Annotated in this window: 93 protein-coding genes and 7 pseudogenes (2 of these 100 only partly in view); 47 read left to right on the plus strand and 53 right to left on the minus strand. The window is 70.1% G+C overall.

Annotation, left to right across the window (positions count from 1 at the left end; genetic code table 11):
• On the plus strand, nucleotides 1–122 hold the end of the coding sequence (locus AC3EO4_RS22070) for a DUF6204 family protein (RefSeq protein ID WP_431897447.1). Its footprint begins 172 nt before the window's first position; the window shows 122 of its 294 coding nt (coding positions 173–294); its start codon lies beyond the left edge, outside the window; the stop codon is at nucleotides 120–122.
• Here the strand turns inward: AC3EO4_RS22070 and AC3EO4_RS22075 are convergent.
• Together AC3EO4_RS22075 and AC3EO4_RS22080 are read right to left on the minus strand one after the other, a co-directional pair.
• On the minus strand, nucleotides 91–696 hold the full coding sequence (locus AC3EO4_RS22075; protein ID WP_431897449.1) for a TetR family transcriptional regulator: 606 nt from the start codon (nucleotides 694–696) through the stop codon (nucleotides 91–93). The two genes, AC3EO4_RS22070 and AC3EO4_RS22075, sit on opposite strands and share 32 nt — an antisense overlap.
• 10 nt (nucleotides 697–706) lie before the next feature.
• Nucleotides 707–2,125: an alpha/beta hydrolase gene (locus AC3EO4_RS22080; protein ID WP_431897451.1), complete on the minus strand. Its 1,419-nt coding sequence runs from the start codon at nucleotides 2,123–2,125 to the stop codon at nucleotides 707–709.
• A gap of 227 nt (nucleotides 2,126–2,352) precedes the next feature.
• Here AC3EO4_RS22080 and AC3EO4_RS22085 point away from each other — a divergent pair, with 227 nt between their 5' ends.
• Nucleotides 2,353–8,475 (plus strand): SDR family NAD(P)-dependent oxidoreductase, encoded by a 6,123-nt coding sequence (locus tag AC3EO4_RS22085; RefSeq protein ID WP_431897453.1) that lies wholly within the window; start codon nucleotides 2,353–2,355, stop codon nucleotides 8,473–8,475.
• 126 nt (nucleotides 8,476–8,601) lie between these two features.
• On the opposite strand, the pseudogene AC3EO4_RS22090 reads toward AC3EO4_RS22085, so the two are convergent.
• A pseudogene (locus tag AC3EO4_RS22090) lies at nucleotides 8,602–9,012 on the minus strand (RNA-guided endonuclease TnpB family protein); the annotation flags it as partial.
• Between the two features lie 170 nt (nucleotides 9,013–9,182).
• On the opposite strand from AC3EO4_RS22090, the gene ccrA reads away from it, so the two are divergent.
• A complete protein-coding gene (gene ccrA / locus AC3EO4_RS22095; protein ID WP_379581310.1) occupies nucleotides 9,183–10,508 on the plus strand; it encodes a crotonyl-CoA carboxylase/reductase in 1,326 nt (441 codons plus the stop codon).
• Here ccrA and AC3EO4_RS22100 read toward each other — a convergent pair.
• A complete protein-coding gene (locus tag AC3EO4_RS22100) occupies nucleotides 10,474–11,667 on the minus strand; it encodes a PucR family transcriptional regulator (protein ID WP_431897455.1) in 1,194 nt (397 codons plus the stop codon). The two genes, ccrA and AC3EO4_RS22100, sit on opposite strands and share 35 nt — an antisense overlap.
• 68 nt (nucleotides 11,668–11,735) lie before the next feature.
• The gene (locus tag AC3EO4_RS22105) at nucleotides 11,736–11,933 is read right to left on the minus strand and encodes an EF-hand domain-containing protein (RefSeq protein WP_379581314.1); all 198 of its coding nucleotides are present in this window, start codon (nucleotides 11,931–11,933) and stop codon (nucleotides 11,736–11,738) included.
• A gap of 157 nt (nucleotides 11,934–12,090) precedes the next feature.
• Between AC3EO4_RS22105 and AC3EO4_RS22110 the strand changes: the two genes are divergently transcribed.
• A complete protein-coding gene (locus AC3EO4_RS22110; protein ID WP_431897457.1) occupies nucleotides 12,091–12,852 on the plus strand; it encodes a tyrosine-protein phosphatase in 762 nt (253 codons plus the stop codon).
• Between the two features lie 48 nt (nucleotides 12,853–12,900).
• Here AC3EO4_RS22110 and secD read toward each other — a convergent pair whose 3' ends face one another.
• Both secD and AC3EO4_RS22120 read right to left on the minus strand, forming a co-directional pair.
• Complete coding sequence (secD, locus tag AC3EO4_RS22115) at nucleotides 12,901–15,111, minus strand: protein translocase subunit SecD (RefSeq protein ID WP_431897459.1); 2,211 nt, start codon at nucleotides 15,109–15,111, stop codon at nucleotides 12,901–12,903.
• 28 nt (nucleotides 15,112–15,139) lie between these two features.
• The gene (locus tag AC3EO4_RS22120; protein WP_379581320.1) at nucleotides 15,140–15,484 is read right to left on the minus strand and encodes a hypothetical protein; all 345 of its coding nucleotides are present in this window, start codon (nucleotides 15,482–15,484) and stop codon (nucleotides 15,140–15,142) included.
• 36 nt (nucleotides 15,485–15,520) lie between these two features.
• Between AC3EO4_RS22120 and AC3EO4_RS22125 the strand changes: the two genes are divergently transcribed.
• Complete coding sequence (locus tag AC3EO4_RS22125; protein WP_431897461.1) at nucleotides 15,521–17,182, plus strand: alpha-amylase family protein; 1,662 nt, start codon at nucleotides 15,521–15,523, stop codon at nucleotides 17,180–17,182.
• Here AC3EO4_RS22125 and AC3EO4_RS22130 read toward each other — a convergent pair.
• Entirely contained in the window at nucleotides 17,169–17,732 is a 564-nt protein-coding gene (locus AC3EO4_RS22130) for a TetR/AcrR family transcriptional regulator (protein WP_379581324.1), read from the minus strand. The two genes, AC3EO4_RS22125 and AC3EO4_RS22130, sit on opposite strands and share 14 nt — an antisense overlap.
• A gap of 66 nt (nucleotides 17,733–17,798) precedes the next feature.
• On the opposite strand from AC3EO4_RS22130, the gene AC3EO4_RS22135 reads away from it, so the two are divergent.
• Nucleotides 17,799–18,515 (plus strand): SDR family NAD(P)-dependent oxidoreductase, encoded by a 717-nt coding sequence (locus AC3EO4_RS22135; protein WP_379581326.1) that lies wholly within the window; start codon nucleotides 17,799–17,801, stop codon nucleotides 18,513–18,515.
• Nucleotides 18,516–18,684: 169 nt separating this feature from the next.
• Here AC3EO4_RS22135 and AC3EO4_RS22140 read toward each other — a convergent pair whose 3' ends face one another.
• The 8 genes from AC3EO4_RS22140 to AC3EO4_RS22175 form a co-directional block, all read right to left on the minus strand.
• Nucleotides 18,685–19,422, minus strand: coding sequence for a cytochrome d ubiquinol oxidase subunit II (locus AC3EO4_RS22140; RefSeq protein WP_431897464.1), 738 nt, complete (start codon nucleotides 19,420–19,422; stop codon nucleotides 18,685–18,687).
• Nucleotides 19,423–19,431: 9 nt separating this feature from the next.
• Entirely contained in the window at nucleotides 19,432–20,682 is a 1,251-nt protein-coding gene (locus tag AC3EO4_RS22145; protein WP_431897466.1) for a cytochrome ubiquinol oxidase subunit I, read from the minus strand.
• Between the two features lie 64 nt (nucleotides 20,683–20,746).
• On the minus strand, nucleotides 20,747–21,415 hold the full coding sequence (locus AC3EO4_RS22150) for a response regulator (protein WP_379581331.1): 669 nt from the start codon (nucleotides 21,413–21,415) through the stop codon (nucleotides 20,747–20,749).
• Nucleotides 21,412–22,497, minus strand: a complete 1,086-nt coding sequence (locus tag AC3EO4_RS22155; protein ID WP_431897469.1) for a sensor histidine kinase — start codon at nucleotides 22,495–22,497, stop codon at nucleotides 21,412–21,414. The genes AC3EO4_RS22150 and AC3EO4_RS22155 overlap by 4 nt, the downstream gene beginning before the upstream one ends.
• Complete coding sequence (narI, locus tag AC3EO4_RS22160; protein WP_431897470.1) at nucleotides 22,494–23,183, minus strand: respiratory nitrate reductase subunit gamma; 690 nt, start codon at nucleotides 23,181–23,183, stop codon at nucleotides 22,494–22,496. The genes AC3EO4_RS22155 and narI overlap by 4 nt, the downstream gene beginning before the upstream one ends.
• Nucleotides 23,180–23,734, minus strand: coding sequence for a nitrate reductase molybdenum cofactor assembly chaperone (narJ, locus tag AC3EO4_RS22165; protein ID WP_431897472.1), 555 nt, complete (start codon nucleotides 23,732–23,734; stop codon nucleotides 23,180–23,182). Before narJ ends, narI begins: the two co-directional genes overlap by 4 nt.
• On the minus strand, nucleotides 23,731–25,305 hold the full coding sequence (narH, locus tag AC3EO4_RS22170) for a nitrate reductase subunit beta (protein ID WP_379581338.1): 1,575 nt from the start codon (nucleotides 25,303–25,305) through the stop codon (nucleotides 23,731–23,733). Before narH ends, narJ begins: the two co-directional genes overlap by 4 nt.
• A complete protein-coding gene (locus AC3EO4_RS22175) occupies nucleotides 25,305–28,841 on the minus strand; it encodes a nitrate reductase subunit alpha (RefSeq protein ID WP_431897474.1) in 3,537 nt (1,178 codons plus the stop codon). Before AC3EO4_RS22175 ends, narH begins: the two co-directional genes overlap by 1 nt.
• Before the next feature lie 60 nt (nucleotides 28,842–28,901).
• On the opposite strand from AC3EO4_RS22175, the gene AC3EO4_RS22180 reads away from it, so the two are divergent.
• Together AC3EO4_RS22180 and AC3EO4_RS22185 are read left to right on the plus strand one after the other, a co-directional pair.
• Nucleotides 28,902–30,056: an MFS transporter gene (locus AC3EO4_RS22180; RefSeq protein ID WP_379581342.1), complete on the plus strand. Its 1,155-nt coding sequence runs from the start codon at nucleotides 28,902–28,904 to the stop codon at nucleotides 30,054–30,056.
• Nucleotides 30,053–30,265, plus strand: a complete 213-nt coding sequence (locus AC3EO4_RS22185) for a hypothetical protein (protein ID WP_379581344.1) — start codon at nucleotides 30,053–30,055, stop codon at nucleotides 30,263–30,265. Before AC3EO4_RS22180 ends, AC3EO4_RS22185 begins: the two co-directional genes overlap by 4 nt.
• Here AC3EO4_RS22185 and AC3EO4_RS22190 read toward each other — a convergent pair.
• A complete protein-coding gene (locus tag AC3EO4_RS22190) occupies nucleotides 30,239–31,273 on the minus strand; it encodes a fatty acid desaturase family protein (RefSeq protein ID WP_379581346.1) in 1,035 nt (344 codons plus the stop codon). The two genes, AC3EO4_RS22185 and AC3EO4_RS22190, sit on opposite strands and share 27 nt — an antisense overlap.
• 222 nt (nucleotides 31,274–31,495) lie before the next feature.
• On the opposite strand from AC3EO4_RS22190, the gene AC3EO4_RS22195 reads away from it, so the two are divergent.
• Nucleotides 31,496–32,383 (plus strand): phosphotransferase, encoded by an 888-nt coding sequence (locus tag AC3EO4_RS22195; protein WP_431897477.1) that lies wholly within the window; start codon nucleotides 31,496–31,498, stop codon nucleotides 32,381–32,383.
• A gap of 36 nt (nucleotides 32,384–32,419) precedes the next feature.
• On the opposite strand, the gene AC3EO4_RS22200 is transcribed toward AC3EO4_RS22195, so the two are convergent.
• Entirely contained in the window at nucleotides 32,420–32,953 is a 534-nt protein-coding gene (locus tag AC3EO4_RS22200) for a hypothetical protein (RefSeq protein WP_431897479.1), read from the minus strand.
• A 236-nt stretch (nucleotides 32,954–33,189) separates the two neighbouring features.
• Here AC3EO4_RS22200 and AC3EO4_RS22205 point away from each other — a divergent pair, with 236 nt between their 5' ends.
• The 6 genes from AC3EO4_RS22205 to AC3EO4_RS22230 all read left to right on the plus strand — a co-directional run bounded on the left by AC3EO4_RS22205 (nucleotide 33,190) and on the right by AC3EO4_RS22230 (nucleotide 35,980).
• Entirely contained in the window at nucleotides 33,190–33,891 is a 702-nt protein-coding gene (locus tag AC3EO4_RS22205; RefSeq protein WP_379581352.1) for a hypothetical protein, read from the plus strand.
• Complete coding sequence (locus tag AC3EO4_RS22210) at nucleotides 33,888–34,403, plus strand: hypothetical protein (protein WP_379581354.1); 516 nt, start codon at nucleotides 33,888–33,890, stop codon at nucleotides 34,401–34,403. Before AC3EO4_RS22205 ends, AC3EO4_RS22210 begins: the two co-directional genes overlap by 4 nt.
• Complete coding sequence (locus AC3EO4_RS22215) at nucleotides 34,393–34,929, plus strand: hypothetical protein (RefSeq protein WP_379581356.1); 537 nt, start codon at nucleotides 34,393–34,395, stop codon at nucleotides 34,927–34,929. The genes AC3EO4_RS22210 and AC3EO4_RS22215 overlap by 11 nt, the downstream gene beginning before the upstream one ends.
• Nucleotides 34,926–35,081, plus strand: a complete 156-nt coding sequence (locus AC3EO4_RS22220) for a hypothetical protein (protein WP_379581358.1) — start codon at nucleotides 34,926–34,928, stop codon at nucleotides 35,079–35,081. The genes AC3EO4_RS22215 and AC3EO4_RS22220 overlap by 4 nt, the downstream gene beginning before the upstream one ends.
• A 69-nt stretch (nucleotides 35,082–35,150) precedes the next feature.
• Nucleotides 35,151–35,657: a hypothetical protein gene (locus AC3EO4_RS22225; RefSeq protein ID WP_431897482.1), complete on the plus strand. Its 507-nt coding sequence runs from the start codon at nucleotides 35,151–35,153 to the stop codon at nucleotides 35,655–35,657.
• Nucleotides 35,651–35,980 (plus strand): hypothetical protein, encoded by a 330-nt coding sequence (locus AC3EO4_RS22230; RefSeq protein WP_431897484.1) that lies wholly within the window; start codon nucleotides 35,651–35,653, stop codon nucleotides 35,978–35,980. Before AC3EO4_RS22225 ends, AC3EO4_RS22230 begins: the two co-directional genes overlap by 7 nt.
• A 155-nt stretch (nucleotides 35,981–36,135) precedes the next feature.
• Here the strand turns inward: AC3EO4_RS22230 and AC3EO4_RS22235 are convergent, their stop codons facing one another.
• The 3 genes from AC3EO4_RS22235 to AC3EO4_RS22245 all read right to left on the minus strand — a co-directional run bounded on the left by AC3EO4_RS22235 (nucleotide 36,136) and on the right by AC3EO4_RS22245 (nucleotide 38,714).
• Complete coding sequence (locus tag AC3EO4_RS22235; RefSeq protein ID WP_431897486.1) at nucleotides 36,136–37,323, minus strand: alginate lyase family protein; 1,188 nt, start codon at nucleotides 37,321–37,323, stop codon at nucleotides 36,136–36,138.
• A gap of 118 nt (nucleotides 37,324–37,441) precedes the next feature.
• A complete protein-coding gene (locus AC3EO4_RS22240; RefSeq protein WP_431897488.1) occupies nucleotides 37,442–38,119 on the minus strand; it encodes a formylglycine-generating enzyme family protein in 678 nt (225 codons plus the stop codon).
• Nucleotides 38,120–38,216: 97 nt separating this feature from the next.
• A complete protein-coding gene (locus AC3EO4_RS22245; RefSeq protein ID WP_431897490.1) occupies nucleotides 38,217–38,714 on the minus strand; it encodes an isochorismatase family protein in 498 nt (165 codons plus the stop codon).
• Nucleotides 38,715–38,779: 65 nt separating this feature from the next.
• Between AC3EO4_RS22245 and AC3EO4_RS22250 the strand changes: the two genes are divergently transcribed.
• Entirely contained in the window at nucleotides 38,780–40,072 is a 1,293-nt protein-coding gene (locus tag AC3EO4_RS22250) for an FAD-dependent monooxygenase (RefSeq protein WP_431897492.1), read from the plus strand.
• Here AC3EO4_RS22250 and AC3EO4_RS22255 read toward each other — a convergent pair.
• The 4 genes from AC3EO4_RS22255 to AC3EO4_RS22270 all read right to left on the minus strand — a co-directional run bounded on the left by AC3EO4_RS22255 (nucleotide 40,046) and on the right by AC3EO4_RS22270 (nucleotide 46,353).
• Nucleotides 40,046–42,706: an AfsR/SARP family transcriptional regulator gene (locus tag AC3EO4_RS22255; protein WP_431897494.1), complete on the minus strand. Its 2,661-nt coding sequence runs from the start codon at nucleotides 42,704–42,706 to the stop codon at nucleotides 40,046–40,048. The genes AC3EO4_RS22250 and AC3EO4_RS22255 overlap by 27 nt on opposite strands.
• A gap of 63 nt (nucleotides 42,707–42,769) precedes the next feature.
• The gene (locus AC3EO4_RS22260; RefSeq protein WP_431897497.1) at nucleotides 42,770–43,912 is read right to left on the minus strand and encodes an amidohydrolase family protein; all 1,143 of its coding nucleotides are present in this window, start codon (nucleotides 43,910–43,912) and stop codon (nucleotides 42,770–42,772) included.
• Nucleotides 43,913–43,986: 74 nt separating this feature from the next.
• Nucleotides 43,987–45,243, minus strand: coding sequence for an NAD(P)/FAD-dependent oxidoreductase (locus AC3EO4_RS22265; RefSeq protein WP_431897498.1), 1,257 nt, complete (start codon nucleotides 45,241–45,243; stop codon nucleotides 43,987–43,989).
• Nucleotides 45,244–45,279: 36 nt separating this feature from the next.
• Nucleotides 45,280–46,353: a winged helix DNA-binding domain-containing protein gene (locus AC3EO4_RS22270; RefSeq protein WP_379581376.1), complete on the minus strand. Its 1,074-nt coding sequence runs from the start codon at nucleotides 46,351–46,353 to the stop codon at nucleotides 45,280–45,282.
• A gap of 77 nt (nucleotides 46,354–46,430) precedes the next feature.
• On the opposite strand from AC3EO4_RS22270, the gene AC3EO4_RS22275 reads away from it, so the two are divergent.
• Nucleotides 46,431–47,348, plus strand: coding sequence for a zinc-binding dehydrogenase (locus tag AC3EO4_RS22275; RefSeq protein ID WP_431897500.1), 918 nt, complete (start codon nucleotides 46,431–46,433; stop codon nucleotides 47,346–47,348).
• Here AC3EO4_RS22275 and AC3EO4_RS22280 read toward each other — a convergent pair.
• Both AC3EO4_RS22280 and AC3EO4_RS22285 read right to left on the minus strand, forming a co-directional pair.
• Nucleotides 47,341–47,910, minus strand: a complete 570-nt coding sequence (locus AC3EO4_RS22280) for a hypothetical protein (protein WP_431897502.1) — start codon at nucleotides 47,908–47,910, stop codon at nucleotides 47,341–47,343. The two genes, AC3EO4_RS22275 and AC3EO4_RS22280, sit on opposite strands and share 8 nt — an antisense overlap.
• Nucleotides 47,907–48,656 carry a bestrophin-like domain gene (locus tag AC3EO4_RS22285; RefSeq protein WP_379581382.1) on the minus strand — a complete coding sequence of 250 codons (750 nt, stop codon included), beginning with the start codon at nucleotides 48,654–48,656 and terminating at the stop codon, nucleotides 47,907–47,909. Before AC3EO4_RS22285 ends, AC3EO4_RS22280 begins: the two co-directional genes overlap by 4 nt.
• Nucleotides 48,657–48,871: 215 nt before the next feature.
• Here AC3EO4_RS22285 and AC3EO4_RS22290 point away from each other — a divergent pair, with 215 nt between their 5' ends.
• From AC3EO4_RS22290 to AC3EO4_RS22300, 3 genes and pseudogenes are all read left to right on the plus strand, one after another.
• Complete coding sequence (locus tag AC3EO4_RS22290; RefSeq protein ID WP_431897504.1) at nucleotides 48,872–49,918, plus strand: serine hydrolase domain-containing protein; 1,047 nt, start codon at nucleotides 48,872–48,874, stop codon at nucleotides 49,916–49,918.
• 141 nt (nucleotides 49,919–50,059) lie between these two features.
• On the plus strand, nucleotides 50,060–50,617 hold the full coding sequence (locus tag AC3EO4_RS22295; protein WP_431897506.1) for a helix-turn-helix domain-containing protein: 558 nt from the start codon (nucleotides 50,060–50,062) through the stop codon (nucleotides 50,615–50,617).
• A 4-nt stretch (nucleotides 50,618–50,621) separates the two neighbouring features.
• A pseudogene (locus tag AC3EO4_RS22300) lies at nucleotides 50,622–51,347 on the plus strand (SRPBCC domain-containing protein); the annotation flags it as partial.
• On the opposite strand, the gene AC3EO4_RS22305 reads toward AC3EO4_RS22300, so the two are convergent.
• The 5 genes from AC3EO4_RS22305 to AC3EO4_RS22325 form a co-directional block, all read right to left on the minus strand.
• Complete coding sequence (locus AC3EO4_RS22305; protein ID WP_431897507.1) at nucleotides 51,313–53,574, minus strand: MMPL family transporter; 2,262 nt, start codon at nucleotides 53,572–53,574, stop codon at nucleotides 51,313–51,315. The pseudogene AC3EO4_RS22300 and the gene AC3EO4_RS22305 overlap by 35 nt on opposite strands.
• A 151-nt stretch (nucleotides 53,575–53,725) precedes the next feature.
• Nucleotides 53,726–54,823: a YeiH family protein gene (locus AC3EO4_RS22310; RefSeq protein WP_431897508.1), complete on the minus strand. Its 1,098-nt coding sequence runs from the start codon at nucleotides 54,821–54,823 to the stop codon at nucleotides 53,726–53,728.
• Nucleotides 54,823–54,957, minus strand: a complete 135-nt coding sequence (locus tag AC3EO4_RS22315; RefSeq protein WP_379581392.1) for a hypothetical protein — start codon at nucleotides 54,955–54,957, stop codon at nucleotides 54,823–54,825. The genes AC3EO4_RS22310 and AC3EO4_RS22315 overlap by 1 nt, the downstream gene beginning before the upstream one ends.
• A 132-nt stretch (nucleotides 54,958–55,089) precedes the next feature.
• Nucleotides 55,090–56,049, minus strand: coding sequence for a TauD/TfdA dioxygenase family protein (locus AC3EO4_RS22320; protein WP_379581394.1), 960 nt, complete (start codon nucleotides 56,047–56,049; stop codon nucleotides 55,090–55,092).
• Nucleotides 56,050–56,110: 61 nt separating this feature from the next.
• Nucleotides 56,111–56,191 (minus strand): putative leader peptide, encoded by an 81-nt coding sequence (locus AC3EO4_RS22325; protein ID WP_379581480.1) that lies wholly within the window; start codon nucleotides 56,189–56,191, stop codon nucleotides 56,111–56,113.
• 122 nt (nucleotides 56,192–56,313) lie between these two features.
• On the opposite strand from AC3EO4_RS22325, the gene AC3EO4_RS22330 reads away from it, so the two are divergent.
• Complete coding sequence (locus AC3EO4_RS22330; protein ID WP_431897510.1) at nucleotides 56,314–57,225, plus strand: glycoside hydrolase family protein; 912 nt, start codon at nucleotides 56,314–56,316, stop codon at nucleotides 57,223–57,225.
• On the opposite strand, the gene AC3EO4_RS22335 is transcribed toward AC3EO4_RS22330, so the two are convergent.
• On the minus strand, nucleotides 57,226–58,176 hold the full coding sequence (locus tag AC3EO4_RS22335; RefSeq protein WP_431897511.1) for a sulfotransferase family protein: 951 nt from the start codon (nucleotides 58,174–58,176) through the stop codon (nucleotides 57,226–57,228). It abuts the gene before it with no gap.
• Nucleotides 58,177–58,186: 10 nt separating this feature from the next.
• The gene (locus AC3EO4_RS22340) at nucleotides 58,187–58,486 is read right to left on the minus strand and encodes a hypothetical protein (RefSeq protein WP_431897512.1); all 300 of its coding nucleotides are present in this window, start codon (nucleotides 58,484–58,486) and stop codon (nucleotides 58,187–58,189) included.
• Between the two features lie 304 nt (nucleotides 58,487–58,790).
• Here AC3EO4_RS22340 and AC3EO4_RS22345 point away from each other — a divergent pair, with 304 nt between their 5' ends.
• Genes AC3EO4_RS22345 through AC3EO4_RS22365 form a run of 5 tightly spaced genes read left to right on the plus strand, consistent with a single transcriptional unit; the run spans nucleotide 58,791 to nucleotide 63,465 of the window.
• On the plus strand, nucleotides 58,791–59,807 hold the full coding sequence (locus AC3EO4_RS22345; RefSeq protein WP_379581402.1) for an ABC transporter substrate-binding protein: 1,017 nt from the start codon (nucleotides 58,791–58,793) through the stop codon (nucleotides 59,805–59,807).
• Entirely contained in the window at nucleotides 59,804–60,598 is a 795-nt protein-coding gene (locus AC3EO4_RS22350; RefSeq protein WP_431897514.1) for an ABC transporter ATP-binding protein, read from the plus strand. Before AC3EO4_RS22345 ends, AC3EO4_RS22350 begins: the two co-directional genes overlap by 4 nt.
• The gene (locus AC3EO4_RS22355) at nucleotides 60,591–61,622 is read left to right on the plus strand and encodes an ABC transporter permease (protein ID WP_379581406.1); all 1,032 of its coding nucleotides are present in this window, start codon (nucleotides 60,591–60,593) and stop codon (nucleotides 61,620–61,622) included. Before AC3EO4_RS22350 ends, AC3EO4_RS22355 begins: the two co-directional genes overlap by 8 nt.
• On the plus strand, nucleotides 61,619–62,962 hold the full coding sequence (locus AC3EO4_RS22360) for an LLM class flavin-dependent oxidoreductase (protein WP_431897517.1): 1,344 nt from the start codon (nucleotides 61,619–61,621) through the stop codon (nucleotides 62,960–62,962). Before AC3EO4_RS22355 ends, AC3EO4_RS22360 begins: the two co-directional genes overlap by 4 nt.
• Nucleotides 62,959–63,465: a flavin reductase family protein gene (locus tag AC3EO4_RS22365; protein ID WP_379581410.1), complete on the plus strand. Its 507-nt coding sequence runs from the start codon at nucleotides 62,959–62,961 to the stop codon at nucleotides 63,463–63,465. The genes AC3EO4_RS22360 and AC3EO4_RS22365 overlap by 4 nt, the downstream gene beginning before the upstream one ends.
• Nucleotides 63,466–63,640: 175 nt before the next feature.
• Here AC3EO4_RS22365 and AC3EO4_RS22370 read toward each other — a convergent pair whose 3' ends face one another.
• A complete protein-coding gene (locus AC3EO4_RS22370) occupies nucleotides 63,641–64,045 on the minus strand; it encodes an HAD family hydrolase (protein WP_431897519.1) in 405 nt (134 codons plus the stop codon).
• 131 nt (nucleotides 64,046–64,176) lie between these two features.
• Here AC3EO4_RS22370 and AC3EO4_RS22375 point away from each other — a divergent pair, with 131 nt between their 5' ends.
• Nucleotides 64,177–64,668 carry a DoxX family protein gene (locus AC3EO4_RS22375; protein WP_431897677.1) on the plus strand — a complete coding sequence of 164 codons (492 nt, stop codon included), beginning with the start codon at nucleotides 64,177–64,179 and terminating at the stop codon, nucleotides 64,666–64,668.
• Between the two features lie 1,463 nt (nucleotides 64,669–66,131).
• On the opposite strand, the gene AC3EO4_RS22380 is transcribed toward AC3EO4_RS22375, so the two are convergent.
• The 6 genes and pseudogenes from AC3EO4_RS22380 to AC3EO4_RS22405 form a co-directional block, all read right to left on the minus strand.
• Nucleotides 66,132–66,731 carry a PepSY domain-containing protein gene (locus AC3EO4_RS22380; RefSeq protein WP_431897520.1) on the minus strand — a complete coding sequence of 200 codons (600 nt, stop codon included), beginning with the start codon at nucleotides 66,729–66,731 and terminating at the stop codon, nucleotides 66,132–66,134.
• Between the two features lie 250 nt (nucleotides 66,732–66,981).
• Nucleotides 66,982–67,491: an NUDIX domain-containing protein gene (locus AC3EO4_RS22385; protein WP_431897679.1), complete on the minus strand. Its 510-nt coding sequence runs from the start codon at nucleotides 67,489–67,491 to the stop codon at nucleotides 66,982–66,984.
• A gap of 149 nt (nucleotides 67,492–67,640) precedes the next feature.
• Nucleotides 67,641–67,997: pseudogene (locus AC3EO4_RS22390) on the minus strand (NUDIX domain-containing protein); the annotation flags it as partial.
• A 31-nt stretch (nucleotides 67,998–68,028) separates the two neighbouring features.
• Nucleotides 68,029–69,534 (minus strand): tripartite tricarboxylate transporter permease, encoded by a 1,506-nt coding sequence (locus AC3EO4_RS22395; RefSeq protein WP_431897522.1) that lies wholly within the window; start codon nucleotides 69,532–69,534, stop codon nucleotides 68,029–68,031.
• Nucleotides 69,535–69,554: 20 nt separating this feature from the next.
• Nucleotides 69,555–70,016, minus strand: a complete 462-nt coding sequence (locus tag AC3EO4_RS22400) for a tripartite tricarboxylate transporter TctB family protein (RefSeq protein ID WP_431897524.1) — start codon at nucleotides 70,014–70,016, stop codon at nucleotides 69,555–69,557.
• 1 nt (nucleotide 70,017) lies between these two features.
• Nucleotides 70,018–71,055 (minus strand): tripartite tricarboxylate transporter substrate-binding protein, encoded by a 1,038-nt coding sequence (locus tag AC3EO4_RS22405; protein ID WP_379581422.1) that lies wholly within the window; start codon nucleotides 71,053–71,055, stop codon nucleotides 70,018–70,020.
• Between the two features lie 176 nt (nucleotides 71,056–71,231).
• Between AC3EO4_RS22405 and AC3EO4_RS22410 the strand changes: the two genes are divergently transcribed.
• Both AC3EO4_RS22410 and AC3EO4_RS22415 read left to right on the plus strand, forming a co-directional pair.
• Nucleotides 71,232–71,915 carry a response regulator transcription factor gene (locus AC3EO4_RS22410; RefSeq protein WP_379581424.1) on the plus strand — a complete coding sequence of 228 codons (684 nt, stop codon included), beginning with the start codon at nucleotides 71,232–71,234 and terminating at the stop codon, nucleotides 71,913–71,915.
• 6 nt (nucleotides 71,916–71,921) lie between these two features.
• On the plus strand, nucleotides 71,922–73,514 hold the full coding sequence (locus AC3EO4_RS22415; RefSeq protein WP_431897526.1) for a sensor histidine kinase: 1,593 nt from the start codon (nucleotides 71,922–71,924) through the stop codon (nucleotides 73,512–73,514).
• 143 nt (nucleotides 73,515–73,657) lie between these two features.
• Here AC3EO4_RS22415 and AC3EO4_RS22420 read toward each other — a convergent pair whose 3' ends face one another.
• Nucleotides 73,658–74,617 carry a TAXI family TRAP transporter solute-binding subunit gene (locus tag AC3EO4_RS22420; RefSeq protein ID WP_431897529.1) on the minus strand — a complete coding sequence of 320 codons (960 nt, stop codon included), beginning with the start codon at nucleotides 74,615–74,617 and terminating at the stop codon, nucleotides 73,658–73,660.
• A gap of 277 nt (nucleotides 74,618–74,894) precedes the next feature.
• Between AC3EO4_RS22420 and AC3EO4_RS22425 the strand changes: the two genes are divergently transcribed.
• Entirely contained in the window at nucleotides 74,895–75,428 is a 534-nt protein-coding gene (locus tag AC3EO4_RS22425; protein WP_431897530.1) for a hypothetical protein, read from the plus strand.
• 1 nt (nucleotide 75,429) lies between these two features.
• Here AC3EO4_RS22425 and AC3EO4_RS22430 read toward each other — a convergent pair whose 3' ends face one another.
• Together AC3EO4_RS22430 and AC3EO4_RS22435 are read right to left on the minus strand one after the other, a co-directional pair.
• A complete protein-coding gene (locus AC3EO4_RS22430; protein WP_431897531.1) occupies nucleotides 75,430–76,320 on the minus strand; it encodes a 5'-methylthioadenosine/S-adenosylhomocysteine nucleosidase family protein in 891 nt (296 codons plus the stop codon).
• Nucleotides 76,317–77,957: a hypothetical protein gene (locus AC3EO4_RS22435; protein ID WP_431897532.1), complete on the minus strand. Its 1,641-nt coding sequence runs from the start codon at nucleotides 77,955–77,957 to the stop codon at nucleotides 76,317–76,319. Before AC3EO4_RS22435 ends, AC3EO4_RS22430 begins: the two co-directional genes overlap by 4 nt.
• Nucleotides 77,958–78,218: 261 nt before the next feature.
• On the opposite strand from AC3EO4_RS22435, the gene AC3EO4_RS22440 reads away from it, so the two are divergent.
• Complete coding sequence (locus AC3EO4_RS22440) at nucleotides 78,219–78,911, plus strand: NUDIX hydrolase (protein ID WP_379581435.1); 693 nt, start codon at nucleotides 78,219–78,221, stop codon at nucleotides 78,909–78,911.
• 413 nt (nucleotides 78,912–79,324) lie between these two features.
• On the opposite strand, the gene AC3EO4_RS22445 is transcribed toward AC3EO4_RS22440, so the two are convergent.
• Nucleotides 79,325–82,390 (minus strand): DEAD/DEAH box helicase, encoded by a 3,066-nt coding sequence (locus tag AC3EO4_RS22445; protein ID WP_431897533.1) that lies wholly within the window; start codon nucleotides 82,388–82,390, stop codon nucleotides 79,325–79,327.
• Nucleotides 82,391–82,487: 97 nt separating this feature from the next.
• Between AC3EO4_RS22445 and AC3EO4_RS22450 the strand changes: the two genes are divergently transcribed.
• Nucleotides 82,488–83,375 (plus strand): phosphorothioated DNA-binding restriction endonuclease, encoded by an 888-nt coding sequence (locus AC3EO4_RS22450; RefSeq protein WP_379581439.1) that lies wholly within the window; start codon nucleotides 82,488–82,490, stop codon nucleotides 83,373–83,375.
• 24 nt (nucleotides 83,376–83,399) lie between these two features.
• Here the strand turns inward: AC3EO4_RS22450 and AC3EO4_RS22455 are convergent, their stop codons facing one another.
• Both AC3EO4_RS22455 and AC3EO4_RS22460 read right to left on the minus strand, forming a co-directional pair.
• A complete protein-coding gene (locus AC3EO4_RS22455) occupies nucleotides 83,400–83,822 on the minus strand; it encodes a hypothetical protein (protein ID WP_431897534.1) in 423 nt (140 codons plus the stop codon).
• 218 nt (nucleotides 83,823–84,040) lie between these two features.
• Nucleotides 84,041–86,299, minus strand: coding sequence for a hypothetical protein (locus tag AC3EO4_RS22460; protein ID WP_431897535.1), 2,259 nt, complete (start codon nucleotides 86,297–86,299; stop codon nucleotides 84,041–84,043).
• 159 nt (nucleotides 86,300–86,458) lie between these two features.
• Here AC3EO4_RS22460 and AC3EO4_RS22465 point away from each other — a divergent pair, with 159 nt between their 5' ends.
• From AC3EO4_RS22465 to AC3EO4_RS22485, 5 genes are all read left to right on the plus strand, one after another.
• The gene (locus AC3EO4_RS22465) at nucleotides 86,459–86,695 is read left to right on the plus strand and encodes a hypothetical protein (protein WP_431897536.1); all 237 of its coding nucleotides are present in this window, start codon (nucleotides 86,459–86,461) and stop codon (nucleotides 86,693–86,695) included.
• Nucleotides 86,696–87,091: 396 nt separating this feature from the next.
• Nucleotides 87,092–87,997, plus strand: a complete 906-nt coding sequence (locus AC3EO4_RS22470; protein ID WP_431897537.1) for a hypothetical protein — start codon at nucleotides 87,092–87,094, stop codon at nucleotides 87,995–87,997.
• A gap of 378 nt (nucleotides 87,998–88,375) precedes the next feature.
• Nucleotides 88,376–88,528: a hypothetical protein gene (locus AC3EO4_RS22475; protein ID WP_431897538.1), complete on the plus strand. Its 153-nt coding sequence runs from the start codon at nucleotides 88,376–88,378 to the stop codon at nucleotides 88,526–88,528.
• A 187-nt stretch (nucleotides 88,529–88,715) separates the two neighbouring features.
• Nucleotides 88,716–89,390, plus strand: coding sequence for an IS110 family transposase (locus AC3EO4_RS22480; protein WP_431897539.1), 675 nt, complete (start codon nucleotides 88,716–88,718; stop codon nucleotides 89,388–89,390).
• Complete coding sequence (locus AC3EO4_RS22485) at nucleotides 89,387–89,533, plus strand: helix-turn-helix domain-containing protein (RefSeq protein ID WP_431897681.1); 147 nt, start codon at nucleotides 89,387–89,389, stop codon at nucleotides 89,531–89,533. Before AC3EO4_RS22480 ends, AC3EO4_RS22485 begins: the two co-directional genes overlap by 4 nt.
• Nucleotides 89,534–89,814: 281 nt before the next feature.
• Here AC3EO4_RS22485 and AC3EO4_RS22490 read toward each other — a convergent pair whose 3' ends face one another.
• The 3 genes and pseudogenes from AC3EO4_RS22490 to AC3EO4_RS22500 form a co-directional block, all read right to left on the minus strand.
• Nucleotides 89,815–89,943 carry a hypothetical protein gene (locus AC3EO4_RS22490; protein WP_431897685.1) on the minus strand — a complete coding sequence of 43 codons (129 nt, stop codon included), beginning with the start codon at nucleotides 89,941–89,943 and terminating at the stop codon, nucleotides 89,815–89,817.
• Between the two features lie 196 nt (nucleotides 89,944–90,139).
• Nucleotides 90,140–90,604 (minus strand): annotated as a pseudogene (locus tag AC3EO4_RS22495) (HAD family hydrolase); the annotation flags it as partial.
• A 228-nt stretch (nucleotides 90,605–90,832) separates the two neighbouring features.
• Entirely contained in the window at nucleotides 90,833–91,393 is a 561-nt protein-coding gene (locus AC3EO4_RS22500; protein WP_431897540.1) for a hypothetical protein, read from the minus strand.
• 205 nt (nucleotides 91,394–91,598) lie between these two features.
• Here AC3EO4_RS22500 and AC3EO4_RS22505 point away from each other — a divergent pair, with 205 nt between their 5' ends.
• Nucleotides 91,599–91,883 carry a hypothetical protein gene (locus AC3EO4_RS22505; protein ID WP_431897542.1) on the plus strand — a complete coding sequence of 95 codons (285 nt, stop codon included), beginning with the start codon at nucleotides 91,599–91,601 and terminating at the stop codon, nucleotides 91,881–91,883.
• Nucleotides 91,880–94,222, plus strand: a complete 2,343-nt coding sequence (locus AC3EO4_RS22510) for a DUF4132 domain-containing protein (protein WP_431897543.1) — start codon at nucleotides 91,880–91,882, stop codon at nucleotides 94,220–94,222. Before AC3EO4_RS22505 ends, AC3EO4_RS22510 begins: the two co-directional genes overlap by 4 nt.
• Before the next feature lie 249 nt (nucleotides 94,223–94,471).
• Here AC3EO4_RS22510 and AC3EO4_RS22515 read toward each other — a convergent pair.
• A pseudogene (locus AC3EO4_RS22515) lies at nucleotides 94,472–95,823 on the minus strand (IS256 family transposase).
• Nucleotides 95,824–96,173: 350 nt separating this feature from the next.
• Between AC3EO4_RS22515 and AC3EO4_RS22520 the strand changes: the two are divergent.
• Nucleotides 96,174–96,527: pseudogene (locus AC3EO4_RS22520) on the plus strand (DUF2637 domain-containing protein); the annotation flags it as partial.
• Nucleotides 96,528–96,661: 134 nt separating this feature from the next.
• Here AC3EO4_RS22520 and AC3EO4_RS22525 read toward each other — a convergent pair.
• Nucleotides 96,662–96,979 (minus strand): hypothetical protein, encoded by a 318-nt coding sequence (locus AC3EO4_RS22525; RefSeq protein WP_431897687.1) that lies wholly within the window; start codon nucleotides 96,977–96,979, stop codon nucleotides 96,662–96,664.
• A gap of 50 nt (nucleotides 96,980–97,029) precedes the next feature.
• Here AC3EO4_RS22525 and AC3EO4_RS22530 point away from each other — a divergent pair, with 50 nt between their 5' ends.
• From AC3EO4_RS22530 to AC3EO4_RS22560, 7 genes and pseudogenes are all read left to right on the plus strand, one after another.
• Nucleotides 97,030–98,451, plus strand: a complete 1,422-nt coding sequence (locus tag AC3EO4_RS22530; RefSeq protein WP_431897544.1) for a hypothetical protein — start codon at nucleotides 97,030–97,032, stop codon at nucleotides 98,449–98,451.
• Nucleotides 98,452–98,455: 4 nt separating this feature from the next.
• Nucleotides 98,456–103,021 carry a DEAD/DEAH box helicase gene (locus AC3EO4_RS22535; RefSeq protein ID WP_431897546.1) on the plus strand — a complete coding sequence of 1,522 codons (4,566 nt, stop codon included), beginning with the start codon at nucleotides 98,456–98,458 and terminating at the stop codon, nucleotides 103,019–103,021.
• A gap of 117 nt (nucleotides 103,022–103,138) precedes the next feature.
• Entirely contained in the window at nucleotides 103,139–104,695 is a 1,557-nt protein-coding gene (locus AC3EO4_RS22540) for a TIGR02677 family protein (RefSeq protein ID WP_431897548.1), read from the plus strand.
• Nucleotides 104,692–106,059 carry a TIGR02678 family protein gene (locus tag AC3EO4_RS22545; protein WP_431897550.1) on the plus strand — a complete coding sequence of 456 codons (1,368 nt, stop codon included), beginning with the start codon at nucleotides 104,692–104,694 and terminating at the stop codon, nucleotides 106,057–106,059. Before AC3EO4_RS22540 ends, AC3EO4_RS22545 begins: the two co-directional genes overlap by 4 nt.
• Nucleotides 106,056–110,108: a TIGR02680 family protein gene (locus AC3EO4_RS22550; RefSeq protein WP_431897552.1), complete on the plus strand. Its 4,053-nt coding sequence runs from the start codon at nucleotides 106,056–106,058 to the stop codon at nucleotides 110,106–110,108. Before AC3EO4_RS22545 ends, AC3EO4_RS22550 begins: the two co-directional genes overlap by 4 nt.
• A 67-nt stretch (nucleotides 110,109–110,175) precedes the next feature.
• Nucleotides 110,176–111,318: a TIGR02679 family protein gene (locus tag AC3EO4_RS22555; RefSeq protein WP_431897554.1), complete on the plus strand. Its 1,143-nt coding sequence runs from the start codon at nucleotides 110,176–110,178 to the stop codon at nucleotides 111,316–111,318.
• A gap of 413 nt (nucleotides 111,319–111,731) precedes the next feature.
• Nucleotides 111,732–112,028 (plus strand): annotated as a pseudogene (locus AC3EO4_RS22560) (phosphorothioated DNA-binding restriction endonuclease); the annotation flags it as partial.
• 70 nt (nucleotides 112,029–112,098) lie between these two features.
• Here the strand turns inward: AC3EO4_RS22560 and AC3EO4_RS22565 are convergent.
• Nucleotides 112,099–115,343, minus strand: partial view of a caspase, EACC1-associated type gene (locus AC3EO4_RS22565; RefSeq protein WP_431897556.1) — the 3' portion only. Its footprint extends 307 nt past the window's final position; only the last 3,245 of its 3,552 coding nucleotides appear in the window; the start codon falls outside the window, past its right edge; the stop codon is at nucleotides 112,099–112,101.

Genomic DNA, 115,343 nt, shown 5'->3' on the forward strand with positions numbered 1-115,343 from the left:
ACGACGACACCGAGGCCCAGATCGCCGCCCTCGACGCGCTCTCCTACCCGTTCAAGAACGAGACGATCGGCGTCACGAACCTGACAGAGATCAGTAGCCGCGCCCTGCGGCGCCGCGGCTGAGCAGGTCGAAGGCGGTGTCGGCGGCCTCGGCCGCCTCCGGGAAGACCTCGTCGGCCGTACGGCCGGCCGCGACGGCCGCGACGTTGTCGTGGGCGAGCACGTCGACGACCGCGATCACCTGGGCGGCCACCAGGCGCGGCGCGGGGCCGCCGAGCGCGCCGGCCAGCGAGGCCGCGTCGGCCGCACGATACTCCGCCAGGCGGGCGGACAGACTCGGCGTGCCGAACACCAGCCGGTAGAAGGCGAGCACCTCGGGCACGTCGCAGAGCCCGGTGACGGGATCGCGCGCCCGCAGCCCCTCCCGGAAGTGCCGGTGCAGGGCGGCCAGCGGCGTCTCACCCGGATCCCGGGCGGCGACCACCCTGGCGTGCTCGCCCTGATGGTCGGCGAAGCGGTGCAGGACCAGGTCCTCCTTGGAGGTGAAGTACCTGAACAGCGTCGGCTTCGACACCTCCGCCGCCGCCGCGATGTCGGCGACCGCCACCTGGTCGAAACCCTCGGCGAGGAACATCGCGATCGCGGTCTCGGACAGCAGCTGCCGCGTTCGCTCCTTCTTGCGGTCGCGCAGGTTCATGGATCAAGTGTCACTGCTGCAGCGTCCAGTTCACGACGCCGAGCGGCAGCGGGGCCGGCTGCACGGCGTCGGGCGGTGTGATCGGCGGCAGCGGGGTGTCGTACTCCCACTCGCGCTCGTCCCTCATCGTCGCCACCGTGGGGTCGCCGCCGCCCTTCAGGCCGAGCGCGCGCAGGGCCATCGGGAAGGAGTTCTTGAACTCCCTGTTCCAGTACGGCCAGGTGTGGGTGCCGTTGCCGTACATGTTCATGGTGTGCTTGATGCCGAGCGCGTCCAGCCGCCTGCTCAGCGCCTTGGCCGTGTACGCGGAGATGGGCTCGCCCAGGTGGGCGGGGTGCCACGGTGAGCCGGGCGGGTCCAGCGGGCCGGCGAAGCTGTTGGTGCCGCTCGACATGTAGATGGCCGTGCCCTTGAGGTTGGGGGCGAGCACGACCGGGTCGTTGGCCGCCCAGACGTCCTTGTTCCTCGTCGGGTCGCCCCACAGCGCGTTCGGGTCCTGGCCCTCGCTGAGCTGGGCGTTCTGGATGATCTGCGGGATGCCGGGCAGCTCCGTCGCCATGATGCCGCTGAACGCGCCGACGAACCCGAACATGCCGGGATTCTGCGCGGCGTACTTCACCGCCCCGTAGGCGCCCATCGACAGGCCCGCGATCGCCCTGCGCGTGCCGGCGCGGTAGCCGATCTCCAGGAGCCGCCGCACCTCCTGCGTGTGGAATCGCGCCCAGGCGGGGCTACCGCCGCGACCGCCGTTGTACCAGTCGGAGTAGTTGCCGGCTCTGCCCGCCTCCGGCATGACGATGATCGCGTCGACGTTCTCGGTGAAGGAGACGACATCGGTCATGCGGGTCCAGGCGGTGTAGTTGTCGGCGCCGCCGTGCAGGAGGTAGAGGACGGGCCAGGTGCGCTTGGCGGATGCGGACCAGCCGTGGGGGAGGAGCAGACGGACGGGAGTCATCCGGCCCACGGACGGCGAGGAGATGAGGACGTCCATCATGCGCGGGCCGAGCCGGCGCTCCCTGACCACCCTCGCCGGGCCCTTCAGCGCCGGCTGACCCGGCGCGTAGCGGGGGTCGCCGGCGTCCTTCGGGCCGGTCTCCCGCTGGTCCGGCTGTTGGGCCGGTTGCCGGGCGGGCGGCCGGGCGGGCAGGGTCGGCTGCGGCTGGGGAGCCTTGGTCGGCCGCCCGTTCGGGTCGTCGAGGAAGGGGTTGTCGCCGGTGTCCCCCTGCGGCGGCACCTCGCCCGGCTGACCGGGCACATCGGCCTGGCCCTGCCTGGCCGGTCGCTCGGTCTTGGCGGGCTCCGCCTTCCTGGGCTCGCCGTCGCCCTCCGGCACCAGCGACCAGTTCGGATCAGCAGCCGCGGGACCGGCCGCCGCGCCCATGACCAGCACCGACGCCAGTGCCACCGCCAGCAAGCCCCTGGATCGCATGATGCCCGTCACCGTCCTCAGCCGTCCTCAGCGTGCAGGCGAGGCTAGGGCCTGGCGGCGCGTGACAGCTATCACCGGAGGCAACGAAAAGGCGCTGCGGCTTGCGCTCTCCGGACAATTATCACCGGCGTGACAAAACGAACCGGAGGAATGTTCCGCTACGGGCTGCTCTCGAACGGTTCGTATGGGTAGGTTGGCCGATCACCCCCGGCAGCATGGGAGCGCCCATGGACGTACTCGGTGACGGCGAGATCCGCCGCTTCCTCACGGAACGGATCTCCTCCCGGTGTGCCACGGACGACGTGGACCCCGACCGGCCGCTGGAGGAGTACGGACTGTCCTCCAGGGACGCGATGGGGATCGCGGGGGAGCTGGCCGAGCTGGTCGGGCGGGAGCTGCCGCCGACCCTGGTGTGGGAACACCCGACGATCAACCGGCTCGCCGCCGCCCTCTCCTCACCCGGCCCGCTTTCCGACCTGGCGGACGATCGTGCACCCGAGCCGCACCCGACGGGCGGCCGTCCGTCCGGCCCCCGCCCCCACCCGGTCGAGGGCCGTTCGTCCCACCCGCACCACCACTCGGTCGAGGGCCGCTCGTCCGGCGCGTACCACCTGGTCGAGGGCCGCTCGTCCGACGGGTACCACCTGGTCGAGGGCCGCTCGCACGAGGCACGTCCCCATCCGGTCCAAGGCCGTGCGCCCGAGCCGATCGCGGTGGTCGGGGTCGGGTGCCGCCTGCCGGGCGCCGAAGGGCCCGAGGCGTTCTGGGATCTCCTCGTCCACGGCCGCGACGCCGTACGGACGGTGCCCGAAGGCAGGTGGGAACGGTTCGACGACGGCACGGCCCGCACCGCGGAAGCCCTGCGCCGCACGACCAGGCACGGCGGCTTCCTCGACGACATCGAGGGATTCGACGCCGAGTTCTTCGGCATCCCGCCGGGCGAGGCCGCCACGATGGACCCCCAGCAGCGCCTCCTCCTCGAAACGGCGTGGGACGCGTTCGAGCACGGCGGTATCGCCCCTCGCTCGTTACGCGGCAGCCGTACCGCCTGCTTCGTCGGCATCTCCGGCAACGAGTACGCCCACCTCACCACCGCCGACCCCGCCTCCGTGGAGGCCTGGACCGCCACGGGCGCCGCCTTCAGCATCGCCGCGAACCGGCTGTCGTACCTGCTGGACCTGCGCGGACCCTCGATGGCCGTCGACACCGCGTGCTCGTCGTCCCTCGTCGCCATCCATCTGGCGGTGAACAGCCTCCGGGCGGGTGAGAGCGACCTCGCTCTGGCGGCGGGCGTGAACCTGCTGCTGTCCCCGGTCGTCACCATGGCCTTCGACCAGGCGGGCGGCACCGCGCCGGACGGCAGGTGCAAGGCGTTCGACGCGTCCGCCGACGGGATGGTGAGGGCCGAGGGCTGCGGCGCCGTCGTGCTCAAGCGCCTGTCCGCCGCCCTCCGCGACAACGACAGGGTCCTCGCGGCGGTCACCGCGTCCGCCGTCAACCAGGACGGCCGCTCGAACGGGCTCGTCGCCCCCAACCCCGACGCCCAGCGGGACCTGCTCCGCGGCGTCTACGCCGATCTCGACAGGGGCCCCGACCACATCGAGGCCCACGGCACCGGCACCTTCCTCGGCGACCCGATCGAGGCCCGCGCCATCGCCGCCGCGCTCCCCTGCCCCGTCCTGATCGGCTCGGTGAAGACCAACCTCGGCCACCTGGAGGCCGCGGCGGGGGTGACGGGCTTCATCAAGTCGGTGCTGTCGCTCCACCACGGCCTCATCCCGCCCAGCCTGCACGTCCACACGCCGAACCCGCACGTCCCCTGGGAATCCCTCACGCTGGTCACCGAACCGACCCCGTGGCCCCGTCCCGACGCCCGGGCGGGGGTGTCGTCGTTCGGCTTCGGCGGCACCAACGCGCACATCGTCCTGGACGCCCACCACGAGCCCGCGGCCCCGGCCCGCGCGACCGGCACGCCGCGCGCCCGAGTGCTCGGCGAGAGCACCCGGGCGACCGGGACGCGGCCGGCCCGGGTGCTCAGCGAGGGAAGCCGCACGACCGGCACGCCACCGGCCCGGGTTCTCGTGCTGAGCGACACCTCGGCCGACCGGGTCAGGGAGCAGGCCGCCGACCTGGCCGCCTGGCTCACCACCCACCGGGACCCGCCCGGCGGTTCCCCGGACAGCGGCGCCTGGCTGGGGGACGTCGCGTACACGCTGGCGAGGCGGGCGGGCAGGGGCAGGGTGGGCGCGGCGGTCGTGGGGAGGACCGCCGACGAGCTGGTCCGCGCGCTCGCGACCGTCGAACCAGGGCCCGCGGGCGGCAAGGGCCCGGTGTGGGTCTTCAGCGGGTACGGCGCGCAGTGGCCGGGCATGGTGCGCGACCTCTACGCCGCCGAGCCCGTCTTCAGGGAGGCCGTCGACGAGCTGGCGCCGCTGCTCAAGGCGGAGGGCGGCATCGACCCGCACGACAGAGAGGCGAGCTGCGTCGCCCACCTGCAACCGATGATCTTCGCCGTGCAGATCGCCCTCAGCAGGCTGTGGACCGCCTACGGGATCCAGCCCGCGGCCGTCATCGGGCACTCCATGGGCGAGGTCGCCGCCGCGGTCGTCGCCGGCGGGCTCGGGCTGCACGACGGGGTCAGGGTGATCTGCAGGAGGGCGCGGCTGCTGGGCTCGCTGGGCGGAGGCGGGTCGATGGCGGTGCTGGAGGTCGCCGCCGAGGAGGTGCCGGCGGGACTTCACGTCGCCGTGCACTCCTCGCCGGCGCAGACCGTGGTCACGGGCGACGCTGACGGCGTGGCGCGGTTCGCGGCGGAGGTGGGGGCGAGCGGGCGGTACGCGCGGGTGCTGACGGCGGAGGGCGCGGGGCACTCGCCCCAGGTCAGGCCCCTGCAGCCGTTGCTGAGGGCCGAGCTGGAGCCGATCAACCCCCGCAAGCCCTCGATCCCGTTCTACTCGACGGTGCTCGACGATCCGCGGGAGACGCCGACGTTCGACCCCGCCTACTGGGCGGCGGGGATCAGGCGTCCCGTACGGCTCATGCAGGCGGTGCGAGCCGCGGCGGAGGACGGGCACACGGTCTTCACCGAGATCGGGCCGCATCCCGTGCTGGCCGCGCCGCTCAGGGACAGCCTCCCGCGGAGCGTGCTGGTGACCCATTCGATCGCCAGGCCCCCTTCCTCCGGCGCGGGGCCCGCTCCCGATGGGCAGGGCGAGGGCGGGACCGGCGAGCGGGGTCCTGGGGTGAAGGGGTTCGAGGAGCAGGTCGCCAGGGTGGCGGCCGCCGTGCCGCCGCGCCTGGACGGCCGGGTGGTGGACGTGCCGCGGCCGCGTTGGCGGAGGGAGCGGCACTGGGTGGCCGAGCGGCCGCGTACCGCGGGCGGGCACCCGGTGCTGGGCGCGCACGTGGAGACTCCCGCGGGTCACAGCTGGTCCACCGTGCTCGACGACCTGTCCGAGGCGCCGTGGCACCTGGACGAGGCGACCTGGCACAGGCAGGGCGTCGCCGTGCTGCCGGTGGAGGCGGTCGCGCGGCTGGCGCTGGCGGCGTCTGGCGGGGACGTCGTCGAGGACGTCGCGCTGTACGCGCTGCTGCCGTTGCCGGCACGGGTCACCGTCACGCGCGTGGGCGGGCGCGTCGAGGTGCACGCGAAGGACGCGGCGGGCGTGTGGAAGATGTACGGCTCGGCGGGCGAAGGCGGCTCTGCCGACGCGCGGGAAAGAATCGGGCTTTTCCGTGTAGACGGGTCTTGTGAGGGAATCGAGACGCGAGAGATCCAGGAGGCGGGCGTTCCGGTACGGCTGGCGGACAAGCTCGTCGAACGGCTCTGGACACCGGCCCCGCTGGCGGACGACCAGGTGGCGCCGGCCCGCGAATGGCTCATCCTGGCCGATGAGGGGGATCCGCGGGCCGGCCGCCTGGCCTCGTTCCTGCCCGCGGGGCCGGAGGGCGACCCGCTCCTGCTCGTGCCCGTGAACCCCGACCCGGCGAGCGTCCTGCTGGATCTGGCGCGGATGGCCGGCGGCGGCAGGCGGCTGAGGATCGTCACCGAGCGGGCGCAGGCCGTCGTCGCGGGCGAGCCCGGCGAGCCGGCGGCCGCCTCGCTGCGTGGCGTGATCAGGGTGCTGGCCCTGGAACATCCCGAGCTCCGGGCCAGCCTGATCGACGTCGACGACCTTTCGGCGCTCGCGCGGGAGCTGGCCTGCGACTCCGATGACGACGAGGTGGCCTGGCGCGGCGGCGTCCGCTACGCCGCCCGGCTTCGCCGCGCCGAGCTCCCCGAACCCGCCCGCCGTCGTGGCGTCCCTGCCGTGGTGCGCGAGGGCGGCGGCTACCTGATCACCGGAGGCTACGGCACGCTCGGACTCCTGGTCGCCCGCTGGCTGGCCGAGAGAGGAGCGGGGAGGGTCGTGGTGAACGGCCGTTCGGGGCCGTCGGCCGAGGCCGCCGCGCACCTCGCCGGGCTCCCGGCCGTCGAGGTGGTCACGGGGGATCTGGCCGCGGAGGGTACGGCCGCGCGGCTGGTGGCGGCGGCGACCGAGGGCGGGCTGCGGCTGTGCGGGGTCGTCCACGCGGCGGGAGCGCTGGACGACAGCCTGGTCGCGGACCTGACGCGAGCCTCGATCGAACGGGTGTGGGCGGCCAAGGCGACGGGCGGGCGGCGGCTGGACGAGGCGACGCGGGGCCACGACCTCGACTGGTGGGTGGCGTTCTCGTCGGCCGCGTCGCTGCTGGGCTCGCCGGGGCAGGCCGCCTACGCGATGGCGAACGCGTATCTGGACGCGCTGTGCGATCTCCGCAGGGCGGAGGGCGCGCCGGCGGTGTCGATCGCGTGGGGAACGTGGGCGGGGGCGAACCCGCTGCCCGCCGTCGTGCCGCTCACGCCGGAGGAGGGGATCGAGGCGCTGGAGGCTCTGCTGCGAAGAGGGCTGTCGGCGGGCGTGGTCAGGCTCGACCCTGCGATGGCGACGGCGGTGTTCCCAGGGGTGGGGCGCATGCCGTACTTCTCCATGGTGGTGGAGGGCGCGGGGGCGCGGCGGCCCGACCTGGGGGAGCTGGCGCCCGAGGAGGCGCTGCGGGTGATCGGCGCGCGGGTGCGGGAGCGGGTGGCGGGCGTGCTCGGGCTCGACGCCCGATGGCTGGAGGAGCCCGGGGATGCGCCGGGCGGCACGGTGCTGACGGATCTGGGGCTGGACTCGCTGGCGACGACGCGGTTGCGCGGCTCGTTCGAGCACGACTTCGGGGTGGCACTGCCCGCGGGGCTGCTGCTCAGAGGCGGCACTCTCGACGGGGTCGTGCGGGCGCTGGCGGCCGAACTGGGCGTCGAGAGGGCCGAGCCGGTCGAGGTGGGGCCGAGAGACGCGGCCGAACGGCTGGTCGTCAGAGTGGCGGGGGAGGTGGTCGGGCGGGTACTCGGAGTGAACGAGGCGGTCCCGGCCGAGGTCCTGCCCGCCCTGGAGCGCGAGGTGGGGCGCAGGGTGGCCGGCGTGACCGTGGCCGAGGTCGCCGACGGGGTGCGGGACCTGGACGAGAAGGAGGCAGGGCGGGGGATCGTCAGGCCGCTGACGGCCGGGCTCGCCCCGTCCGGCGCGCACCGCGGGCCGTTGTTCCTCGCGCACCCCGCGGGCGGGACGACGGGCGTCTATCTCAGGCTCGCGTCCCTTCTCGGCACGCCGGTGTTCGGGCTGGAACGGGTGGAGGGGGCGGACGGCATCCCCGAGCGGGCCGCCGCCTACGCCGAGGCCATCGCCGGCACCTGTCCCGCCCCCTACCGGATCGGCGGCTGGTCGTTCGGCGGGATCATGGCCTTCGAGATCGCCAGGCTGCTCGGCGACGCCGTCGAGCTGGTCGCGATGATCGACTCAGGGCTTCCCGACCGGCTCGACCCCGCCGCGCTCACCCGCGTCCACGCCCGGAGGTACGCCGACTTCTCCCAGTACCTCCGCGACACCTACGGCGCCGCCATCTCCCTGACCTACGACGAGCTGGCGGAGCTCGGCGAGAGCGAACAGCTGGCCCTCACCGAGGCGCGCATCGAGGAGTCGGGCGTCCTGACCGGACTGAGCCCCGCCATCCTGCGCCACCAGCGCACCTCCCACCAGGACACCCTGGCCATCGAGCGCTACCAGTGCGGGCCGTACCAGGGAAGGGTCGTCCTCTACCGCTCCACCGAGCCGACCCCGTGGGCCGTGGAGGACGTCCGCTACGCGCACACCGACGATCCCGCCCGAGGCTTCGCGCCGTTCGCGAAGAACCTGGAGATCGTCCCCGTGCACGGGTCGCACCATCTCAACCTGCTCGACCCCCCACATGTAGAGATCGTCGCCGCACACCTGAGAGGTCTCCTTTGACATTCTCCCCCTCGTCAACGAGGGGGATTCCCACGGTCACCCGTGAGGGTTCCTGCTTCACGGCCAGTTGCCCGCCCGAGAGGACTCTCGTTGAGGTCTTACACCAGCTCCACAGGCGTTTCAGCTCTCCGCCAGCCCGGCGGCGAGCGCATTCTTGGCGGCATTGACGTCACGGTCGTGGTGTGCGCCACAGGCGCACACCCAGTCGCGGACGTTCAGCGGCATCCTGGCCTGCAGCGCTCCGCACGCGGAACACAGCTTGGAGGAGGGGAACCAGCGGTCGACCACCACCAGCTCACGCCCGTACCAGATGGCCTTGTACTCCAGCATGGAGCGCAGTTCCCGCCAGGACGCGTCCGAGATGGCGCGCGCCAGCGAATGGTTGCGGACCATGTTGCGGACGGTCAGATCCTCCACGGCGATCACTTGGTTCTCGCGAACAAGCCGGTCACGGCGTTCATGCTTCGGGTTGACGATCTTCTCGCCGGTGGAGAGCGTCACCAGGGCGGTGATGCCCGCGTCCACGCCCACGTTCGTGCCGACCGGCGACTGCGCCACACCCCACATGCTACTGCCACCATCAGGCGAGAATCGTGCGTTTGTTCGATATGGCGGTCCGCCTGGCGGCGAATCGCCCGCCCCTGTCCCGCTCCGCAGGGGTCCGATTCCTCCCCGCCCGAAGGCGGGGGTTTCCCCGGAGGTATCTGATGACGCTGGCAGAGGCAGTGATCGAGGGCGCGGATCCCGAAGAGCTCGAGCACACTCCGCTCCCCTCGACCTACACCGCCGCCTACATCCGCAAGGACGAGGTCGGCATGTTCGGCAGGACGCCGCACGGCGTGAACGGGGTGGACAAGGACGTGCGCAGGTCGCTGCACGTGGGCGAGGTCCCCATGCCCCGGCTGGCCCCGGACGAGGTCCTCGTCGCGGTCATGGCCAGCGCGATCAACTTCAACACCGTCTGGTCGGCGATGTTCGAGCCGATCCCGACGTTCGCCTTCCTCGAGCGCTTCGGCAGGACCGATCCGCGCCACGACCTCGACACGCACGTGCTCGGCTCGGACGCGTCCGGCGTGATCGTCAGGAAGGGCGCGGCGGTACAGCGCTGGCGGATCGGCGACAGGGTGGTGACGAGCCCCGCGTACGTGGACGGCGAGGACCCCGTCACCCACCACGACTCCATGCTGGGGAACGACCTGCGGGCGTGGGGATTCGAGACGAACTTCGGCGGGCTCGCGGAGTTCGCGGTGGTGAAGGCGACGCAGCTGCTGCCGAAGCCGGCCCACCTGAGCTGGGAGGAGGCCGCGTGCAACATGCTGTGCGCGTCCACCGCCTACCGCATGCTGGTCGGCGAGCACGGCTCGCGGATGAAGCAGGGTGACGTGGTGCTGCTGTGGGGCGCGACCGGCGGCCTCGGCGCGTACGGCGTGCAGCTCGTCAAGAACGGCGGAGGCATCCCCGTCGGCGTGGTCAGCTCGCGGGAGAAGGCCGAACTGCTGCGCAGGATGGGGTGCGAGCACATCCTGGACCGCACCCAGTTCGAGCACCTGGACGACGAGAAGGCATGGCGCAGGCTGGGGGCCGAGGTGCGCAGGCTGGTCGGCGAGGACCCCGCGATCGTGTTCGAGCACACGGGCAAGGAGACGTTCGGCGCGTCGGTGTACGTCGCGAGGAAGGGCGGCTCGGTGGTGACCTGCGGTTCGTCCAGCGGGTTCGAGCACGCCTACGACAACAGGCACCTGTGGATGAGGCTCAAGCGGATCATCGGCTCGCACGGCGCGAACTACCTAGAGTGCGCCGAGGTCAACCGCCTCATCTCGCTCGGGATGATCCATCCGACGCTGTCGCGGGTCTACCCGCTGGAGCGGGCGGGCGACGCGGCGCGTGCCGTGCAGACGAACGAGCACGTCGGCAAGGTCGGGGTGCTCTGCCTGGCGCCGGAGGAGGACCTGGGCATCGAGGACCGCGCGCTGCGGGAGCGTGTCGGCGAGCCGAACCTCAGGCTGTTCCGCTCCTGGCCTGTCGCGCCCTGAGGACGATCTCCAGCTCGAAGCGGATGTCGGGGTCGCCGAGCTGCTCGCCGTACAGTTCCTCGAGCTGGCGCAGCCGGTAGCGGACGGTCTGCGGGTGGACGTGCAGCCTGGCGGCCACCTCGCCGGCGCCTCTGCCGTACCTCAGCCAGGCCAGCAGCGTCTCGGCCAGCCGGTCCTGCTGCGACTTGCGCAGGTGGGCGAGCGGCGCGAGCCTGGCCTGCGCCAGCGCGCCGACCAGGTCCTCGTCCTTGAAGACGATCAGCGTCGCCATGTGGTCGGCGCAGCGCAGCGGCCCGCGGGCTCCGGGGAGCACCCCTCTGCGGGCCAGGTCCAGCGCCTCTTCCGCCCATTGCAGCGAGACGGCCGCCCTGTTCAGCGGTACGGCGGGGCCGACCGCGGCCCGCCACCCGCGCAGGCTCTTCTCGAGCATCTGGGGCTGCCCCGGCCCGTTGGGGTCGGGGACGAGCAGGCACGGCTGCGGCCGTTCGAGCCCGACCAGGACGTCGGGGGGAAGGGAGGGGGTGCCGTTCTGGTCGTCGAGCGCGACGCCCGCGACGGTCCTGGGCAGCCGCCAGCCCGCCGCCTTGGCCAGGTCGGCGATCGCCTCCGCGCCAGCGGACGGCTGGGAGAGCAGCAGGTCGAGCAGGCGGTGGCGGCGGCGCTCCATCTCGCCCGCCGCGTGGGCCCTGGCCTCGTCGAAGCCCTGGGCGGCCGCGTCGGCCAGCTGGTCGAGGTAGACGAAGATCGCCTCCCCGAGGTCGTAGAGCGACTGGGGCGACAGGCCGAGCGGTTCGGCCAGCTCTGTCAGCCGCCGCCAGCCGACTCTCGCGCCCAGGCGCATGGCGGTCTGGAGCGGTTCGAGGTTGCGGCCCTCGGCGGCCTCGCCCCTGCCGATCATGCGGAACGGTTCGGGATTCCACGGGGTGTCGGGGTCCTCGATGCGGTCGAGGAAGCGGCCGATGGCCTCCTCGACCGCCATCCGCACGACCTTGATGTAGATCTCGTCAGACGGCCTCGCGTACTCGGGGATCCGGGTCTGGATCTCCTCGATCACCTCGTCGGAGAGCCTGCCGATGCCGGGGCGCAACGCGTGCACGATGCCGGAGGGAACGGACTCCCAGAGGCGGCGCCCGTCGCTCCCGTCACCCTTGATGCCCATGACCCCTCCCGTCGCCACTTGTTACTTAACTGACAGGGGTTGCGTAGAGCAAGTGCTTGTTTTTATAACTATTGGATGAAGGAGCCGAACTCCTCCAGCGAGATCAGGCCGTCGCCGTCACGGTCCAGCCTGGCGACGCCCGCCTGCGCGGCTTCGAGGGTGATGGGCTGGCCGAGCACCTCCATCAGGCGGACCAGCTCCTCGGCGGAGATCAGACCGTCGTTGTTGCCGTCGACGAGGTCGAACGTGATCGCGTAGTCACTCATGGGCGAGAGGTTAGTCCCATTTACCGCCCATCGCCGCTCACTCGGTCAAAGGAGACGACCAGCGCCCATACCGGTGATCACGGGCGTGCCGATCGCGGCGGGAGCCGACATCCCACTCCCGCGCCGCCCGACCGCTCTACGGCTATCGTCGGGTTTCATGGACTTCATCGCGTCCGCGCCCAACCTGCGGGACATCGGCGGTCAGCTCACCACCGACGGCAGGAAGGTCCGCACCGGGCTCGCCTTCCGGTCCGGCGCGCTCGACCAGCTCACCCCCGCCGACCAGGAGGCGCTGACCGCACGCGGGGTGCGCCTGGTCTGCGATCTCCGCACGGCGAGCGAGCGCGCCGCCCAGCCCGACCGGATACCGGACGGCGTCGACTATCTGGTGCTCGACGTGCAGCGGCAGGGCGGCCACGGCGCCGACATCGCCGCCCTGTTCGAGGATCCCTCGCTCGTGGCCTCGCTGACCTCGCCCGAGACCTCCGAGGGGTTCCTCGCCGCGGTCTACCGCGGCATGGTGACCGAGCCCGACGCGCACGCCGCCTTCGGCGACCTGATGCGCGCGCTGTCCAGGCCGGGCACCCTCATGCACTGCACGGCGGGCAAGGACCGCACAGGATGGGGCGTCGCGCTGCTGCTCACCGTCCTGGGCGTGGACAAGCGGACGGTCATGGCCGACTACCTGCTCAGCAACGATCACCTGGCGGAGGCGGCGAGCAGGATCTACGGGATGCTCGAAGGCACGGGGATCGCCGTCGAGGTCGTGCGGCCGCTGCTGGAGGTGCGCGCGCCGTACCTGAACACCGCCTTCGACACCGTCGCCGCCGTCCACGGTGACATGGACGGATACGTCCGTGAGGCCCTCGGCCTCACGGACCGCGACCTGACCGCGCTCAAGGACCTGTACCTGAACTGACCCGCCCCCGACCGGCCCCGCCCCGGACGGGAGCGGGGCCGGGGCCCGTCAGACGACCGCGCCCGAGCCCTCGCGGGAGCGGGGGGCACGGCGGGCGGGCGGGGACGGCGGGGGCTGCTTGCTGTGCCGTTCGAACACGATCGCCAACGGCCCCGCCACCAGCGACGACGACAGGGTGCCCACCACGATCCCGATCAGCAACGCGATCGCGAAGTCGCGCAGCGAGTCGCCGCCGAACACCGCCAGCGCGGCCAGGATGAACAGCGCGCCAAGCCCGGTGTTCACCGTCCGCGGCACGGTCTGCAGGATCGCCTGGTTGACCACCTGGGCGAACGGCGCCTTCCGCTGGGCCGCCCACAGCTCGCGCACCCTGTCGAAGACCACCACCTTGTCGTTCACCGAGTACCCGACGATCGTCAGCATCGCCGCGAGGAAGACCCCGTCGATCGGCTTGCCGAACCACGCGAAGGCCCCCACGACCGCCGCCGTGTCCACCAGCAGCGCCAGAACGGCCGCCGCGCCGAACGTCCACCGGAACCTGGCCGCCAGGTAGACCAGCTGCGCCGCCAGCGCGACGCCCAGCGCGATCAGCGCGTTGCGCCGCAGCTCCTCACCGAGGGAGGGCCCGATGAGCTCGTCGCGCACCTTGGTGGCCTGCCCGCCGAGCGCCCGCTGGATCCGGTCGACGTCGTCGGCCCCGATCTGTCCGGTCCGCACCGAGATCGCCTCGTTCGAGCTCTGCACGACCGCGTTGGGGAACCCCGCGCCGGAGACCGCGGCCCTGGCCGCGTCCGCGCTCACCGGCGTGGCCGTCGTGAACTCGACGAGCCGTCCTCCGGTGAACTCGACCCCGAAGTTCAGCCCCCGCGAGACGAGCCCGGCGACCGCGATCACGACGAGCACCGCCGCGCCGACGAGCCAACGCCTGGCGTGCCGCATGACGAAGGGGTTGCGGGCGGTCAGCCAGGTGCGCACCCTGCCGATCGAGCCGATGCCGGAGATCCGCGGCGGGACCCTGCCGATGATCCACTGGGTGAGCGCCCTGGTGATGAGCAGGGCCGAGACAAGGGAGGCCAGCACGCCGATCGACAGTGTCACGCCGAACCCCTTGACCGGGCCCGACGCCAGCCAGAACAGCAGGCCGGCGGCGAGCAGCGTGGTGATGTTCGAGTCGGCGATCGCGCTCCACGCCTTCCTGAACCCCTGGTCGAGCGCGGCCCTCAGGCCAGCTCTGCCGTACTCCTCCCTGGCTCGTTCGAAGACCAGCACGTTGGCGTCGACGGCCATGCCGATCGCCAGCACGAAGCCCGCGAGGCCGGGGAGGGTGAGCGTCGCGCCGAGGGCGGTCAGCGCGGCGTAGGAGATGAGGCCGTAGCTCACCAGCGCGACCGCGGCGAGCAGACCGACCACCCGGTAGACGAGGATGATGAACGCGCCCGTCAGGACCACGCCGACGACGGCGGCCTGGGCGCTGGCGGTGATGGCCTCGGCGCCGAGCGTCGGGCCGACCGTCCGCTGCTCGACGATCTTCATCGGCACGGGAAGCGAGCCGCCCTTGATCAGCACCGCGAGGTTCTGCGCCTCCTCGGGGGTGAAGGAGCCGGTGATGTCGGTCGATCCGCCCGGCATGCCCGTACGGCACGGCGTCCCCTCGTTCACCTGCGGTGAAGAGATGACCTTGTCGTCGAGCACGATGGCGACCCTGCGCTTGGGGTCGCCGACGGGTTCGCAGGCGGCGGCGCCGGTCAGCTTCTGCCACGGCGCCGTCTCACGGAAGTCGACGGTGACGAACCAGGCCGCCCCGCGTTGCGGGTCGGTGCGCGCCGCCGCGTCGGTGACGCCGTCGCCGCCGATCACGGCAGGCCCGAGGCGGAGCGGCCTGCCGTCCTCGTCGCGGGTCTGGCCGTCGTCGCCGAGGACGGCGTGGAAGGAGAGCTGCGCGGTCCTTCCGATCACCTCGGCGGCTCTGCGCGGGTCGAGCACGCCGGGCAGCTCGACGATGATGCGCTTCTCGCCCGAGCGGACGAGGGTCGGGTCGACCACGCCCAGTGCGTCCGCCCTGCGGTGGAGCACCTCCAGCGTCCGGTCGGTGGCCGCGGCGTCGGCCTTCACGGTGGGCGAGTCCTGGGTCTCGAAGACGAGTTGGGTGCCGCCGCGCAGGTCGAGGCCGAGGCGCGGCGGCATGGTCAAGGCTAGGAACAACGAAGTCGCGATGACGGCAAGCGCCGCCACCGCGCGCCACAACGGCGCACGGGACATGGGTCCTCCACAAGGCTCTTACAGGGGATCAGGTGAGCGGTGTGGAGGGCGGAGGCGCGCGGGCGGGCGCTCTCCTGTGGTGCTCGCCGCCGAGCGCCCGCGGCCGGGGGGCGACGGCGGTCGCGAGACGGGCGTGCGTGCCGTACGGCGGACCGGCCGTGAGCACGGCGAGGCCGCCACCGCCCACGGCGTGGACGCCCTTGCCCGCATGGACGTGCGGCCTGGCGGGGTCGGGCAGGACCTGGTGATGATCGGCCGCCCTGGCGATCTGGGCGTGGACGGCGGCCGTGACGGAGGCAGGCGGAGTGGACCCGCCGGCCAGGAAGAGTGTGGACAGCAGGAGCAGCAGCGCAGCGGGCAACCTGGTCCGCACGCGTTCACCTTACGCCCGCCCGGGTAGCGAAGGTGGATGCGGCTGACCTATACCAGCGATCTCTGGTGGAAGAACGCGGTGATCTACTGCCTCGACGTCGAGACCTACAAGGACGGCGACGGCGACGGCATCGGCGATTTCCGCGGGCTCACCCAGCAGATCGACTACCTGCACAGCCTGGGCATCACCTGCCTGTGGCTCATGCCGTTCTTCCCGACCCCGAACAAGGACGACGGCTACGACATCGTCGACTTCTACAGTGTCGACCCCCGGCTCGGCACCCTCGGCGACTTCGTGGAGTTCATGCGGACCGCGAAGGACAGGGGGATCCGGGTGATCGCCGACCTGGTCGTCAACCACACCTCCGACCAGCACCCGTGGTTCAAGGAGTCGCGGTCGAGCAAGGACTCGAAGTACCGCGACTGGTATGTCTGGAGCGACACGCCGGAGCCCGACGACCCCGGCGCGATCGTCTTCCCCGACAAGGAGGACTCGCTCTGGGAACTCGACGAGAAGACCGGCCAGTACTACCTGCACAGCTTCTACACGTTCCAGCCGGATCTCAACGTCGCCAATCCCGAGGTCCGCGACGAGATCGCCCGCATCCTCGGCTTCTGGATGGAGCTGGGCCTGTCGGGGTTCAGGGTGGACGCGGTGCCGTTCCTCATCGAGAACGTGGGCGACAAGCTGCCGGACCCGCACGCCTTCCTGGCCGACCTGCGCGCCTTCATGAACAGGCGCGAGGGGGGTTCGATCCTGCTGGGTGAGGTCAACCTGCCCTACAAGGACCTCATCGCCTACTTCGGCAACGGCAACGGCGACCAGCTCACGATGTGCTTCGACTTCCTCCTCATGCAGCGCGCCTGGCTGGCGCTGGCCAGGTGCGAGGCTGAGCCGATCGCCGAGGCGTTGCGGGCCCGCCCCGAGTCGCCCAAGGACAGCCAGTGGGGGACCTTCCTCCGCAACCATGACGAGCTGACTCTCGACAAGCTCAGCGACGAGGAACGGCAGGAGGTCTTCGACGCCTTCGGCCCCGAGAAGGACATGCAGATCTACGGCAGGGGTCTGCGCCGAAGGCTGCCCTCGATGCTCGGCGGCGACCTGCGCCGTATCAAGATGGCCTACAGCCTGCTGCTGTCCATGCCCGGCACCCCGGTGATCTTCTACGGCGAGGAGATCGGCCTGGGGGAGAACCTCGACGAAGAGGGCAGGATGGCGGTCAGGACCCCGATGCAGTGGTCACGGGACGGAGGATTCAGCGACGCGACCCCGGCACGCACGATGCCCGCGGGAACCTTCGGGCCCGACCGGGTCAACGTCGCCGACCAGAAGCGCGATCCCGACTCGCTGCTGCGCTGGTTCCAGCTGCTCATCGAGCGCTACAGGGAATGCCCTGAGCTGGCCTGGGGCGAGAACTCGGTGCTGAAGACCGGCCACCCCGCCGTCTTCGCGCACCGCTGCGACGCCGCGGACGCGGCCGTGGTGGCCGTCCACAACCTGTCCGACGCCGCGACCGAGGTCGAACTCGGGCTGAAGGATCTGGACGGCCGCGTGCTCACCGACCTGCTGTCCGACGAGACGATGGAGGTCGCCGACGGCAGGGTACGGCTGGCGATGGGACCGCACGGCTGCCGCTGGCTGCGCGCGACCCCGCGCAAGGACATGCCGCCCGAGGACGCCGCGATCACCGCTCAGTAGCGGGATAGGCCAGCATCGCCAGGCGTGCCACCCGCTCCAGTTCCTCGCGGGTGGCGCCGTCGCGGGCCTGGGTGGACATGCCCTGGATCACCGAGGCGTAGAAGGTGGCGAGGGCGGGCGCGTCGGGTCCGCCGATCCTGGCCTCCAGCGCCTTCTTGGTCGCCTGCCTGAACCCGCGCAGCCATTCCTCGACCTCGGCCGACTCGGGCCCGCAGTTCACCGCCGCCGAGATGATCAGGCAGCCGGGCGGGTGCGAGGGGTCGCTGTACTGCTCGGCCGCCTCCAGCAGCAGCCGTTCGACCGCCTCGCGCCCGGTGGGCTCCTCGGCCAGCGCCCGCGTGGCGAACGCGCCGTGGGTTCGCTGGTAGCGGGTGACCGTCTCCTCGAAGAGGGTCCGCTTGTCGCCGAAGGCGGCGTACAGGCTGGGCGGGCGGATGCCCATCACCTGGGTGAGGCTCGCGACCGAGGTCGCCTCGTAGCCGTGCCGCCAGAACTCCCGCAGCGCGCTCTCCAGTGCCTCGTCCCTGTCGAAGGACCGCTGTCGTGCCATGGACCCATTCTATAGCGATCGCTATGTTACTGTTTCTGTATCGATCGCTAAAGAAAGGTGTGAGGGATGAGGACTGCCCTTGTGACGGGTGCGAGCAGGGGGATCGGCAGGGCGGCCGCACTGCGGCTCGCGCGTGACGGTTTCCACGTCGTGGTGAACTACGCCGCCGACACGTCGGCGGCCGAGGAGGTGGTGTCGTCGATCGAGAAGGACGGCGGCAGCGCCGTCGCGGTGCGGGCCGCCCTGGGGTCACCGGAGGCCATCCCGGCGCTGGCGGCCGAGGTGACGTCCCTCGACGTGCTGGTCAACAACGCGGGCCTGCCCTTGCCGAAGCCGCTGTCGGAGGTGACGCCGGAGGAGTACGAGCGGGTCTTCGCGGTGAACGTGCGCGATCTGTTCTTCCTCACCCAGCGGCTGCTCCCGCTCATCCCCTCGGGAGGGCGGATCATCAACGTGACCTCGGGGGCGGCCAGGATCGCCTACCCCGAGGGCATCGCCTACGCGATGACGAAGGGCGCGGTGCAGACCTTCACCCTCGCCCTCGCCAAGGAGCTGGGACCCCGCGGGATCACCGTCAACAACGTGGCACCCGGGATCATCGACACGGACGCGAACGCCTCATGGCTGGACGAAGGCGGCAGGGCCTACGCCGCCTCCCGCCACGCGGTCAACAGGGTCGGCAGGCCCGAGGAGATCGCGGACACGATCGGCTTCCTCGCCTCGCCACAGGCCTCGTTCATCACCGGCACCACGATCGACGCCACCGGCGGAGGGAACCTGTGAACCTCGTCCTGCTCCACGGCACCGCCGCCGACCCCGTCTCCAACTACACCCACCTGGTGGGACGTCGTGCTCCTCGAACGCCTCGCGGAGATCACCACCCTGATCCGCGACTTCATCCTCGCCTGATCCCCGGCGGCTCCCGCGCGCGAGCCGCCGGACCGAGGCCGGATCACAGGTACGACGGGCCGGTCACCCGGCCGCGGAAGGTCCACCAGACCAGGCCCTGGGCCGCCACCAGCAGCGGCATCAGCACCAGCGTCACCGGCACGAGCAGCGCCAGCGTCGCCGCGTCCGCCGCCGAGGCCGCCAGTTCCAGATCCGCCCCGGTCAGCAGCACGATCCCGGTCAGCGCCGCCGCCGTCAGCGCGTACGTGCGTCCCTCGCCCGACCCCCCGGTCAGCAGTACGGCCCGCTCACGCAGGTCCCCCGTCAGCCGCAGCCCGGCGAACGCCAGCCCGTGCGTCGCGAACAGCAGCGCCACCACGAGCGCGGCCACGATCGGCACCGGCAGGATCTGCGTGAAGATCGCACCCCAGGCCAGCGCGAGCCCCCACGAGCCGGCGACGATCGCCCCGTCCCAGCCCGCCTGCCACCGCGGCCCCTGCACCCTGCCGCGCAGCCACAGCCCCATGTCGCGGACGATCCAGCTGACCAGCAGCGCCACCAGGGCCAGGTAGTTGCCGGCCAGCAGCTCGCCCTCCAGCTCGGGGAACAGCCCGGTGAGCACGCCCGCCAGCGCCACCAGCCACACCTCGTTGCCCAGGAAGAAGGGCGCGATCGCGGCGATGACGGTCCTGCGCTCGGTGGTGGTCCTCCCGAGGTACGGCAGCAGCATGCCCACCCCGATGTCGGCCCCCGCGAGCACGAAGTACCCGACGGCGAAGAAGGCCAGGATGAAGATCTCCATGGTGGTTCCTCAGAAGGTCAGAACGGGAGCGGGGGTCTCGATCGGGCGGCTGCCCAGGGCGACGGCGTCCGGCCCTCGCTTGGCGGTCCTGGCCAGCAGCCAGTAGTTGACGAGGATCAGCAGTCCGAACACCGCGCTGAAGGCGATCAGGGAGACGCGCATCTCCGTGGCGCTGAGCGGGGACATCGCCTCCGCCGTGGTCAGCAGGCCGTACACCGCCCATGGCTGGCGGCCCACCTCGCGGAAGACCCACCCCGCCAGCATGGTGACGAACGGGACGGGGATCATCGCCGTCAGCAGCCAGTGCCAGATCCGCAGGCCGCGCACGGCGGGCCTGAACAGCATCAGCAGGAAGCTCGCCGCCGAGAAGAAGAGCATGACGGCGAACAGCAGCATCATCGTGACGCCCGCGGTCCGCACGAGGTCGACGGGCGGCAGGTAGTCGCCTGGTCCGAAGCGCGCCACCATGTCGGCCTGCACCTTGGCGAGGTCGGCCGCGCCGCCCGACCAGGCAGCCGCCTTGCCCGGCTGGAGGGTCTCGAAGCCCATGCCGCCGAAGGTCGCGGTGACCAGCGTGGCCGGGAGGGCGAGGCCGACGCCGATCCTCAGCGACTTGCGGAAGAACTCCTGCTCGTGGGTGCGCCTACGCAGGTGGTAGGCGCTGACTCCGGCCATGAAGAAGCCGCCGACGATCATCGCGCCGCCGAGGACGTGCCCGAAGGCGACCAGCGAGGCGGGGTTGGCGAGCAGCGCGCCGAAGTCGGTGAGCCGCAGCACGCCGTCCACGATCTGGTGGCCGACCGGGTTCTGCAGGAAGCCGTTGGCGATCAGGATCCAGAAGGCGCTGGCGTAGGCGGTCAGCGTCACGATCCAGATCAGCGCCAGGTGCGCCCACCTGCTGAGCCGGTCCCACCCGAAGATCCACAGCCCGAGGAACGTGGACTCGACGAAGAAGGCCACCAGCGTCTCGATGGCCAGGGCGGCGCCGAACACGTTGCCCGCGAAGTGCGTCAACCCGCTCCACGACATCCCGAACTGGAACTCCATCACCAGCCCGGTCACGATGCCCATGGCGTAGTTGATGATGTAGAGCTGGCCCCAGAACCGCACCATCCGCATGTGCAAAGGGCTGCGGGTCAGCGTCGCCCTGGTCTGCAGGACCGCCACCAGCGTGGCGAGCCCGAGGGTCAACGCGACGAAGAGGAAGTGCGCCCCCGCGGTCAGCGCGAACTGCAGGCGGGCCAGGTCTACCGTTTCCATGCCATGACCATCCCGGTACGGCATGCGTCACGGCGTCAGCCCGTGGTTGTGTGACGGGTACTCCCTAGGGTGTAAGCCATCCGGGGGTGATGAGACCGGCCTCGTAGGACATGACGACCAGCTGTGCCCTGTCGCGGACGTTCAGCTTGGTCATGATGCGGCTGACGTGCGTCTTGGCGGTCGCGGGGCTGAGCACGAGGCGGGTGGCGATCTCGTCGTTCGACAGGCCGTGCGCGACCAGTTCGAGCACCTCGCGTTCGCGTTCGGTCAGCGAGTTGAGCTCCGGGCCCGGCGCGGGACGCTTGACCCGGCCGGCGAACTCGGCGATGAGCCTGCGGGTGATCGAGGGGCTGATGAGCGCGTCGCCTCTGGCCACCACCCTGACGGCGTGGATGAGCTCGGCGGGCTCGGTGTCCTTCACCAGGAACCCGCTGGCGCCCGCCTTGAGCGCGCCGTACACGTAGTCGTCGAGGTCGAAGGTGGTCAGGATGATCACCTTCGTGCTCGCGAGGCGCGGGTCGGTGACGATCCTGCGCCCGGCCTCCAGCCCGTCGAGCTCGGGCATCCTGATGTCCATGAGCACCACGTCGGGGCGCAGCTCGCGGGTCTTGTCCACGGCCTCGACGCCGTTGGCGGCCTCGCCGACCACCTCGAAGTCGTCCTCGTCGGACAGGATCGAGCGGAACCCGGCCCGCACCAGCGTCTGGTCGTCGGCCAGCAGGAGGCGGATCACAGTGGCAGCTCGGCGACGACGCGGTAACCGCCCTCGGGGCGCGGCCCCGCCTCCAGCGTGCCGCCCAGAGCGGCCGCCCTCTCCTTCATTCCCTGCACGCCGTACCCGCTTCCTCCTGTGAAGACGACGGAGGGGCCATCGTCTTCTACCGTGATGACCATTTTTCCGGATTCTTCGGTGATCGTGAGTCGTGCGCTTCCCGCGGACGAATGGCGGGAGACGTTGGTCAGCGCCTCGGAGACGATCCGCGCGGCGGCCAGGTCCACCTCGACGGGCGGATCACCATAGGCCACCTGGGTGGAGACGTCGAGGCCGGTACGGCGCACCAGCTCGTCGAGCCGCCGCAGGCTCGCCGTGGGGGAGGTCGGCGCGTCCTCGTCGACCTGGCGCAGCACGCCGAGCGTGCTGCGCAGCTCGCGCAGCGTCTCCTTGCTGGTCTGTTTGATCGCCCGGAGCGCTTCCTCGGCGTCCTCGGGCCGCTTCCTGATGCCGTGGAGCGCCGCCCCCGCCTGCACGTTGATCAACGAGATGTTGTGGCCGAGCACGTCGTGCAGTTCGCGCGCGATCCGCAGCCGCTCCTCCGTCTCCCTGCGCCTGGCCTCCTCTTCCTTGCTGTGCTCGGCCTCGGCGGCCCGCTGCTCGACCTCGTGGAGGTAGGCGCGCCTGTTGCGGGTCACGCCGCCCGCCGCCACCGCGGCCACCACCCAGCCGGTGATCATGAGGAACATGCTGTCGTCGACGTGCCTGACGCTGCCGCTCTCGCCCACGCCCATGCCCAGCAGGGCCGCGGCGGCGACCGTGCAGGCGGCCACCAGGTGGCCCAGGTCGGCGGCGGTGTAGAGGGCGAGCATGGGGGCGATGATCATCGGCCCGTCGAGGCGGGCGAACGGGTAGTAGACCGCGGTGGCGATCATCACGATGAGCAGCGCGGCGACGGGATGCCTCCGCCTGAACAGCAGCGCCCCGCACGCCGCCAGCGGCAGGACGACGTCCAGCGCGTTCGGGCTGACGCCGGACCTGAACAGCGCGGTCGCCACGGTGCCCAGCAGGATGACCGCGACCACGCCGACCGTCACTTTCATGCGTCCATTCTGTCGCGGCTCCTGTAGACGATGTACGGCCTGAACAGATAGCCGATCGGCGCGGAGAAGGCGTGCACCAGCCTGGTGAAGGGGAACAGCGCGAACAGCAGCATCCCGATCAGCGCGTGCAGCTTGTAGGCCCAGCTCGCCCCGGTCATCGCGGCGGCGTCGGGCTGGAGGACGAAGATGCTCCTGAACCACGGCGAGACCGTGGTCCTGTAGTCGGTCTCGTGGTCGAACACGCTGAGCACGGTCGTGAGCAGCCCTGCCACGATCGCGGCCACCAGCACGACGTACATCGCCTTGTCGTTCCTGGTGGTAGCGATGAAGACGGGACCGGTCCGTCGCCGCCTGAAGATCAGCAGCGCGACGCCCGCCAGCGTGCAGAAGCCCGCGACCACCCCGCCGGCCAGCGCGCCGACGTGGTAGAGGCGCTCGGAGACGCCCAGCGCGTCCGTCCACGACTCGGGGATCAGCAGGCCGATCACATGGCCGAGGATGACGACGAGCAGGCCGAAGTGGAACAGCGGGCTGCCGATCCGCAGCAGCCTGCTCTCGTACAGCTGCGAGGACCGGGTGGTCCAGCCGAACCTGTCGTACCTGTGGCGCCAGATCAGCCCGCCGATCAGCACCACCAGCGTCAGATACGGACAGACGATCCACAGCGCGGTCTCGCCCCAGGTCACCGGTACACCCCCACCGACTCGGCCGGAGGCCCCTGCGCGGCCAGCCGCTCGGCCCGCAGGAGCTCGGCCGGGGTGGCGGCGGGCAGCGTGCCGCACACCACGGAGATCACCGACTCGTACGGCGAGCCGGCCTCCCTCAGCGCCGTCCTCAGCAGCTCCAGCGCGGCCCGATGTTCCTTCAGCACCTCCTCGCCCGCAGGGTCGAGGGCCGCGAACTCCAGCGCGACGGGCAGGAAGTCGGGCAGCTCGTCGTCGAAGAGCTCCCATCCGGCCGCCCGGTAACGCGCTTTCAGCCGGGTCAGCGACTCGCCACGCCGCCGCGTGTCGCCGTCGGCGTAGTAGGTCAGGTAGAGGCAGCAGCGCCGCTGGAGGTCGAACGTCTCCACGTAGTGGGCGGCCAGCCTCCCCGCGCCCATCCGCTCGACCTCGGCGAGGAAGGCGGGGAAGGACGGCCCGGCGACCTCGCGGACGAGCGGCAGCCTGTCCCAGAACCGTTCGTCGGGGTAGGCGAGCAGATGCGCGGCGGCCTGACGCACGACGGCGAGGTTCATAGGTGCTCCGGTGGCGTGCCCTTGCCGTCCCAGTTGAGGGAGGTGCTGCGGTCGTGGCTGATCTTCTCGCTGGTCTGGCGGTGCTTGAGGCTGTGGAAGTTCTCGATCGACACCGGCACGGGACGCCCTGACGTCTCGCCGAAGGGGCCCTGCTCTCCGGGCCCTCCGTCGTAGTCGAGGCTGCAGCCGATCTCGTCGACCGCGCCGGGCGTGACGCCGTACGCGGTGGGGATGACGTAGCGCTCCTCGTACTTGGCCAGTGCCAGCAGCCGGTACATGCCGTGCAGGTCCTCGGCGGGCAGGCCGACGTCGGGTGGCTCGGCGCCGAGGTTGACCGCGCGCATGTACGAGCGCATGGCCGCCAGGCGGCGCAGCGCCGCCGTCACCGGGACGGGGTCGCCCGCGGTGAACAGCTCGGCGAGGTAGTCGACGGGGATGCGCAGCGACTCGATCGCGGCGAACAGGTTGCCCGCGTCCTCGCCGTCGTTGCCGGTGCAGGAGAGGGCGTCCACGACGGGCGACAGCGGGGGGACGTACCAGACCATCGGCAGCGTCCGGTACTCCGGATGCAGGGGCAGCGCCAGCCGGTACCTCACGATCAGGTCGCGGACGGGCGACCTGCGGGCCGCCTCGATCCAGTCGTCGGGCAGGCCCGACCCGGCGACGGCGGGATCGTCGGGATCGACGAACAGCGACAGCTGCGCCTCGTAGAGGTCCTTCTCGTTCGCCGTCGCGGCCACCTCCGACACCCGGTCGGCGTCGTAGAGCATCACCCCGAGGTAGCGCAGCCGTCCCACGCACGTCTCGGAGCAGACCGTGGGCAGGCCCACCTCGACACGCGGGTAGCAGAACGTGCACTTCTCGGCCTTGCCGGTCTTGTGGTTGAAGTACACCTTCTTGTACGGGCAACCGGTCACGCACATCCGCCAGCCCCTGCACCTGTCCTGGTCGACGAGCACGATCCCGTCCTCGACCCGCTTGTACAACGCGCCCGAGGGGCACGAGGCGACGCACGAAGGATTGAGGCAGTGCTCGCAGATGCGCGGCAGGTAGAACATGAACGCGTTCTCGAAGTCGAGCTTCACCTTCCGCTCGAGCCTGTCGAGGATGGGATCGGGCGAGGGGTCTCCGCCGAGGTCGTCGTCCCAGTTGGCGCTCCAGCGCACGGTGGTGGGCTGGTCGCTGATGAGCGAGCGGGGGGTGGCCACGGGGACGTCGTCCGACAGGGGAGCCCTGGTGAGGTTCTCGTAGTCGTAGGTCCACGGCTCGTAGTAGTCGTCGATGGCGGGCATCAGCGGGTTGGCGAAGATGCCGAGCAGCTTGCGCAGCCTGCCGCCCGCGCGTGGCTTGAGCCTGCCCTTGGCGTCGATCACCCAGCCGCCCCGCCAGCGCTCCTGGTCCTCGTACCTGCGGGGGTAGCCCTGCCCAGGACGGGTCTCGACGTTGTTGAACCAGACGTACTCGACGCCCGCCCTGTTGGTCCAGGTCTGCTTGCAGGTGACCGAGCAGGTGTGGCATCCGATGCACTTGTCCAGGTTCATGACCATGGCGATCTGGGCCATGACGCGCATCAGTACGCCACCTCCTGGGAACGGCGGCGGATCATGGTGATCTCGTCGCGCTGGTTGCCGGTCGGGCCGAGATAGTTGAAGCCGTAGGAGAGCTGCGCGTAGCCGCCGATCATGTGGGTGGGTTTGATCAGCACCCTGGTCAGCGAGTTGTGGATGCCGCCCCTGCGCCCGGTGGCCTCGCTCTTCGGCACGTCGATGACGCGCTCCTGCGCGTGGTACATGTACACCGTGCCCTTCGGCATCCGGAGGGAGACGACGGCCCTGGCCACGACCACGCCGTTGCGGTTGACCGCCTCGACCCAGTCGTTGTCGGCGACGCCGATCCTGGCCGCGTCCTCCACCGACATCCAGATCGTCGGGCCGCCGCGCGACAGCGTGAGCATCAGCAGGTTGTCCTGGTACTCCGAGTGGATCGACCACTTGGAGTGGGGCGTCAGGTAACGGACCACCAGCAGGTCGCCGTCGCCCCGCTCCCGCTCTCCGAACAGGGCCGCCATGTCGAGCGGCGGCCGGTAGACGGGCAGCGCCTCGCCGTACTCGTGCATCCAGTCGTGGTCGAGGAAGAAGTGCATCCGCCCGGTCAGCGTGTGCCACGGCTTGTCGTGCTCGACGTTGATCGTGAATGGGGAGTAGCGCCGCTCGTGCGACTCCTTGCCCGACCACTCGGGGCTGGCGGCCACGTGCTGCGGCCTGCTCTGGGTGTCGGAGAAGACGATCCTGTGGTGGCGGTTGGCCAGCTGTGACAGGTCGGTGCCGGTCCGCTCGGCCAGCCGCTCGAAGCCCTGGGCGGCCAGCCGGCCGTTCGACGTGCCCGACAGCGCCAGGATGGCCTCGCACGCCTTCGAGTCGGTGTCGAGCAGCGGCCGTCCCTTGGTCAGGCCGTGGGCGGCGAGCCCGTTGCGCTGCCCGAGCCACTCCACCTCCTTGTCGGGGGTGAAGGCCAGCCCCTTCACCGGCAGCCCCGCCTTCTCCGCCAGCGGTCCCAGCGCGCCGAGCTTCGCCGCGACCGCGCCGTAGTCGCGTTCCACCACCACCAGGGCGGGCGTCACCTCCGCGGGCGCGCGCCCTCCCGGCTGGGCGGTCTCGCCGGGCGTGTCGTGCTGGTACGGCACAGCGACCACGTCCCTGCGCACGCCGAGATGCCCGGCGGCCAGCTCGCTGAAGGCCGAGGCGATCGCGTGGAAGGCCGCGAAGTCGGTCTTGGTCTCCCACGGCGGGCTGATCGCCGGGTTGAAGGCGTGCACGAACGGGTGCATGTCGGTCGACGACAGGTCGTGCTTCTCGTACCAGGTCGCGGCGGGCAGCACGATGTCGGAGAACAGCGTGGTTGAGGTCATCCTGAAGTCGAGCGTGAGCAGCAGGTCGAGCTTGCCCCTGGCCGCCTCGTGGTCGGGCTCGGGCAGGTTGGAGACGGCCCCGAGCAGGTGGTGCAGGAAGTACTCGTTGCCCTTGGCCGAGGAGCCCAGCAGGTTGGAACGCCAGATCGTCACCACCCGCGGCCAGTTGCGCGGATCCTCGGGATCCTCGGCCGCGTAACGCAGCCTGCCCTCCCGCAGTTCGGTCCTGGTGAAGGCCACCGGGTCCTCGGCGTCGCCCAGGTCGAGCGGGTTGCGGTCGAAGGCGGGCGCCATCGGCATCCACCCGTTGCGCACCGCCTGCGCCACCAGATCGGCCGTGTGCAGCCCCCTGAACCTGCCCGGGCCCAGCGGCGAGCACAGCTCGCCCGCGTCGAACCTGTCGTAGCGCCACTGGCCCGTGTGCAGGTACCAGAACGGCGTGGCGGGCGTCTGCCTCGGCGGCCTCGACCAGTCCAGCGCCCCCGCGAGCTGCGCCCAGCCCGTCTGCGTGCGGCACTTCTCCTGCCCGACGTAGTGCGCCCAGCCGCCGCCGTTGACGCCCTGGCAGCCGGTGAGCAGCAGCAGCGTCAGGAACGAGCGGTAGATCGTGTCACCGTGGAACCACTGCGTGGTGCCGGCACCGAGCACGATCATGCAGCGCCCTCTGGTCGCCTCCGCCGTCTGCGCCAGCTCCCTCACGATCTTCACCGCCCGCCGCGCCGGCACTCCCGTGATCGGCTCCTGCCAGGCAGGCGTGTACGGCTCGGCCCCGTCGTCGTAGCCTTCGGGCCAGCGGCCGGGCAGCCCCTCCCTCCCGACCCCGTACTGCGCGAGCATGAGGTCGAACACGGTCGTGACCAGATGCCCGCCCACCCGCCGCACAGGTACGCCCCTGCGGAGCACGCCGTCCTGGTCGAAACGGGGAAGCAGGACCTCGGCCCGCTCCCCGCCGAGGAGGGTGAGCAGCGGCGTGGTGTCCAGCCTGAGGTTCCACCTGCCCTTGCCGGAGTCCGTCCACCGGAAGCCGACCGACCCGTTGGGCACGACGGGCTCGCCCGCGGCGTCGAGGAAGACGGTCTTCCACTCGGCGGCCTCGTCCGTGGAGCCCAGGTCGGCGGCGGTGAGGAACTTGTCGGGTACGTGAGCGCCGTCGCGCTCGGCCAGCCGTACGAGGAAGGGCAGGTCGGTGAAGCGGCTGACGTAGTCGACGAAGTACGGCACCTGCCGGTCGACGAAGAACTCCTTGAGCAGCACGTGCCCCATGGCCATGGCCAGCGCGCCGTCGGTGCCGGGGTTCACCGCCAGGAACTCGTCGGCGAACGTGGCCGCGTCGTTGTAGTCGGGCGCGACCACGACGACCTTCTGGCCCCGGTAGCGGGCCTCGGCCATCCAGTGGGTGTCGGGTGTGCGGGTCACGGGGACGTTCGCGCCCCACAGCATCAGGTAGGCGGCGTCCCACCAGTCGGCCGACTCGGGCACGTCGGTCTGGTCGCCGAACACCTGAGGGGAGGCGACGGGCAGGTCGGCGTACCAGTCGTAGAACGACAGCATGGTCCCGCCGATCAGCGAGACGAACCGCGAGCCGATCGCGTGGGACACCATCGACATCGCCGGGATAGGGGAGAAGCCCGCGATCCTGTCGGGGCCGTAGGTCTTGATGGTGTGCACGTGCGCGGCGGCGATCATCTCCGTCGCCAGGTGCCAGGTGATCCTGACCAGACCGCCCCTGCCGCGGGCCTTCTGGTACCTCTCCCTGCTGTCCGGATCGGTGGTGATCTCGGCCCAGGCCTGGACGGGGTCGAGGCCCCTCGTGCGGGCCTGGGCGTACATCTCGACGAGGACGCCCCTGGCGTACGGGTAGCGGATCCTGGTCGGGGAGTAGGTGTACCAGGAGAAGGCGGCGCCGCGCGGGCAGCCGCGCGGCTCGTACTCGGGACGGTCGGGACCCACGCTCGGGTAGTCGGTCTGCTGGGTCTCCCAGGTGATGATGCCGTCCTTGACGTAGACCTTCCACGAGCAGGAGCCGGTGCAGTTGACGCCGTGGGTCGAGCGGACGACCTTGTCGTGGCTCCACCGGTCGCGGTAGAAGGCGTCGCCCTCGCGGCCTCCCGACAGGTAGACCGTCCGCAGATCGTCGCTGGTGACCGACCTGCGGAAGAATCTGCCGGTCTTGAGTAGGAGATCTTCCGCCTGGGTCATACCCCAACTTCATCACATAGAGTATCCATCTGCTACACAGAGCGTATGTATAAAGGTCAAATGGTCAACCTGGTTCTGGCCACGATCGCGTTCGCCGTCACGTTCTGGGCGTGGAACCTCATCGCACCTTTGTCCGGCACCTACAGCAGGCAACTCGGGCTGTCTCCCACCGAGACCTCGATGCTGGTGGCCATCCCCGTGCTGGTGGGCTCGCTCGGCCGGATCCCCGTCGGCATGCTGGCCGACAGGCTCGGCGGGCGGCTGATGTTCGCGGTGATCTGCTTCGTCACGATCGTGCCCGTCCTGTTCGTCGGCTGGTCGGACTCCTACGGCGCGCTGCTGTTCTGGGGGTTCCTTCTGGGCGTCGGCGGCACCTCCTTCGCCGTCGGCATCCCGTTCGTCAACGCCTGGTACGAGCCCGCGCGGCGCGGCTTCGCCACCGGGCTGTTCGGCGCGGGCATGGGCGGCACCGCGCTGTCGGCGTTCCTGACCCCCCGTCTGGTCGAGGGCCTCGGCCGCGCCCCGACCCACCTGCTCATGGCCGCCATGCTCGCGGCGATGGGCGTCATCATGCTGCTGGCCGGCAGGAACTCGCCCGCGTGGACACCCTCGACCGAGCCCGCCCTGCCCCGCATGCGCGACGCCACGAGGATCAGGGCGACCTGGCAGTGCGCGGCCCTGTACGCCGTCGCGTTCGGCGGCTTCGTCGCCTTCTCCACCTACCTGCCGACCCTGCTGCAGAACGTCTACGACTTCGCCCAGACCGACGCGGGGCTGCGCACGGCGGGTTTCTCCATCGCTGCCGTGATCGCCAGGCCGGTCGGCGGCGCCCTGTCCGACAAGGTCGGCCCCGTGCGCGTGCTGCTGGCCTCCTTCGCGGGTACGGCGGTGCTGGCCGCCGTCCTCGCCTTCAAGCCGCCGCTCGAGGTGCCCGCGGGCGTCAGCTTCGTCGCGATCGCCTTCTTCCTCGGACTCGGCACCGGCGGCGTCTTCGCCCTCGTCGCCAAGCTCGTCGAACCCTCACGCGTCGGCACGGTGACCGGGCTGGTCGGCGCGGCGGGCGGGCTCGGCGGCTACTTCCCTCCCCTGGTCATGGGCGCCGTCTACACGGCCACCGGCGCCTACACGATCGGCTTCCTGCTGCTGGCGCTCACCGCGCTGGCCGCGTGGGTCTACACATTGAAGGCATTCCGCTCGGGTAGGGGATCGGAATGAGCACACAGGAAGAGCTTCGCCAGCTCGAAGAGGACCTGGCGAAGCTGAAGTCCGCGAACGCCGAGTTGCGCAGTCAGATCAGCGACATGGGCGCGACCGACGCCGTCGAGAGGGCGGCGATGCTGAGCATGGCCGACGAGCAGGACGCGCTGATCGCCGAGCTCGAGACCAGACGCGACAGCCTACGCGACCGCCTTGGCCTTCCTTAGGGGCTCGCCCACCTCGTAGAGGTGGCGGAGCGCCTGGCCGTACGAGCTGACCAGGCCCGACTCCAGGTACTCCACCCCGAGCTCCGCGCAGTGCGCTCGCACGATCGGCTGCGCCTTGCGCAGGTTGGGCGTGGGCATGTTCGGAAACAGATGGTGCTCGATCTGGTAGTTGAGTCCGCCGAGAGCCACGTCCACCATCCAGCCGCCGCGCACGTTGCGCGAGGTCAGCACCTGCTTGCGGAGGAAGTCGAGCTCGTCCTCGGCGGTGATCATGGGCATGCCCTTGTGGTTGGGCGCGAACGTGCACCCGAGATACACCCCGAACACCGCCTGGTGCACCAGCGCGAACGCCACGGCCTTGCCGAACGGCAGCACGCTGAAGATCAAGCCGAAGTACAGCACGAAATGCAGCACCAGCAGCGCTCCCTCCAGCCCGCGGCGCTTCATCGACCTGTTGCGCAGCGCCTTGAAACTGGCCACGTGCAGGTGCCAGCCCTCGAACGTGAGCAGCGGGAAGAACAGGAACGCCTGCCAGCGCGCCACGAACCTCGGCAGGCCGCCGACGCGCTCCACCTGATCGGCCGACCAGACGATCACCGCGGGAGACACGTCGGGATCGTGGTCCTCATGGTTCGGGTTGGCGTGGTGGCGGGTGTGCTTGTCGGTCCACCAGCCGTAGCTCATGCCGATGAGCAGGTTGCCGACGAGACGCCCCGCGAACTCGCTCGGCTTGCGATTGCGGAACACCTGCCGGTGCGCGAGATCGTGCGCGGCCAGCGCGACCTGGGAGAAGGCCACGGCGAGCACGAAGGCGACGAGCATCTGCCACCAGGAGTCGCCCAGCAGGACGAACGCCGCCCACCCCCCGAAGAAGGCGACGCCTACCAGGCTGAGGCGAAGGGTGTAGTAAAGGGGCCGCCTGTCGAGCAGGCCGGCTTCGTTGATCTTGCGTGCCAGTCGGGCGAAGTCGCTGCCTCGGGCTTCGACGGTGACGGGTACGTCGGTCACGGGGCTCCTCATGAGCGTCGGACAATGGCCCCACCCTGACGTGCCACCCCATACGGGGGCAATAGATCGTCAGTTCGGTGAGGGTGTGATCCCTTGACTCGCTCCTCCCCGAGCCCGTTCCCCCGAGCCCGTTCGCCGGAGAACCTTTCGTCCTGGACCCTAGCCTGCTCTTGCCCCGGTCGCTCCTGCGCCCCGGCCGGGAGTGTCGGCCAGACTGGAGAGGTGATCTACGCCGACACCCCGCTCACCGACGCCGTCCGCCGAGCCGTCAGCACCACCTGGGGCGTCTCCTGCGACGGCGGACGGCGCCTGTACGGGGGCGAGGAGTCGGCGGCCTACCTCCTCGGCGACCATGTCGTCCGCGTCGGCCCCGCGTCGCGCACCAGCGCCGAATCCGAGTGGTGCCACGCCGTCGCCCGCCACGCCGCCGCCCACCTGGCCGAGGCCGTCGCCCCCGTCCCCACCTCCGGCGGCGACACCGTCATCAGGGTCGACGGCCGCCCGATCTCGCTCTGGCCGTACATCGAGGGTGACTGGCCCGACTCCGACCTGCCTGAACACCGCGTCCAGGGCGCGCGCCTGCTCGCCCGCCTGCACGCCGCGCTGGCCTCCGCCCGCCCAGGCCCGCGCCCCGCGCCCGCCTTCCAGGAGTCGGGCCTGTACGGCGAGCCGCCCCACGACGCGGCCGGGCTCGCCGATCCCGCCCTGGACCGGTGGCTGGCCGAGTTCCACCGGAGTCACCACGTCAGGCACCCGCTCCACGGCGACTACTACACGGGCAACACCCTCACCAGCGACGGCACGATCGTCGCGCTCCTCGACTGGGACGAGGCGTTCTTCGGCGCCCCCGAGGTCGAGCTGGCCGCCGCCGCCCTGGAATGGGGCGACGACGAGCTCGGCCCGAGCAAGGAGTTCGTGGACGCGTACCTGGAGGCCGGCGGCACCGCGTCCCCGCTGACGGAGGAGGAGCTGGCGCAGCTGGTCAGGCACAAGCTGCGCCGCGAATACGCCTACTTCCACAAGGCGGTCGCCGCCGGGGTCGCGCACGACGAGGACGACCTCGACTACTTCCACCAGCGGGTGGCCCTCTTCCACGACCTGACCCCTTGACGACGCCGGACGGCCGACCGTCGCCGCGCGCCGCGGTCAGGCGGAAGGGGTGGGTCGTCGAGCGCCCGCTCCTGCTCCGGCCGACCGGCGGCGCAGGATCACCACTGCCCCGGCGGTCGCGATGACCGCCGCGGGCGCCGCTGCCCACCACCACGACGTCCACCAGGCGGCAGGCGCCTCGCGGGGCAGGCCGATGCCCACCAGCGCGTCCTTGAGGAAGGCGGGAGCCTGCCGCCATCCGGCCCTGACGACGTGCTTCTGGGCCGGGGTGTGCACGACCGGCGCGCCAGGAGCGTACGGGTAGAGGTCCTGGACGACCTCGGAGTCGTCCTCGGGCAGGTGCCAGGCCAGCCGGTAACGCGGCCCGAGCTCGCCGGGCGGGGGACCGGCGAGGAACTCGCCGGGCAGCTCGGCGATCAACGCCGGGTTGACGCCGGAGCCTTCGCGGATCAGGTCCAGGCTCGCCGACGACCTCTCGTCGCCCGGCTCGATCCTGAGGGGGCCGGACAGGCCGGGGCCGGTGAGAACTCCCTTGTCGACGCCTTTCGCCAAGGCGGGAGTCGCTGTCACGAGAAAGGTGAGAAGTAAGGCGAGAAAGAAAGAACGTGTGCGAGTCATGAATCCATTACACGCCGAAGTCGTACGAAATTTAATTGATTCTTGTGCTATTTACGGATTTCCGAAAATCCTTGACGATCAGCAGCCCGCACTCCAACACTATGAAGGATCTTGTGACCCACAAACTAAGGGGACCCGTGGTCGCGACTCTTTCGCAAATTGTGCGGTTAGCTCCCGATGGAGCCCGCGTGGACATCACGCTGCCTCCCGAGGCGGACGCGCTGAGCTGGCACGGCCACACCCGCTTCGCGGGCGCCGCGCTGGTCCAGAGCTTCGATCTGGCCCCGGCCGGCCAGCGGGACGTGATCCCGAGGAAGATCTTCCCCGGCGGCCGGGTCGAGACCTTCCGCCGCTCGGGCTTCGACCTGGTGCTGTACGAGGCGGCCGACCGCAGCAACAGCTGCCTGGTCTGGGCCGGCCCCCACAACGAGGCGACCACCTGGTTCGGCGGCCCCGCGCCCCGCCGTGCCGTACTGAACCGCCTGGTGGCGAACCTGACCTTCGCCGACTCCCCCGAGGGGGCGCGGCTGGTCTCGGCCGACCCCGTGGCGAACCTCCAGCAGTCCACCACCGTGATCATCGGTTCCAGCGAGCGCCTGGTTGTGATGATCAAGGACGCTCGCGGCGCGAGGGAGGAACTCCCCACCTGGAAGGGCGCGACCCAGGGCGACGCCGAGGTGTGGAAGGAGCCGCTGGAGCTCGACCCCGAGCAGGCCGAGGCGGTGAAGGGCACCCCCTTCGAGTGGCGGTACATCATGGCCAACGCCACCTCCATCACCGAAGTCGTCTTCCACCGGCGGGCCGCCGAGTCCGCACAGCTCAGGAACACGGAGGAGCACGACAAGGCCGCCGCCGTCCTGGCAGGCCTCAAGGCCGTGTGGGGCGGGTGAGCCTCGCCACCGCTCTGGCCTTGCTGGCCCTGCTCCTGTCGGTCTTCGCCATCCTCGCGGTGGGGGCGGTCTACGCCCGGCTCCGGATCATGGAGCAGACCGTGCTGAAGCCGGGCAACGCCCGGCTCGACGACGAGGTGCGGGAGGTGCCACAGGCGCTCAGGCCCGCCAAGGGACAGGACGGCACGCTCGTCCTGATGCTGGACGCCAACTGCTCCATCTGCCAGGGCGTCTGGAGCGCCGCCGCGGCCGCGCCGCCGGCCGCGACCCGTGTCGTCGCCGTGTTCTCCCACGCGGACTCGGCCCAGAAGTTCGACGGCCCCGTCGAGAAGCTGGCCGATCCCGAGCTGTGGACCGCGCTCTACGAGGGATACACCCCCTGCGTGTACGCGGTCGACGCCGAGGGACAGGTCACGGACCGGCGGTTCGTCTACGCCGACACCGACCTGCCGACTCTGTTCGCCGAACTCTTCCCCTCCCTTTCGACCTCCGGGAGCAGCCATGCGCCTTGATCTCATCCCTTCGGCCGAGACCGCGCCCGAGGGCGCGTCCCCGAGCCTCGTCCGTAGTCTCATCCCCGACTCCCCGCTCTCCCGCCGGACCGTGATGCGGGGTCTCGTGGTCGGCGCGATCTCCGCCACGCTCGTGCCGTTCGAGTGGGTCCTGTCCCGGCGGGCCGCTCGCGCCGCGGGCCCGACCTCGGAGTGGACCGCCTCCAACTGCAGGGACGGCTACCCCAACGGATACGGCGAGGGTGCCAACAACTGGTGGGTGGACAACAAGAGGGTCTGCTTCGGCGGCTGGCGGATGGGCAGCTACCCCTGCTCGTCGGGCACCAGGGGACGCCACTTCGAGGGGTGGCGCGGCTACCACGACGAGGGCTACACCTCCACCCGCGTCACCACCTGCGCCAGGCGTAACGCCTGGCGGTGGACCTCTTCCGGCACCACCTACCGGTGCTCCGACGCGAGCACCTTCGTCCGCTGGAACGACGGCGACAGCTACACCGGCCTGACGATCGCCATGTGCCGCCTGTGATCGCACTGCGCCGGCTGGGCCTTCACCCCGCGGTGATCGCGGTGCCCATCGTGTTGGGCGCCGCCGTTCCATGGGCGGTGAAGGGCCCTGCCGTCCTCCTGTTCCTCTGGGCGGGACTCAACGCCGGCTACGCCAACTCCGGCAGCACTTGAAGCCACAACTCGGCTTTCCTGCTGAGCGCGTCGGTCTGGCGCGGTTCCGGTGCGTTGGCCTACTTCGGTGTGGGCCTGCTTCTCGGCGCTTCCAGCGTCGCCGTCGTCGCCGCGACGATCGGCGGCGTGTTCCAGGCGCTGCTGCCGCCGTCCCTCCGCCTGGGGCTGCTGGCCCTGCTGGCAGGGGTCGTGTTCCTGCGTGAGGCGGGCCTGATCACGCTGACGGTCCCGGAGAACAAGCGGCTCGTGCCCGAGCACGTGCTCGGCCGCGGCCGGGTGCTGGGCGGCATCCAGTTCGGGTTCGAGATGGGGACGGGCATGCGCACGTACTCTCCCTCGGCCCTACCCCACCTGGTGCTCGTGTCGCTGGTGCTCGCCGTCCCGTTCTCCGGGGCGATGGCGGCCGCGGCGGGTTTCGCGGCGGCGCGCTGGATCATGGCGGCGGCGAGCATCTTCCACAGCGACGACGGGGAGTGGACCGAGCTCTGGTTCGACAACCAGCGACTGCTGGCCGTCGCGACCGCGGTGGGGACCATCGCCTCCCTGCTGCTCGGCCTGTGGACGGCCGGATGGTGAAAGCACTCGTCGTCATCTACGACAGCGGGTGCGGCGGATGTTCGGCCATCGCGTCGGCCCTGTCCGGCGTGATGGCCCCGCCCGTGCTCGTCCGCTCCTGCCGCGACCCGAACCTGGAGCGGCAGTACCCCTCGCTGCGTGGCACGGTGCCGTGCGCCAGGCCGCTGGCGATCGCGCTCGGGCCGGACGGCGAGGCCGAACTGCTGAGCGGACTCCGGCTGATGTGGCGCGGAGCGCTGCTGGTCGCCCCCGGCCGCCGCCTGGCCGCGGTACGGCTGGCCGTACGCATCATGAGGACCCGCAACCGGTCGAAAGCCGGTTGACGGGTTCGCCGCCTCGTTCTTTCCCCGACCTTTCCTCGGCCTTTCCCGCTTTCCTTCTTTTCGCTTTCTCCTTTCCGCGCCCTTTCGAAAACGCCGCTCCTGTGTAAACGACGGAGACGCCGACCGCGACCGGCTCGCCGCTCGCGGTCACCCCGTTAGTGGGGATTCTCCGCGTGGGTGAGGGTCTCCCAGCCGAGGAAGTGGCTGACTCCGGCCGGACGGCCCTGCTCGACCAGGCGCTGCGTGCGCGACATGCCGATGCCCATCCGCTTGTGCAGCGCGTTGTAGCCCACCTCGAACGTGGGCCCGAGGCCCGGCGTCACCGAGCCGCCGCACAGCCACGACGGCACCGGCTCGCCCAGTTGCAGTCCCGCGTGGAAGCCCATCGCGTGGCGCAGCCTGTCCTTGCCCTCGGCGTACAGGTCGAGCCCCTGGTGGCGGGCGGTCTCGGCGACGTGCGCTGCGGCCGCGATGCCCCAGCCCGTGTGCCCGAAGTCCCTGCACGTCTCCTGGGCCAGGCCGTCCACGAACGTGGTCTGGCCGTGCCAGTAGCCGATGATCTCGTCCCTGGTGTCGTACTTGCTGCCCGGTCGCGACTTCGGATAGGCGCCGTCCGTCTTCAGGTAGACGTAGGCGGGCAGCCGGTTGCGCCACAGCTGGACGGCCTTGTCGAACGACGCTCGATCGTCGAGGAAGACGGCGATCCCGATCGCCGCGTCCGTCATGATCAGCTCCCAGTTGCCGTTGGTGTTGGCGCTGCCGTTGACGACGGTTGGGAGGTAGACCTCGCGCAGGGCGGTGGCGAACCTGCCGGCGTTCGACCAGCCGCCGTAGGTGTGCTTGATCAGCTCGGCGGCCCGCGAGAACGACGCGCCCGACCAGCCGGTCTGCAGCGGCGCGTTGTGCCCGGTGTGCGAGGAGATCACGGCCGACCAGGCGTCCATGATCTGCACGGCCTTCTTCGCGTGGCGGTCGTCCTTGGTCAGATACCACTGGAGCGCGTGCGCGTAGGCGGCCATGGCGTCGTTGCGCTCGTCGGAGCAGCCGTGGTTGGGGTTGGAGCTCGGGCCGCACTCGACGACGGCGCGCGGCTTGGGCGTGTACGACAGGGATGCGAAGGAGTGGGCGCGCAGGGCGCTCCAGGCCGACTTCCACGGTTCGTTGCCGAGGTTGGCGCCGACGAAGTCGAGCTGCGCCCTGCTCACCAGCACACCTGGATGGTTGAACGGCGCCGCCGCACCCGCCCGCCCGGCGGCCGCGGCATGACCGGCGGCGGGGGCCTGGAGGGCGGCCGTGAGAGTCGCGGCGGATAAGACGGCGGTGAGGGCGAGGCGTAGACGCATGGCGGGAGATCCTTCACGTCCGAGGGGTGTCGTGCCCTGACGCGCCCATCCCACCGAAGAGTCGGAGCTCCCGTCAATAATTTTAGGAAAGTTTCCTAACCCAATCGCGCGGAGGCGCTCAGGACACGGTTCGCGCGAGCCGGAAGCCGAGGTCGTCGATCGCGAACGTGGGGTGGCTGCGGCGACGCACGGACGCTCCGCAGCCCCGCGCCTGCTCCGCCCAGCTCCCGCCGCGGAAGATGCGGTAGGAGCCGTAGACCTCCTCGTCGTACAGGTCCCAGCACCACTCCCAGACGTTGCCCAGCATGTCGTGCAGCCCCCACGGGTTGGGCGCCTTGCCGCCGACGTCGTGCACCCGCTCGCCGGAGTTGTCCGCGTACCAGGCGATGTCGTCGAGTTCCCCGTAGCGGTAGCCGCTGGTCCCCGCCTTGCAGGCGTACTGCCACTCCGCCTCGGTCGGCAGGCGGTAGCCGTCGGCCGCCCAGTCGCAGATCACCTGCCCGCTCTCCGGGCCGCGGGAGTAGACCTGGTCCAGTCCTGACAGGGCCGACAGGCGGTTGCACACCTCGACCGCGTCGAGCCAGCTGACGTCGGTGACGGGCGAGGCGCCGCTCGCGGAGGGGGCGGCTCCGGTGACGGCACGGTGGAGGGCCTGGGTGACCGGGTACCGCCCCAGCAGGAAGGGGGCGACCTCGGCCCGCCACGCGGTGCCGCGCCGGTCGTCCCGCAGGTCCACGGCGCCACCGGGGATGGCGACCATCGAGGGAACCGACGGGTCGTCGGTCAGTGGGTGCACGCGGCGCGCCTCTCGGTCCGGGGGCGACCACAAGGTCGTCGCGCCCATGATACGGACGGCGTTCCAGTCGCCACGCCCCGCCATTGGCCTCGAGCGGTCAGAAGGTGATCTCGTCGACCCGGGCCGTCCGGGCACCGGACGACACCAGCTCCTGCTCCACCTCCCGCGAGATCTCGTGCGCGGGCCTGCCGTCGTCGTGGGTCGCGTGGGCCCCGCTGACGAGCGTCACCTCGTGGCCGAGGGCCAGCGCGGTCAGCGCGGTCTCGCGCACGCACCACTCGCTCTGCATGCCCGCCACGACCAGGTGGCTGGCGGGGAACAGGAGGTCGCCCAGGTCGGTGTTGGCGAAGGCGTCGGGGAGCACCTTGTCGATGACGGGCTCGCCGTCGAGCGGCCGGTGGACCAGCTCCCATCCGGGCGTGCCCGGCGCGTCGGCGTCGTCGGGGCCGCCGGCGTTGCGCACCCACGCCACGGGCTCGCCCGCCGTACGGGCCCGGTCGAGCAGGGTGGCGATGGCCGCGGACACGCTCTCCCACGCGGGGACGGGGGCGGGCGGCTCCAGCATGTTCCGCTGGACGTCGATGAGCAGAAGCATGCGAACACCTTATCGAATGCGGCCGTGACAGCGATATGGCAGCGGCACGGTGCACCGTGATCGGCATGACACACGTTCTCATCGTCGGCTCCGGGCCGACCGGGCTGACCCTGGCCATCGAGCTGGCCCGCCGCGGCGTCGACCTCCGCATCGTGGAGAAGTCGCCGGTCCACCCTGAGGGAGTGAGGGGCAAGGGCCTGCAGCCGCGCACGCTCGAGGTCTTCCACGACATGGGCGTCATCGACGAGATCCTGGCGACGGGCGCCGCCTACCCGCTGCTGCGCTCCTACAAGGACGGGCAGGTGATCTGGGAGGGCCGCATGCAGGAGCCGAAGGAGCCCAGCGAGAGCGTGCCGTACCCGGAGCTGATCATGCAGCCGCAGTGGCGCACCGAGCGGATCCTCAGGGACCGGCTGGCCGAGCTCGGGCACGAGGTGGAGCTGGGGATCGAGGTCACCGGTTTCGAGCAGGACGCCGAGGGTGTCACGGCGACGCTGTCGAACGGCGAGCGGGTCAGCTGTGCCTACCTGGTCGGCGCGGACGGCGGGCGCAGCACCGTGCGCAAGGCCCTGGGCGTCGGGTTCGCGGGTGAGACGTTCGAGACCGAGCGGATGCTGCTGGCCGACGTGAAGACGCCTGACGTCGACAGGGACCACTGGCACCTGTGGGGCGACATGGCCGCCCGGACGCTGCACGTGGCGCTGTGCCCGCTGCCGGGCACCGACGTCTTCCAGCTCACCGCGCCCTACACGGGAGAGGACGACCTGCAGCGGATCCTCGACACGCATGCGGGGGTGAAGCTGACGGAAGTGGTGTGGCGGTCGGAGTACCGGGTCAACATCAGGATGGCCGAGCGGTTCAGGGTGGGCAGGGTGTTCCTCGCGGGGGACGCGGCGCACGTCCACTCGCCCGCCGGCGGCCAGGGGCTGAACACCGGCGTGCAGGACGCCTACAACCTCGGCTGGAAGCTGGCCGTCGGCTCCGACGTCCTGCTCGACAGCTACGAGCAGGAGCGCATGCCGATCGCCGAGCACGTGCTGGGGCTGAGCACGCGCCTGCTCAGGGAGGCGGACCTCAAGCGCGACGAGGAGACGCAGCAGCTCAACCTCGGCTACTGGTACGGCCCGCTGTCGGTCGGCCCCCGCGGGGGCGAGCGGGTGCCCGGCGTGTACGGCGGCGGCAGGTTCACCCTGCTCGCCGACACCTCCGAGCGGTACGGCGACGCCGTGCGCGTGCTGCCCGCGCCGGAGGGCCAGAAGGGCGTGCTGCTCGTCAGGCCCGACGGCTACGTCGGCTACGACGGCGACGAGGCGGGCGTGCGGGACTACCTGTCACGGCTCGGGGTCGAGACCGCGTAGCCGCGTGGCCTCCGCCCGCAGAGCGGCGGCCTCGGAGCCCGGCAGCCACGCCGCCGCGCCCTCCAGCACGGTCGCCCTGACGGTCTTGTCGTCGCCGTCCGCCGTGAGCTCCAGCGCCGCGTCCACGTGGGCGCGCGAGCCCGACGCCGTCGCCAGCTCCATGTGGATGAGCGCGACCAGCTGTCTGGGTGCGCCCTCCACGAGCGTCAGCGCCTCACGCAGCAGGTCGACGGCGGTCTTCTGGTCGCCCTTGCGCCGCGCGATCTCGCCGCGGACGTGCAGGACGCGGGCGCGGGCCACCGGATCGGACTCGGCGGCCTCCCACGTCTGGTCGAGCGAGGCCTCGGCCTCGTCGAACCTGCCGAGCCTGGCGTGCAGCTGGGCCAGGCGCACCCGCAGCATCACGGGGCCGGGGATCGCCTCCATGCCGCCGATCGCCGTGGCGTGCCGTACGGACTCGGTGGCGAAGGACAGCGCGCGGGCGGTCTCGCCGCGGTTCTCCGCGGCGAGGGAGAGCCAGGTCAGGGTCATGGCCTTCCCCCACCTGTCGCCGGTCCGCTCGAAGCCTTCGAGGGCGGCCTCCAGCGGGGAGTCGGCCGCGCCGGGCGTGCCGTACTCGAACTCGACGAGGCCCGCCATCAGCCGCACCGTCGCCCTGGTCCACGGGTCCGGGTGATCGCCCAGCCTGGCCAGGGACCTTCTCGCCTCCGCCATGACGCCGTCGGGCGCGGCCGGCGCGCCGGTCAGGCCCCACCACGCCAGGGTCGCCGGATGGTCCGACTCCAGCAGCGCGGGTCCTGGCACGCCGCCGGTGATCGCCGCGCACAGCTCGTGGGCCAGGCCCTCCGCCTCGGGCATCCTGGCCGCCCACGCCTGCGCCTCCCGTCGTCTGCCCCGCATGATCCACAGCCAGATCCTGGCGAGGAAGAGCCTGAGCGGATCGCCCGACCGGTCGAGGGCGGCGTCGAGGTTGGCCTGCTCGGCGTCGAGCACGGCGAGCCAGTCGAGCTGCGCGTCCGTCCTGAGGAAGGAGTCGGCCCGCTCGGCCAGCGCGGTGTAGTAGCGGGCGTGGGCCGCCACGACCGAAGGGTCGTCGAGCTTCTCCGCGGCGTAACGCCGTACCGTCTCCAGCATCGTGTAGCGCTCGCCCTGCACCGTCACCAGCGACTTGTCCACCAGCGACTCGACTCCGGGCCCGCACACCTCCAGCACCGCCTCGTAGGTGGCCCCGCCGGAGAAGACCGACATCCTGGCCAGCAGCCGCCGCTCGTCGGGAGACAGCAGCTCCCAGCTCCAGTCGATCACCGCGCGCAGCGTCCGGTGCCGTGGCTCGGCCGTACGGCTGCCGCGCAGCGACAACCGGTCGCCGAGCTGGGCGGCCAGGAGCGAGGGAGACAGGGTGCGCAGCCGCGCCGCCGCCAGCTCGATCGCCAGCGGGATGCCGTCGAGCTCGCGGCAGATGTCGGCGGCGGCCGACAGGTCCAGTCCCGCTCTGGCCGCCGCGGCCCTGTCACTGAACAGGTGGACGGCCGCGGCGGCGTCCAGCGGCGGCACGGTGTGCAGGTGCTCGCCCGTCACGTCCAGCGGCTCCCTGCTGGTGGCGATGATGCGCAGAGCCGGCACCTCGGTCAGCAGCCGCGATGCGACGTCGGCGGCCTGGTCGATCACGTGTTCGCAGTTGTCGAGCACGATCACCGGTGAGGTGCCGCGCAGCGCCGCCACGGGATCGGCGGCCTTGACCGCGCTCGACAGCGCCGTCAGCACGTCGGACACCGGTGCGAGCGGGACCAGCCACACGCCGTCGGGCACCCTGAGCGTGGCGGCGGTCTCGATCGCCAGCCGCGTCTTCCCCGCGCCGCCGGGACCTGTCAGCGTGACCAGCCTGGCGACGCCGAGCAGCTCCCGGACCCTGGCCACGTCCGCCTCCCGCCCGACGAAGGTGGTCAGCTGGGCCGGCAGCGACGAGCCAGGCGAATCGCGCAGCGCCGCCTCGTAGGCGTCGAGCAGCTCGCGCCCCGGGTCCATGCCGAGTTCGTCGGCCAGCCGCCGCCTGACCCGCTCGAACACCTCGAGCGCCTCCGCCCGCCTGCCGTCCGCCAGCAGCGCCCGCACCAGCAGCGCGTGGTACGGCTCCCGCAGCGGATGCGCGGCGACCAGCCCCTCGAGCTCGGCCGTCACGTCGGCTCCCCGCGCCAGGTCCCCGGCGATCCGCTTCGCGAGCGTGGCCAGGCGCAGCTCCTCCAGGTGGGCGGCGGTGGCGACGGCGAAGGGCATGCCGGCGGCGTCGGCGAGCGCCGTACCGCGCCAGAGCGACAGCGCCTCCTCGGCCGCGCCCTCGCGCGCCAGCCGCTCGAACCGCCACGCGTCGACGTCGTCGGCCCGCACGTCGAGGAGGTAGCCGGACGGATGCGTGACGATCAGGCCCGGCGCCTCCCTGCGGGCGCGCGAGACGAGGGACTGCAGCGCGCTCGTCGGGTGCTCGGGCGCGCCGTCCTGCCACAGGTCGTCGACCAGCCGCTCGGCCGTCACCACCCGGCCGGGGTCGAGGGCCAGCCTGACCAGCAGCGCGCGCAGCCGGGTGCCGGAGACCCCGGCCCCTGAGATCTGGAGAGGGCCGAGGATCCCGATGCGCATACGCACATCTAAACGTGCCGGCAGGACTACGGTGTCACCAGGGCGGCGATGAGAGGGCGGCGCTCACCTGACCCGCCTGCCCATCCTGAACACCGCCACCGGACGCAGCAGCGCCGTCACGTCGGCCAGCGGGTCGCCCTCGACGGCCAGCAGGTCCGCGTCGAACCCGGCCATGATGCTGCCCTTCCTGTCGGCCACCCGGCAGGCGCGCGCCGCCTGCGAGGTGACAGCGCGCAGCGTGTCGAGGGGGGCGTAGCCGAGGCCGACCAGCATCGCGGGCCCGTGCGGCAGGACCCCGTGGGGTTTGATCGGCCCGATCCCCGCGTCGCTCCCGATCACGAACGGCACGCCCGCCGCGTACAGCGCCCTGAGCGACTGCAGGATCCCGGGAATCCGCCGGGCGATGCCGGGCGGGGGCGGCTGGTCGCTGGGAACCATGCCCGCGGTGACGGAGACGATCACGTCGGAGGCGGCCAGCCGGGCGATGATCGCGGGGTCGGGCTCGGCCGAGTCCTCGGTGAGGAACGAGCAGTGCTCGATGGTGTCGAATCCGGCCGCGAGCGCGTCGGCGATGCCCGCGCCCGCGTGCGCGTGGGCGGCGATCGGCAGGCCGTGCGCGTGGGCCTCCTCCACGGCGGCGCGTAACTCCGCCAAGCCGTACTGGCGCAGGTGCGAGTGGGTGCCCGGGGTCATCTCGCCGCCGGTCACCATCATCTTCACCACGTGCGTTCCGCGCCGCGCCCGCTCCCTGACGGCCGCTCGCACCCCGTCGACGCCGTCGGCCTCACCGCCGAGGAACCAGCAGTGGCCCTTCGTGGTCGTGATCGGCGGTCCCGCGGCGAGGATCTCGGGACCCTCGGTGACGCTCAGCTTCCTGGCGAGCCGGAGAGCCAGGAAGTTCCGGTCGCCCAGATCCCTGACGGTGGTGACGCCCGCGGCGAGCGTGGCGGCCGCCGCGTCCCGCATCCTGTCGAGCAGCTCCTCGTCGGTGGCCCCTGCAAGGCCGGCGACGGGGTCGACGCCGGCGTCGAACACCAGGTGGACGTGACAGTCGATGAGACCCGGCAGGAGAGTGACGTCGCCGAGGTCGAGATCGGCCACGCCCCGGTCGGCGACGGCGGCGATCCTTCCGTCCTCGACGTGGACCACCCGCTCGCCCAGCAGCTCCCTGCCGTCGAAGAGACGGCGTGCGCGTATGGCTGGCATGGTGCCAATGTGGCGGCGCGTCGGGCGTCCGTCATGAGTAGCCCATACTCAGCGGGCGGCCCCACGCCGCGGGTTCACCGGGCGTCGAGGCGGACGTTCTCGCGGTGGAAGAGTCCCGACAGCAGCCACCCCGCCAGCACCCGCACCCGCTGTCCCATCGTCGGCACCACCAGCAGGTGGTAGCCGCGGTGGGCCAGCCACCCGAGCAGCCCCGTCAGCCGCACCCGGTGGATCTGCGCCACCCCCTGCCGGTGCCCCAGTCCTGCGACCGAGCCGAGGTAGGCGTGCCGGTACGGCCTGAGCGGCTCCCCTCGCACGTCCGCCACCACGTTGCGCGCCAGCACCTTGGCCTGCCGCATCGCGTGCTGGGCGTTGGGCGCGGTGAACTGCCCTGGCCTGGTCAGGTCCGGCACCGCCGCGCCGTCGCCTGCGGCGAAGGCGTGCCTGACGTCGCGCACGTTCAGGAACTCCGTCGTCTCGATCCTGCCGAGCCGGTCGACGGGCAGCCCGCTGGCCGCCGCGAGCGGGTTCGGCCTGCCGCCGGCCGCCCAGACCAGGGTGCCGGCGTCCAGCTCGGTGCCGTCGCTGAGCGCGACGTGCCCGTCGACGGCCGAGTCGAGGGTGGTGCCGAGCCGTACCTCGACGCCGCGCCCTGTCAGCGTCCTGACCGTCCACGCGCCGAGGCGGCCGTCGAGCTCGGGCAGGATGCCGCCGGTCGCCTCCACCAGGATCCAGCGCAGCTCCGCAGGGTCGAGCCCGTGTTCCTTCGCCGCGTCCTCGGCCATCGCCTGCAGCTCGGCCAGCGCCTCCACCCCCGCGAACCCGCCGCCCACGACGACGAAGGCGAGCGCCGCCCGCCGTACGGCGTCGTCGTCGGTCGAGGCGGCGACGTCGAGCTGGGCGAGCACGTGGTCGCGCAGCTGGACGGCCTCGCCGAGCGTCTTGAATCCCATGCCGTGCTCGGCCAGCCCCGGCAGCGGCAGCGTCCTGGTGATCGAGCCGGTGGCCATGACCAGGATGTCGTAGCCGAGCGTGCGCGCGGGACCCCGCGCGGGCTCGAAGACGGCCGTCCTCGCATCGTGGTCGAGGCCGGTGACGCGGCCCGTCAGCACCCGCACGCCCTTCAGCACCCTGTGCAGCGGGGCGACGACGTGCCGCGGCTCGATCGCGCCGCCCGCGGCCTCGGCGAGGAACGGCTGGTAGGTCATGTAGTCCTTGGGGTCGACCACCGTGATCTCGGCCTCACCCGCGCGCAGCATCCTGCGCAGGTGCCGCGCGGTGTACATGCCGACGTAGCCGCCGCCGATGATCAGGATCTTCTTCGCGCTCATACCCATATGACGTGACGGCCCTGGCCTTTGTGACAGTTACGCGTGCGGTCCGACCGAGATCTTTCCGATCGTCAGGCTGGGGGTGGCCTCCAGGATCTCCCCGATCCTGCCGACCTGCTGGTCGAGCTCGGCCAGCTGCTTCGAGGTCAGCTCGTCGAGCGGCTCGACGGTGACGGTGAGCCGCTTGCCGGAGCGGCGCTGGTGCCACACGCCCGCCACGATCCCGTCGATCAGCAGCACGGGGTAGTTGCCCGCCTGGCTTCTCGCCAGCGCGCGGTCCCACGCCCTGCCGGGGAAGAGCTGCTCGCGCGGGTGGGAGCCGACCACGAAGGCGTCGAAGTACGGCAGGAGCCGCACGCCCCTGGCCGGCTCGTCGGGCGCCTCGGTGTCGCCCGCGTTCACCCAGCCGCCCTCCACCCGGTCCAGGGCGGCCCTGCCGAACACGTCGGCCGCCCAGGTGACGGGGGCGGACAGCCACCTGGCGAAGTACTGCGGCGTGGAGGGGCCGTAGGAGTGGAGGTAGGCCTTGAGCAGCTCGGCCTGCGCGCTCTCGCTGTCGGCGGGACGTACGCCGGGGTTGGTGTAGGTGACCTTGCGCCCGCGATTGGGCCCGAACGCGAGCACGCCCCTGTGCGCGGCCAGGTGCGTGGCCTGACGCCAGCGCGGCCACTTGGTCTGGAAGGCGTCCATGACGCGGTCGCCCGCCCACGGGCCCGCGATCGCGGTGACCGCCTCGTCGAGTTCGTCGATGGTGAGCGCCTGGTCCTTGAGCGCGATGCCCACAGCCACGACGACCTGCTCGATCTGGTCGGGGGTGAGCAGGTCGACGCGCCCCGAAGGGAGCGACGAGAGCGCTCCTGTCCACATGGCGAGGTCGGCGGTGGGGAGCAGATGGACGGTGCCGCGCGGGCCGAACGTCTTGGTCAGGCTGCGCTCGGTCCACAGCGCCTCGCGGACGTCCACCCTGGAGGTGCCGGGCAGGCGGAGGCTGACCGACAGCTCGGCCGCGGACAGGATCTGCGCGTGGGCGCCGCACATGGCGGCCACGACGTCGGCGGGGGTGCCCTGCTGGGGGAAGTGGCGTTCGAGGCGGCGGGCGTTCCAGTTCATGGCCTCAGCGTAGGAGCCATTGCGGCACGTTTCGTTCCGCATTCTTCCGGAGTGAATCGCTCCGTTATAGTGGGGGGATGAGAGCGATCGTGATGGAAGAGTTCGGCGGCCCCGAGGTGTTGCGGGCGCGCACGGTTGACGACCCGGTACCGGGCGAGGGCCAGGTGCTGGTGCGGGTGGCGTTCGCGAGCATCACCTTCGTGGAGACGCAGGTGCGGGCGGGGACCGGCCCGTTCGCGCCGCCGGCGCTGCCCCGCACGCCGGGCAACGGTGTCGGCGGCGTGATCGTGGCCGTGGGGGACGGCGTCGACCCCGGCCTGGTCGGGACCACGGTGGTGACGACGACCGGCGGCGTCGGCGGATACGCCTCGCTGGCCGTGGCCTCCGCCGCCGACGCGGTGCCCGTGCCGGAAGGGGTGGCACTGGAGGACGCGGTGGCGCTGCTGGCCGACGGGCGCACCGCGGTCATGCTCCACGAGCAGGCGGAGATCGAACCGGGCGAGCGGGTGCTGGTGCTCGCGGCGGGCGGCGGCGTCGGCGGCCTGCTCCTGCAACTCGCCGCCGCCTCGGGCGCCGAGGTGGTCGGAGCCGCGCGCGGCAAGCGCGCGCTCGTGGAGCGCCACGGCTCCTTCGTCGACTACTCGGCCGAGGGCTGGGCGCGCTCCCTCGAGGTCGACGTGGTCTTCGACGGGGTCGGCGGCGACGTGGGCACCGAGGCGCTGACCGCGCTCCGCCCCGGCGGCAGGGCGAGCATGTACGGCATGGCGAGCGGGTCGTGGTCGAGGTCGGACGGCCTGCCGATCACCGTCATCGAGCGCGGAGGGCCGCCCAGCCCGCAGGAACTGCGCAGGCTGGTGGCCAGGGCGCTGGAGCTGGCCGCGCAGGGACGGCTGGTGCCCACGATCGGGCAGACCTACCCGCTGGAGGAGGCGGCCTCGGCGCACAGGGCGATCGAGGCCCGCCAGACCACAGGAAAGACCCTGCTGGTCATCTGACCGCGCCGAACGCGACCGCGGTGGTGGAAGCGATCACCGTGGTCAGCACGACCAGGAACAGCACCGACCGCATCGGGTTGCGCCGCTGCGGCTCCGGCTCCTCGGGCCGCGCCAGGACGCGCGGGGAGGGCGGCTTCGCCGGTGTGGGCGTGGCCTCGGGTGTCCTGACCGGTGGCCGCGCCCGCACGGGCAGGACCGGTTGCGGCCGTGGCGCGGGCCTGGCCGGTTCGCTCCGCGGCCGGTTCGGCCCGGGTGTCGGTTCGGGCTCCGGCCGGGGTTTCGGCGTCGGCTCGGGCACCGGCTCGGGCGGCTTGGGCGTGGGTGTGGGCGGCTCGGGGGTCGGCTCCGGCGGCGGAAGGCACCCTCCGCCCACCTCGACCACCAGGCCTGCCACGGTGACGCACACGCCGACCGACACGTTCACCTCGGCCCCGCCCTCACCTGCCCCCGGCGCTTCCACGTGGACGCTCTCGCCCACCTCCACCTCCACGGGCCCGGGGTCGGCGGGCAGGGCAGCGCCGAGGCAGAGGACCGCCCCCACCAGCAGCGCCGCCGCCCTCACGCGCCCCCCGCGATCCGCTGGAACTCCTGCAGCACGGTCCGCAACGCCTCGGGCCCGACCGCCAGAGCCCCATCGAAGGCGCGCGAGATGTCCCAGGTCAGGTACACCCCGACACCGAGCATGCCCGCCATCGCCATCAACGGCACCAGCGTCAGCCCGCGCGGCCTGGCGCCGGCGAGGAACGGGAAGATGATGACGACGACGCCGGTCAGCACGGTCAGCCCGAGCAGCCCTGCGGGGGGAGTGGTGCCCGCGTCGGCGGCCCTGCGGCTGCGCGCCGCCGACAGCTCCTCGACCTTGTCGAGCACCAGGGCCTTGGTGTCGTCATCGAGCTGGGCGGCGTCGACCCGCGTCCGCAGCGCGTCGAGCCGCGCCCCGCCCTCGGGCGACATCCGGCCCTCCGCCATCAGCGGCCACTCGTCGCGCACGACGAACTGCACGTAGTCGCGCAGGCTCTGCCGTACCCACAGCTGGTCGGCCTCGGGCAGGTCGCCCGCCGCCCAGTAGGTCTCCACCGCCGCCTGGCCCTCGGCGAAGGTGTTCTGGCGGGCGGCGTCGGCCGTGGTCCATGGCACGATGATGGCGATCGCGAACACCAGCAGGAACAGCGCCGACAGCATCGCTCCCGCGTGGCCGGTCGACGGTCCTCCAGGGTCGCGGTCCTCGGTGCCGAGCTTCCTGAACAGGAACGCGGTGAGCGCGACCACGGCGACGGCGGCCGCCACGGCGGCAATCAGGGCAAGCATGACGCCGACTCTAGTGACTACCGAGTGTCACGTCGCGAACACGCAAAGAATTTCTCGGCGGCGTGTCGAGGACGCGCGGCCCCGTTCCGACTCAGGGGCATGAAATACCTACGGATGATCTACGCGAATCCGGAGACCTGGGACACGCTCGCCGAGGAGCGACGCGACGAGCTCGCCCGGATGGCCGACGAGGCGAAGGGGGAGGAGGAGTCCGCGTGAACGGCATCCAGCAGACCATCGACTCGCTGGCCGAGTCCGGCGTGGAAGGCGGCGTCCAGGTCGCCGTCTACCGGCACGGCGAGCTCCTCCTCGACGCCACGGCCGGCGGCGTCGCCCCCTCCGCCCTCGTCTACAGCGCCTCCACCGGCAAGGCCGTCACCGCCACCGTCGTCCACGTGCTCGTGGCGCGAGGGGCGCTGTCCTACGACACCCCCATCGCCGCGCTGTGGCCGGAGTTCGGCGCGCACGGCAAGTCCGCCGCCACCGTACGGCACGCGCTCACCCACACGGTGGGCGTGCCCGCCGTACCGGACGGGACGACGGTCGAGGACCTGTGCGACTGGGACACGATGTGCCGCGGCATCGCCGCCTCCGTCCCGTGGTGGGAGCCGGGCACGAAGACCGGCTACCACGCGCAGACGTTCGGCTGGATCCTCGGCGAGGTCGTCCGCAGGGCCACGGGCAGGCCGATCTCGCAGGTGCTCCGTGAGGAGATCGCCGAACCGCTCGGCGTCGCCGACGAGCTCTTCCTCGGCGTCCCCGCCGCCGCGCTCGGCAGGGTGGCCCTTCTCGACGACGCTCCGGGCAACGCCGCCCTGCTGGAGGCCATGGGCGACTTCCCCGGCACGCCCCGAGCGCTCCTGCCCGACGCCGCCTACGCCAACAGGGCCGACGTGCTCACCGCCGACATCCCGGCGGGCGGCACCTTCTCCGCGCGCGCCGTCGCCCGGATGTACGCCGCCCTGCTGGGCGAGGTGGACGGCGTGCGCCTGCTGACGCCCGAGCACCTGCGCGAGGTGACCTCGCCCGCCTTCACCGGCACCGACCAGCTGATGGGCAACCCCGTCACGTGGGCGCTCGGCTACGCGGCGGGCCGTCCCGACGGCTCGTCTCCCGAGACCTCGTTCGGCATGGTCGGCGTCAACGGCAGCGCGGCCTTCGCCGACACCGCGTCGGGGCTGGCGTTCGCGCTGACGAAGACCCGCTTCTCCTTCGCCGACGCGAGCACGGTCGGCCGGATCCTTCCGCTGCTCCCCGCCTAGCGCGACCACGGGGCCCGTGACGCCGAACCATCGGGCGATCGGGCCCCCGGCCGGGGAGCCGAGCGCCACCCCTCCGACGGTTCGCCGCATCCGCGCGGCCCATTGACAAGCACAATTTTTACGTACAACATTGTTTTTGCGATGAGAGACGTCCTGTACCTGGAACAGATCGAGCAGGCCGAGGCCCTGCTCAAGCCGCAGCGCATCGAGGTGCTGCGGCAACTGGCGGAGCCGCGCACCTGCACCGAGGTCGCCGCCCAGCTCTCCCAGACCCCGCAACGCGTCTACTACCACGTCAAGAGGCTGGTGGAGGCGGGGCTGGTCGAGCAGGTGTCCGAGCGCAAGGTGCGCGGCATCAGCGAAGGCATCTACCAGGCCACCGCCCGCTCGTACTGGCTCTCGCCCCGCCTCGTCGGGCGCATCGGCCTGAGGAGGACGCAGGACGAGCTGTCGCTGGGCTACCTCCTCGACCTGATGGAGGAAGTCCAGGCCGACATCGCCGCGCTGGACCGCAACAGGCCCGAGCTGCCGTCCGTCGGCGTCTCGGGCGAGATCAGGGTGCCGCCCGAGCGTCGCCAGGAGTTCATGGACGACCTGCGTGGCGCGCTGCAGGACCTCTTCACCCGATACGGCGGCGCCGAGGGCGACGCCTTCAAGCTGGCCGTGGCCTGCTACCCCAAGGGAGAGACCGATGACTGAGCCGATGATCCTCCGTGTCCGCGTCGCCGCCCCCGCCAAGCAGGTGTGGCAGGCGATGACCGACCCCGAGTCCCTGCGCGCGTGGTTCGCCGAGCACGTCGAGGTGGACCTGCCGAACCGCTTCGCGTTCTGGGGCCGCCACACTCCCGAGGGCGAGGCCCCGCACCAGCGGGTGCTGCACGCCGACGACCACAGCCTGCGCCTGGAGTGGACGCTCGACGGCGAGGCCACCACCACCGAGCTCTCCGTCGAGGAGGAGAGCCCCGACTCGACGATCGTCACCCTGAAGCAGAGCCACTTCGACTTCCAGGACGTCATCACGGGGGCCAGCATCAGGGGCGCGCTGCAGACGTTCTGGTGCCTGTCGCTGGCCAACCTCGTCGACCACGTCGAGGGCCGCGAGCTCACGCCCAAGGTCGACTACACCTCGGCCACCATGCGGGAGGAGATCGTCATCGACGCCCCCATGCCGGCCCTCTACCGCTCGCTGACCGACGGCGAGGAGGCCACCCGCTGGTTCGGCTACCTCATCGAGATCGAGCCCGTCGTCGGCGGCCGCTGGGCCATGGGCGGCTTCGACAACCCCGACCCTGCCAAGGTCATCGACCTGGTCGAGGGCCGCGCGATGTCGGTCGACTGGGGCTCGCCCGGCATCTCCAGCTGGGAGCTTGCCGAGTCCGGCGGCAAGACCAGGCTCACGTTCGTCCAGTCGGGCTTCGACGAGGCTCGTCCGCCGCACGCGGCATGGGGCGGCTGGCTGTCGGGTCTGGCGGAGCTGCGTCGCTACCACGAGCTGCCCGACTGGCGTCCGATCTGGGTCGAGGCCGCGTGAGCGCCGTGTGAAGGCGGCGCAACGGCCGGGGCGCCCACCAGTTGGCCGCCCCGGCCAGCCGCATGAACGCCGGCACCATGACGGCCCTGATGATCGTGGAGTCGACGAGGATCGCCACCGCCATCCCGACTCCCAGCATCTGCACGAACACCACGCCCGCTGTCGCGTACACGGCGAACGAGAGCGCGAGAATGGCCCCCGCGGCGGTGATGAGGGGCGCTCCGCGCTGCAGGCCCGTCGCGACCGCGGCGACGGTGTCGCCGCTCCTGGCGTACTCCTCCCTGATCCTGGAGATCAGGAAGACCTCGTAGTCCATGGACAGCCCGTAGGCGACGCAGAACATCAGGATCGGGATGCTCGGGTCGATGCTTCCTGTCGGCGTGAACCCGAGCAGGCCCGACAGGTTGCCCTCCTGGTAGACCCACACGATCGCGCCGAACATCACCGCCATGCTCAGCAGGTTCAGCACGGTCGCCTTCAGCGGGATCAGCACGCTGCCTGTCATCAGGAAGAGCACCACGAACGTGACCGCGAACATCAGCCCGATCAGCAGCGGCAGCCGGTCCACGACGGAGGCGCGGTAGTCGGCGAGCTCGGCCGTGTAGCCGCCAACCAGCACCTCGAAAGGCGCGGGCGCGGCGCGCACCCGCGAGACGAGCTCGATCGGGTCGCCCTCCATCTGCGCGGCGGTGGGCACGACCGACAGCCAGGTACCCTCACCGCCGCGGAACCTGGCGGGGTCGCCGTCGCCCACGCGCGACCCTCTGACGTAGGAGCCGGCGGCCGAGTCGACCTGCGCGACGCCTTCGAGCCGTGACAGCGCGGCGGCGTAGCCGGCGACGACGGCGACCGGGCCCGTCGACGGGCCCGTGGACACCACCTGGAGCGCGTCGGTCTCCTCGGCGGGGAACTCCGCTCTGATGATCTCCTGTGTCTGCCTGGCGGGCGCGCTCGGCGGCAGGATCCTGTCGTCGGCCACGCCGAAGTTCAGCCCGAGGAACGGCGAGCCGAGCAGCAGCAGCACGAGCGTGGCGGCGCCGCCGTACAGGACGGGCCTGCGCATCACCCTTCCCGCCACCGCGTGCCAGAACCCGACGGCGCGCTCGCCCCTGTCGTGGCGCGGGATCACCCGCGCGCCCACGGCGGCCAGGACGGCGGGCAGCACCACCACCGCGCCCACCACCCCGCCGACGACCACCGCGATCCCCGCGTAGGCGAAGGAACGCAGGAAGTCGAAGGGCAGCGCCAGCAGCACCGCCAGCGACGCCGCGACCGTCATCCCGCTGAAGAGCACCGTACGGCCTGCCCTCGCGACTGCCGTCACGACGGCGTCGTGGTGGGAGCGGCCGTGCCGTACCTCCTCGCGGAAGCGGGCCATGACGAACAGCGAGTAGTCGATGCCCAGCGCCAGCCCCATGGCCAGGGTGATGTTCAGCGCGAACGTCGAGACGTCGGTGAAGAGAAGCACGCCGCGCAGCAGCGCCAGCGTCGCCACCATCGCGAACACGCCGACCATGATCGGCAGCAGGGCGCCGAGCACCCTGCGCGAGTACGCCCACAGCAGCACGAAGACCAGCGGAAAGATGATCATCTCGGCCCGCAGGAAATCCTGCCTGGCCTGGGGGACCGTCTGCCTGAACACCTCCTCGCCGCCGCCCGACCGCACCGAGATCACCTCGTTGCCCCTGGTGACCTCGGGCACCAGGGCGGGCAGGATGCGCGAGCGGACCACGTTCGCGTCGCCCGGGATGCGGGCCACGACCAGCGCCCGCGTGCCCTTCTCGTCGCGCAGCGTGGCGGGGTTGCCGCGGGTCCAGTAGGAGGCCGCCTCCGCCACGCCCTCGAACGCGCCCACCCGCCTGGTCAGCTCCCGTCCTGCCGCGGCCACCGCCGGGTCGTCGACCGTGCCGTCCACCGCGGTGACGAGCAGGATCAGGTCCACGCTCCCCGTGTGGAACCGCTCGGCCAGCTCCGCCCCTGCCCTGTCGGACTCCGACCCCGGCGCCTCGAATCTGGCCAGCGACAGCGCGTTCACGGTGCCGGCCGCGAGCGCCGCCATGGCCAGCGTGGCCAGCAGCGCCAGCACCATGACGAGACGGCGGCGCCGTACGAGAAATGCACCCACGACTCACTCCCCGAAACACGATAGACTGCTCGTGTTCGAGTAATACAAGTGTTCGCTCGTATTTGTCAACGCGGCCGGCGCCCCTCCCGCCTGTCGCCGGGCCGCGCGAGCGCCTCGTGGCCGGGAGCCCTCGGCCCGCCGTCAGGCGGGCCTAACCGGCGCTGAACCCGCTGAACAGCAGGACGGCGAGCCCCAGCGCGACCACCACGTTCACCACGGTGGCCGCGGCGAACACGCCGACGGGGCGCCAGCCCGCCTCCCGCAGCGAGGCCACGCGGAACTCCAGGCCGATGCTGACGAAGGCAAGGATGAGGAACCACACCCGCAGGTCGTTGGCCACAGCGATGACCGCCTTGCCCTCGGCGGCGGGGACGGAGGAGAGGTACCAGGTGGCGATGACGGAGGCGGCCACGAACCCCAGCACGAACTTGGGGAAGCGCCGCCAGAGCTCGATCGCGCCGGGTCTGGCGGCGTCGGCGCGGCGCTCGACGCGGAAGGCGAACCAGGCCGTCAGCGCCACGACGACCACGCCGATGAGGGCGTTCTGCGTGACCTTCACGATGGTGGCGACCGCCAGCGCGTCCTCACCGGCGAGGGCGCCGGCGGCCGTCACCGCCGCGGTCGTGTCGATGTTGCCGCCGATCCACGCGCCCGCCACCTCCGGGCTCAGGCCGAGCGCCGTGGCCAGAGCCGGCAGGACGAAGATCGACGGGAGGGCGAAGGCGATCACCAGGCTGGCGCTGTAGGCGAGCTGCTCCCGCCTCGCCTGCACGGCGCCCGCGGCGGCGATGGCCGCGCTGACGCCGCAGATCGACACGGCGGCCGACAGTAGGGCGCGCAGCTTGTCGTCCAGGCCGAGCCTGCCGCCCAGCCACCACGTGAACAGGAACACCGTGCTGATGAGCACGACGCCCTGGATGACGGCGGGCCCCGCGGCGGTGACGATCACCTTGAGGTTGATCGAGGCGCCGAGCAGGACCAGTCCCGTCTTGATGAAGAACTCGGTGCGGAAGCCGCCCGCGAGGCGGTCCCTGAGCCCCGTGGCGGTCAGGACCGCGTTGCCGAGCAGGCCGAGCGCGATGGCGTAGACGGGGTACTCGACGGTCTTGGCCAGGTCGGAGCCCGACCACCAGACCGGGACGTTCTTCTCCAGGAACCTGGTCGCCGCGGCCAGGACCAGCACGGTCAGGACGCCGGCGGAGGGCCACACCCAGGTGGCGGTCGCGGAGGGGGCGCGGGTGGTGCTCATCACGGGATCACCCCCGTGGGGATCACTCCCGCGATGACCAGCAGGAGGAGTGCCAGGCCCACGATCGTGGCGGCCCAGTCCTCACTGAGGGCGGCGCGGCTCTCGCCCTCGGTCGTCGTCTCGTGCTCGCTCATGGGATGTGCCTTTCTTGGGGGGTGAGCGGGGGCGGTTCGCGTCCCCGCCCGGGCCGGAGCGGGGCTCGCGTCCCCGCCTGAGCCGGGGGCGGGGCGCCTCCCAACGCCCCGCCCCGTGAGGAGTCCGTCCCGTCAGGCGACGACGAGGGACTCGGCGGTGAACTCGCGGCCTGCGACGATCTCGGAGACGAACCCGTCAGGTCCGACGGGCCGGTCGCCGATCAGCGTGACGCGGTGCAGGGTGCGCTGGACGTCCAAGTGGTCCAGGTCGGACGGCGCCAGGTGCGCGGTGGCCCTGTTGTCCCAGAAGGCCAGGCTGCCCGGCTGCCAGCGGAAGCGGACGGTGTACTCGGGCCTGGTGATCTGCTCGTACAGCAGCTCCAGGATCCGGCGGCTCTCCTGGGCGGACAGGCCGACGATGTGGTCGGTGAAGCCGGGATTGACGAACAGCGCCCTCTCCCCGGTCTCGGGGTGCACCCTGACGACCGGGTGGATCGAGACGAGCAGGTTGTCGTTGATCCGCTTGACGAGCTTCCCGTCCTCGTCGGTGGGCCGGTAGCCCGCGAGGAAGCGGTGTTCGGCCCTGAGTCCGTCGACGAAGGCCCTGAGCGGCTCGGACAGCCCCTCGTAGGCGGCCACCAGGTTGGTCCACTGGGTGTCGCCGCCGAACGCGGGGACGGTCTCCGCGCGCAGGAGCGAGGCGGCCGGCGGGTTGACGGCGGCGGTGACGTCGGTGTGCCAGCCCGAGTAGTACGAGTACTGGCGCCTGCGGTACAGCTCGCGGTAGTCGGGCCCGTAGCGCTCCTCGTAGCGGCGCGGGTCGATGGTCAGGATCTGCGGGAACTCCTCCGGCGGCGCGTCCTCGTGCGGGTGGGCGTGAGTGAGCGCGCCGAACCGGCGGGCGAAGGCGATCTGGCCGGCGTGGTCGAGGGTCTGGCCGCGGAAGAACACGACCTTGTGGGCGAGCAGGGCCTGCCTGATCTCCTCGACCGTGGAGGGGTCGAGCGGGTGGGAGAGGTCGACGCCGAGGATCTCGGCGCCGATGTGTCCCGCGACGCGGCGGATGTCGAGGGTGGACGTGGTCGATGGCATGACGTGGCCTCCATGGGCGTAGGGCGGTCTGTACCGGGGAGTAGGGGAGCGGGACCCGAGGTCACCGCCAGGCACAGAGGGCGCTCGCCTGCCGCATGAGATCGACGTGGAGGCGAGCGACCAGAAGCTCGCTGTAGATCACACCCTTGACACTCGGCTATATTCCCCATGAAGTCAATAGGGAATACATGAAACTCTGCGCCGCGAGCCAAGAGAAGGTGAAAGGCCATGCCGAGCCCCGTATCGAGGCCTACCGTCGAGCACATGTCGATCAATCAGGACGCCCGCCACATCGAGGCGCTGGTTCCCGCCCCCGGCCGCGCGGCGGTCGCGGTGACGCCCCCGGTCGCAGGGGAGGGACACTGGGCCGGCGCGCCCAGCGCCGCCGCCGACGACGGGCTGATCTATCTCGCCTACCGGCTCAGGCGTCCGCTGGGTGAGGGCCGCGGCTACGCGGTCGTCGTCGCCCGTTCCGCGGACGGCGAGCGCTTCGAGACGCTCACCACGATCAGCAGCGAGCAGATGGACGCGGAGTCGCTGGAACGCCCCGCCCTGGTCCGCCTGCCAGGGGGCGGCTGGCGGCTGTACCTGAGCTGCGCCACTCCCGGCACCAAGCACTGGCGGGTGGAGGTGCTCGAGGCCGCCGACCCGGCGGACTTCGACCCGCGCTCCCGCATGACCGTCCTGCCCGGCGACCCCAAGACGGGGGTGAAGGACCCGGTGATCGTACGGCACGGCGGTACCTGGCACCTGTGGGCCTCGTGCCACCCGCTCGCCGACCCCGGCGAGGAGGACAGGATGGTCACCGACTACGCCACCAGCCCCGACGGCCTGGCATGGACGTGGCACGGCACCGCGCTCAGCGGCCGCCACGGCGCGTGGGACGGCCGCGGCGTCAGGGTCAGCGCCGTGCGCTTCACCGGCGGCGGCGTGCGGGCCTTCTACGACGGGCGCGCGAGCGCGGCGGAGAACTACGAGGAGCGCACGGGCATCGCCGAGGGGACCGACCCCGCCGCGCTGACGCCCATGGGGACCATGCCGGTCGCCGCCTCACCGCACGCCGGCGGCGGCCTGCGCTACCTCGACCTGGTGGACCTGCCCGACGGGCGCACCCGGATGTACTACGAGTTCACCAGGCCGGACGGCTCCCACGAGCTGCTCACCGAACTGCGCTGATCAGGTCGACCTCCCGTTCCTCGCCTGCCGCTGCCCGTCGGGGCGGGTGCCGACCAGGCCGCCCGAGCGTTCGCGTGGCCTGAGCCAGTCGCCGAAGTCGTCGCCCGTCACCCGCTGGAGCAGGGCGACGTCGTCGGCGAAGTAGGGGATGAGCTCGCGCCGCTGCTCCCACGTGAGCGGGCGGCGCGACTTGCCGCGCTGCTGGAGCCTGTTCTCCAGCGGCTCGGCCAGCGTCCCCGGCAGCCGCCTCCTGAAGGCCGACAGCAGCGTGTGCCGGGGGCTCGCCTGCGGATGAGCGGTCACGTTCTCCCTGGGCACCTCGGTGAGCAGGCCGGCGCGGATCCCGAGGAAGCCGCAGATCAGGTCGAGGGTCTGCGCGGGCCTGTCGACGAGATCCCGGTAGCGGAAGGTCAGCACCTGCTCGCGCGGGAAGAGCGTGAACAGGTGCGACAGCTGCTCGCCGTACCTGCCGAGACCGACGTAGTGCCAGAAGTGCGCCCAGCCCGCGGCGATCCGCCGCCGCTCCTGCGCGCAGGCGCGCACCACGTCGCCGACGGGTTCGAGGCCCGCCGACCACAGGTGCGTCCAGTTGGAGTGGGCGCGCTCGACGGGATCGCGCAGGATCACGATGAGCCTGGCGTGCGGGACGGCGGCGCGGATGCGCCGCTGGGCGTCCAGGTCGTAGAGGTAGAAGGGCGTCGACTCGCCGCGCAGCGTGCCGGGAGGCGCCGCGGCGAACAGGGCCTCGTAGTCCTCGCGCCGCCAGACGTGCTCGCGGTAGGTCTCCGCGTCGCCGGGGCCGCCCCTTGCCGGAGGCGGGCCGTCGGTCAGGAAGTGCTTGGGCTCCTTCACCACGGACAGGTAGAGGTCGGGATGGCGTTGCAGCGCGGTGTGCAGCGCGGTCGTCCCGGTCTTCGGGGCGCCGATGACGAGGAAATCCGGCAGGCTCATGACCGACCCCCTATGCCTGCGCGAGGGTGAGCACGCCCGCGCCCACCAGCGCGACGGCCCACATCCTGTCGACGTCGAACCACGCTCTGCGCAGCACGGTCAGGCCCACGACCTCGAAGACGACCAGCGCGACCGCCCCCGCGACGGCGAACATCGCCGGCGTGTGCAGCGCGGCCACCCCCAGGCCCCCGGAGTCGGGCCGTTGCGCGCGGCGGTCGAAGGCTGCGACGTAGGCGAGCCGTTCGGCCGGTGCGGCGGCGGCGTCTCGGGGCGAGGGACAGAAGGTGGGATCGGGGGTCCAGAGTGCCATGAGTCCAGCATCCCCCAAATCCCTACAAGGTCAATGGGTAATTATTCATGTAAAACCAGTAGGAAATATTTACTTAGGGCGCTCGAGCGCGTAGGTTCCCAGACATGAGGCAGGGCCACTACCTGACCAGACGCCCGCACGTGGACTACGGCCACGTCGCCAGCGCGCAGTGTCGCTGATCACAGAGCCGATCACTCGCCGTTCCCTTCCGCGTGGCCGAAGGCGCCCGCGCGATCCACCGACGAACTCTCATCCGGCGTGCCCGCCCGCTGGCGTGACGCCGTGCTCTCGTGAGGACACTCCCTTGACCAAGATCAGACATGCCCTGCCGTACGCCCTGCTGGCCCTGCTGGCCGGCTGCGCGTCGGCCCAAGGCGCGGCCACCAAGGACGGCGCCGAGACCACCGAGCTGCGCTACCAGGGAAGCGCGGGCGCCGTCACCTTCCCCGAGCTCGCGGAGGAGCTCGGCTACCTCGGCGACATCAAGCTCAAGTGGGTCGGCAACACCACCAGCGGCCCCCAGGACATCCAGTCGGTCGCCACGGGCCAGACCGACATCGGCGGCGCCTTCAACGGCGCGATCATCAAGCTCAAGGCGGCCAAGGCGCCGATCAAGGCCGTCGTCGGCTACTACGGCTCCGACGAGCAGAGCTTCAGCGGCTACTACGTGGCCGACGACAGCCCGATCAGGACCGCCCGCGATCTGATCGGCAAGAAGATCGGAGTCAACACCCTCGGCGCGCACCACGAGGCGGTCATCAAGGAGTACCTCAAGCGCGAGGGGCTGACCCCCGAGGAGATCAAGCAGGTCGAGCTCGTCGTCATCCCGCCCGTCAACACCGAGCAGGCCATCCGCCAGGGCCAGCTCGACGTGGGGACGCTCGGCGGGATCCTCAAGGACAAGGCGCTGCAGCGCGGAGGGCTGCGCCCGCTGTTCACCGACGTCGGCCTGTTCGGGCCGTTCACCGCGGGCTCCGTCGTCCTGCGTGACGACTTCGTCGCCGGCAACCCCCGCACGACCAGGACCTTCGTCGAGGCGTTCGCCAAGGCCGTGCACTGGACGCAGACCCATCCCCGGCAGGAGGTCGTCGCCACCTTCAAGAAGATCATCGCCAAGCGCGGGCGCAGCGAGGACGCCACGGCCGTGACGTTCTGGAAGAGCTCGGGGATCGCGGGCAAGGGCGGCGTGATCGCCGACAAGGAGTTCCAGACCTGGATCGACTGGCTGGAGCGCGAGGGCGAGCTGCGGCCCGGCCAGGTCAAGGTGTCCGACCTCTACACCAACGCCTACAACCCCTACGCCAACGGGAGCGCCTCATGAAGATCGCCATCCAGAACGTGGGCAAGGTGTTCGACGTCAGGGACTCCGACCGGCCGTTCACCGCGCTGGAGGGCATCGACCTCGACATCCGCGCCGGCGAGTTCCTCACGCTGGTGGGGCCGAGCGGCTGCGGCAAGTCCACGCTGCTCGACCTGATCGCCGGCCTGACCCGGCCGACCTCGGGACGGATCCTCATCGACGGCGTGCCCATCACGGGCCCGGGGCTCGACAGGGGGATCGTCTTCCAGCAGTACGCGCTCTTCCCCTGGCGGACCACCACCGGCAACGTCGAGTTCGGCCTGGAGGCCAAGGCCGTGCCGAAGAAGGAACGCGCCGAGCGGGCCAGGCACTACCTGGACCTGGTCGGGCTCGCCGGGTTCGAGGACCGCTACCCGCACGAGCTGTCGGGCGGCATGCGCCAGCGCGTGGCCATCGCCCGCAGCCTGGCCTTCGACCCCGACGTGCTGCTGATGGACGAGCCGTTCGCCGCCCTGGACGCGCAGACCCGCGAGTCGCTCCAGGAGGAGTTGCTGCACATCTGGGAGAAGACCGGCAAGACGATCGTGTTCATCACGCACGGGATCGACGAGGCCGTCTACCTCGGCCAGCGGGTCGCGGTCATGACCTCACGCCCCGGGCGCATCAAGGAGACGCTCGCCATCGAGTTCGGCTCCCGCGAAGGCGACCTGCGAGCCGAGGCGCGCTTCGGCGAGTACCGCCACCACATCTGGACCCTGCTGCGCGACGAGGTCGCCGCCGCCCGCCGCGAGGAGGCGAGCTCCGTTGGCTGAGCTGGAGACGAAGGCGCCGCCGTCCCGCCCGGAGACGAGGGCGGCCTCTGCCGCGCCGGACACGAAGGCGCCGGCGACCCGTCCGGGGACGAGGGTCGCGCCGGCCGCCTCGGACGCGAAGGCACCACCGGCCGCCCCAGGCGTGGAGGCGGGGACCGCCGAGCCGCAGGATCCGTTCCCCGGCGACACGCACTGGTACGACCTGCCCGACGACGACGTCGAGGGTGAGGAACCCCCGCCGCCCCCGCGCGCTCGCCGTCCGCTCCTGCCCAGGCCGCTGACCACGGCGGTCGAACGGTCGGCCGCGATCGTCCTGCTGCTCGCCCTCTGGGAGGCGCTGCCCCGAGCGGGCGTCGTCGACAGGGTGTTCGTCCCGCCGCTGTCGGAGAACCTGGCCGCCGGATACGACCTGCTGGTCACGGGGCAGCTCGGCGAGCACCTCGGCGCCTCGCTGCTGCGCTCGTTCGCCGGATTCGCCCTGGCCATCGCGCTGGCCATCCCGCTGGGCCTGGCGATCGGCTGGTACCGGCCCGTGGCCGCCTTCCTCAGCCCCGTGCTGGAGCTGTTCCGCAACACCTCGGCCGTCGCGCTGCTGCCGGTGTTCACGCTGATCCTCGGCATCGGCGAGACCACCAAGATCACATTCGTCCTCTACGCCTGCTCGTGGCCCATCCTGCTCAACACGATCAGCGGCGTGAAGACCGTCGAACCCCTGCTGATCAAGTCGGCGCGGTCGATGGGCCTCGGCCCGTTCCGGCTGTTCCAGAAGGTGATCCTGCCCGCCGCCGTCCCGACCATCTTCACCGGCGTACGGCTGGCCGGCGCGTACTCGATCCTCGTCCTGCTCTTCGCCGAGATGGTCGGGGCCAAGGCCGGCCTCGGCTACCTCATCCAGGCCTCGCAGTCCAGCTTCCGCATCCACGACATGTACGCCGGCATCATCACGATCTCCGCCATCGGCCTGCTGTTCAACCAGCTCCTGGTCAGCGTGGAGCGCCGCTTCTCGACCTGGAGGACCACATGACCAGACACCTGCACCTCAACGCCTTCCTCATGGGTGTCGGCCACCACGAGGCGGCATGGCGCCACCCGAGCGCGGAGCCGGCCAGGCTCACCGACGTCCGCCACTACCAGAACCTCGCCAGGATCGCCGAACGCGGCAAGCTCGACTCGGTGTTCCTCGCCGACGGCCTCGCCCTGTGGGGCAACGTCAGGCACAACGCGCTCGGCGGGCTCGAACCGCTGACGCTGCTGTCGGCGCTCGCCGTCGTCACCGAGCACGTCGGCCTGATCGCCACCGTGTCCACGACGTACAACGAGCCCTTCCACGTGGCGCGCAAGTTCGCCTCGCTCGACCACATCAGCCGCGGCAGGGCGGGCTGGAACATCGTCACCTCCGCCGGCGAGGCCGAGGCGCACAACTTCGGCATCGAACGACCGCCGCACGCCGAGCGCTACGCCAGGGCCACCGAGTTCCTCGACGTCGTCGGCAAGCTCTGGGACAGCTGGGAGGACGACGCCGTCCTCTCCGACCGCGCCGGCGGCACCTACGCCGACCTCGGAAAGATCCACCCGATCGAGCACGAGGGAGCGCACTTCAGCGTCCGCGGCCCGCTCAACACCTCCCGCACCCCGCAGGGCAGGCCGCTGCTGGTCCAGGCCGGCTCGTCCGAGGACGGCAAGGACTTCGCCGCCCGCCACGCCGAGGCCGTCTTCACCGCCCAGCAGACGCTGGGGGAGGCGCGCGAGTTCTCCATCGACCTCAGGAACCGCCTGCGCGCCTACGGCAGGCGCCAGGAGGAACTGCTCGTCCTGCCCGGCATCTCCCCGATCATCGGCTCCACCGAGGAGGAGGCACACCGCCTGGAGAAGGAGCTCGAAGACCTGATCATCCCCGCCTACGGGCTCAGCCAGCTGGCCACCCTCATCGGCATCGACCTGAAGGAGGACGCCCTCGACAAGCCCCTCCCCGACGTCGGCGTCGAGACCGAGGGAGCCCAGAGCAGGCGCAAGCTCGTCGTCGAGCTGGCCAGGCGCGAGCGGCTCACCGTACGGCAGCTGCTGTCCCGCCTGGCCGGCGGGCGCGGCCACAGGGTGGTGGCGGGCACGCCCGAGCAGATCGCCGACGAACTGCAGGAATGGTTCGACTACGGCGCGGCGGACGGCTTCAACATCATGCCGCCGATCCTGCCCCGAGGGCTCGAGGACTTCGTCGACCATGTCGTGCCCGAACTCCAGGCCAGAGGGTTGTTCAGGACCGAGTACGAAGGCGGCACGCTGAGGGAGAACTACGGGCTGACCCGGCCCTCGTCACGATACGCGGCCGAACCCGACCGGGAGCTCGACGTGGTGGTGGCCTCATGACCGACACCATGCCCGACCGCGCGGTGAACGCCGACCGGTTCAGGCAGGCGCTGGCCGTCCACGCCGCGGGCGTCGTGGTGATCACCGCGCAGAACGGGGGAGTGCCCGTCGGGCTGACGGCCACGTCGTTCACGTCGGTGAGCCTCGAGCCGCCCCTGGTGTCCTTCTACGTGGACAGGGCCTCGACGACCTGGCCGTGGCTGGCCACGGCCGACCACTTCGCGGTCAACGTGCTGACCAGCGAGCAGTCGGAACTGGCCACGCGGTTCGCCCGCAAGGGCATCGACAGGTTCGCCGAGCCGACCAGTTGGCGGGCGGGGGAGCTGGGGGCGCCGCTGCTCTCGGACGTCTCTGCGCACCTGATCTGCCTGCCGTACGAGAGGGTGGACGTGGGCGACCACATCCTGGTCGTGGGCCTGGTGGCCGAGGTGGACGTCCACCATCCCGGCCGCCCGCTCCTGTACCACCAGGGCGCCTTCGGCCGGTTCACCGCCCACCCCTGACTCCCGCTCACCCGTTGACTTCCGCCTACCCGTTGACTTCCGCCCACACCTCTTGACTCCCCGCAGACCCCTGACTTCCCGCCCATCCCTTGACTCCCGGCCAACCCCGGGCTTCGTACATCACGCGGCTTCGGGCCCGCCGCTCTCCTGGAGCGGTGGGCCCCTGCTGGGTCCGTCACCCGCGGCGGATGGTCGCCATGGCCGCGACCGCGTCCGTCGCGACGTGATCCGCCTCGCACCCGCGGCCGGACGGCCCGCCGACCCACACCGTCCGCAGGCCCGCGGCCCGCCCTCCACCCACGTCGGCCACCAGGTTGTCGCCGACCATCCACCCGCCCCCGGCCAGGCTCACCCCGCACCTGCGCGCCGCGATCTCGAACAGCCCCGCCTCCGGCTTGCGGATGCCCTCCGCCCCCGAAACCGCGTAACCGTCCAGCGCGTCCATCAGCCCGGTCCGCTCCAGCTTGCCCACCTGGTTGTCGGCCGCCCCGTTGGTGACGACACCCACCCGCCACCCGTCGGCCCGCAGCTCCGCCAGCCCCTCCAGCACCCCGGGAAAGCACCGCACCAGGGACGGCATCCGCTCCCGGTAGCCCCTAGGCGGCCGGAACCACTCGCTCAGTGGCCGCCATCCCCGACGCCGCGGGTCCGGTCGGTCACACTCTCCTGCCGCGCGTCGTCATCCAGGTGACGATCGAGGAGATGAACCCCATGAGCATCACCGCCACCCGCCGAGCCTCCGCCCTGATCCGCACCGGCGTCTACTGGCTCGCCACGCTCCCCGTCATCGTCGAGTCCGCGGTCGGGGCCGGGTGGGACCTCCTGCGAACCCCCTACGTCCTCGACACCTTCGTCCACCTCGGCTACCCCGCCTACCTGCTCAGCATCCTGGGCGTCCGGAAGGCGCTCGGGGTGCTCGCGCTGCTCGTCCCCGGCCTTCCCAGGCTGAAGGAGTGGGCGTACGCCGGGCTCCTCTTCGTCTGCACCGGGGCGGCCGCCTCCCACCTGGCGCTCGGCGACGAACTCATGGCGGTAGCCGCGCCGGTCGCCTTCGCCGCGTTCACGCTGATCTCGTGGGGGCTGCGGGCGTACGCGCGGTTCGACCTGGCCTCGATCCTGGCGCTCGTGATTCCCGTACGCCGTCTCGCCCACAAGCGAGCCCATCCCGCGACTCCCCCCGCGAGGGGGCGCCGCCGCCCGTGATCCCCCGCCGGACGCGGGCGGGCTCCCCATGGCCATGCCGACCGGCGGCACCCAGTAGCCCAGCCCGCCGGCGGCCCCGCTCTCGCGGTCGCGCGCCGCGTCCTCGCGCTGATGCTGGAAGTCGAGCTCCAGGAACCCCCAGTACGAGCTGTCGTCCTTGAGACCGTCCTCCCTGTGCCAGCTCAACGACCCCGACCCGTCGACGATGCCGGGAAGCAGCGTCTCGACCTCCCCGGGGAGCATGCCGTGAGCGATGGCCAGCTGGACGTTCAGCTCCCGCAGCAGGTCGCGGGCCCGGTCGTGCGCGCTGCCTCCGGTGGGCAGCACCAGCGCGGCCAGATCGTCGTCGAGCTCCCAGTCGCCGAGCTCGACGATGCTCTCGAAACCCGTCTGGTACTGCTGCAGCACCCCGGCCAGCCAGCTGATCGTCTCCCCGGTCCGCCCGCTCGCATAAGCCAGGGCTCCGCAGGTCGCGTGCACCTTGCGCATACCCTCGAGCGCGATCTCGGACGTCGGTCCCTTCCACGCGCCCGCCAGCTCGCGGGCCCGTCCCTCGACGCTCCACTGGAGCTCGGAGAACCACATCGCCAGATCCGAGCAGAGCGTCCCCTGGGCGGCCAGCTTCCGCGGATCGACGGAGTCGAGGAACTGCTTGACGTACGACGCGTCGTACTGGGACACGTCCTCGTCCTTCCACGGCTCCCTGGTGAGGACGGTTTCGTGCCGGACCCCCATGCCGTTGACCGACCTGTCCAAGAGCACGAGATTGCCTTCGAGGAGCTCCAAGGCCCTGTCGTAGTTCACGCCGGTGGCGAACAGCAGGCCGCCGAGATCGCCGTAGCTGTGGTGAACGGCCGTCGCGCCCTGCTTGAGCGCCTCGTCGATCCTGACGAGAGCGGACCGGACCGCCTGCATCGAGCTCCACCAGGACCATTCCGCGAAATCGTCCAGCAGGAGCCAGCGGAAACGAGCGGGAAGCCCGCCGAACTCGTCGACGCCGAACTCCAGATCCGGCCCCGGTTCGGCACCCACGTCCGCCTGCATCGCGGCGCCGATCGTCTTCAACCGGGTGCGGTCGACGTCGACATCCACCTTCGGAGCCGGCCACTCACGAGCCGGCTCGGGGCCGTCCGCCCACGCGTACCACGGCTTCGACGGTCCTGGCGGGTCTGGCGGCATGGGGGTGCCTCCACTGCGATGGGGGTCGATCGCCTCTACATACATGTTATGCATTGGCGTGACAAACGTGTCAAGATCGCGAAAATTGGGTGTACAAACCGCTTCGCGTTCACCACCACCCCGGCCCCGGCCGGCTCATCCCGGATGCGGAAGGTCACCGCCCACCGGCCGACATCGCCAACGGTCGGCCCTTGGCGCCAAGCGGATCGAGCCTGTTCCGGCCCTGCACGCGATCAGCGCGCTTCTCACGGACCCCAAATGAGGCGAACGCGGGCTTGGCCTCTCTAGCCTTCCTTGGTCACGGTGCCGGTCTTGGCGTCGACCTTGACCCCCTGCCAGGCGCCGTCAGGGGAGACGATGTCGCCGTCCCAGACGAGCGTGTCGTCGCTGTACCTGTCCAGGCTCAGATGGGCGATCTTGCCTTCCGGCATCGCGGAGGACACCTTCTCCACCGCGTCCTGGAAGGTGACCTTGGCATCCTTGATGATGCCCATGACCCTTTCCTTTTCCCCTTCGCCGGTGACCTTGACGCGGGGTTCCGAGACGACCTTTCCTGAGGAGTCCACTTCCAGCACGCGCTCTGTCCCGTCGGGTCCGGCCAACTGGACCTCCCAGAGCTGGCCGTCGTTCTCCGCCTGGACCGAGAGGATCGTGGAGCCCTCGACGGCGGCCATGGCCGCGGCGCCGACCTTCCCGAGGTCCGCCATGCCGCCGGGTTCCTGGCTGGGGTCGGCCGGCATCCCGGACGGTGACATGAGTCCGGCGGGCGCCGCCTTGACGGCGCTGGACTGGGTGTCGACGCTCCCGCAGGCCGCGGCCGCGAGCAGGGCCGAGCAGGCGAAGACGGCGCTGATGATGGCCTTTGTCCGTTTTCCACCATTCATACTGAGGACGCTGCCCGAAACTCCATAAAGGCACGCCCGGAAGTCGGACAATTTGGTCCAGACCTCTGTCGGGCCTCACCTGCGGCTCCGGCCGGCGCGGCCGGGCGGGTCGTGGACGGGATCGAACGCGGAGCTGCGGCATTTCGGTTTCTCGTACGGCTGACGCTGACCGGGCGGAGATCACCGGGTTGGCGCAGGCCGTTCCTGGAGATTCCGGTCAGCGTCGTGTCAGCCGGTCCGGTGGAGCGGATCAGTCAGCCCGATCCCAGGACATGAAGACCGGCTCGGTCGGGATGTCTGCGTTGAGCAGGCGCTCCGTCAGGTCGGGCAGGTGGAAGGGGAGGATCTGCTCGGTCGTGGCACGCAACTCGTCCAGACTCCACCAGCGGAAGGCGTCGAGCTGGGAACGCTCGTAGTCCTCCATACCGGAGGTGTTGATCTCCAGGTCGGGGACGCGGTGGAAGAAGAAGTGGTGCTCGGAGCGCATGAGGACACCGTCGTCGCGGACCCACAACCCGGCATTGAGCGCCACGGCCGGGCCGAGCGCGTCGGGGCCGACCCGGTAGCCGATCTCTTCGCGCAGTTCACGGGCGGCCGCGGCGGCGGGCGCCTCGCCGGGGTGGAGGCCGCCGCCGGGGGTGAACCAGGCGTGGCCGCCGTTCCTGGCGGCGCGCGGGGCCCGATAGAGCAGGACACGGTCCTTGGCGTCGGCGAGGATGACACGGGCGGCGACCCGGACGACGGCGCGGGACGGTGCCAGGCGATGACGATCGGCTCGTCCGGAAGCTCACCCCTGAGCAGTGGTTCGAGCAGGGCCGGCAGGTTCATCGGGACGAGCCTGCCGGTGCTCGCCTTGAGGTCGTCCAGGCTCCACCAGCGGTACGCGTTGAGCAGCGAGCGTTCGAGCTCCTCCATCTCCTCGACGTTGACGGTCAGCTCGGGGACGCGCAGGAAGAAGTAGCTGTCAGTGGCGTAGTAGATGGTGTCGTCATCGGCGACCCAATGGCCTTCACTGGTCGCCACCACCTGGCCGAGAGACTCAGGGCTGACCTCGAGGCCGGTCTCTTCGCGCAACTCGCGGGCCGCGGCCACCGCGAGGTCCTCGCCTGCCTGGACTCCGCCGCCGGGGGTGAACCAGGCGATATCGGGATTCCTGGTCGGACCCTGCCCGTGGAACAGCAGGATCCGATGGTGGTCGTCGACGAGCAGGACGCGGGCGGTGGGACGAGCGATCACATCAGGCACGGTGGGGACGATACGCGTCACGGCCGACAGGATCTGTGAGAGATCGACATTCCTACTCCTCCTCCGCGAACACGACCTCGCGGCGCTTGCGGATCGTCGGGAGGACGGCGACGACGAGCGCCGCCACCGCCAGCGCCAAGAGCGCCGCGGAGATCGGGCGGGTCAGGAAGACCGACGGGTCGCCGCGGGAGATGATGAGCGCCCGCCGCAGGTTCTCCTCAAGCAGGGGCCCGAGGACGAAGCCCAGCAGAAGCGGCGCCGGCTCGCAGCCGCACTTGATCAGGATGTAGCCCAGGAGCCCGAAGAACACGATCGCGTAGACGTCGTACGCGTTGAACCCCAGGGAATACGTGCCGATCGCGGCGAACAGGATGATCATCGGGAACAGCACCTGGTACGGGATGCGCAGCATGCGCACCCAGACGCCGATCAGCGGCAGGTTCAGCAGCACGAGCAGCACGTTGCCGATCCACATCGACGCGATCAGGCCCCAGAACAGCGCCGGTTCGTCGGTGATCACGTTCGGGCCTGGGGTGATGCCGTGGACGATGAACGCGCCGACCATCAGCGCCATCACCGGGTGGGCGGGCAGACCCAGGGTGAGCAGCGGGATGAACGACGTCTGCGCGGCGGCGTTGTTGGCCGACTCGGGGCCCGCGACGCCCTCGATCGCGCCGCGCCCGAACTCCTGCTGCCGCTTCGAGATCCGCTTCTCGACGGCGTACGAGGTGAACGAGGCCAGCACGTGGCCACCGCCGGGCAGGACGCCGAGCGCGGCGCCGAGACCGGTACCCCGCACGATCGGGCCGACCATCCGGCGCCGGTCCTCGCGGGTCGGCCAAAGGTTCTTCACCTTGCTGACGATCGCCGTGCGGGTCTGCTCGTTCTCCAGGTTGCGCAGGATCTCGGCCACCCCGAACATGCCGACGGCGACCGACACGAAGTCGATGCCGCCGTACAGCTCGCGCTGGTCGAACACGAACCGGGGCGTGCCGGTGTAGATGTCCTGGCCGACCGTGCCGAGCAGGACACCGAGCGCGATCATCGCCAGCGCCTTGAGCGCCGAGCCGCGCGCCAGCGTGATCGACACGATCAGGCCGAGCAGTACCAGCGAGAAATATTCGGCCGGGCCGAACTTCAACGCGACGCGGGCCAGCGGCGGGGCCGCGACGGCCAGTACGACGGTGGCCACCGTACCCGCGATGAAGGATCCGATCGCGGCGGCCGCCAGCGCCGCGCCGGCCCGGCCGTGCCGGGCCATCTCGTGCCCGTCGAGCGCGGTGACCGCCGCCGACGACTCACCGGGCAGGTTGATCAGGATGGCGGTCGTCGAGCCGCCGTACTGCGCGCCGTAATAGATGCCCGCCAGCATGATCAGCGCCGTCACCGGCTCGAAGCTGAACGTGATCGGCAGCAGCATCGCCACCGTCGCCGTTGGACCGATGCCGGGCAGCACGCCGACCGCCGTCCCGAGCAGCACTCCCACGAAGCAGTAGAGGACGTTCTGAACCAGGAGGGCGGTCGAGAAGCCCAGCGCGAGGTTGTCGAGAAGTTCCATGCCTCAATCCGGATGCCGCGTCAGAACCCCAGCCACGGGCCCCATAGCGGGATCCGCAGCTGAAGTCCGACGACGAAGATCAGAGTGCTGGCCACGGTCAGCCCGGCGGCCACGGCCACGGCCGTGAGCGGCCGTACGCGCGAGCCGGCCAGCGTGGTGAGCAGGGCGGTCACCGCCGACGTCGGTACGAATCCGAGGCCCCGGACGGTGAATCCGAAGAACAGGACCGCGAGCACGATGAAGACGACCGCACGCCAGGGGATCGGCCCGAACGAGACCACCTCGCCCGCGATGAGTCCCTTGATGACGATCGCCAGGCCCAGGGCGGCCACGATCGCGCCGACCAGCAGCGGGAAGGCGCCGGGGCCCATCCGCAGCGGGGTGCCCAGCTCGTAGCCGAGCGACCCCACCACGAACGCGCCACCGATCAGGACGAAGATCCCCCCGGCGAGGACGTCAGGGAAGGACCGGCGGCGCTCCACCTCAGGAGGCCTTGACGCCGGCGTCGGCGATGACCTTCGCCCAGGTGCCCAGCTGCTCCTGGAGCTTGGCCCGGTGCGCCTGCGGGGTCGCGTTCTCGGCCGGGACCGGCGCGGTGCCGAGCTTGGCCATCTGGTCGACGACCTTCTGGTCGGCCAGCGCCACCTTCAGCGCCTCGGACAGCTTCTGGACGACCTCCTGCGGCGTACCGGCCGGGACGTAGAGACCGTGCCACACGCTGACCTGGAGCTTGGGCAGCCCGGCCTCGGCCGTGGTGGGCAGGTCGGGCAGGCTCTTCACCCGCTCCGGCGTGGTGACCGCATACGCCTTCACCTCGCCCGCGGAGATCTGGCCGCTGGTGTTGGTCGTCTGGTCGCACATGAAGTCGACCTGCCCGCCGACGAGGTCCGTCAGCGCGGGGCCGGTGCCTTCGTACGGGACCTCCTGGAGCTTGACACCGGCGGCGGTCTGGAACAGCAGGCCGCACAGGTGGGACGCGGCGCCGATGCCGGCGTTGGCCAGCGTGACCTTGCCGGCGTTCGCCTTCACGTAGGTGACGAGGTCCTGGAGCGTCGCGGGCGCGAAGTCCTTGCGGGCGACGATCGTCATCGGCACCTCGGTGACGAGCCCGACCATCTCGAAGCTCTCGAGCGGCTTGTAGCCCAGGTTCTTGTACAGGGCGGGCGCCGTCGACATGCCGATGTGGTGCATGAGCACGGTGTAGCCGTCGGGCTGGGCCCGCGCGACCTCGCCGGCGCCGACCGTTCCGCCCGCGCCCTCGACGTTCTGGACGACGATCTTGGTGCCGAGCTTGGCGGCCATCGGCTCGGCGATCATGCGAGTGACGGTGTCCGTCGGGCCGCCCGCGCTGAACGGTACGACGAACGTGATGTTCTGGTCCGGATAGCCTCCGGCCTCGCCTCCGCCGGTGGCGCCCGCGCCGGTGGTGCCTCCGTTGCCGGAGCAGGCGGCGACGAGCGATACGACGCCGATCGCGGCGATCATCCGTGTGGCGGCCCGGTACCTGCTGATCGTTCTCATATGGCGGCCTCCTCGTCAGCGCATGCGCATGTGTCGGTGAGTGCTCGGCCTCAGTCTCGGCTGGCAGGGACGCGGATGGTGTCAGGGGAATCCCAAGGAATGCGCTGGATGTCAGGAGAATCCCAAGAACTGCAGGGCTGACGCGGGCGTCGATCCGGGCCGTACAATCCGCCGGTATGCGGATCACCATCATCGAGGATGACGACCGCGTGGCGCGGGGTCTGGTGACCGTCCTGGCCCAGGCGGGCTTCGAGGTCCACCGCGTCGCCACCGCCGCGGAGGCCGTGCGTGCCGCCCCGTCCGATGTGGTCCTCGTCGACCTGGGTCTGCCCGACGGCGACGGACTCGACGTGATCCGCAAGCTGCGTGACCGCCCGGAGACCGCCGTCATCGCCGTGACAGCACGCTCGGAGGAGCACGAGCGGGTCCGTGGCCTGCGCGCCGGCGCCGACGACTACATCGTGAAGCCGTTCGGCGTCCCGGAGTTGCTCGCCCGGATCGACGCCGTCCTGCGGCGTACCCGGGTGGCTCGTGCCCTGAGTCACCCGGACGAGCCGCTCCTCCTCGGCCCGATGCGGATCGGCGTCGGCACCCGTGAAGTCGCCGTCGACGGCACGCCCGTGACGCTGACCCGCAAGGAGTTCGAGCTGCTCCTGCTGCTGGCCCGGCGGGCGCCGAACGTGGTGAGCCGCGACGTCATCCTCGACCAGATCTGGGGCGCGACCTGGGAGTCCTCGAGTCGCACCCTGGACACCCACATCGCGGCACTGCGGCACAAGCTCGGGCCGGCCGTGCTCATCCGCACGATCCACGGGGTCGGCTATCGGCTCCTGGCCGACCGGCCGGAGCTGATCGGCTGACGCGCCGTGCGCCATCGCCTGCTCGTCGTCCTGGTGCCCCTCGCGGTGCTGCTCGTCGCGGCCCTCGGTCTCCCGCTCGGCGTCACCGTGGCCGAGCGGGAGATGCAGGAGACCTACGTCGACCGGCTCAACGACGTCGGCCGGTTCGCGTCGCTGGCCGAGACCGCGCTGTCGACCGGGCGGACCGAGGCGCTCCACCAGGAGCTGGCGCGCTACCGCGAGCTGTACGGCATCCCGGTCGCGGTGATCGACACGTCGGGCGCGGTGCTGCTCGGACCGGCAGGTGCGTACCAGGAGGCGGCGCGGGCCGAGCCGGCGTTGCCCCGGATCGTGACCGCGGCGCTGGCCGGGGCGAGGTCAGAACCGTCCGGGGAATGGGCGCCGTGGGATGACTCCGCACTCGTGGTCGCGGAACCGGTGGGCAGGGACAGCGAGGTCGTCGGCGCCGTCGTGACGATCTCCGACCTGTCGAAGACGCGCCATCGCATCCTCGTGCGATGGGCCCGGCTCGCCGGGCTCGGGCTGCTGCCGTTGATCGCGCTGGTGGCCGTCGCCTGGCCGGTGTCGGCGTGGGTGCTGCGGCCGGTGCGGGAGCTGGACGCGGCGAGCGCGCGGATCTCCCAGGGCGACCTCACCACCCGGGCGGACGCCGAGGCCGGCCCTGTCGAGCTGCGGCGACTGGCGGAGTCGTTCAACACCATGATGGACGCGGTCGAGAACGCCGTACAGCGGCAGCGGGCGTTCGTGTCCGACGCGTCGCATCAGTTGCGCAATCCGCTGACCAGCCTCCGGCTCGCGGTGGAGAGCCTGGGCCCGCATCTGCGCGCGACCGGCGACGGGCGGCAGGTGTACGACGTCGCCGTCGACGAGCTGAAGGCGATGCAGCGGATGCTGAACTCGCTGCAGGCCAGTGCGCGGATGGAGAACATCAGGACGACGTCGCCGGTGGATCTCGACGCGGTGCTGGCGACCCGGGTGGACCGGTGGCGGGCGTTGACGGCGACGGCCGGGCAGACACTGGCGGTCGACGTACCGCCGGGGCTGCGGCTGCTGGAGCCGTCGGGGGGACTGGGCAGCATCCTGGACGAGCTGATCAGCAACGCGTTACGGCTGTCGGACGCCCAGGTGGTGGAGGTGACCGCCCGTGTCGTCCCCGGTGGTGCGAGTGCCGGACCCGGCGACGCCTCCGCGGTCTCCGGCTGTGGACCCGGCGAGGCCTCCAGGGTCTCCGGTTGTGGACTTGGCGACGCTTCTGCGGCCTCCGGCTGTGGACCCGGCGACGCTTCTGCGGCCTCCGGCTGTGGACCCGGCGAGGCCTCCGTGGCCGGAGGGGTGGTCACGATCGCTGTCCGTGACGACGGTCAGGGGATCGACGCGTCCGAGCGGGCCCAGGCGCTCCAGCGGTTCTGGCGGTCGCCGCGGCACCAGAACGTGCCCGGAACCGGCCTGGGACTGGCGATCTGCGCCGACCTGGTCGGGGCGGCCGGGGGCGAGCTGCGGCTGGAGGACGGCCTGCCGCGTCCCGACGGGTCCGGACACGGACTCGCCGCCGTGGTCGCGTTACCGGTCGTTCCGCGTGAGGCGTCGCCGTCCGTCTGAGGCCCCGGGCTCTGTCGCCTGCCTGCCGCTGTCTCGGGTCGGCGCTTGGATCAGCACCCGGATCGGCACCCGGGCCAGCGCTTGGGTTAGTGCTTGGGTCCAGGGCTCGGGTCAGGGCTTGGGTGCTTGGGTCAGGGCTCGGGTCAGCGCTTGCGGTCGCGGAACCAGGCGGCGGCGCCCGGGTGGAGCGGGATCGACGCGGTGGAGATCCCGGTACGCACGTTGATCTGCCACGCCTCGGGAACGGCTTCGGCGTCGTCGCGGCCCCCGAAGGTGATCGAGCCGGTATGCGTGAAGATCGTGCCGGTGATGGCGTGGACCAGATCATCGGGCAGGTCGTCGCGCACGAGAAGCACGTTCGGCACAGCGACGGTACGGGTGGCAGGGACGCCCGCGTAGGCCGTCGTGGGGATCATGGCCGGAGCGTAGGGACCAGGGAACGCCGTGAAGAGCGCGTCCGCCTGCGCGACCAACGGGATCAGCCGGATCGGATGCCGCTGCGCCAGCTCCATGACGGCGGGTGTCGGGACGCCGGTCAAGGAGAACATCGCGTCGATCTCACCGTCGCGCAGTGCCGCCGCCGACGCGGCCTGACTGAGGTACCGGCCGTCGGCGTTCACCAGGCCGAGCTTCAGAAGCCGCAGCGACGTGAACTCCGTGCCGGAGTCGCGGGCACCGAGGGATACGCGCTTGCCCTCGAGGTCCCGGAACTCGTCGATCGCCGAACCGGCCATGACCACGAGATGCAGGTGACTGTCGTAGAGCCGGCATATCGCCGAGAGCCCCTCGGGCGCGCTGCCGTCGGACGTGATCAGCGCGTCCAGGCTCGTCAGCCCCAGGTGCACCTCGCCGGCCCTGAGCATCCGGATGTTGTCGGTGGACGCCCCGCTCGGCACGGTGACCACCGTGGCACCCGGCACCTGCTCGGAGATGTGCTCGGCCAGCGAACCGCCGATGCGCCGGTACACCGCCCCCGCCGGCCCGGTGGCCAGCCGCAGGTGAACCTTGCCGACCTCGGGCTGCCCGGAGCAACCGACGAGCAGCCCTCCGGCGGCCAGAAGCACCGCCCGCCGGCTGAGCCGTAACTCCAGGTTCGGCACCATGCCGAGATGATACGGACGTCGGCCGCCGATGACAGGCCACCGTGAAGCAGCCCCGCCGCCGAAGGCCGTCAAGAGAGGGGACCGGGACACCTGTCTGAAAGCAACGAGATGGCCCGATGACACAGCGATCCTCAGTAGGGCCGAAGAAGCGGTCCTCTTCGCGATCACGTATGCAGCGGCAGGACCAACGCTTCCGTTCCTCTCCTTCTCGCGCGGTCGGGCCCCAATCGCCGGGCCGGCTTCTGGCCGTTGTGGTGAGATATGCCGAATGGAGCGCGTGAGGCAGTTAGTGGGCGAGATGCTGATCTACTGTTTCGCGATCGTCCTGCTCACCGGAGGCTTCCTGGCCTTCCATTACGTGCCCAGCGGCCAGACGGTGGCCTACGACGGCTTCTACGAGCCCCTTCGGGGCACTCCCATGAGCGCTGCCTACAACTCGATCCTGAGTCTCAGCTTCGACGTGCGCGGCGGCCTGCACATCCGACAACTGCACCACACCTCCTCGGTCCTGCTCGTCCTGGGAACGGTTCTTTGGGCCCTGCTCGGCCGGCTCCGATACGCCCTCGCAGTGCTGGGCCTGGGTCTGCTCACTGCACTCTCCGGCTACGGATCCGCCGACGACCTGCTGTCCGGGACCATCCTCGGAAAACTGCCCATCCCCATGTGGTACGGCCTGCACCTGCTGGCGGCGCTGGCCGTGGGCGCCGTACTGGTGATCTCCTCACGGAGAGAGGCCGCCCAGCAGCCCAGAACGCTGGGCTTCACAGCGCTGAGCATCGCCCTCACCGTTCTGGTGATCTACTACCTCTGATTTACGGGCCGCAGACCGGGAGGTAGGGGAGCAGGCTGCGCAGGACCGTCGCCGCATGCCGCGCGGCGATGTCCCGGCAGGCATCGTTCTTGCTTTCGCTGGCGTCGTCGGAGATTCCGCGCACAACGACCCAGCCGCGTACGGCTTGGGGCCCATCCTGCTCATGGAACGCTTGGGTGAGGCCACCGGCCTCCATCTCGACTGCCAGCACCTTGTCGTTATAGGCCTTTAAATAGCGGACGATCTCAGATTCCGCGTCTGCGATCACCGTCTCCCCGGACCCGATGGGCCCGGTACGGACCAGGAAGTCGCGAGTGTCCCCGTTATCGTGAGCGGCCTGGAATGTGGCCGGCTCGCCGTGATCGGTGAAGAAAGAGTTCACGGCATGACCTACAGCCGAAGGGGCTTCCCGCTCCTCGCCTCTGCGCCGGGTTCCGTCGGGCGTTTCCTTGCGTAGGTCGTAGTAGACGACTCGGGTGGCCACGACGACGTCACCGACTGCGGCTTTCGCATGGATGCCGCCACCGATGCCCGTCAGTACGATCACGGCGGGGTTGTAGTGTCGCCGAAGGTGGTCGAAGGCCATGACTGCCGATCGCTGCCCTTGAGAGAGGGCGCGGAATGCGGCGATTCGGATGGTTGTGTCCCGAATGTGCACAGTGCCCTCGTAGAACGGGAGATCGCCGTTGCGGGTCGGTCGTAAGCCGAGGATGTTGCGGACGGCGTTCGCCTCCTCAGGAGTGATCGTGATCACTCCGACATCGGCGTGACTGGCGTGCTGCGGGGGATTCTCTGGATCGGCCGATACTGTGACCGATGCCCCGTGACCGACGGCGGACTGGCTGATCTCCATGCGACCCCCGTAGTTTGCGATGCCGCTGTTGCCGCTCATCGCTGGCCTCCTTCGCTGGCTGGGGCTTGTTCGGTGCCCTTGTCGGGTTCCCGGGAGTCGGTCCGAACCTGGGCGTTGACACCTACGGCCGACTGCTTGATCTCGGTCTTGCCGCCCATGTTGAGTACGCCCGTGTTGATGATGCTGGTCGCTCTCCTTTTGAAAGCGGAGGTATCGACCTCGCGCGACTCGAGGAAATCCTCGGTGGCCTTGAGCAAGCGCTGCTCGATGAGCTTCATGTGGTCGTGGATCGTGACCTCGTCCAGCTGTGCATGCTCCCATGGGGTCGCCTTCTCTTCCCGGATGCTGACCTGGGCGGCGATGGCCATCCCCCGCCGGGGCTTGAGCATGCGGTTTTTGTGGGCTCGCATGGCACCGATCATGAGCTGAAGAGCTACGGCCAGATGCCATATCCTCGCCACTTCGGCGGGAAGGTTGAGCAGCACCCGTAACGTGGAGCGCAGCACCGCGCTCGCCCCGGTCTCGGCGAAGGCGTTGAGCACCTGATACTCGGCCGGAGTGCGCGTAAGGGCGCAGGCGGCGAAGTCGAGACTGAGTGCCCGGCCTTTGACGGTCACCCGTAGGAAAACCGTGGTGACAAGCTCTCCAGTGGCGGTGGCGCCGATCTCCAGGAAGTGGTGGACGGCGTCATAGGGATCATCGATCCCCTCGTCGATCTGGTTCTGGGTCGGCCGCTTCCTGAGCCACTCGGGGCTGGGCTCAACGTCGGGTTCAGCGATGTACAGCCGATCATGAACGGTGAACCCGCGCAGGCCGGTCGGATCTTCGACGTCCCCCATGGGGGCCATCGCCTTCTTCAGGTGAGCGACGAGCTCGTGGGCTTCGAACGGAGGTTTCGGATACTCCAGCACTTCCATTGACGCGTGCTTGCTGTGATCGTCCCCGTTCCCGAGGGGCTGAGACTTCAAAAGCTGGACAGTGAGCGGGGGAAGCCACCTGTGCACAAGTTGGCCACTGCCTACGAAAGGGCTCTGCTGCTCCTCATCGATCCGCTTGAACGTAAAGCGCTCCGGTTCCTCTTCGGGCCCCGGTGGCGATGGTCTCCGGTAGACGACATAGGGGTGAGATTGCTGATCATCGATGGCGAGTTGCCGCAGCGTGAGCTTCTGCGGCCTTAGCCGGCCTGCCCAGTGCATGAAGTTGAGGGATATCTGCTGGATCGCCGCTCTTGCGCCCACCACGATGACGATGAGTAGTCCGACAAATGCCGTCGATCGCGTCATCTGGTCCAGTGAAACGTGAGCGAATCCCGCCACCATGGGCAGTGTCATGATGAGTGCGATGCATCCCAGGCCGCTGAGACGCAGCAGGCGTACATGCTCACGGAGATCGTCGGAGTCGCTTAACCATCTTGGCCGATGTAACAACCTATCTATGACGGCCTTGGCCCAGAGCGGGAGAACTACCAGGGCGCTCTTGATCATCACGCGAAACAGGCACCAGAAGCAGAGCGCGCTGACGACGACGATTGCGACTGACGGGTTGACGGCGAGCATCACCAGGACGCACAGATGCTGTGTCGTGTAAAGGAGCCAGGCCCGCCAGGCATGTCGTACGACGGGGATGAGGTCGAAGCCGTACGACGGCGCGATCATGTGAGCGGTGTCGTTGTACACCTGGCGGAGAACCGTCCTGCGAAAGGCGGGATCGAGGTACACGCCCGCACAGAGATGCCTGGTAGCCGCGTCTTTCCTTAAGGCGCCGCCGTGTCGGTGTTCACGTAGTGTCGCCCCGGACCGGGCCATGCTGCCCTCCTACGCCCCTATTAAGGTCAAGCTGACCATAAGCACGTTGCGAGTTAAAGTCAATATGACCTTTAATGAGGATTTGTGGTGGTAAGAGAAAGAGCTGGCCGACGCCCGCCAGCAACGGTCGCTGTGACGGTGGACCTCGTGATCTTTACTGTCCGCCAGGGGCAGCTACAGGTCTTGCTGGTCGAACGAGGCAATGACCCATACCGCGGGTGCGCGGCGCTACCGGGTGGATTCGTCCGCGATGGCGAGACTCTGAGTGAGGCCGCGCTACGGGAACTGCTAGAGGAGACCGCCCTCGACGGCCGCAATCTGCACCTGGAGCAACTGCACGCCTATAGCGACCCGGCACGCGACCCCCGCGGCAGGATCATCACCGTGGCATACCTGGCACTCGGTCCTGACCTACCGATACCTGCCGCGGGCACCGATGCCGCCGGAGCGCGCTGGACGCCAGTTTCGGAAGCCCTTGACGGTGATGCGCCGCTGGCCTTCGACCACGCTGTGATTGTGCGTGACGGGCTGGAACGAGCCCGATCACAGCTCGAGCACACCACCGTAGCCGCCGCCTTCTGCCCCGAACTTTTCACCGTCGCCGAGCTCCGCCGCATCTACGAAGCAGTGTGGGGATTTCAACTCGACCCCAGCAACTTCCGCAGAAAGGTGACACGTTCAGAGGGCTTCCTCGAGCCCACAGGCGGGCGTCGCATTCCCGAAGTCGGCCGGCCCGCAGCCCTGTACCGAAGAGGGCGGGCATCACTGCTGGTTCCCCCGTTGCTGCGATCAAGCGAGGTTGCTCACCCATACGGCGCTGCATAACGCAGCTCAGGCGCACCGAGCGAGGCGACGGGCGGTGAACGGAAGCTCGTTCAGTGGGGCAAAGGAGGTCGTCAGCGTCGCCGGCTTCAGTCGGAAGCATGGCCAGGAGGGGGTGTCGTCCACGCCTTGGTGTCGAGGATCCCGACGGCGGGCACGGGCTAGCTTGGCGTGCGCGGCAACGCAGGCCGGTGCCTGCGCCCGAGCAGGCACTGGTCCGCCCCCATATCGACTCTCAGCGACCAGGGGGCCTCCCATAGAGTCGGCGCGATCGTTCAATTAGGTGAGCGCGCCGCCAGGAGTAACTGGCGGTAAGGAATGGCTCCTACGTAACGCGCATCCTCGATGCCAATTGCCGAATTTGTGTCTGCCTGTGGATGACCGCTGCGCGCGGCGCAGCGAACCACGCTGTCGGCTCAGCCCGCAGTGACCTTGGCGTAGTGGAACACCTCGGGCGGGAGGGGGTGGTCCAGGCGCCAAACGAACCTGATGGGTCGTTCACCGTCGTGGCTCACGTATCGCATGGGACCGGCGTAGGTGTACGGCGGAGCCCCCAGCCCTTCATCGCGCTTGGACTGCCGGATCAGGAGATGAATCGTGGACGCGCCCGTCAGATAGCGGCGAGCAGTGGCGGTAGAGGACCGCAGAGTGCTCTGCGACTCCCACTGGAACAGCTCCTCGCTGATCGCCCGATCATGGTAGAGCGTGGTGGGCGAGTAGTGGTTCTCGGACTTGTCGATGGTGACGAAGAACAGGTCCGCCCGGTGCTCCTCGACATACTTGACCCCTTCCCGCATATGCGCGGGCTTGTCGATGCCGAAGGCGGCTAGCACCTCGTTCTTGCTGTATCGCGCATGGACGTGCAACGGCACGACAGGATCCAAAGGCGGGGCCACGTGACGGATTCCCGAGCGGAGGACGTCCGCCAACTCCTCGAGCTCCGCGGCGCGGCCACCCGTGAGCTTCGCGAGCCGGGCTTCCATCCCGGAGGCTGGCTCGCTGCCACCCCACAACATCGCATCCAGCATGGCCATGAGACGGAGCTCGCGCGGGGACTGGGGAGTTCGGCTGGACAGAACCTCGGTTAGGAAGGCGAGACGCTCGACGTCGTCAATATGCAGCATTCTGCCGAAAGCCCGTCCGAGTCCTTCGTCAGGGGATGCAGCTTCTAGACCCGCGGTATGCCGTAGGGAGGCCCAGCCCTGACGGCGCCGATAGAGATCCTCCACGTCCAGCCCTGTCTCCTGCAGAAACGTGGACATGCTGACATCTCCGAGGTCGCGGAGCTCGCGCGCCAGATCGCGCCAATTCAGGCTGAGCGCTTGTCGGACGTTCTCGAGGACCAGCCGGCGCACATCACGGTCTAGGTCGATCACGCAGCCGGCGGGCAGGGTCGGGAAACCTTGCTCGATCTCCCGTGCGATTCCGGTACGGCTGGCACCGGTGAGAGCGCGATAGCGCCGGTCGAAGCGGAATTGCTTGTGCTGATGGCCGACGAAGTCGAGCACGGTCAGGCATGGTTTATCGGCGGCCAGTCGCAAGCCCCGCCCGAGCTGCTGAAGGAAGATGGTGGCGCTGTCAGTGGGGCGCAGGAAGAGCACGGTGTCGATCTCCGGAACGTCGACGCCCTCGTTGAAGAGGTCAACGGTGAACACGGCGCTGATCCGCCGGTCTCTCAGGTCTCGTAGCGCCTGGGAACGTTCGCCCGTCGGACTCTGCGCGGTAACAGCCACCGAGGGAAGCCCGGCTCGGGTGAAGTGGTCGGCCATGAACCGGGCGTGGTCGATGCTTACGCAGAAGCCGATGGCCCGCATCCGCCCCACATCGCCGATCTTGCGCTGCAACGTCTCCAACACAACGGCGACGCGACGGTCGTTACCGGTGTAGACGTTCGAGAGCTGGCCCGCGTCATAGCCTTGGCCCCGCCGCCAGCCAACCTGGCGCAGGTCAGTGCCGTCGTGGACGCCGAAATATTGGAACGGGGCCAGGAGCCCTCGCTCCAGTGCCTCCCACAAGCGCAGTTCGGTGGCGATCCGGCCATCGAACCAGTGCTTGATGTCCTGGCCGTCGGCGCGTTCCGGCGTCGCGGTCAGCCCCAGCAGCACCTTCGGCCGTACCGCCGACAGCAGGCGCCGGTACGTCGAGGCCTCGGCATGGTGGAACTCGTCCACGATCACTATGTCGAACCTGTCCGGCTCCGGCAGCGGGTTGGCGTGCAACGACTGGACGGACGCGAACACGTGACGCCACCGCTCGGGGCGAGCGCCGTCAACGTACAGCTCGCCGAACGTCTCATCCCGCATCACCTGCCGGAACGTAAGCAGGCTCTGCCGCAGAATCTCCGCACGATGGGCGATGAACAGCAGCGAATCCGCCTGCCCAGCCGCACGCAGCCGCCGATAGTCCAGCGCGGCGACCACCGTCTTGCCAGTACCCGTGGCCATGACGACCAAGTTTCGCCACCGACCGTGAATCTGCCGTTCGGCGTCGAGCTCGTCGAGGATCTCACGCTGATAGGAGTAGGGCCGAACGTCGACGCGCGCGAAATCGAGCACAACCACCCGGCCTTCGGCCCGCTCAGCGGACAGGGCACGGTCAAGCCGCTCGGCGTCCTGCGCCGGATCATAGGGCTCGAACGACGGATCGCCCCAGTAGTCGTCGAACGTGGCGATGAACGTGTCGATCAGGTGAGGTTGTTCAGCTTGAGCGAGTCGTACGTTCCACTCGAGTCCATGACTGAGGGCGGTTCGCGACAGGTTGGAGGAGCCCACATAGGCGGTGGACAAGCCGCTAGACCGATGGAACAGCCAGGCCTTCGCATGCAGTCTCGTCATCCGGGTGTCATAGGAGACCCGAATCTCGGCGCCCATAGCCGCCAGCCGGTCCAGCGCGAGGCGGTCAGTGGCCCCGATGTAGGTCGTGGTCACCACCCTCAACCGGCCCCCACGCGCCAGAAATTCTTCGATCGCCTCCGCCAGCACCCGCACGCCGTTCCATTTCACAAACGCGCAGAGCAGGTCCACGTGATCGGCGGAGGCCAACTCGCGCTTGAGCTCATGGCCGATCTCCGGCTGCCCTCTGCCATTGACCAGCAGCGCGCTACCGGTGAGAGGGATCACCGGACGCGCGGGAAACCGTACCTGGCCGGCCGCGTCCCGGCTCCTAGCGACGCCCAGGAGTTCCTCGGCGGCCTCCACGAGCTCCTCGGGAGAGGCAGCCTCGGGCACCAGATCGCCGATGAGGTCGGCGACTCGGTTGACGATCTCTACCTGCCGGGCCAGCCGCACGGCATCGCTGTCACCCCGTACGGAACGCAGCGCACGACGAGTGAGCGCGGCAAGATGCCTGGCCAAGGTCTCGTGTGAGTCGGCGATGTCCAATGACCGCCGGTCGATCAGCTCGCGATCAGATACCGCTTGCAGGAGGGCGTCTACCTCACGGGTAATCAGATGTTGGTAGATGCCCGGCTGAAGATCGCTCACCTCGGCGACTATAGGGTGTGGCCGGCTACGGTGATATGCGAAAAGTCAACGACCGTCTGTCCTGACGCGGCCGGAAGATCGTCCTACACTGCCGACTGTGGACTGGATCGAGCGGGTCGCCGAGATCCGGCGCTGGACCAGAGGCGGCGAGCGAGCACCGCACAAGCCGCTCCTCCTCCTGTACGTGCTGGGCCATTTCCAGCGGCACGGTAACCGCCCCATCCCGTTCAGCGCCGCCGAGGCTGAGCTCAAGAAATTGCTCAAGGAGTACGGCCCGCCCCGCGACACCAGCCCGGGCTACCCGTTCCACCACCTGACGAGCGACGGCCTGTGGCTGGTCGACACCCGCCACGGCCCGGGCAGCCCAGGTCCAGAGTTGGGCCGGTTGCGCGACAGCCAGGCCAGCGGCCGCCTCCACCCCGACCTGGCCCGCGCGCTGGCGGAGGAGCCCGGGCTGCTGGGCCGGATCGCCCGCTACATCCTCGATGCCAACTTCGCCCCCTCCCTGCATACGGACCTGTGCATGCTTGCCGGCCTGGACCTGGAGAGGCTCGAAACCGACGGGGAGCTCAGAACACCGCTGGCCGTACGCCGTGACCCGGGCTTTCGCGACCGGGTACTCATGGCATACGAGTACTGCTGCGCGTTCTGCTCCTACGAAGGCTGGCTGGACGGCGCGGCGGTTGGCCTAGACGCGGCGCACGTACGTTGGTGGGCCTTTGACGGCCCCGATGAGTTGGCCAACGGGCTGTGCCTGTGCGCGATCCACCACAAGCTGTTCGACAAGGGCGTCCTGGGACTGACCACGGGCCGGACCATCGCCGTCTCAGCCAAGTTCGTAGGCCGATCAGAAGCCTCCCGCAACATGGTCCTCGCCCTGGCCGGTCGCCCGGCGCGAGAGCCCCAGCCGGGCCTGGCCACGGTCGATCCGGACCACATCGACTGGCACGGCCGCCAGGTCTTCCGCACGCCCGCCCGCGGCTGAGGTATCGGGCCGTTGGCCCACGGGTCACCTTGGAGGTCGGCTGCAGGTAGTAGCTTTCCTCGGTTCGGCCGCCCGTGAGTCTGGTCTCGGTGTACCGCGGGCCGTCAGCCGGCGCCCTTGTATAGATGATCTTCGCAGCGGCGCCCCTGTTGCGTCCGATGACATGGTCGGGCGTCTCGATTCGTACCGGACCGCTTTGCGGGCGTCGAGGACGACCGCGGTGTCGCGGGCGACTTCCATCTGCGGATATCCGACGAAGCTCTGGTTGACGACATCCGAGCGCCCAACCCAGTCGTCGGTGACGTCCGGCCGCAAGGTGTTGACGATACCGAGAATCGAATACGTACCCGGCGAGAGGAGCCAGCAGGACCCGGCGTCCGCCTCGCACTTCCTGTCGGGGTCGGTGGGCAGCTCACGGTCGTAAAGCGCGCCGTTGTCCACGTTCACGACGCTGGGCAGCATGCGGCCGGGCGGCCGTCCCGTGCAACCGCGGACACCCGCAGTTCGGCGCTTGGTCTCACAACGTGCGGACGCGGCCAGACGGTGACGATCTCATGTGCCCCGCAACCTCCGATGGCCTGCACCAGCACTCATAGTGAGCTGGGGCTGCGCGGGAGATGTCCACGTGTGCGCACACTGGCTACGGAACTCCGGGTACAGCAGCGTCAGGGTTTGACGCGTTCGCGGTGGACGACGACGTCGTCCCCCTGTCCCGGATAGGCCATGATCAGCAGTCGTTGCCCGGCGTACTTTTCTCCCTCAAAGGTGAGCCAGGCGTAGTGGACTCGGATGCGGTAGTGGCCCTTGCCGCGAACGGCGAGGTTGGGGAGCGGGTCGCCGCCCATCGGGTCGGCCATCTCGATCTCGCCGCTCACGCTGTTGTAGCCGACCTCGACGACGTGGTGCCAGCCCTTGGCTTCCACGGGCGGGCGGCGATTGTAGGTCTCGGTCGTGACACAGAGCGGGACGTCAGAGTGGACGGTGACGGCGAGGTGGCCAGGGGCGACCCTCACCAGTTCGTCCTCATGAGTCGGAGCGGCCTCGTAGGGATCCTCGGTGATCTCCGGCTCGAAGGCTTCCAGGTTGCCATAGTCGGTCCACACGGGCTCCGGTTGGACGACGACCGACACCGGCTTGGTCAGCGGCCGGTGGCGGGGGGACTCGTCGCAGATACGTTGCTGCATCGCCTCCCACTCCCGCATCTCGCGGTCCTCTCGTTCTCCCTCTGCCTTGACGATCGCAGCGGCGCTCGGGCAGATCCCTGCCAGGGGGTAGGTCAGCGAGCGGACCTCGACACCTTCCGTACGGCGAACCTGCGCGAGCTCCTGCGGGTCGTTGCGGGTGTAGATGCCGCACATCCGGTGACCGTAGGCGACCACGAAAGGGTCAGGGGTGTCCTTCGCGAACTTCGGCACGGTCGACTCGCGCACCGCGCAGACGAAGCTCCGCTCGCCGGTGAGCCCACGGCTGCCGCGCGACCGCTGGCACTCCCGCTCCGTGGTGATCTGGCCGGGCGCCTGGTCCGCCGCCGGGACGAAGCAAAGCGCCGCGACCGATGCGACCGCTGTCACGACGATCTGGAACCGGGAGCGGTCCTTCGGGCTGCCGCTGTACAGGAACATCAGAAGGAGGGCGGCCGCGACGAAGGCGCCGCTGTACCACAGCGGCGAGATGCCGTCGAAGATCGCGCCGCTCTCCCAGGTGGAGACGCTGAGGAAGTCGGGCTGCGCGTCCGGGTGAATGGACCAGGACTCGGCGCCGTCCTCCGCGGCCCGCGAGGTGGTGAACCTGCTGACGACCCCGACGGCGGCGATCAGGAGCAGGACGGAGACCGTGGCCCGCAGCAGACGGCGGGTCCTCCTCATCACCGCGACGAGCACCAGGACGGCGAGGCCGCCCACCCCGATGAGGACGTCGAAGGCTGTCCACAGCACGGGCGGTCCGTAGAAGCCTGCGTCCGTCTCGAAATACGATGCAATCACGCCTCTTGGGCCGATCCACCGCGGCACACCCCGAGCCAGGTTCACGACCGCCGGAACCGCCGGGAGCGCAACCGTCACCACCGCCAGCGGCCACCAACGGAACGGCGCCCTGACCGGCCCGCCCTTCCCGGGTACTGCTCGCGCGGGCGGGCTAGCGAGATCGTGGGCGGATCGGGCCTGCCAGACCAGCCCGAGCAAGCTTGCGGTGGAGTAGAGACCGGAGATCAGCCCGAAGCCGTTCCTGTCATCGACCAGGTACATGAACGGGTTGCCGAGCATGGGCACCAGGAGGTGCGGCAGCGCCACGGAGGCGGCTCCCACCCATACCGTGGTCCTTCCCCACCTGCCGTCCTTCGCCTGGGCCACCAGAATCAGAACCATCCACAGGATCCAAGGCAGACCGCCCAGCAGGCCGAAGGAGAGGATCCCCTCGACGAGACGCAGGTCGAACGCGTCGGCCCCGATCGCGCCGATCGCGCGCACACCGATGAACGCCCCCACCACCAGCGCGGTGACGCGCAGCGTGCGGGGGGCACGGATCAGCACGCGAGGGAACAGCAGCACGAGCGCCAGCCACGCGATGCCGTCGAGGAGATCCACCCACCACGGCGAAGGCATCACCCGGAAGACCAGGGAGGAGACGACGTTGAGATAGAGCGACAACCGCCAGCGGACGGCCCCTTCGTTTCGGGGCCGCTCTCCCGACACCCGGCCACGGAGAACTTGCCACAGCATCCAGCCCTGCACCCCGCCAAGGAAGATCAGGGGCAGCGCCTCCCACCACGGGAGGGCGACCGGCTCCCTCGTCCCCCGCAGCGCCGCGGTTCGCAGGAGGACTTCGCTGTCGCCTCCGACCATCGCGATGACCCCGAACACGACGACCATGGCCACGTAGCCACCAGCGACCAGCCCGGCGAACCAGCCGAAACGATAGCGACGCACACGCGACTCCAGGCGGATCCAGCCGACAAATCCCCCAACCGTAGCCGGACCAAGATCGATCATCAACGGGTCTCGGCGCCCGCCCTCACCTCCGCGCGGTCCACGTGGTGGTGCTGCTGATCAAGCGGATGGCGCTTCTCGGCTATCCGTCCAGAAAGATTGTCCTGGAGTAGCAGATCCCCGGCCAAGAAGCTTGGCACCGACGGCAAGGCCGACATCGCTCTGATCACGGCGGGCGCGATCTACCTGTGGGAGGTAAAGCGCAACACGGTCTCCGTCGACGGTAGGAACGATCTCGCGATCTACATCAAGGCTCTCAAGGCGCTGCCGAAACAACAGGCGGACGCCCGGCTTCGAGCTCTTGCTGCCCATGCCCAACTACGTCAAGGAGACTAGCGAGATCGTCGTCGCGTACTCCAACGCTGCCAAGTGTGGCAAGGACTCGATCGTCATCGAATATTGGGTGACAAGAGCCGCGGGCCGCAGCAGGTGCCCGTGGTGCCGCCTAATCCGGTCACCACCCGCAACCCCTGCCATTTCCGACGCCGACGCTCATGCCGCATGTCGGCGATCCCGGCCACACGATCGAGGATCTACGGGGCAACGCACAGAACAGGCCAAAGGGCCTGCCCGCCCTGGTCCCTCAGTTGCAGGGCCCGCTCACCGGAGTGGGTATCGCCCTGTCCATCCTCAGCCTCGGCTTCTACCAGCCGCCGGGGCTTGGCCTACTGAGGTAGCGCGGCCCGCCGGCGCCTTCGGCGGGCCGCTAGGCTGGTGGCCCAAAGGGGAGAAGTGACGCTCGGTTCCAACAGTCTGTCCGCCGAACTAGTCATTCGCGCGAAGTCGGACCGCCACTACGCCGATGTGGCGTCGGATTGGCTGGCGGGCGCCCTGGCCGACTTCGTCCCGGACCTGGAGTCGCTCCTGGCCCGCGGCCTCCAGATGAACCCCGCCGCCCTCGCCGACGGGACGGGCCGTACGCCCAGTGGAGAGCCAGGCGGCCTGTGGGCGCAGTTCCGCGTCAAGCCGGCACATGCGCGCCCTTTCTCCGCCGCCATGCCGTATTCGGAGAAGAGCCTGCGGGCGGTCGCCCGTGCGCTCCAGCGACGCCCTCACATAGTGGAGCACATCGTTACTCCGCTCGACGAGCGAGGCTTTCCGGGAAAGGGCACTGTGTGGATCACCGTCTCCGCCATAGAAGGGGTCGCTGACACGTGGGTCAAGCTCAAAACGGAGGCGGTGCCAGTCACCGGCTCCCGACATTCGCCTGACGCCCAGCGGCGCTGGGCGGAGGCACTGAAGAGGCGGGCCGCGATCAACGGCGCCTGCTACGGCCACGTCACCGACGACTGCCTCACCGACGAGACGCCCCTGGAAACCGCGCTCGGCGCTGTGGACGTCGTCACCGTCCCGCGTTGTGATCTCGAGCTCCGCGGCTACTCCTGGGTTACCGTATGCGCAGGCGCACTGGGGGCGCGGCTGGGCGGTCTGGGCGCCCTTATGACCACGGGCGCCTTCGACGAGGTTGAAGAGCTGCCGGGTGGTGCGCTGTTCCTGCGGGCCACTCCGACGCTCGACGACTACGATGAGGCCGCGATCGAGCGAGTGTTCGCCGTGTTGGAGCCGGTCCTCATCAAGGGGGAGATGCGGCGAGTGTTCGGCATGGAGCACCTCAGGCTGCACTTCCCCTCCGCCTGATCAGGCCGAGGCGGGGTGGGATGGACAATCGCGGACCTCGTCAAGAAACAAGACCGTCTGATCGCTCAGATCGAGGACATGGACGCTGACCGGAGTTCTGGCGGCGCCTGTAAGCGCGCGCTTCACAGAACTGGAGGCCGACCGTCGCAGTAAGGCTGAGGAAGTGGCGCAGGCCGAGGCCAACCTGCCCGCCCGCGATCACCAAGTCGTTCTGCTCGACAAGATACCGATGCTCCAGACCAGGCTCGCCCAGCTCCTCGAACCTCTACAGCGCAAGCTGCGCAGGCCTTCCATCTGGAGATCCGCTACGACGATCGCGTCAACGTCGCCCCGATCAGAGTCACTCTCGACGCCGAAACAGTCGAAGGAGCCGCCACGATGGCAGAACTCATCCCAAACAACGAAAACAGCCGCCCGCTGGTCGCGGGCGGCCGTGCCGCAGACCTGCTGTGTGCCCCCGGCATGATTCGAACATGCGACACCCGCTTTAGTCTCCGATCTCCCCTGGTGGAGGAGGCCGTTCAGGCCTGAAAATCGGGATGGTTGCCCGCTGACGTCGTTTCTCCTTGGTCGTTGAGGCCGTGCTTTAGTCGGACGCCGGGATCCGCGCCTGTGGGCCTTTCACTGTTGCTGCGAGCACGCGGATCAGATTCGCTACCGTCCCCTTGCGGCTCCCGCGGGCAACCACCCCCAGTTGGTTCGGCGGTAAGGAGGCCCGATGCTCGCCCCCACCGACGACACCGAAGAGATCATCGAAAGGGTCGCCGCGCTGGATGTCGGCAAGGCCACCCTGGTGTGCTGCGCCCGCATCCCCGACGACAAGAAGACCGGCAGGCGGCTGCAGGAGGTGCAGACCTACACCACCATGACCCGGTCGCTGCTGTTGATGGCCGATCGGCTGCGCTGCCTGGGCGTCACCCGCGTGGTGATGGAAGCCACCTTCGACTACTGGAAACCCGTCTTCTACATCCTCGAAGCGGCTGGATTTGAGACCTGGCTGGTCAATGCCCGAGACGTCAAGCACCTGCCCGGTCGGCCCAAGACGGACAAGCTGGACGCGGTCTTGCTGGCCAAGGTCGCCGAACGCCAGATGCTGCGGGCCAGCTTCGTGCCGCCGCCGGCGATCCGGCTGCTGCGCGACCTGACCCGCTACCGGGTGGACCTGGTGGAAGCCCGCACCGCCGAGAAGCAGCGGGTGGAGAAACTGCTGGAGGACGCGCAGATCAAGCTGAGCGTGGTGGCATCCGACATCTTCGGCGTCTCCGGCCGCGCCATGATGGCCACCCTGATCCGCGGAGAGCGCAGCCCCAAGACACTGGCACAACTCGCGCGCTCCAGCCCGCAGCCCTCCGGGATGCGCCGCGCGAGGGAGCCGGCGTCGGCGATCTTCTGAAGGCGGCCGGCATCAGTCGCCCCACCCTGTACCGCCGGTTGGCCCAGCTCGAAGACCAAGGCATAGCCGAACAAGTCTCTCGTGGTCGCTGGAGAGCCACGACCACCGATGCCGATAGCCCGGCGACGGGTGACGAAGAGTAATCGTCTCAACGTCTCATTGTCTCGCCGTCTCACGCGCGCGCCTGCACATAGACGCAAGACAGAACGATGAGACGAGACATCGAAACGAGTACGGACTGTAGCGACAGGCCATGCATCGGAGGCATTCGCACGCCGATCGAAGGGCGTGCGGACACCCCCGACAGAAGGAAGCCGCATCGGCGAATCGACAGGGGAGGAGGGATGCGCATGCAGGCATACACCGTCGAACAGGTACCCGAAAGGGGGCGGTCGCGGCCAGCCCCGGCTCGCGGATGGCGTCGTCATGGGGGCGGGGCGGTGGTGGCGCGGACGACGAGCTCGTGCGGCAGCAGGGTGCGCTCGGGCGTGGGCTCCCCGGACAGCACCCGACGGCCCGCCATCCGGCCGGCGACCCGGCTTCGCGTGTACATTCACCGATCGCACTTCCACGATCATCCGTTGTCCTGCGGTCACAGCCGGGCTTGACACGGAGAAGTCGGTCCCTGGGCTTGCCTGCCCCTGGCGGACGTGCAACATTTCGATCGCCGCAATGACGTCGCCGGCTACATGGTCCGCCCGGCCTTGTTGGTCGAGTCCGGTTCCGATCCACACCGTTCGCAGACCGGCGCCTCTCCCTCCTTCGATGTCGGCACTCAACCGGTCGCCCACCATCCACCCGCCATCGACCAGGCTCACCCCGCAGCGCTGGGCGGCGATCTCGAACAGTGCCCGGTCTGGCTTGCGAACGCCCTCCACGCCGGACACCGCACAGCCATCGACGGCATCGGCGAGTCCGGTCTGTCGGAGCTTGCCGAGTTGACCGTCCGCGGTGCCGTTGATGATGATCCCCACCCGCCAACCGGACGCCCGAAGCTCGGCTATCCCGGCCAGCACCTCTGGGCTGCACCGCACCAGGTGCGGCATGCGGCTGCGATAGGCGGCCCACAGATCCGCGACGGAGTCGTTGAGTCCGAATCGCTCTCGTACCATGCCGAAGAACGTCTCCCGGTGGGGTTGGCCCTCGCGGTCCAGCTTCAGCAACCAATCGACGGCATGGGGAGCGAGGTTGGGGGCGTCAGTGAACTCCTGCACCCAGAGTCTGAAGGCCGCGTCCAAATCGATAAGCGTGTTGTCCAAGTCAAAGAGCGCGAAGCGTTGTACAGCGCCGCAGCTTAGTGTTGTGGTCGGAAACGATCGCCGGGCCGCCTGATCGTTCGGATGTCAGAACCAAATCGACGATCATGGTCGGGCCCTGGGGCAGAGGGCGGTGAAGCAGGCCGACCGACGAGTGGATACAGCGGTCTGGCGAGACCCAGCCAGCTAGTGGGTAGAGGGAATGCCCACCTTGGCTGCGAACTCGGCGGTGAAGATGACCATCACATCATCGGTACCCAGGTAGTAGACCTCGGCTGGCGGCCATTCCGCTGGTCTCCCGGCGGCGATCCACACGGTCGTCTCCCGCGAGGATAACCTGATCGCGTTCGGCGTCCAGAGGCTCTCCAGCTCTTCCCGCCAGGCGATATCGACGCCGGTCAGTTTCCTGCCGACCAGACTTGACCAGCGCGGATGATCGGTCACGTCCACCGCCGCCAACCCGCCTGGCTCCCCGATCATCCGCAGGTGAGCGGTCATCGGCTGGGGGAAGACTTCAAGCCCATAATGGTCGAAGCTGCTGCCCCACACCGCCGAGAAACGAGCGCCATCGTCGGTGAACAGCTCCACCCCCATGGTGGGCTGGTGCCACGCGCCGAAGTCCCACTCCTCGACGTCGCAACCGTCCTCCCCGACCATCAAGGGGTAGTAGGTGACCCTCCGGATACGCCTGCGCTGCAACATGGCAACCGTACGTTCATACTCAACCGCAGTCAGCAACGATGACACCGGTACAGCATCACCCAATACAGACAACCCAGGCCATCAGATTTGCAGCTCCACTACTTAACTTCATGAAGGGCCCACTGTCGGCCCGTCCCTCTAGTGCGGTGTCCACTAACGTGCACCGGCTCTGGGCTTCCGGAGCGCCGAGGTTGACGGCCCACGCCGACCCGGCGAAGGTTCGTGGACACCGCACTAGGAGGAGTTTCCCGTGGACGCGGTCACGGTTGTGGTTGCCGTCATCTCGATCATCATGGCCCAGATGTGCGGCCTGCTGGGTTTGTGGCTGCGCTGGCGGATGCGACGTGAAAAGGTTCGGGGCCAATACCTCACCCGCATCAGTGAGCGGCCACGACGTCCCCGGTCTGAATCGGACGAGGAGGCGGAAGCGGCTTTCGTGGAGACATGTCCGAATCATGGCAAGGGGAATCTGTCGGTTCCGGCTGATATCCATGATCACCCAGCGTTTCCGATCACCAGTGGAGCCGTGTCATGACGTCAGCGGGCAGATGGGACCACATGGACCCGGCCACGAGGGCCGCCTACCAGCGGTTCGACGAGCTCACCGAGCAGGGACTCGACCCCGGCCCCGGCGTCGACTGGCGGGTCTACGGCACCTACGCGCAGATGAAGCTCTGGCTGGGGCCGGAAGGTGGCCACGACTACGACGAGCGGGCGCTGCGCGTGGTCCGGTCGGTGGCCGAGCGCGACATCGACTTCACCTACCGGGAAGCGCACCACCTCATGGACCGGGCGGGGTACTGGGTGCGGCAGGGGCACACCCGTTATGAGGAGCTGTTCCGGATCCCGCTCGCGGCGGCCCGCCGGTTCGACTACCAGCTGCGCCGGGACCTGCTGCGCTGGCTGACGTCGGGACCGTGGCTGAAGGACGCGCGGGCGCTCCTGGCCGAGCAGGTGACCGAGCTGCTCACCGAACCCGCCGAGCACGGCCCGGCCGGGGTGGTCCGGACCGAGATGGGGGACACCGACCACTTCGCCCGCATGCTGGCCGAGGAGTATGGCCCGCGCCTGGTCGAGGTGCTGCCGCTGTTCCGCCACTGGAACACCGCCCGCTCGACCAAACCCAGCGCCCGGTGGCTGAGGAACGCCGCGCGGATGCTCACCTCCGGCGCGGTCGCTCTGGTCCGTGAGCTGCTCACGCGGCTGGTGGCCTACCGGGGCGGAGACTGGGTCGTCCGCTATGACGACGAGGAGTGGTGGGACAAGGTCTTCCTCAAGGAGGACACCATCGTCGTGGTGCGTGGCATCCTGTGGACCTGCCAGGTCATCGACGAGCGCTGGGTGACCTCGCTCGTCACCGACGTCGCGATGACCTGCGGCACCGGCAGCAACGGGATGGGCTCCACGTGCCGCTGCGAGCCCGTCACCAACGCCGCCGTCGGCGTCCTGGCCCGCAGGGGCGGCCTCGACGTGATCGTCCCGCTGTCCAGAATCCAGGCGAAGGTGCGCGCGAGGTCCGTACAGAGGAATCTGAGCCTCGCCCTCGACGCGGTGGCCGTCGAGAACGGGCTGACCCGCGAGCAGCTGCTCGACCGGACGGTCCCCACCTTCGGCCTGGACGCCGACGGCGTCCGCGAGGAGAAGATCGGCGACTACCGGGTCAGGTTGTGCGCCGACGTGCCCGCCCTGCGCTACGTGAACGCCGCCGGCAAGACCGTCAAGTCGCTGCCGAAGGATCTGCGCGCGGAGCTGTCCGATCTGCGGGCCATCCTGAAGGAGCTCAAGCTGGCGCAGGCGGCCGAGCGGTCCCGCTTGGAACAGGCGATCGTCCATGAACGGACGTGGCACTGGCGCGAGGTGACCGAGTACTTCCTCGACCATCCCGTCACCGGCCCCTACGCCCGCACCCTGGTCTGGCAGATCGCCGGCGGCCCGGCGGCCCTGCCGGTCAAGACTGCCGACGGCTGGGAACTGGCCGGCCACCGCCCCGCACCCGACGCCGTGGCAGGCCTGTGGCACCCGATCCACGCGACCGCCGACGAGGTGGCGGCGTGGCGCGACCATCTTCTCGAGGGTGGTGTACGTCAGCCGTTCAAGCAGGTCTTCCGCGAGCTCTACCTGCTGACCCCCGCCGAGGAGCGGACCGGCACCTTCTCCAACCGTTTCGCCGGTCACATTCTGCGCTATGGCCAGGCCCGGACCCTGCTGGGCCAGCGCGGCTGGACCGGCCGGTCGATCGGCAACTGGGACTACGAGAACGGCGGCGACCAGGGCGAGGTGGTGCGCGACCTGGCAGGCTGGCAGGCCCGCTGGGCCATGCACATCGTCTCCGCCCCCGGGGCCGAGACCGCCATGCTGTGCGCCACCGAGGGCATCACCTTCCACCGCGACGGGCAACCGGCGTCGATGGCCGATCTGCCGCCGTTGGTGCTGTCGGAGATCCTCCGCGAGGCCGACCTCGCCGTGGGCGTGGCCTCGGTCGCCCGCGACGACCAGGCGCTGATCGGCCACGAACGCTATTGGCGCTCCCACGGCTTCGGCGAGCTGACGGAGACGGCCAAGACCCGGCGCGAGGTGCTGGCGCGGCTGCTGCCGAAACTGAAGATCGCCTCCCGGGTGGAGCTGACCGACAGATTCCTTCTCGTACGGGGCGATCTGAAGACGTACAAGATCCATCTGGGGTCGACGAACATCCTGATGGAGCCCAACGACGCGTACCTGTGCATCGTCCCGGCGAGCGGGCGCGCGGCCGGATCGGTGTTCCTGCCGTTCGAGGACGACGGGGGGACGCTGTCGGTGATCCTTTCGAAGGCGTACCTCCTGGCCAACGACACGGCGATCACCGACCCGACGATCACCCGGCAGCTCGGCTGAACGACGCTCAGACACCGTCGTATCAGATTCCCGGGAGTTATCAACTGCCTGGGAAAACCGGGCATCCTCACCCGGCACCGAGTCCGGGGTCGAGGAACGCGGGGACAGCGCAGGTGGTAGCGGCCAGGAATCCTGATCTGGCTCTCGTTAATAGCGCGACCCGACGAACGTTCCGGCCACAGCGTTAGCTAAGGTCGCGTCCTCGGAGCGGTGTAAAAAGCTCGACGAGGTAGGTGCCGTGGGTGGATCTTAGGCGGCTGCCGTCTCGGGCGTCGAGTCGATCACCGGGCTGGCTGCCGGACGGAGCGGAGCGGGCGGGTGGAGCAGGGCGCGGCGCAGGTCCTGCAGGGTGCGCAGGCCCTTGGACGTCATGGTGAAGCCGCGCCAGCCGCGGGCAGCGCGGTCCAGGACCGCCCAGACGAGACAGACGCAGGAGGTCTCGCCGGGGAAGCGGCCGATGACCTTGACGCGGCGGCGGGTCTCGCCGAAGGTGCGCTCGATGAAGTTGGAGTGGCGGATGCGCTTGTGGTGTTCGGGCGGGAAGCGGAGGTAAGTCGTCAGCGAGGCCCGGTCGGTCAGCAGGCTCCTGACCGCCGCCGGGTAGCGCCCGCCCCAGGCGCCGGCGAAGGCATCGATGCGGGCCTGAACACGGGCGACCAAATCCTGACCGGGCTCGATCTCTTTATCGCTTTCCTCCGGGTTGCTGGTGTCGAAGATGTCCCAGAAAGCGGCTTTGACCTCGGCCTGGTCGCCGGCACTGACTTTCGACAGGACGTTGCGGCATTTGTGAATGACGCACCGCTGGCGCAGCGAGCGGGGAAAGACCTGCTCAGCGGCGCTGATGAGGCCGGGGGCGCCGTCGGAGATGATCAGCAGCGGCGGACGCAGCCCGCGGGCGGCCAGGTCGGTGAGGAAGTCGTGCAGGCGTCGGTCGACTCGGCGGCCGCGGCCGACAGGCCGATGAAGGCGGGCTTGCCGTCGCAGGTGATGCCCCAGGCGGCCAGGACCGGCTCGGCGCGCTGGCCGTCGTGCATCTTGAAGTGGGAGGCGTCCAGGAACAGGTAGTCCAGCTCGACGTGCGACAGGTCGCGGCGGCTCCAGGCGTCGTACTCGGCGACGATGGTCTGGCAGATCGTGGAGACCGTCGACTTCGACAGCGCCGCCTCGGGGCCGAGGGCGCCTTCGACGTCGCGGACCGACAGGCCGCGCACGAATGAGGCGATGACCAGGGTTTCCAGCGCGTTGGTGCGGGTCACTCCGGTGCCGAACAGGCGAGAGGCGAATGCTTCGGTGGTACCGCGCAGCTTGGGGCGGGCGATGGTGACCGGCCCGGTGGTGGTCTTGATCGTGGTCGGGCAGTGGCCGTTGCGGTGGCCGGGCCGTACGGTCTGCTCATCGCCATCGGAAGCGTCGGCGGCGGCGCGCTGGTAGCGGGCGCGACCGAGGAAGGCGTCCACCTCGGCCTCTACGGCGGTCTGGATGATCAGGCGAGCACCGAGACGGGCGACGTCCTCGATGACCTCGACCAGGTCACAGCCCTCGGTGAACAGGGCGTCGATCTCGGCGCGGATGGCCTGGACGGGCGGTAGTGTGCGTGCCACGAGCGTAGGTCCTTCTGTCGTGCGAACTTTGGTCGGTTCAACACGGCAACCTACGCTCGTTCTCTTTTACACCGCATCCTGGACGCGACCGCGTTAGCTGCGAAACGCAGTCAAGATCATTCCGCGCATATTCCGCGGGCGATGGCATAGGGCTGCTCGCGGTGGCATACGGCTGCCTAGCAAGCAAAAGACCTGCGGCTGAGGAGCCGCAGGTCAGATGGCGAAACGCCTGATCAACTGTGTGCCCCCGGCAGGGTACGCACCAAAACTACGGCGCTTCCACCTGCGGCTTCGTGCGGTCACCTCATCGTTGAGGCCTGGGCCGAGGTGGTCAAGGGCGGTGCCGACCGATGAACTCCTCGCCTCCGTCAGTCGATCGTTGGATCCGCTGGACGACTACCTCGTCTGTAGTGCTGGTGGCGGGCCTCGCCGCCGTCGTGTCCCACAGACATATGCAGGAACCGGCGCTCCGGCATGGAGAAAGCGAGCTCGGAGCAATTTTGGTCCCGCTCGCGGTAGACGGCATGATTGTCGCCTCCTCCATGTCGATCCTCCTGGCGAGCAGGTACGGCCGCCGCGGGGGAGTGCTGCCATGGACCTTCGCGACCAACGTGGCGGTCGCGGACCCGACGCTGATCGCTCGGATCATTGCGGCCTGGCCGTCGTTTGCCTTGATTGGCGCCCACGAGATACTTATGGGCCAGATCCGGGAGAGCCGTGCCCTCCAGATGCCATGTAGATTCCGGCATTTCGGACAGCGGTCGGAGGTGTGCGCGCGAGTTCGTGGACATGCTGTCGTCGGGTTGCGGGCAGGTGGCGGCGACGGATGGCGGTTTGATCAGCTTCCGCGAGGGGCGATGAGCAGGTGGCCGCCCGCGATCATGGTCATGATCGACCAGAGTGGCGTCTCATGCAGGCTCAGAACGCGGGCCGCGCCGATCGCGGCAGCGACCAGTGCGTTGAGGGCTTCGGCCAGGCGGGAGCCGAGAGGCTTGAAGGCGCAGGCATCTGGGGTGAACCGGAGCAGCGCGATGTTCGCGCGGCCAAGCCTGCGCGAGCCATATGAAATGCCACCGATCCAGCTACGCTGAGCAGCGACATCCCTTCTCCTGCAGGTGCTCCGTATCCGTGCCCGACCGCCAGACTTTCGACGCATCAGCCCTCCTCGATCTGCTCGAACGGTCGTGGACCGTACAGTTGCGCCGAGTGTCGCTGGTCATCGAGGCCGACGCGCCCGAGGAGATGATCGAGGCGGCAGCCGACGCTCTGGGGCAGGCCTACCGGCGGCTCGGCCATCAGGAGCTCGCCACCCGCTGGCCCGCGTGCGTCGCGGTGAGCATCGTCGGCGTGGCGGCACGCCATGGCGGAGGTGGCGCGTTCTGGCCGCGCTGGTGGGTGGCCTGCCGCCACCGGGGCAGTGCGAGCAAGTGGGGTGCGGCGTTCCTGGACGCCTTGCGGGCCTTCGGCCTGCGAGCCGAGCCAGACGCGAAGCACTCGATCATGACACACGCCGGCCTTGGTCCCACGGCCGAGGCTCCCCGGCTCCACCTCGACCCCTTCGGGCACGGGATCCAGCGTGACGGTGTGGCCCTGCCGTACCCCACGAAGGACTGCCTGCTCGTCTTCGCCGAAGACGGGCGCCACCTGCCTGCGGAGTTACCGCCCTGCCCGGTCTGGGTCGCCCATCCCCGGGACCGCGAGCCGACCGCCGATGTCCCGCTCCGGATCATCGCCGAAGGTTTGCTGCCTCTCGGCTGGGACGGCTGGCGGCTGACACAGGTCGATCTGGAGAGCGCGACCTGGCTCGCCCTGGCGGACGGCCCTCACCGCCCGGTCAGGGGGCAGGCCAGACCACGGCTGCTGATCGACCGACGCTTGCCCGGCGTGACCGTGCCGGATGGTTCCGCCGTATTGGCCGTGCCTCCCGCCCTGCGGCTACCGGATGGAGAATGGCTGGTCACGGTGGAGCGGGCCGGTGCCGCACCGGCGGCGCCCGCCGACCCCGCCGACCTCTGGGCGCGGCTGCCCCGCCCGCTGCTCGGCACGTTCACTGTGACCGCCAGGACCGCGGGCGGCCGGGCGATGCGGGACACCTTCACCGTCGCCGAGGGTCTCGCCGTGCGCCACGACCCTCCGGTCCGGCTCTTCGACGAGGAGGGCCTGATGTCGGCGGACACCCTGTTCAGCACGGAGCCTGGCTTGACGGTGACGCCGCAGGCGTTGACCTTCAGCCCGCGCGAGACCGTGCGTCGGATCACGTGTGTCGCTTCGGGGCAAGCGCTGGCTCTGGTCGTCGCCCCGCCGCACATGCGGGTGCTGGCCGGCCGGGAGTGGAGTACGGCTCCCCTTAGCTTGACCGTGGCCGAGTTGGAGGAACTGGGGGGACTGCGGTTCGAGATTCCAGGTGTCCGCGAGGGGCTTCCCGTCGAGGTCGTCAGCGGAGGTGAGGGCGTGCAGGTGCTGACCCCGCACGCCCGTGGTGACTACCCGTTGCGTCGAGTGCTGGACACCGTTGCCGCGCACGGGCACGCCACCCTGGTGGTCCGGCTGGACGGGCGTGCCATCCCGCTGGCGACAATCTCTCCCGCACCGCAAACCACCCCAGACCCGTGGCTCTGCAACGATTGACCCTATGGATCCCCTCGCCACCAGCGCGCTCATCGCCGGCACTTACCGGCGTTACCTCCGCTCGTTGCTGCCGGTGCGGGATCCGGCGATCGCAGGATCGCTGGCGGCGGAGATCGCGGCCAGCCCGCTGCTGACCAAGGGCCCCCTACTGGAGGCCACCCCGCCCTACCGGACCGGTGCGACTCTCCGCGAGCTGATCGGCGATGGCGTCCTCGATCCTGCGTTCGCCGCGCTGGGTAGCCCCGCACTTCCCCTGGACCGGCCGCTCTACCTGCATCAGGAGCAGGCGCTGCGCAAAGCGGCCACCGGACGGAACCTGGTGGTGGCCACCGGCACGGGCTCAGGCAAGACGGAGAGCTTCCTGCTGCCGATCCTGTCCGCGCTCATTTCCGAGGGACGTCTGTCCCCCGGTGTGCGGGCGCTGCTGCTCTACCCGATGAACGCCTTGGCCAACGACCAGCTCAAACGGCTTCGCGAGCTGCTGTCAGCCGTACCGCAGATCACCTTCGGCCGCTACACGGGTGACACGCCGGAGAAGGCACAGCAGGCGGCAGCCCTATTCGACGAGCTCAATCCGGGTCAGCCCAGGCTGCCGAACGAACTGCTGAGCCGGGAGGAGATGCGGGCCGGTCCCCCGCATCTGCTGCTCGCCAACTACGCGATGCTCGAATACTTGCTGCTTCGCCCGGCCGACCTGGAGCTCTTCGAACATGCCGACCGGTGGCGGTTCGTGGTCCTGGACGAAGCCCACGTGTATGACGGTGCCAGGGCCGAGGAACTCGGCATGCTGCTACGCCGCCTCCATGACCGAGTGGCCCGGGACCGGACGTTGCAGGCCATCGCCACCAGCGCCACCGTCGGCGACGAACCGGGCGCGGTCATGGACTTCGCCGCCAAGCTGTTCGACGCACCGTTTGAGTGGGTCCCGGGCGACCCAAGCCGCCAGGACCTGGTGACCGCCGCCCGGCTTGACATGCCGTCGGGGCCGTTCTGGGGGCCGTTGACCGCGGCGGACTACCGGAAGCTGGCGGTGAGTGATGACCCGGCCGCCGAACTGGTCCGCCGGTCCGGCCTGCCCGATGCCGGTACGGCTCTCGCCTGCGAGCACGTCATGGCCACCCTGCGCGGCACCCTGTCCGGGGGGCCACGGCCCTTCGCCGACCTGGCCCAGCTGCTCTTCGGCGGTCAGGAAGAACCGGCTGAGGGCCTCGCCGCGCTGGTGGCGGTCGGCGAGAAGGTCCGGGACCTCTCGGGAAGCGCGGTGCTGTCGGCCCGCTACCACCTGTTCGCCCGCGCCACCGAGGGTGCGTACACCTGCCTCATCGGACCACATGTCTCCCTGGGCCGCCGCGAGACGTGCACCTGCTGTTCGGGTGCGGTCTTCGAGTTCGGTGCATGCAAGAGATGCGGAGCGGTCCACCTGATCGGCGCGGTGGAGTTGTCCGGCGGGGGGCAGGTGTTCAGCCCCCGGGTGAGCCGGGACGACTCCCGGGTCTGGCTGCTGCTGGGTGACGCCCCCGAGATGACCGACGAAGACGACGAGACCCTCGAAGCCGTGCCGGAGACCGAGGCTCAGGACGCGTTCCTGTGCGGCAGGTGCGGGGCGCTTCATGCAGTATGGCGAAGCGAGTGCGGCCGGGACGGTTGCCACGAGACCCAGCTGCGTCCAGTGCGGCGGCTGAAGACGCGAGCCAGCTCGCCCAGCGGCTGCCTGGCCTGCGGGGCGCGCGGCTCAGGCATGATCCGCCAGTTCGAGAGCGGCAATGAGGCGGCGGCAGCCGTCCTGGCCACCACTCTCTACCAGGCGCTGCCGCCGATGCCTGAGCAGGAGGACCGGCCCGGCGGCGGACGCAAGCTGCTGACCTTCAGCGACAGCCGCCAGGCGGCCGCCTATTTCGCCCCTTACCTGGAGTCCAGCTACGCCCAGATCCAGCAGCGGCGGCTGATCCTCGACGGGCTCCGGCGCGCGGTAGCCAGAGACGACACCGCAACCGTGGACGACCTGGTGGACGAGGTGGTCGCGGTGGCGGGACAGGCCGGGGTGTTCGAACGCCGGGCCTCCCGCCAGCAGCGCCGCCGTGAGGTGGCCCTGTGGGTCATGCGGGAGCTGGTGGCAATGGACGAACGCCAGTCCCTGGAAGGCCTCGGCCTCCTCCGGGTAGAGCTCGACCGCGAGCCCGGCTGGCGGCTGCCCGCGCCGCTGCTGGGGCTGAGCCTCACACCAGACGAGTGCTGGCTGCTCCTGGGCGAACTGGCCCGCTCGCTCCGGCAGCAGGGCGCGCTCACCATGCCGGAGGAAGTCGATCCGCGCGATGAGCTGTTCGACCCCCGGCGCGGGCCGATCTACGTGCGCGGCGACGGCGCCGAGGCAAAGCTGAAGGTGCTGAGCTGGCTGCCGACCCGCGGCGTCAACCGGCGACTCGACTACCTGCGCCGGGTGCTGGCCGCCCTCGGGTCCGGCGCGGACGCCCGGCAGATCCTCGACGGCTGCTGGAAACTGCTCACCTCGCTGCGAGATGGCTGGCTGAGTTCGGCCGCCCTGACCAGGCTGGGGCAGGTGCATCAGCTGGATCACACCTGGCTGAAGCTGTCCCCAGCAGATGAGATCTACCAGTGCGGGCTGTGCCGGCGGATCAGCGCCACCTCGGTGCGTGGGGTCTGCCCGACGCTCGGCTGCCAGGGCATGCTGACCCCGGCCAAGCCGGATGCCGATGAACACCACCGGGTGCTGTATCAGGCGATGACGCCGGTGCCGCTGCTGGCCAAGGAGCACACCGCCCAGTGGACGGGGCTGGAGGCGGCCGAGATCCAGCAGCGGTTCCTGCGCGGCGAGGTGAACGTACTGTCCTGCTCGACCACGTTTGAGCTGGGCGTGGACGTGGGCGAACTCCAGGCGGTGATGCTCCGCAACATGCCGCCGACCACGGCCAACTACATCCAGCGGGCCGGGCGGGCCGGACGGCGCGCAGACTCGGCGGCCCTCGTGCTGACCTACGCTCAGCGGCGCTCGCACGATCTGTCCCGGTACCAGGAACCGGAGAAGATGATCGCCGGTCAGGTGCGGGCGCCGTACGTGCCGCTCGGCAACGACCGGATCGACCGGCGACATGCCCATTCTGTGGGATTAGCCGCCTTCTTCCGGTACGCCAAAGAGACCTCGGGGACGGTCTGGAAAACCGCAGGCGACTTCTTTCTGTCCGGAGCGAGCTCCCAGGTGAAGGCGTTCCTCACCCCCGTCCCCCCCGGTGTGCTGGACTCGCTGCGCCAGGTGCTACCCGCCTCGGTGCAGGCGGAACTCGGTGTAGAGACGGGCGCGTGGGTGACCGACCTGTGTGAGCTGCTGGAACAGGTGCGTCTCGAGCTCTCCCAGGACATCGAGGCGTTCGAGGAGCGCCGCCGTGAGGCGTTCGCCAAGCGCCGCAGTGACCTGGCTGCCCGCTACGAGCGGACAGTCAACACCGTCACCCGGAGGTCGCTGATCGGCTACCTTGCGAACCGGAACGTGCTGCCCAAGTACGGCTTCCCGGTAGACAGCGTGGAGTTGCGCACCGCGCACTGCGACAGCCAGGTGGGAGCCCGGCTGGAGCTCAGCCGCGACCTCTCTTCGGCGATCTATGAGTACGCACCCGGTTCCGAGGTGGTGGCGGGCGGCGTGCTCTGGAGGTCGGCGGGTGTCTACCGGCTCCCCGGCCGGGAGCTGATCAGCAGGAGCTACACGGTCTGCCGAGCCTGCCAGCATTACCGTGAGGGCGACGAGACGCTGGAAGCAGCCTGTCCTGCGTGCGGGGGCGCAAGCGAGGGAGCCCTGCGGCAGTACTACGTGCCGGAGTTCGGCTTCGTCGCCGACCACCGGACGGCCAAACCGTCCCCAGCACCGCCGAAGGGTTCCTGGAACGGCGCCACCCACATTGTCTCCCTGGGCGAGGAGCTGGCCGAACGCCGCTGGACGTCCCCCGGCGAGGCTTCGGTCTGGTGCCGTTCCGGCTCCCGGGGCCGGCTGGTCGTCCTGTCCGAGGGACCTACCGGCAGCGGTTTCTTGATCTGCGACTGGTGCGGCTGGGGCACGCCGAACCAGGGCAAGACCGCCAAGTCGCACGTCAACCCACTCCGGCAGAATGACTGCACCGGGCCGCTGCGCTGGCGCTCCCTGGCGCACAGCTTCGAGACCGACATCCTGGAGTTGCGGTTCGACACACCCGGTCTCACGGAGACAGATCACTGGCGTTCGGCCCTGTACGCACTGCTCGAAGGGGCCGCGGACGGGCTGGAGATCAGCAGGAACGACATCGACGGCGCGATCAGCCCCGGCTCCGACGGCCGGACCGGACTAGTGGTCTTCGACACGGTCCCGGGCGGGGCAGGCAGCGCGCTGCGCATCGCCGAGTCACTCGACGTGGTCGCGGGCGCCGCGCTCAAGCGAGTCGCCTCCTGCGACTGCGGTGCCGAGACCTCCTGCTACGGCTGCCTGCGCACCCGTCACAACGAACGCCACCATGACCAGCTCAGCCGCGGCGCGGCCCTCCAGGTCCTGCGCGCCCTCACCACCGGTGGCCCGCTCGTTCTCGCCTGAGACAACGTGGTTCCGGCGGAGTGTGGCTGGAGCAGATAACTCGTAGGTGGCCGAGTTGTCGGCCCGGTGCGGCATGCTTGATGGGTCCTGACAGACCTCTTGAGCCGGACGGGAACAGTGGACCTCCCCAAGCCCCTCACCGACGAGACTCCAGCGGATGACAGCCCTGTCGAGACCAGCTCTTTCGGAATCGACGCGTTCACGCTGGACGACCGGATGCGGCTGTTTCACTTCGCGGCGGCCGAGAAGCGTAGCGAGTATCTGTGGCTGCTGCGGGCGTTCGACCGGGGCCGGGCCAACTACCAGGTGCTGCTGCACGCCTCCAGTGCCCGTGACCTGCTGGACCAGCTCCGCGAGGAGCACCCGGACTGCCCGGCGGTCGGCGAGGTGCAGCCACTGCTGGACTCGCTGAACGAGTGGCGGCTGCTGGATCGTAGCTATGACGGGACCCGCGCGGCCAACCTGGCCGAATACCGCAACCGGCACTACGTCTATCAGTTCACCCAGGCCGGTTACCGCGCGTACCGGGCGGTCGAGGAGGTCCTCGGGTCGACCGTGGAGGACGCTCAGCTCTCAAGGCTGATTTTTCCTGACATTCTTGCCGATCTGCAGGCGCTGGCGGAGGCCAACCGGACGGGCGACGGCGATGAGGTCTACCGGAAGCTCAGTCGCCTGGACCAGGTGCTGAGCGACATGGCGCAGCGGGCCGCCCGTTTCTATCTGATGCTGGGCGACCTGGCTCGCACCAACGACACCCGGCCCGAGGTGTTCCTCACCCACAAGGACGCGCTCCTTACTCACATGCGGGAGTTCACCGCGGAGTTGGCCCGGTTCACGCCCCGGCTGGCGGGAGCCGTACAGGCCGTGGCGGACACCGGAGTGGACGCCCTGATCGCGCACGCGGCGGCGGCCGACGACCGGCTCTTCCGCGCGCCCGGGGATCGGGAGGAGGACTGGCGGCAGCGCTGGTCCGGCCTGACCCATTGGTTCGGTGTCGGCACGGGCCGGGACTCCCAGAGTGAGGCGGAGCGGCTGCAGACCGCGACCGTCACCGCGATCGCGAACGTGCTGGCTCTGCTCAGGAGGGTGACCGAGGCACGGCGCGGGGGTGTAAGCCGGGAGAGCCAGCTCCGGCACCTTGCCCAGTGGTTCGTCTCCTGCCCCGACGAGAATGCGGCTCACGGGCTCTTCCAGGCGGTCTTCGACCTGGGCGGCCCTCGGCACATCTCGGTCACCCACGAGGACCCGGAGCTGATCCCCCCGAGGTTGTCGTGGTGGGATGCCGAGCCGGTGCGGCTGGCCCGGGGCCTGGTGGAGTCGGGCCGGGAGCCCCGGATGACCGGAGTCACCGCCAGGATCGAGCGCAACGACGCCCAGCGGCAGCGACTCCGAGCCGAGCAGCTCAAGCTGACCCGGGAGCGGCACGGCGCGGCGGCCTCCCTCGCCGCCGACGGCCTCTACGGCCGCGTGCTGGACGAGCCGGAGACCCAGGCCCTGCTGGGCCTGCTTGACCTGGCGCTCAACGCCCGGGTGCCGACCAGCAGGAAGGTCACCGCGAGCGGTTCGGCCCATGGCGTACGGTTGACGCTGCGCCCCTGCGAAGGCTCCACCAACGTCAGAACCGTGCATGGCCGGCTTCACCTCTCCGGCGTCACGCTGGAGGTGTCCGGATGAGCAAGGTCGCGGAGAACGTGAGTTCGCTGGAGCTGGCCGACTACCAGCGGGCGGTGCGGATGCTGCTGAGCAATCCGCTGATCACCGATGCCTACCCGAACCGGGCCGCGCTGCCGCTGATCCGCCGGTGGGCCGATCAGCTCCGGGCCGACCTGCACGAGGTGCTCGGCTACCGCCTGGTGACCACTGCGAACACCGCGCGGCTGCTCCGCGCGCAGGACGAGCTCGACGTGACCCGTCCGGCACGGACCAAGACGGACCGGCCGTTCGACCGGCGCCGGTATGCCTATCTGGTGCTCACTCTGGCCGCTCTCGGCCGGTCAGGGACCCAGATCGCGCTCAGCGAGCTGGCCGAGGCGGTCGGCGCGGACGCCGCCCGGATCGACGGGCTCGGCCTGGACACCGAGCGCAAGCCGGATCGAGACGCGTTCGTCGACGCGGTGGCCTGGCTGGCTGAGCGCGGCGCGCTGGCCCTGGCCGACGGTTCGGCCGCCGACTGGGTGAACAACCCCGACCGGGCCGAGGCGCTCTATGACATCGACCGCGAGGTTGTCTTCGCGATCTACCGGCCGAGCCGGGTGCTTCAGCACATGCGCTCGGTGACCGGGCTTCTCGACTCCGATCACGGTTTCGCTCAAGGCCAGCACCGGGTACGCGAGGCCGCGTCCCGGCGAGCGCGGCGGCTGGTGCTGGAACGCCCGGTCGTCTACTACGCGGACGCGAGTGAATCGCTGCGCGGCCAGCTCCGCCACCCCGGTCTCATCGAGGACCTGGAGCGGCTGACCGGGCAGACCGTGGAGCGCCGCGCCGAGGGGGTGGCACTCATCGACGCCTCCGGGCGCCTGTCCGACCTGCGCTTCCCGAGCGGCGGCACCCCCTCCCAGGCGGCGCTGCTGCTGTCGGCGCGGATCGCCGGGTACGTGACGAAATCGAAGCCACCAGCGCTGCCCGCTCCGACGGCGGCCGAGCGTGACACGGCCTTGGCGGCCAGGATCGACGCGGGCCTGCCGGTCAAGGGCGTCATGGACGAGCTGAGCGAGGACGAACCCGTTGAACGGGAGGCTGCGGCCGAGACGGCTGTCTATCCGTTCGTCACCGACGCTTGGCTACGGACCGCGATGAAGCAGCTCATGGACACCTACGGCCCGGCCTTCGCCGTAGCCTGGCGCGGCGATCCGGACCGGCTTCTGCGCGAGGCGCTGAACCTGCTCGCCTCGCTCCGCCTGGTCGTCAGGGTCGAGGGCGGTGTGCTGGCGCTCCCGCTGCTCGCCCGCTACCGGGGCACCACTGCCGAGGTGAAAGCCCGGGCACGCAGGGCCCAGCCACAGACCGACGCTCTCTTTAACGTCAAGGAAGCGCAGTGACACGTTACGTCCCCACCCGGGCCGGGATCATCAACCTGTGGGACTACCGGGACGAGGAGTTCACCTTCGCGAACGGGTGGCTGATCCTGCGCGGGCCGAACGGCTCGGGCAAGACGAAGGCCCTGGAGGTGCTGTTCCCTTTCGTGCTGGACGGCCGGATCGACCCCAAGCGGCTCAACCCGTTCGCCTCCGAGGACCGGACGATGAAGTCCAACCTGCTCTTCCGCGGGCAGGACAGCGCACTCGGCTACGTCTGGCTGGAGCTGCGGCACCGCGACACCGGCGAAGCCGTGACGGTGGGGATCGGCCTGCACGCCCAGCGGCACCGCGACACGCCGGTCCGCTGGCACTTCGTCGCCGAGGGCCGGGTGGGTGCGGACTTCTCGCTGCTCACCGCCGACGACCGGCCGATGACCAAGAAGCAGCTCACCGAGGAGCTGGGCGAGCACGCGCTCACCGCCACTCCTTCGGACTATCGGCACGCGATCGACCAGCGGCTGTTCGGGCTCGGCCGGGAGCGGTACGAGCAGCTGATCACCCTCATCCTGACACTGCGCCGCCCGCAACTCGCCAAGAACCTGGACCCCGGCAAGCTGTCGGACACCCTCACCGACGGTCTTCGCCCGATCGACGACGACCTGATCGCCGAGGCGTCCCGCTCCTTCGACGACATGGAGACGGTGCAGCGGACCTTGGAGGGGCTGGTCGCCGCCGACGAGGCGACCCAGTCGTTCCTGTCCAGCTACACCACTTACCTGCGGACGCATTCGCGCTGGGCGGCCGACGCGCTGACCCGCCGACGCGAGGACGTCACCGCTCATCGCACCGCGTTGAGTACAGCTGCCGCCACCTTGACCACCGCGAAGCAGACCCAGGCGGAGGCCGAGGAGACCTTGGCGGCGAGCGAGGACGCCCTGGCCGGGCTGCGGGCCCGGCTGGAGCAGCTCAAGAGCAGCGCCGCCTACCAGGCCCTCGAACAGCTCGCCGACCTGGAGCGCCTGGTGCGGACGTGTGCGGAGACCGCCGCGGCAGCCAGAACCGAGCTGGATCGGCGCGCCGCCACCGCCCAGAAGGCCCGCGTCGAGCTCGCCACCGCGCGGCGGCTGCTGGCCGAACTGGAGGGTGCGGTTTCCCGCACGGCCACCGACCTGGCCGACGAGGCCGCCGCCGCGGGGATCACCTGGAGCCCTGCCGACGCCGACCCGGCAGGCTTCACCGACCGGGTCGGGGGCCGGGTGGCCTCCCGGACCGGAGACCTGCGCGCGGTCCGGGCCGCGATCGCCACCCAGCAGAAGGCTGAGCAGACCCGCGACCTGGCCAGGATCGCCCTCGACCAGGCCCTCGCCACCGCTGCCCGGGCCGAGCTGGCCGAGGCGGAGGCCGCCAAGGGCGTGGAGGCCGCCCGCGAGCACGCCAGAACCCAGCTCGCCGCCTGGGGGGAACGGCACCGCGACGTGCTGGCCGACATGCAGCCGCTCGCCGAGGCGCTGGAGGAGAGCGGCGAACCGGACGCGCCGAGTCTTGATGCGGTTTTCGGGGCCGCGACCGCGCAAGCCGTGCAGGACTTGCGGGACGCCCAGACCCAGCTCAAGTCCGAGCGGGCCGCCACCGAACGGGAGCTCTCCCAGGTCAAGGGCGAGCGGGCGAAGATCGCCGCTGAGCACGACGATGCGCCACCTGCGTTCGCGGCCCGTACGGCGGAACGCGATGGGAAAGCCGGAGCCCCGTTCTGGCGCCTGGTCCGATTCGCCGACCACGTGACCGGGGAGCACGCCGCTGCTGTCGAAGCGGCGCTGGAGGCGGCCAACCTGCTGGACGCCTGGGTCACTCCCGCTCCGGAGAGCGTCGCCGCCGGGGATTCCGAGGGATACCTGGTGCCGGGTGCCCCGATAACACCGAGCCTGGCGGACCTGCTGGTCCCTGAGGAGGAGACCCCGGTTCCGGCCGAGCGGATCACCGCGATCCTGCGTTCCGTCGCGCTCGGCGGAGACGGTGACGACGACCGGCCGATGATCTCCCTCGATGGCCGGTTCGCCCAGGGCATCCAGGTCGGTGCGCACCACAGGGAGCACGCCGAGTACATCGGGGCGACGGCCCGGGCCCGCCGCCGGGCCGTACGGCTCGCCGAATGCGACGCCCGGATCACCGCGCTGACCGAGACCATCGCCGGGCTGGACCGGCGCAGCGCCCTGGCCGAGTCCGCGCTGGAAGCGATCAGTACCGCCCGGGCCTCACTGCCCAAGACGGGTCCGATCGTGTCGGCCCTCCGCGAGCACGAGGGGGCCGCCGGACGCCTCCGCGCCAACCGCGAGACCGCCGACAGCGCGCAGAACGGTTATGACGAGGCCGTCGCCGCCTGTGGCGCGGCCGAGCGGGCGTTGCGCCGGACAGGGGCCGAACACAGCCTCGATCCCGCCGTCGTGGACGAGGTGGCGCAGGCCGTACAGCGTTTCGAGACCATGGCCGGCACGCTGACCGGCCGTCGGCGCGAGGAGGCGCGGCAGCGCGACGCGGTCGAGGGCAGCACGGAGCGGCTGGAGTCGGCGGCCGACGACGAGGCGGCCGCAGCGCAGACCGAGCAGGGTGCGCGGCGCAAGCACACCGAGGAAGCCGCCAAGCTGGACGCCCTCCAGCAGACCATGGGCGCCGAAGCCGGCCAGGTGCTGGCCGAGGTGCAGCTGGCCGAGACCGGGATCATCGCCGCGTCGCGGGCGGCGGAGTCCGCGCGGACCGCCGAGCGGACGGCGCTCACCGAGGTCGCCACCGCGCAGGCCAAACTGGCCGCCGCGCAGGAGGCGCTGCACGTCGCGGCGGGCGAGGAACGGGAGACCGCCAAGGCACTGGCCCCCTTCGCCCAGCGGGAACTGCTCGACGTCCTGAAGTGCCCGCCCGGTCTGGCCTGGCCCGCTCAGGAGGCCGACTGGTTGGGCTCCATGTCCGGCGAGTGGGAGCTACCGCCGGGAGTGATCGCGGTCCACGAGGCGATCCTCACCGTGACGCGCGACCTGACCCCGACCGAGATCTCGCTCAAGCAGTCCACCACTCGGCTGACCAAGGCGCTGGACGACCTCCAGGCGCAGCTCACCGCCGCCGGTCAGGACTACCGGCCCGAGTGGGACGGCGCGGACGGGGTGATCGTGGTCCGCGTGGCGGACGAGGACGGGCCACTGCCTGTCGGCGCGTTCGCCGCGAAGATGACCTCCAGCCGCAAGGACCAGCAGCAGCTGCTCAGTGAGTCCGAGCAGCGGATCCTGGAGGACGCGCTCCTCACCCGGCTGGCCCAGCAGATCCACGACCGCACGGTGGACGCGCGCGACCTGATCCGGCGCATGAACACCGAGATGCGCTCGCGCCGGATGTCGTCGGGGACCACGGTCGGGGTGAGCTGGCAGCTCGCCGACAATCTGGAGGATGAGCAGCGGGCTGTCTGCGGTCTGCTCGACGCCGACGCGGCCCGGCTCGGCCCGGACGAGCTGAGCCGGATGCGCGGCCACTTCGCCACCCAGATCAAGAACGTCCGGGCCCGCGAACGGGAGCTGCCCTATCGGGAGCTGCTCACGAAGGTGCTCGACTACCGCCGGTGGCGGCAGTTCACATTCCAGCTCGTCCGGCCCGGCGGTGCCGAGGAACGCCTCACCCGCGCCAAGCACAGTCGGCTGTCCGGCGGCGAGCAGTCGGTGTCGCTGCACCTGCCGCTGTTTGCCGCCGCGCACGCCATGCTCAACTCAGCGCGGCCCGACGCGCCACGGCTGCTCGCCCTGGATGAGGCGTTCGCGGGGGTGGACGACACCGGACGCAGCGAGCTGATGGGCCTGGCCGCCCAGTTCGACCTGGACCTGTTCATGACCGGGTACGACCTATGGGCCACGCATGCCGCAGTGCCCGCTGCGGCCCACTACGATCTGGCCCATTCCCCGGTGGAGCATACTGTCAGCGCGCTGCTGCTGGTCTGGGACGGCGCCGAACTGCTCGCCGACGACGCGGGCGAGCTGACCGTCGCGCTGGGCTCCCCCGGGACTCGCCGTATCGAGGCGAGCATTGTTGGGTGAGCTGCGGGGTGCGGAATGGCAGCGTCTCCTGGCCGCGGCCCGGCGGAGGCTGGAGCAGACCGGGGGCGTGATCGACGGTTCCGTCGGGGTCGCCAACCCGTCCGAGGCCGAACGTCGGGTGATCATCGGTATCACCGGGACCTACCGGCCTGAGACCGTCAAACGGCTCACTGTGTCACTGGCCGACCTGGACGACGCCCTCACGAAAATGCACGGCATGGGCCTGCTCCAGGCGCTGGCTTTGGTGGGGGGGCCGGTTCGGGACCGGCCCGCGGAGCGAGCCGCGGAGGTTTCCCGCAGGCAGGCGTTGCTGGTCGAGGCTCAGTCTGCGATGTGTGCTTCGGAACCCTGGTTCGCCGAGTGGCTGTCGGCGATGACTGCGGACGGCACGCTCACCCGCCTGATCCGGCGCGGTGACACCCACCTGATCAGGCAGGCGACAGCCGTACTCGACCAGCTGCCCGCAACCTTCGTCCCGCTTCCCGTCCTGGCCGAGTCGGCCACCGGCGACACCAAGGCGCTCGTTGCCGGCAGCCCGCTGGCGACGCTCGTGCTGCGCGCCCTGGCGCTCCGGTCCGGTGCTCCAGCTCCCCCTTCGGGCAGGGCGGGGCAGCGGGGGCTGTGGGAGTCCGCAGGTGTGATCGTGGACGACCTGGCCAGCCAGGTGCTGGTGCTCAACGTCAGGACCCGTGGCGACGAGGTGGTCTCCAGGTGGCTGAATGACGCCGCCGCGTTCGGGATCCCGTTCCGGCTTACCCTCCACCAGCAGGGGGAACACCCCATCGTGCCGGTCGCCGAGGAGATCTTCGTCTGCGAGAACCCGGCGGTGCTCCGCGCGGCGGCGGCCGAACTCGGAACCCGGTCAGCCGCCTTGGTCTGCACCGAGGGGATCCCGTCGGCCGCCTGCCACAAACTGCTCGCCGCGGCAGCGGCAGCCGGGTCACGACTGCGCTGGCGAGCCGACTTCGACTGGACGGGGCTGCGCATCGTGGAGGCGGCAGCCGTACGGCATGGCGCGTCGCCCTGGCGGATGAGCGCGGCCGACTACGCGGCTGGCCTGGCGGAGGGCGAGTCCACCCCGCTCACCGGCAGCAGGTCGGGCAGCACCTGGGATCCAGCCCTCGCCGAGGCGATGGCCGCCGAGGGCCGGGCCGTCATGGAGGAACGCCTCATCCCAGCACTCCGCACCGACCTCTCGGCTGACGCTTAACAGATCGCGCCGCGTGCGTGACGAGCCCCAGCAGACCGGCCTTGACGCAGGCGTCGACTCGCGGCGGGACCAGGCCGGAGTTCAGCCCCAAAGCGATTTTCCCTGGTGCAGGTGGAGCGCGACAGCCTGCTCAGTCACCGTGGCCCGCAGCCGCTCGATCTCCCTGCGCGCCACCTCCAACTCGACGGCCTCGGGGCTCTCGCCCGGACGGCCGACCGTGGAGGCGCCCGCCAGCGCGCCCTGCTTGGCGGTCTTGCAGATCTGATTCTGTCATCCGGTTGACGCCGTACTTGTCGGCCGCCTCGCCCTGCGTGCTCTGCCCGGTGAGCACCTCAACGAACACCTGGTACTTCACCGACGGCGCCGGCCGCGTACGCTTGCCTGTCCCGCCCGCGCGGGACGGGGACTGCTTGTGGTCCTGCTGTGGTCCTGCCACCTGCTCCAACCTCTTCCAACGGGGGATCCAACTACCCGCGGCTGATAGGTGTTTCGGAAAGCTGTTCGACAAGGGCGTGCTCGGCCTGACCGCCGACCGCACGATCACCGTGTCGGCCCGATTTGTCGGCCGGACGGCCGCGGCCCGCGACATGGTCCTGTCCCTGGCCGGACGGCCCGTGCGCGGGCCCCAATCCGGGATGGAACGGTTCGAGGCCGCACACGTCGACTGGCACGGTCGTCAGGTCTTCCGCCTACCGTCCCGCAATGGCTGAGTGCCGCATCCAGGGTTGAGTGGGCTTCCCCGGATGACGGTCGGAAATCACAATGAGCCGGTGTTCGTGTTTAGGTGGCCCGAGAACCATGATCCTCGACAGGTGAGTCGAAGAGCTGCCACGCGGGGAGGCGGACACTCCGGCGTCCGGTAGAGGGATTAGCCAGTAACCGCGCGCGGGTGCACTGCACGCGAAGATGCTTGGCGAGATCGTCGTCCGGCGCCCCGCGATCCAGGAGTACGGCCAGCGTTCCGTCGTGGTACGTCGCGTCGGCCTGGTATCCGTCCAGCCGTACGTTCAGCTCGACATCCGGGGACGTGTGTGCGGTGAGGTGTTCATATAGCTTGATCGTCATCGGGTCGGGAGGGACGTCGGTCGCGCCGTCGGAGCTTGCGAGCAACTCGGCGGCCACGCCGCCCTGCTTGCTCCAGAAAGACCGGTCACCGATGACGACGAGGTGGGCGCGAGCTCTGGTGATGGCCACATTCCAGAGGTTGAGCTGGCGGTTCAACCACATCACGGTGTTCGGGCTCGTGCTCTCGCCTGCGACCAGGGAGAGCACGATGACGTCGCGTTCGCCGCCCTGGAAAGTGTGGGCCGTCCCGGCGCGAACTCGGTCGTCTCCGGCGAGATGGTGTTTCAGGAGTTCGCTTTGGGCGCTGAAGGGAGTGACCACGCCGACGCTGATGTCGTTCCGGATGTGCAGGACGTGCTTGGCCACCTCCGCCGCCTTCTTGGCTTCTTCTTGGTTCAGCCAGGATCCGCCTTGGCCGCGCTGGGCTCGGCCTTGAATGTCGATCCAGGTGATGGCCGGACGGCCCAGGCTTCTTTGCCCGTGGACGTCGACCAGCACGGTCAGTCGCCCGTTGTAGAAGAGCCGATTGGACACCTCGGCGATGTCCGGGTGGCAACGGTAGTGCTCGTCGAGCAGCAGTCGATGGCCAACGGCGGTGGACGTCGCGTGGAAGGCCGAGTGCCGGTGATAGGTGAGCCGGTGTTCCTCCAACCAGGCTGGATGGAGTCCGGAGAGTCGTGCGCTGCGTGCTTCCTGGGCTGGATGGAGGGCGGAGACGTGGGCGAGTTGCATGGGGTCGCCAATGATCAGGGCTCGGCGGGCGCGGAACAGCAGCGGCAGGATTCCGGCAACGGAGCATTGGCTGGCCTCGTCGATGATCACCAGATCGAAAAGCGCCGGATTGAGGGGCAGGCGTCGGGCGGACTGGTTGGTGACGGCCCAGCCCCGCACGTGGCGCAGGGCCCGGAGGAGCTCTCGCCAGTCGCTGCCGCCCTGCCCAGAGGCTTGGAGGAGCTCAACGATGTGCTCACGTCCCTGCCGGCTCGCCAGCTCGATCTCGGACTGGAGCCGGGCCTGGGACGCCTGGGTCACCCGTTCCCAAGCGGCGTCGTGGCCCGTGACGAGGGCTTCGGCGTCTTCGCGCGTGCCGAGTTGCTTGATCAGGTTGTCCCAGCGGCCTTGGGCCGCCGCGTAGCGGGCGAGCGCTTCACAAGCGGCCTTGCCGGCGGGTACGGCAAGGCGTATCCGGCGGAACAAGTAGGCCCGCCGCCAGCCGCCGAACAGCCTGGCTCGCGCGGCCTTGGATGCCCGACGCTCCAACGCCTCCCATGACCCGCGTAGCTCACCTGGAGAGGAGCCGAGCTCGGACAGGGTGGCCTCGCGGTGTTGTCCGGTCTGGAGGAGATCGCGCTCCAGGGCCGCCATATCCGCGAGTACGGCTCGGGCTCTTCGAAGGTTGTCGAGGGCGGCGGCCAACTTCGCGATGGTGGTGGCGTTGGCGGCGGAGGGCCTGGTCAGGGACAGAAGCCGGCGCAGCCCTTTGCCTTCCTCCTCCCGCATCTTGCGGTTGCCGCTCCGGATGAGCGCGCTGGGCGCCAGCCGTTCGCATCGTTCCCAGACCTCTTGGACGGCCTGGTTGTTGTTGGAGGCGACCAGGACCCGCTGCCCCGCGCAGATTGCCGTGGCCACGGCGGCCACGACCAGCTGACTCTTTCCGGTGCCCGGAGGTCCGGTCGCGATCGTGAGCCGTTCACGCATCGCTGAGGCCACCACGTTTTCCTGTCCCTCGTTGAGTGGTAGAGGGGCCACCAACTGCCAGTCGGTACGGGGTGTCTCGATCGGAGGGTCGAAAAGACCGGCCAACGCGGTCTTGGGGATCTCGGCGGCCTTCTTTTTAAGATCGTCAAGGTCATTGAGTAGCTGCCGGATCGTGCTCTCGTTCGGCTTCAGCGTGAAGAGCACGGCTGCGTTGCGTGCCCCACTGGTGGGCGTGTCCTGGTCGATGTCAGACGCCAGAAGCTCTGGTCGGAGCTCTTCCACGCAATCAACACCCAGCTCGCGCAGATGGTGACGAAGATCTCTCACCATCTCGGCGTAGTGTCCGCTGTGCCAGGTCGGCCGGTAGGTGGCCACGAGGTGTTCGGCCTCCTCCTCGCTCAGGAGGCCGGCGATCAACTGCGGGTTCGGCATGGCCGGGCCGAAGGCCACCAGTTCCTGATCGACGATGTCGACCTGCCGCACGATCAGTGGCGCGACCGTCGGCGTGGTGAGGGTTCTGCCGTACCTGTCCCGGAACATCACCACAGTCGGGTAGCCGTACCAGAGTTCATCGCCCGGCTGCTGGGCCAGTAGGTCCTTCGTCTCGGGAGGGAGGTCGGTACGGGAATCCCCGCAGAGGAGCCGCTCCTGGCCTGGCACGTTGACCACGTCTCGCCGGGTCAACGGCCGCACGGTTCTGGCCTCTGAGACCAGGCACGAACGGTAGTAACTGATGAGCGCGGGCCAGTTGCCACCTTCTCGGACAGACTCGCTTTTGGGGATGTTGTGCCCGAAGGCCGTTGGCGGCTGGAGTTCAAGCGATCGCCCGATCGCTGATCGGGCGACGTTGATCTGACCTGTCACGCCGTGAGCTGACTTCACCGGCGTCTGCGGTGCGGCCAAGGGGCGTTGTTTCAGCTGGCTGCTCACGTGATGGAACAGGTCTTCCACCGAGACGGTCCCGTCGCCGTCGTGATCGGCCTGGCCGGTGAGCAGCCCGTTGACGATCTCTTCCGTGAAGACCGAGGGCCTGGAATCTTCGCCGGCGAAGGAAGCCTGGCCAGCTCCAGAGGACGACAGCACATAGACGCCGTGGCTGGTCAGAGGGATCGCCGAGTCGGCCGACTTAGTGTCCCTGGTTGTGAATCCGTGAACGAAGCCGCCGCTCTGGCAGCAATCCAGGATGGCGATCTTCTGGGAGGCGCGGCAGAGCCCCAACTGCTCGTTGACGTAGGAGGCGCCGACAGCGGTCTCCTCGATCC

This window comes from Nonomuraea sp. bgisy101 (genome assembly GCF_057708945.1).

Bases quoted from the DNA above. Each gene is read 5' to 3' on its own strand.
- AC3EO4_RS22075 (WP_431897449.1), bottom strand. From the start codon at position 696: ATGAACCTGCGCGACCGCAAGAAGGAGCGAACGCGGCAGCTGCTGTCC.
- AC3EO4_RS22080 (WP_431897451.1), bottom strand. From the start codon at position 2,125: ATGCGATCCAGGGGCTTGCTGGCGGTGGCACTGGCGTCGGTGCTGGTC.
- AC3EO4_RS22085 (WP_431897453.1), top strand. From the start codon at position 2,353: ATGGACGTACTCGGTGACGGCGAGATCCGCCGCTTCCTCACGGAACGG.
- ccrA (WP_379581310.1), top strand. From the start codon at position 9,183: ATGACGCTGGCAGAGGCAGTGATCGAGGGCGCGGATCCCGAAGAGCTC.
- AC3EO4_RS22100 (WP_431897455.1), bottom strand. From the start codon at position 11,667: ATGGGCATCAAGGGTGACGGGAGCGACGGGCGCCGCCTCTGGGAGTCC.
- AC3EO4_RS22105 (WP_379581314.1), bottom strand. From the start codon at position 11,933: ATGAGTGACTACGCGATCACGTTCGACCTCGTCGACGGCAACAACGAC.
- AC3EO4_RS22110 (WP_431897457.1), top strand. From the start codon at position 12,091: ATGGACTTCATCGCGTCCGCGCCCAACCTGCGGGACATCGGCGGTCAG.
- secD (WP_431897459.1), bottom strand. From the start codon at position 15,111: ATGTCCCGTGCGCCGTTGTGGCGCGCGGTGGCGGCGCTTGCCGTCATC.
- AC3EO4_RS22125 (WP_431897461.1), top strand. From the start codon at position 15,521: ATGCGGCTGACCTATACCAGCGATCTCTGGTGGAAGAACGCGGTGATC.
- AC3EO4_RS22130 (WP_379581324.1), bottom strand. From the start codon at position 17,732: ATGGCACGACAGCGGTCCTTCGACAGGGACGAGGCACTGGAGAGCGCG.
- AC3EO4_RS22135 (WP_379581326.1), top strand. From the start codon at position 17,799: ATGAGGACTGCCCTTGTGACGGGTGCGAGCAGGGGGATCGGCAGGGCG.
- AC3EO4_RS22140 (WP_431897464.1), bottom strand. From the start codon at position 19,422: ATGGAGATCTTCATCCTGGCCTTCTTCGCCGTCGGGTACTTCGTGCTC.
- AC3EO4_RS22145 (WP_431897466.1), bottom strand. From the start codon at position 20,682: ATGGAAACGGTAGACCTGGCCCGCCTGCAGTTCGCGCTGACCGCGGGG.
- AC3EO4_RS22155 (WP_431897469.1), bottom strand. From the start codon at position 22,497: ATGAAAGTGACGGTCGGCGTGGTCGCGGTCATCCTGCTGGGCACCGTG.
- narJ (WP_431897472.1), bottom strand. From the start codon at position 23,734: ATGAACCTCGCCGTCGTGCGTCAGGCCGCCGCGCATCTGCTCGCCTAC.
- narH (WP_379581338.1), bottom strand. From the start codon at position 25,305: ATGCGCGTCATGGCCCAGATCGCCATGGTCATGAACCTGGACAAGTGC.
- AC3EO4_RS22175 (WP_431897474.1), bottom strand. From the start codon at position 28,841: ATGACCCAGGCGGAAGATCTCCTACTCAAGACCGGCAGATTCTTCCGC.
- AC3EO4_RS22180 (WP_379581342.1), top strand. From the start codon at position 28,902: ATGGTCAACCTGGTTCTGGCCACGATCGCGTTCGCCGTCACGTTCTGG.
- AC3EO4_RS22185 (WP_379581344.1), top strand. From the start codon at position 30,053: ATGAGCACACAGGAAGAGCTTCGCCAGCTCGAAGAGGACCTGGCGAAG.
- AC3EO4_RS22215 (WP_379581356.1), top strand. From the start codon at position 34,393: ATGCGCCTTGATCTCATCCCTTCGGCCGAGACCGCGCCCGAGGGCGCG.
- AC3EO4_RS22230 (WP_431897484.1), top strand. From the start codon at position 35,651: ATGGTGAAAGCACTCGTCGTCATCTACGACAGCGGGTGCGGCGGATGT.
- AC3EO4_RS22235 (WP_431897486.1), bottom strand. From the start codon at position 37,323: ATGCGTCTACGCCTCGCCCTCACCGCCGTCTTATCCGCCGCGACTCTC.
- AC3EO4_RS22245 (WP_431897490.1), bottom strand. From the start codon at position 38,714: ATGCTTCTGCTCATCGACGTCCAGCGGAACATGCTGGAGCCGCCCGCC.
- AC3EO4_RS22250 (WP_431897492.1), top strand. From the start codon at position 38,780: ATGACACACGTTCTCATCGTCGGCTCCGGGCCGACCGGGCTGACCCTG.
- AC3EO4_RS22255 (WP_431897494.1), bottom strand. From the start codon at position 42,706: ATGCGCATCGGGATCCTCGGCCCTCTCCAGATCTCAGGGGCCGGGGTC.
- AC3EO4_RS22260 (WP_431897497.1), bottom strand. From the start codon at position 43,912: ATGCCAGCCATACGCGCACGCCGTCTCTTCGACGGCAGGGAGCTGCTG.
- AC3EO4_RS22265 (WP_431897498.1), bottom strand. From the start codon at position 45,243: ATGAGCGCGAAGAAGATCCTGATCATCGGCGGCGGCTACGTCGGCATG.
- AC3EO4_RS22270 (WP_379581376.1), bottom strand. From the start codon at position 46,353: ATGAACTGGAACGCCCGCCGCCTCGAACGCCACTTCCCCCAGCAGGGC.
- AC3EO4_RS22275 (WP_431897500.1), top strand. From the start codon at position 46,431: ATGAGAGCGATCGTGATGGAAGAGTTCGGCGGCCCCGAGGTGTTGCGG.
- AC3EO4_RS22285 (WP_379581382.1), bottom strand. From the start codon at position 48,656: ATGCTTGCCCTGATTGCCGCCGTGGCGGCCGCCGTCGCCGTGGTCGCG.
- AC3EO4_RS22295 (WP_431897506.1), top strand. From the start codon at position 50,060: ATGAGAGACGTCCTGTACCTGGAACAGATCGAGCAGGCCGAGGCCCTG.
- AC3EO4_RS22310 (WP_431897508.1), bottom strand. From the start codon at position 54,823: ATGAGCACCACCCGCGCCCCCTCCGCGACCGCCACCTGGGTGTGGCCC.
- AC3EO4_RS22315 (WP_379581392.1), bottom strand. From the start codon at position 54,957: ATGAGCGAGCACGAGACGACGACCGAGGGCGAGAGCCGCGCCGCCCTC.
- AC3EO4_RS22320 (WP_379581394.1), bottom strand. From the start codon at position 56,049: ATGCCATCGACCACGTCCACCCTCGACATCCGCCGCGTCGCGGGACAC.
- AC3EO4_RS22330 (WP_431897510.1), top strand. From the start codon at position 56,314: ATGTCGATCAATCAGGACGCCCGCCACATCGAGGCGCTGGTTCCCGCC.
- AC3EO4_RS22335 (WP_431897511.1), bottom strand. From the start codon at position 58,176: ATGAGCCTGCCGGATTTCCTCGTCATCGGCGCCCCGAAGACCGGGACG.
- AC3EO4_RS22340 (WP_431897512.1), bottom strand. From the start codon at position 58,486: ATGGCACTCTGGACCCCCGATCCCACCTTCTGTCCCTCGCCCCGAGAC.
- AC3EO4_RS22350 (WP_431897514.1), top strand. From the start codon at position 59,804: ATGAAGATCGCCATCCAGAACGTGGGCAAGGTGTTCGACGTCAGGGAC.
- AC3EO4_RS22360 (WP_431897517.1), top strand. From the start codon at position 61,619: ATGACCAGACACCTGCACCTCAACGCCTTCCTCATGGGTGTCGGCCAC.
- AC3EO4_RS22365 (WP_379581410.1), top strand. From the start codon at position 62,959: ATGACCGACACCATGCCCGACCGCGCGGTGAACGCCGACCGGTTCAGG.
- AC3EO4_RS22370 (WP_431897519.1), bottom strand. From the start codon at position 64,045: ATGCCGTCCCTGGTGCGGTGCTTTCCCGGGGTGCTGGAGGGGCTGGCG.
- AC3EO4_RS22375 (WP_431897677.1), top strand. From the start codon at position 64,177: ATGAGCATCACCGCCACCCGCCGAGCCTCCGCCCTGATCCGCACCGGC.
- AC3EO4_RS22380 (WP_431897520.1), bottom strand. From the start codon at position 66,731: ATGAATGGTGGAAAACGGACAAAGGCCATCATCAGCGCCGTCTTCGCC.
- AC3EO4_RS22395 (WP_431897522.1), bottom strand. From the start codon at position 69,534: ATGGAACTTCTCGACAACCTCGCGCTGGGCTTCTCGACCGCCCTCCTG.
- AC3EO4_RS22405 (WP_379581422.1), bottom strand. From the start codon at position 71,055: ATGAGAACGATCAGCAGGTACCGGGCCGCCACACGGATGATCGCCGCG.
- AC3EO4_RS22410 (WP_379581424.1), top strand. From the start codon at position 71,232: ATGCGGATCACCATCATCGAGGATGACGACCGCGTGGCGCGGGGTCTG.
- AC3EO4_RS22420 (WP_431897529.1), bottom strand. From the start codon at position 74,617: ATGGTGCCGAACCTGGAGTTACGGCTCAGCCGGCGGGCGGTGCTTCTG.
- AC3EO4_RS22430 (WP_431897531.1), bottom strand. From the start codon at position 76,320: ATGAGCGGCAACAGCGGCATCGCAAACTACGGGGGTCGCATGGAGATC.
- AC3EO4_RS22475 (WP_431897538.1), top strand. From the start codon at position 88,376: ATGGCAGAACTCATCCCAAACAACGAAAACAGCCGCCCGCTGGTCGCG.
- AC3EO4_RS22480 (WP_431897539.1), top strand. From the start codon at position 88,716: ATGCTCGCCCCCACCGACGACACCGAAGAGATCATCGAAAGGGTCGCC.
- AC3EO4_RS22490 (WP_431897685.1), bottom strand. From the start codon at position 89,943: ATGTACACGCGAAGCCGGGTCGCCGGCCGGATGGCGGGCCGTCGGGTG.
- AC3EO4_RS22510 (WP_431897543.1), top strand. From the start codon at position 91,880: ATGACGTCAGCGGGCAGATGGGACCACATGGACCCGGCCACGAGGGCC.
- AC3EO4_RS22525 (WP_431897687.1), bottom strand. From the start codon at position 96,979: ATGCGTCGAAAGTCTGGCGGTCGGGCACGGATACGGAGCACCTGCAGG.
- AC3EO4_RS22535 (WP_431897546.1), top strand. From the start codon at position 98,456: ATGGATCCCCTCGCCACCAGCGCGCTCATCGCCGGCACTTACCGGCGT.
- AC3EO4_RS22545 (WP_431897550.1), top strand. From the start codon at position 104,692: ATGAGCAAGGTCGCGGAGAACGTGAGTTCGCTGGAGCTGGCCGACTAC.